The sequence below is a fragment of the Mycobacterium heidelbergense genome (assembly GCF_010730745.1).
Taxonomy (GTDB): domain Bacteria; phylum Actinomycetota; class Actinomycetes; order Mycobacteriales; family Mycobacteriaceae; genus Mycobacterium; species Mycobacterium heidelbergense.
Window position 1 is genome coordinate 1,881,878 of the sequence record NZ_AP022615.1, and the last position, 113,141, is coordinate 1,995,018.

At 68.9% G+C, this 113,141-nt stretch carries 107 protein-coding genes, 1 pseudogene and 1 riboswitch (2 of these 109 running past the window's edge); of the genes and pseudogenes, 47 read left to right on the forward strand and 61 right to left on the reverse strand.

Annotated features, from left to right (window positions below; translation table 11 throughout):
• From G6N25_RS08870 to G6N25_RS08905, 8 genes are all read right to left on the reverse strand, one after another.
• Positions 1-148, reverse strand: partial view of an NADPH:quinone oxidoreductase family protein gene (locus G6N25_RS08870; RefSeq protein WP_083072900.1) — the 5' end (the start) only. Its footprint begins 818 nt before the window's first position; 148 of the gene's 966 nt are visible here — the first part of the coding sequence; the start codon lies at positions 146-148; the stop codon falls past the left edge of the window.
• 5 nt (positions 149-153) lie between these two features.
• A complete protein-coding gene (locus tag G6N25_RS08875; RefSeq protein ID WP_083072901.1) occupies positions 154-1,014 on the reverse strand; it encodes an SDR family oxidoreductase in 861 nt (286 codons plus the stop codon).
• Positions 1,015-1,054: 40 nt separating this feature from the next.
• A complete protein-coding gene (locus G6N25_RS08880; RefSeq protein ID WP_083072902.1) occupies positions 1,055-2,485 on the reverse strand; it encodes an aldehyde dehydrogenase family protein in 1,431 nt (476 codons plus the stop codon).
• Positions 2,486-2,689: 204 nt separating this feature from the next.
• Positions 2,690-3,562: an SAM-dependent methyltransferase gene (locus G6N25_RS08885; protein ID WP_232065936.1), complete on the reverse strand. Its 873-nt coding sequence runs from the start codon at positions 3,560-3,562 to the stop codon at positions 2,690-2,692.
• Positions 3,563-3,621: 59 nt separating this feature from the next.
• The gene (locus tag G6N25_RS08890; protein ID WP_142272522.1) at positions 3,622-4,554 is read right to left on the reverse strand and encodes a class I SAM-dependent methyltransferase; all 933 of its coding nucleotides are present in this window, start codon (positions 4,552-4,554) and stop codon (positions 3,622-3,624) included.
• A 5-nt stretch (positions 4,555-4,559) separates the two neighbouring features.
• A complete protein-coding gene (locus G6N25_RS08895; protein ID WP_083072905.1) occupies positions 4,560-5,537 on the reverse strand; it encodes a class I SAM-dependent methyltransferase in 978 nt (325 codons plus the stop codon).
• 83 nt (positions 5,538-5,620) lie between these two features.
• Positions 5,621-6,256: a TetR/AcrR family transcriptional regulator gene (locus tag G6N25_RS08900; protein WP_083072906.1), complete on the reverse strand. Its 636-nt coding sequence runs from the start codon at positions 6,254-6,256 to the stop codon at positions 5,621-5,623.
• 2 nt (positions 6,257-6,258) lie between these two features.
• Positions 6,259-7,242, reverse strand: coding sequence for a pirin family protein (locus tag G6N25_RS08905; RefSeq protein WP_083072907.1), 984 nt, complete (start codon positions 7,240-7,242; stop codon positions 6,259-6,261).
• Positions 7,243-7,397: 155 nt separating this feature from the next.
• Between G6N25_RS08905 and G6N25_RS08910 the strand changes: the two genes are divergently transcribed.
• A complete protein-coding gene (locus G6N25_RS08910; protein WP_232065733.1) occupies positions 7,398-9,446 on the forward strand; it encodes a chloride channel protein in 2,049 nt (682 codons plus the stop codon).
• A 7-nt stretch (positions 9,447-9,453) separates the two neighbouring features.
• Here G6N25_RS08910 and G6N25_RS08915 read toward each other — a convergent pair whose 3' ends face one another.
• Positions 9,454-10,362 carry a DNA-3-methyladenine glycosylase family protein gene (locus tag G6N25_RS08915; protein WP_083072909.1) on the reverse strand — a complete coding sequence of 303 codons (909 nt, stop codon included), beginning with the start codon at positions 10,360-10,362 and terminating at the stop codon, positions 9,454-9,456.
• A gap of 87 nt (positions 10,363-10,449) precedes the next feature.
• Between G6N25_RS08915 and G6N25_RS08920 the strand changes: the two genes are divergently transcribed.
• Complete coding sequence (locus G6N25_RS08920; protein ID WP_083072910.1) at positions 10,450-10,857, forward strand: nuclear transport factor 2 family protein; 408 nt, start codon at positions 10,450-10,452, stop codon at positions 10,855-10,857.
• On the opposite strand, the gene G6N25_RS08925 is transcribed toward G6N25_RS08920, so the two are convergent.
• The 3 genes from G6N25_RS08925 to G6N25_RS08935 form a co-directional block, all read right to left on the reverse strand.
• Positions 10,851-11,231: a DUF427 domain-containing protein gene (locus G6N25_RS08925; protein WP_083072911.1), complete on the reverse strand. Its 381-nt coding sequence runs from the start codon at positions 11,229-11,231 to the stop codon at positions 10,851-10,853. The genes G6N25_RS08920 and G6N25_RS08925 overlap by 7 nt on opposite strands.
• A 76-nt stretch (positions 11,232-11,307) precedes the next feature.
• Positions 11,308-12,333: an NAD-dependent epimerase/dehydratase family protein gene (locus G6N25_RS08930; RefSeq protein ID WP_083072912.1), complete on the reverse strand. Its 1,026-nt coding sequence runs from the start codon at positions 12,331-12,333 to the stop codon at positions 11,308-11,310.
• Positions 12,330-12,833, reverse strand: coding sequence for a nuclear transport factor 2 family protein (locus G6N25_RS08935; protein ID WP_083072913.1), 504 nt, complete (start codon positions 12,831-12,833; stop codon positions 12,330-12,332). Before G6N25_RS08935 ends, G6N25_RS08930 begins: the two co-directional genes overlap by 4 nt.
• Before the next feature lie 79 nt (positions 12,834-12,912).
• Between G6N25_RS08935 and msrA the strand changes: the two genes are divergently transcribed.
• Positions 12,913-13,428: a peptide-methionine (S)-S-oxide reductase MsrA gene (gene msrA / locus G6N25_RS08940; protein ID WP_083072914.1), complete on the forward strand. Its 516-nt coding sequence runs from the start codon at positions 12,913-12,915 to the stop codon at positions 13,426-13,428.
• A 16-nt stretch (positions 13,429-13,444) separates the two neighbouring features.
• On the opposite strand, the gene G6N25_RS08945 is transcribed toward msrA, so the two are convergent.
• Positions 13,445-14,770 (reverse strand): cytochrome P450, encoded by a 1,326-nt coding sequence (locus tag G6N25_RS08945; RefSeq protein ID WP_083072915.1) that lies wholly within the window; start codon positions 14,768-14,770, stop codon positions 13,445-13,447.
• Positions 14,771-14,904: 134 nt separating this feature from the next.
• Between G6N25_RS08945 and G6N25_RS08950 the strand changes: the two genes are divergently transcribed.
• Together G6N25_RS08950 and G6N25_RS08955 are read left to right on the forward strand one after the other, a co-directional pair.
• On the forward strand, positions 14,905-15,522 hold the full coding sequence (locus G6N25_RS08950) for a TetR/AcrR family transcriptional regulator (protein WP_083072916.1): 618 nt from the start codon (positions 14,905-14,907) through the stop codon (positions 15,520-15,522).
• 49 nt (positions 15,523-15,571) lie between these two features.
• Positions 15,572-15,784 carry a TOBE domain-containing protein gene (locus G6N25_RS08955; protein ID WP_083073087.1) on the forward strand — a complete coding sequence of 71 codons (213 nt, stop codon included), beginning with the start codon at positions 15,572-15,574 and terminating at the stop codon, positions 15,782-15,784.
• 30 nt (positions 15,785-15,814) lie between these two features.
• Here G6N25_RS08955 and G6N25_RS08960 read toward each other — a convergent pair whose 3' ends face one another.
• Both G6N25_RS08960 and G6N25_RS08965 read right to left on the reverse strand, forming a co-directional pair.
• Positions 15,815-16,714 (reverse strand): alpha/beta fold hydrolase, encoded by a 900-nt coding sequence (locus tag G6N25_RS08960; RefSeq protein ID WP_083072917.1) that lies wholly within the window; start codon positions 16,712-16,714, stop codon positions 15,815-15,817.
• Positions 16,715-16,740: 26 nt separating this feature from the next.
• The gene (locus tag G6N25_RS08965; protein WP_083072918.1) at positions 16,741-18,003 is read right to left on the reverse strand and encodes a sulfotransferase family protein; all 1,263 of its coding nucleotides are present in this window, start codon (positions 18,001-18,003) and stop codon (positions 16,741-16,743) included.
• A 28-nt stretch (positions 18,004-18,031) separates the two neighbouring features.
• Here G6N25_RS08965 and G6N25_RS08970 point away from each other — a divergent pair, with 28 nt between their 5' ends.
• Positions 18,032-18,622, forward strand: coding sequence for a TetR/AcrR family transcriptional regulator (locus tag G6N25_RS08970; protein ID WP_083072919.1), 591 nt, complete (start codon positions 18,032-18,034; stop codon positions 18,620-18,622).
• A complete protein-coding gene (locus tag G6N25_RS08975) occupies positions 18,619-19,725 on the forward strand; it encodes a hypothetical protein (protein ID WP_083072920.1) in 1,107 nt (368 codons plus the stop codon). The genes G6N25_RS08970 and G6N25_RS08975 overlap by 4 nt, the downstream gene beginning before the upstream one ends.
• A gap of 70 nt (positions 19,726-19,795) precedes the next feature.
• Here G6N25_RS08975 and G6N25_RS08980 read toward each other — a convergent pair whose 3' ends face one another.
• Genes G6N25_RS08980 through G6N25_RS08995 form a run of 4 tightly spaced genes read right to left on the reverse strand, consistent with a single transcriptional unit; the run spans position 19,796 to position 23,599 of the window.
• The gene (locus G6N25_RS08980) at positions 19,796-20,836 is read right to left on the reverse strand and encodes an LLM class flavin-dependent oxidoreductase (RefSeq protein WP_083072921.1); all 1,041 of its coding nucleotides are present in this window, start codon (positions 20,834-20,836) and stop codon (positions 19,796-19,798) included.
• The gene (locus G6N25_RS08985; RefSeq protein ID WP_083072922.1) at positions 20,836-21,351 is read right to left on the reverse strand and encodes an SRPBCC family protein; all 516 of its coding nucleotides are present in this window, start codon (positions 21,349-21,351) and stop codon (positions 20,836-20,838) included. Before G6N25_RS08985 ends, G6N25_RS08980 begins: the two co-directional genes overlap by 1 nt.
• A 42-nt stretch (positions 21,352-21,393) precedes the next feature.
• A complete protein-coding gene (locus G6N25_RS08990; protein ID WP_083072923.1) occupies positions 21,394-22,500 on the reverse strand; it encodes a fatty acid desaturase family protein in 1,107 nt (368 codons plus the stop codon).
• Positions 22,501-22,525: 25 nt separating this feature from the next.
• Positions 22,526-23,599, reverse strand: coding sequence for a ferredoxin reductase (locus tag G6N25_RS08995; RefSeq protein ID WP_083073088.1), 1,074 nt, complete (start codon positions 23,597-23,599; stop codon positions 22,526-22,528).
• Positions 23,600-23,680: 81 nt separating this feature from the next.
• Between G6N25_RS08995 and G6N25_RS09000 the strand changes: the two genes are divergently transcribed.
• Positions 23,681-24,355 carry a TetR family transcriptional regulator gene (locus G6N25_RS09000; RefSeq protein WP_083072924.1) on the forward strand — a complete coding sequence of 225 codons (675 nt, stop codon included), beginning with the start codon at positions 23,681-23,683 and terminating at the stop codon, positions 24,353-24,355.
• 24 nt (positions 24,356-24,379) lie between these two features.
• Here the strand turns inward: G6N25_RS09000 and G6N25_RS09005 are convergent, their stop codons facing one another.
• Complete coding sequence (locus G6N25_RS09005) at positions 24,380-24,985, reverse strand: GNAT family N-acetyltransferase (RefSeq protein WP_083072925.1); 606 nt, start codon at positions 24,983-24,985, stop codon at positions 24,380-24,382.
• Between the two features lie 79 nt (positions 24,986-25,064).
• On the opposite strand from G6N25_RS09005, the pseudogene G6N25_RS09010 reads away from it, so the two are divergent.
• The 4 genes and pseudogenes from G6N25_RS09010 to G6N25_RS09025 all read left to right on the forward strand — a co-directional run.
• Positions 25,065-25,742, forward strand: a pseudogene (locus G6N25_RS09010) (LLM class flavin-dependent oxidoreductase); the annotation flags it as partial.
• 4 nt (positions 25,743-25,746) lie between these two features.
• Positions 25,747-26,199: a helix-turn-helix transcriptional regulator gene (locus G6N25_RS09015; RefSeq protein ID WP_083072927.1), complete on the forward strand. Its 453-nt coding sequence runs from the start codon at positions 25,747-25,749 to the stop codon at positions 26,197-26,199.
• A 10-nt stretch (positions 26,200-26,209) separates the two neighbouring features.
• Positions 26,210-26,632: a VOC family protein gene (locus tag G6N25_RS09020; protein WP_083072928.1), complete on the forward strand. Its 423-nt coding sequence runs from the start codon at positions 26,210-26,212 to the stop codon at positions 26,630-26,632.
• Positions 26,633-26,723: 91 nt separating this feature from the next.
• Positions 26,724-28,019 (forward strand): acyl-CoA dehydrogenase family protein, encoded by a 1,296-nt coding sequence (locus G6N25_RS09025; RefSeq protein WP_083073089.1) that lies wholly within the window; start codon positions 26,724-26,726, stop codon positions 28,017-28,019.
• A gap of 94 nt (positions 28,020-28,113) precedes the next feature.
• Here the strand turns inward: G6N25_RS09025 and G6N25_RS09030 are convergent, their stop codons facing one another.
• The 4 genes from G6N25_RS09030 to G6N25_RS09045 are packed head-to-tail and all read right to left on the reverse strand — an operon-like array spanning position 28,114 to position 30,043.
• Positions 28,114-28,569, reverse strand: coding sequence for a MaoC family dehydratase (locus G6N25_RS09030; RefSeq protein WP_083072929.1), 456 nt, complete (start codon positions 28,567-28,569; stop codon positions 28,114-28,116).
• A gap of 53 nt (positions 28,570-28,622) precedes the next feature.
• Positions 28,623-29,024, reverse strand: a complete 402-nt coding sequence (locus G6N25_RS09035) for a DUF302 domain-containing protein (RefSeq protein ID WP_083072930.1) — start codon at positions 29,022-29,024, stop codon at positions 28,623-28,625.
• Between the two features lie 51 nt (positions 29,025-29,075).
• Positions 29,076-29,690 (reverse strand): mycothiol-dependent nitroreductase Rv2466c family protein, encoded by a 615-nt coding sequence (locus tag G6N25_RS09040; RefSeq protein ID WP_083073090.1) that lies wholly within the window; start codon positions 29,688-29,690, stop codon positions 29,076-29,078.
• Between the two features lie 32 nt (positions 29,691-29,722).
• Entirely contained in the window at positions 29,723-30,043 is a 321-nt protein-coding gene (locus G6N25_RS09045; protein WP_083072931.1) for a metal-sensitive transcriptional regulator, read from the reverse strand.
• A 196-nt stretch (positions 30,044-30,239) separates the two neighbouring features.
• On the opposite strand from G6N25_RS09045, the gene G6N25_RS09050 reads away from it, so the two are divergent.
• The 6 genes from G6N25_RS09050 to ag85C all read left to right on the forward strand — a co-directional run bounded on the left by G6N25_RS09050 (position 30,240) and on the right by ag85C (position 36,965).
• A complete protein-coding gene (locus G6N25_RS09050) occupies positions 30,240-30,656 on the forward strand; it encodes an MmpS family transport accessory protein (protein WP_179961712.1) in 417 nt (138 codons plus the stop codon).
• A complete protein-coding gene (locus G6N25_RS09055) occupies positions 30,653-33,571 on the forward strand; it encodes an MMPL/RND family transporter (protein WP_083072933.1) in 2,919 nt (972 codons plus the stop codon). Before G6N25_RS09050 ends, G6N25_RS09055 begins: the two co-directional genes overlap by 4 nt.
• Before the next feature lie 120 nt (positions 33,572-33,691).
• Positions 33,692-34,153 carry a MarR family winged helix-turn-helix transcriptional regulator gene (locus G6N25_RS09060; protein ID WP_083072934.1) on the forward strand — a complete coding sequence of 154 codons (462 nt, stop codon included), beginning with the start codon at positions 33,692-33,694 and terminating at the stop codon, positions 34,151-34,153.
• Complete coding sequence (locus G6N25_RS09065; protein WP_083072935.1) at positions 34,150-34,971, forward strand: ATP-binding cassette domain-containing protein; 822 nt, start codon at positions 34,150-34,152, stop codon at positions 34,969-34,971. Before G6N25_RS09060 ends, G6N25_RS09065 begins: the two co-directional genes overlap by 4 nt.
• Positions 34,961-35,788 (forward strand): ABC transporter permease, encoded by an 828-nt coding sequence (locus G6N25_RS09070; protein WP_083072936.1) that lies wholly within the window; start codon positions 34,961-34,963, stop codon positions 35,786-35,788. Before G6N25_RS09065 ends, G6N25_RS09070 begins: the two co-directional genes overlap by 11 nt.
• A 175-nt stretch (positions 35,789-35,963) precedes the next feature.
• Positions 35,964-36,965: a diacylglycerol acyltransferase/mycolyltransferase Ag85C gene (gene ag85C / locus G6N25_RS09075; RefSeq protein WP_083072937.1), complete on the forward strand. Its 1,002-nt coding sequence runs from the start codon at positions 35,964-35,966 to the stop codon at positions 36,963-36,965.
• Positions 36,966-37,045: 80 nt separating this feature from the next.
• Here ag85C and G6N25_RS09080 read toward each other — a convergent pair whose 3' ends face one another.
• The 5 genes from G6N25_RS09080 to G6N25_RS09100 all read right to left on the reverse strand — a co-directional run bounded on the left by G6N25_RS09080 (position 37,046) and on the right by G6N25_RS09100 (position 42,753).
• Positions 37,046-37,726 (reverse strand): YoaK family protein, encoded by a 681-nt coding sequence (locus G6N25_RS09080; RefSeq protein ID WP_083072938.1) that lies wholly within the window; start codon positions 37,724-37,726, stop codon positions 37,046-37,048.
• A 55-nt stretch (positions 37,727-37,781) separates the two neighbouring features.
• Positions 37,782-39,134, reverse strand: a complete 1,353-nt coding sequence (locus tag G6N25_RS09085) for a maltokinase N-terminal cap-like domain-containing protein (RefSeq protein WP_083072939.1) — start codon at positions 39,132-39,134, stop codon at positions 37,782-37,784.
• Between the two features lie 40 nt (positions 39,135-39,174).
• Complete coding sequence (gene treS, locus G6N25_RS09090; protein ID WP_083072940.1) at positions 39,175-40,947, reverse strand: maltose alpha-D-glucosyltransferase; 1,773 nt, start codon at positions 40,945-40,947, stop codon at positions 39,175-39,177.
• A gap of 119 nt (positions 40,948-41,066) precedes the next feature.
• Positions 41,067-42,146, reverse strand: a complete 1,080-nt coding sequence (locus tag G6N25_RS09095) for a S1C family serine protease (RefSeq protein ID WP_083072941.1) — start codon at positions 42,144-42,146, stop codon at positions 41,067-41,069.
• A gap of 148 nt (positions 42,147-42,294) precedes the next feature.
• Entirely contained in the window at positions 42,295-42,753 is a 459-nt protein-coding gene (locus tag G6N25_RS09100; protein WP_083072942.1) for a nuclear transport factor 2 family protein, read from the reverse strand.
• Between the two features lie 30 nt (positions 42,754-42,783).
• Here G6N25_RS09100 and G6N25_RS09105 point away from each other — a divergent pair, with 30 nt between their 5' ends.
• The 3 genes from G6N25_RS09105 to G6N25_RS09115 all read left to right on the forward strand — a co-directional run bounded on the left by G6N25_RS09105 (position 42,784) and on the right by G6N25_RS09115 (position 46,024).
• Positions 42,784-43,209, forward strand: a complete 426-nt coding sequence (locus tag G6N25_RS09105; protein WP_083072943.1) for a TIGR03668 family PPOX class F420-dependent oxidoreductase — start codon at positions 42,784-42,786, stop codon at positions 43,207-43,209.
• A gap of 173 nt (positions 43,210-43,382) precedes the next feature.
• Positions 43,383-45,539 (forward strand): elongation factor G-like protein EF-G2, encoded by a 2,157-nt coding sequence (locus tag G6N25_RS09110; RefSeq protein ID WP_083072944.1) that lies wholly within the window; start codon positions 43,383-43,385, stop codon positions 45,537-45,539.
• A 14-nt stretch (positions 45,540-45,553) separates the two neighbouring features.
• Positions 45,554-46,024 carry a DUF2231 domain-containing protein gene (locus tag G6N25_RS09115; RefSeq protein ID WP_083072945.1) on the forward strand — a complete coding sequence of 157 codons (471 nt, stop codon included), beginning with the start codon at positions 45,554-45,556 and terminating at the stop codon, positions 46,022-46,024.
• Here G6N25_RS09115 and G6N25_RS09120 read toward each other — a convergent pair.
• Complete coding sequence (locus tag G6N25_RS09120) at positions 45,961-47,610, reverse strand: FadD7 family fatty acid--CoA ligase (RefSeq protein WP_083073091.1); 1,650 nt, start codon at positions 47,608-47,610, stop codon at positions 45,961-45,963. The two genes, G6N25_RS09115 and G6N25_RS09120, sit on opposite strands and share 64 nt — an antisense overlap.
• A 167-nt stretch (positions 47,611-47,777) precedes the next feature.
• Here G6N25_RS09120 and oxc point away from each other — a divergent pair, with 167 nt between their 5' ends.
• The 3 genes from oxc (at position 47,778) to car (ending at position 54,048) form a co-directional block, all read left to right on the forward strand.
• Positions 47,778-49,496, forward strand: coding sequence for an oxalyl-CoA decarboxylase (gene oxc / locus G6N25_RS09125; RefSeq protein WP_083072946.1), 1,719 nt, complete (start codon positions 47,778-47,780; stop codon positions 49,494-49,496).
• A gap of 115 nt (positions 49,497-49,611) precedes the next feature.
• Positions 49,612-50,367: a L,D-transpeptidase gene (locus G6N25_RS09130; RefSeq protein ID WP_083072947.1), complete on the forward strand. Its 756-nt coding sequence runs from the start codon at positions 49,612-49,614 to the stop codon at positions 50,365-50,367.
• Positions 50,368-50,493: 126 nt separating this feature from the next.
• Positions 50,494-54,048 (forward strand): carboxylic acid reductase, encoded by a 3,555-nt coding sequence (gene car, locus G6N25_RS09135; RefSeq protein WP_372506774.1) that lies wholly within the window; start codon positions 50,494-50,496, stop codon positions 54,046-54,048.
• Positions 54,049-54,185: 137 nt separating this feature from the next.
• Here car and G6N25_RS09140 read toward each other — a convergent pair whose 3' ends face one another.
• On the reverse strand, positions 54,186-54,815 hold the full coding sequence (locus G6N25_RS09140) for a hypothetical protein (protein WP_083072949.1): 630 nt from the start codon (positions 54,813-54,815) through the stop codon (positions 54,186-54,188).
• A gap of 171 nt (positions 54,816-54,986) precedes the next feature.
• On the opposite strand from G6N25_RS09140, the gene G6N25_RS09145 reads away from it, so the two are divergent.
• Positions 54,987-55,931: an NADP-dependent oxidoreductase gene (locus G6N25_RS09145; protein WP_083072950.1), complete on the forward strand. Its 945-nt coding sequence runs from the start codon at positions 54,987-54,989 to the stop codon at positions 55,929-55,931.
• Here the strand turns inward: G6N25_RS09145 and G6N25_RS09150 are convergent.
• Positions 55,923-57,662 (reverse strand): NRAMP family divalent metal transporter, encoded by a 1,740-nt coding sequence (locus G6N25_RS09150; RefSeq protein ID WP_083072951.1) that lies wholly within the window; start codon positions 57,660-57,662, stop codon positions 55,923-55,925. The two genes, G6N25_RS09145 and G6N25_RS09150, sit on opposite strands and share 9 nt — an antisense overlap.
• Before the next feature lie 40 nt (positions 57,663-57,702).
• Positions 57,703-57,900 (reverse strand): hypothetical protein, encoded by a 198-nt coding sequence (locus tag G6N25_RS09155; protein WP_142272507.1) that lies wholly within the window; start codon positions 57,898-57,900, stop codon positions 57,703-57,705.
• 284 nt (positions 57,901-58,184) lie between these two features.
• Positions 58,185-58,413: riboswitch (M-box (ykoK) riboswitch) on the reverse strand.
• 80 nt (positions 58,414-58,493) lie between these two features.
• Between G6N25_RS09155 and G6N25_RS09160 the strand changes: the two genes are divergently transcribed.
• Positions 58,494-59,153, forward strand: a complete 660-nt coding sequence (locus tag G6N25_RS09160; protein WP_083072952.1) for an O-methyltransferase — start codon at positions 58,494-58,496, stop codon at positions 59,151-59,153.
• A 3-nt stretch (positions 59,154-59,156) separates the two neighbouring features.
• Here G6N25_RS09160 and G6N25_RS09165 read toward each other — a convergent pair whose 3' ends face one another.
• The 7 genes from G6N25_RS09165 to G6N25_RS09195 form a co-directional block, all read right to left on the reverse strand.
• On the reverse strand, positions 59,157-61,157 hold the full coding sequence (locus tag G6N25_RS09165; protein ID WP_083072953.1) for an acyltransferase family protein: 2,001 nt from the start codon (positions 61,155-61,157) through the stop codon (positions 59,157-59,159).
• Between the two features lie 242 nt (positions 61,158-61,399).
• Complete coding sequence (locus G6N25_RS09170) at positions 61,400-62,572, reverse strand: CaiB/BaiF CoA transferase family protein (protein WP_083072954.1); 1,173 nt, start codon at positions 62,570-62,572, stop codon at positions 61,400-61,402.
• The gene (locus G6N25_RS09175; protein ID WP_083072955.1) at positions 62,565-63,494 is read right to left on the reverse strand and encodes an SDR family NAD(P)-dependent oxidoreductase; all 930 of its coding nucleotides are present in this window, start codon (positions 63,492-63,494) and stop codon (positions 62,565-62,567) included. Before G6N25_RS09175 ends, G6N25_RS09170 begins: the two co-directional genes overlap by 8 nt.
• Entirely contained in the window at positions 63,494-65,347 is a 1,854-nt protein-coding gene (locus tag G6N25_RS09180; RefSeq protein WP_083072956.1) for a flavin-containing monooxygenase, read from the reverse strand. The genes G6N25_RS09175 and G6N25_RS09180 overlap by 1 nt, the downstream gene beginning before the upstream one ends.
• A complete protein-coding gene (locus G6N25_RS09185; RefSeq protein ID WP_083072957.1) occupies positions 65,344-66,516 on the reverse strand; it encodes an LLM class flavin-dependent oxidoreductase in 1,173 nt (390 codons plus the stop codon). The genes G6N25_RS09180 and G6N25_RS09185 overlap by 4 nt, the downstream gene beginning before the upstream one ends.
• Positions 66,513-67,907: an aromatic ring-hydroxylating oxygenase subunit alpha gene (locus tag G6N25_RS09190; RefSeq protein WP_083072958.1), complete on the reverse strand. Its 1,395-nt coding sequence runs from the start codon at positions 67,905-67,907 to the stop codon at positions 66,513-66,515. Before G6N25_RS09190 ends, G6N25_RS09185 begins: the two co-directional genes overlap by 4 nt.
• A gap of 37 nt (positions 67,908-67,944) precedes the next feature.
• Positions 67,945-68,802: an SDR family NAD(P)-dependent oxidoreductase gene (locus G6N25_RS09195; protein ID WP_083072959.1), complete on the reverse strand. Its 858-nt coding sequence runs from the start codon at positions 68,800-68,802 to the stop codon at positions 67,945-67,947.
• Between the two features lie 129 nt (positions 68,803-68,931).
• Between G6N25_RS09195 and G6N25_RS09200 the strand changes: the two genes are divergently transcribed.
• From G6N25_RS09200 to G6N25_RS09215, 4 genes are read left to right on the forward strand one after another with little or no spacing between them, the layout of a single operon-like run.
• Positions 68,932-70,575: an SMP-30/gluconolactonase/LRE family protein gene (locus tag G6N25_RS09200; RefSeq protein ID WP_179961713.1), complete on the forward strand. Its 1,644-nt coding sequence runs from the start codon at positions 68,932-68,934 to the stop codon at positions 70,573-70,575.
• A gap of 9 nt (positions 70,576-70,584) precedes the next feature.
• Positions 70,585-71,325, forward strand: a complete 741-nt coding sequence (locus G6N25_RS09205; RefSeq protein WP_083072960.1) for a GntR family transcriptional regulator — start codon at positions 70,585-70,587, stop codon at positions 71,323-71,325.
• A gap of 14 nt (positions 71,326-71,339) precedes the next feature.
• Positions 71,340-72,944 carry an AMP-binding protein gene (locus tag G6N25_RS09210; protein ID WP_083072961.1) on the forward strand — a complete coding sequence of 535 codons (1,605 nt, stop codon included), beginning with the start codon at positions 71,340-71,342 and terminating at the stop codon, positions 72,942-72,944.
• Position 72,945: 1 nt separating this feature from the next.
• The gene (locus G6N25_RS09215) at positions 72,946-73,719 is read left to right on the forward strand and encodes an SDR family NAD(P)-dependent oxidoreductase (RefSeq protein ID WP_083072962.1); all 774 of its coding nucleotides are present in this window, start codon (positions 72,946-72,948) and stop codon (positions 73,717-73,719) included.
• Positions 73,720-73,735: 16 nt separating this feature from the next.
• On the opposite strand, the gene G6N25_RS09220 is transcribed toward G6N25_RS09215, so the two are convergent.
• Positions 73,736-74,197: an SRPBCC family protein gene (locus G6N25_RS09220; RefSeq protein WP_083072963.1), complete on the reverse strand. Its 462-nt coding sequence runs from the start codon at positions 74,195-74,197 to the stop codon at positions 73,736-73,738.
• On the reverse strand, positions 74,194-75,045 hold the full coding sequence (locus G6N25_RS09225) for a rhomboid family intramembrane serine protease (RefSeq protein WP_083072964.1): 852 nt from the start codon (positions 75,043-75,045) through the stop codon (positions 74,194-74,196). The genes G6N25_RS09220 and G6N25_RS09225 overlap by 4 nt, the downstream gene beginning before the upstream one ends.
• A 115-nt stretch (positions 75,046-75,160) precedes the next feature.
• Here G6N25_RS09225 and G6N25_RS09230 point away from each other — a divergent pair, with 115 nt between their 5' ends.
• The 3 genes from G6N25_RS09230 to G6N25_RS09240 all read left to right on the forward strand — a co-directional run bounded on the left by G6N25_RS09230 (position 75,161) and on the right by G6N25_RS09240 (position 81,020).
• A complete protein-coding gene (locus tag G6N25_RS09230; RefSeq protein WP_232065734.1) occupies positions 75,161-75,523 on the forward strand; it encodes a nuclear transport factor 2 family protein in 363 nt (120 codons plus the stop codon).
• A gap of 49 nt (positions 75,524-75,572) precedes the next feature.
• A complete protein-coding gene (locus G6N25_RS09235) occupies positions 75,573-75,806 on the forward strand; it encodes a hypothetical protein (protein ID WP_179961660.1) in 234 nt (77 codons plus the stop codon).
• 393 nt (positions 75,807-76,199) lie between these two features.
• Positions 76,200-81,020 carry a cation-translocating P-type ATPase gene (locus G6N25_RS09240; protein ID WP_083072966.1) on the forward strand — a complete coding sequence of 1,607 codons (4,821 nt, stop codon included), beginning with the start codon at positions 76,200-76,202 and terminating at the stop codon, positions 81,018-81,020.
• 21 nt (positions 81,021-81,041) lie between these two features.
• On the opposite strand, the gene G6N25_RS09245 is transcribed toward G6N25_RS09240, so the two are convergent.
• The 4 genes from G6N25_RS09245 to G6N25_RS09260 form a co-directional block, all read right to left on the reverse strand.
• Complete coding sequence (locus G6N25_RS09245; protein WP_083072967.1) at positions 81,042-81,398, reverse strand: type II toxin-antitoxin system PemK/MazF family toxin; 357 nt, start codon at positions 81,396-81,398, stop codon at positions 81,042-81,044.
• Complete coding sequence (locus G6N25_RS09250) at positions 81,395-81,637, reverse strand: ribbon-helix-helix protein, CopG family (RefSeq protein WP_083072968.1); 243 nt, start codon at positions 81,635-81,637, stop codon at positions 81,395-81,397. Before G6N25_RS09250 ends, G6N25_RS09245 begins: the two co-directional genes overlap by 4 nt.
• Positions 81,638-81,716: 79 nt before the next feature.
• Positions 81,717-83,315, reverse strand: coding sequence for an AMP-binding protein (locus G6N25_RS09255; protein ID WP_083072969.1), 1,599 nt, complete (start codon positions 83,313-83,315; stop codon positions 81,717-81,719).
• Complete coding sequence (locus G6N25_RS09260) at positions 83,312-84,214, reverse strand: SDR family NAD(P)-dependent oxidoreductase (RefSeq protein WP_083073094.1); 903 nt, start codon at positions 84,212-84,214, stop codon at positions 83,312-83,314. Before G6N25_RS09260 ends, G6N25_RS09255 begins: the two co-directional genes overlap by 4 nt.
• A gap of 238 nt (positions 84,215-84,452) precedes the next feature.
• Here G6N25_RS09260 and G6N25_RS09265 point away from each other — a divergent pair, with 238 nt between their 5' ends.
• Positions 84,453-85,199 (forward strand): cutinase family protein, encoded by a 747-nt coding sequence (locus G6N25_RS09265; protein WP_083072970.1) that lies wholly within the window; start codon positions 84,453-84,455, stop codon positions 85,197-85,199.
• A gap of 53 nt (positions 85,200-85,252) precedes the next feature.
• Here the strand turns inward: G6N25_RS09265 and G6N25_RS09270 are convergent, their stop codons facing one another.
• From G6N25_RS09270 to G6N25_RS09280, 3 genes are all read right to left on the reverse strand, one after another.
• Positions 85,253-86,617: an aldehyde dehydrogenase family protein gene (locus G6N25_RS09270; protein ID WP_083073095.1), complete on the reverse strand. Its 1,365-nt coding sequence runs from the start codon at positions 86,615-86,617 to the stop codon at positions 85,253-85,255.
• Positions 86,618-86,652: 35 nt separating this feature from the next.
• Positions 86,653-87,750, reverse strand: a complete 1,098-nt coding sequence (locus G6N25_RS09275; protein WP_083072971.1) for an acyl-CoA synthetase family protein — start codon at positions 87,748-87,750, stop codon at positions 86,653-86,655.
• Between the two features lie 282 nt (positions 87,751-88,032).
• Positions 88,033-88,332: a CDGP domain-containing protein gene (locus tag G6N25_RS09280; RefSeq protein WP_142272510.1), complete on the reverse strand. Its 300-nt coding sequence runs from the start codon at positions 88,330-88,332 to the stop codon at positions 88,033-88,035.
• A 144-nt stretch (positions 88,333-88,476) separates the two neighbouring features.
• Between G6N25_RS09280 and G6N25_RS09285 the strand changes: the two genes are divergently transcribed.
• On the forward strand, positions 88,477-89,862 hold the full coding sequence (locus G6N25_RS09285) for an adenylate/guanylate cyclase domain-containing protein (protein ID WP_083072973.1): 1,386 nt from the start codon (positions 88,477-88,479) through the stop codon (positions 89,860-89,862).
• A gap of 129 nt (positions 89,863-89,991) precedes the next feature.
• On the forward strand, positions 89,992-90,738 hold the full coding sequence (locus tag G6N25_RS09290) for a methyltransferase domain-containing protein (RefSeq protein ID WP_083072974.1): 747 nt from the start codon (positions 89,992-89,994) through the stop codon (positions 90,736-90,738).
• A 3-nt stretch (positions 90,739-90,741) separates the two neighbouring features.
• Here G6N25_RS09290 and G6N25_RS09295 read toward each other — a convergent pair whose 3' ends face one another.
• From G6N25_RS09295 to G6N25_RS09305, 3 genes are all read right to left on the reverse strand, one after another.
• The gene (locus G6N25_RS09295) at positions 90,742-91,548 is read right to left on the reverse strand and encodes an SDR family NAD(P)-dependent oxidoreductase (RefSeq protein WP_083072975.1); all 807 of its coding nucleotides are present in this window, start codon (positions 91,546-91,548) and stop codon (positions 90,742-90,744) included.
• Between the two features lies 1 nt (position 91,549).
• Positions 91,550-92,014 carry an SRPBCC family protein gene (locus tag G6N25_RS09300; protein WP_083072976.1) on the reverse strand — a complete coding sequence of 155 codons (465 nt, stop codon included), beginning with the start codon at positions 92,012-92,014 and terminating at the stop codon, positions 91,550-91,552.
• A 591-nt stretch (positions 92,015-92,605) separates the two neighbouring features.
• Positions 92,606-93,370: a DUF2127 domain-containing protein gene (locus G6N25_RS09305; RefSeq protein ID WP_083072977.1), complete on the reverse strand. Its 765-nt coding sequence runs from the start codon at positions 93,368-93,370 to the stop codon at positions 92,606-92,608.
• A gap of 288 nt (positions 93,371-93,658) precedes the next feature.
• Between G6N25_RS09305 and G6N25_RS09310 the strand changes: the two genes are divergently transcribed.
• The 3 genes from G6N25_RS09310 (at position 93,659) to G6N25_RS09320 (ending at position 97,613) form a co-directional block, all read left to right on the forward strand.
• A complete protein-coding gene (locus tag G6N25_RS09310; protein WP_372506892.1) occupies positions 93,659-94,942 on the forward strand; it encodes a sodium:proton exchanger in 1,284 nt (427 codons plus the stop codon).
• Between the two features lie 66 nt (positions 94,943-95,008).
• On the forward strand, positions 95,009-95,836 hold the full coding sequence (locus G6N25_RS09315; RefSeq protein WP_083072979.1) for an SDR family oxidoreductase: 828 nt from the start codon (positions 95,009-95,011) through the stop codon (positions 95,834-95,836).
• A gap of 376 nt (positions 95,837-96,212) precedes the next feature.
• Complete coding sequence (locus tag G6N25_RS09320) at positions 96,213-97,613, forward strand: DUF2252 domain-containing protein (protein ID WP_083072980.1); 1,401 nt, start codon at positions 96,213-96,215, stop codon at positions 97,611-97,613.
• Here G6N25_RS09320 and G6N25_RS09325 read toward each other — a convergent pair.
• The 3 genes from G6N25_RS09325 to G6N25_RS09335 all read right to left on the reverse strand — a co-directional run bounded on the left by G6N25_RS09325 (position 97,553) and on the right by G6N25_RS09335 (position 101,647).
• On the reverse strand, positions 97,553-99,133 hold the full coding sequence (locus tag G6N25_RS09325; protein ID WP_083072981.1) for a flavin-containing monooxygenase: 1,581 nt from the start codon (positions 99,131-99,133) through the stop codon (positions 97,553-97,555). The two genes, G6N25_RS09320 and G6N25_RS09325, sit on opposite strands and share 61 nt — an antisense overlap.
• Complete coding sequence (locus G6N25_RS09330; protein WP_083072982.1) at positions 99,130-100,914, reverse strand: flavin-containing monooxygenase; 1,785 nt, start codon at positions 100,912-100,914, stop codon at positions 99,130-99,132. The genes G6N25_RS09325 and G6N25_RS09330 overlap by 4 nt, the downstream gene beginning before the upstream one ends.
• A gap of 109 nt (positions 100,915-101,023) precedes the next feature.
• A complete protein-coding gene (locus tag G6N25_RS09335; protein WP_083072983.1) occupies positions 101,024-101,647 on the reverse strand; it encodes a TetR/AcrR family transcriptional regulator in 624 nt (207 codons plus the stop codon).
• Positions 101,648-101,720: 73 nt separating this feature from the next.
• Between G6N25_RS09335 and G6N25_RS09340 the strand changes: the two genes are divergently transcribed.
• Both G6N25_RS09340 and G6N25_RS09345 read left to right on the forward strand, forming a co-directional pair.
• Complete coding sequence (locus G6N25_RS09340; RefSeq protein WP_232065735.1) at positions 101,721-102,425, forward strand: TetR/AcrR family transcriptional regulator; 705 nt, start codon at positions 101,721-101,723, stop codon at positions 102,423-102,425.
• A gap of 154 nt (positions 102,426-102,579) precedes the next feature.
• Positions 102,580-103,134 carry a pyridoxamine 5'-phosphate oxidase family protein gene (locus G6N25_RS09345; protein ID WP_083072984.1) on the forward strand — a complete coding sequence of 185 codons (555 nt, stop codon included), beginning with the start codon at positions 102,580-102,582 and terminating at the stop codon, positions 103,132-103,134.
• Here G6N25_RS09345 and G6N25_RS09350 read toward each other — a convergent pair.
• Entirely contained in the window at positions 103,129-103,602 is a 474-nt protein-coding gene (locus G6N25_RS09350; protein WP_083072985.1) for an SRPBCC family protein, read from the reverse strand. The genes G6N25_RS09345 and G6N25_RS09350 overlap by 6 nt on opposite strands.
• A 113-nt stretch (positions 103,603-103,715) precedes the next feature.
• Between G6N25_RS09350 and G6N25_RS09355 the strand changes: the two genes are divergently transcribed.
• The 3 genes from G6N25_RS09355 (at position 103,716) to G6N25_RS09365 (ending at position 107,167) form a co-directional block, all read left to right on the forward strand.
• Entirely contained in the window at positions 103,716-104,537 is an 822-nt protein-coding gene (locus tag G6N25_RS09355; RefSeq protein WP_083072986.1) for a mycofactocin-coupled SDR family oxidoreductase, read from the forward strand.
• Between the two features lie 178 nt (positions 104,538-104,715).
• The gene (locus G6N25_RS09360) at positions 104,716-106,107 is read left to right on the forward strand and encodes an alpha/beta hydrolase (RefSeq protein WP_142272511.1); all 1,392 of its coding nucleotides are present in this window, start codon (positions 104,716-104,718) and stop codon (positions 106,105-106,107) included.
• 250 nt (positions 106,108-106,357) lie between these two features.
• Complete coding sequence (locus tag G6N25_RS09365) at positions 106,358-107,167, forward strand: polysaccharide deacetylase family protein (protein WP_083073098.1); 810 nt, start codon at positions 106,358-106,360, stop codon at positions 107,165-107,167.
• Positions 107,168-107,207: 40 nt separating this feature from the next.
• On the opposite strand, the gene G6N25_RS09370 is transcribed toward G6N25_RS09365, so the two are convergent.
• On the reverse strand, positions 107,208-107,666 hold the full coding sequence (locus tag G6N25_RS09370) for a MarR family winged helix-turn-helix transcriptional regulator (RefSeq protein WP_083072987.1): 459 nt from the start codon (positions 107,664-107,666) through the stop codon (positions 107,208-107,210).
• 76 nt (positions 107,667-107,742) lie between these two features.
• On the opposite strand from G6N25_RS09370, the gene G6N25_RS09375 reads away from it, so the two are divergent.
• Positions 107,743-108,684 (forward strand): alpha/beta hydrolase family esterase, encoded by a 942-nt coding sequence (locus tag G6N25_RS09375; RefSeq protein ID WP_083072988.1) that lies wholly within the window; start codon positions 107,743-107,745, stop codon positions 108,682-108,684.
• 58 nt (positions 108,685-108,742) lie between these two features.
• Here the strand turns inward: G6N25_RS09375 and G6N25_RS09380 are convergent, their stop codons facing one another.
• Positions 108,743-109,351, reverse strand: coding sequence for a TetR/AcrR family transcriptional regulator (locus tag G6N25_RS09380; RefSeq protein WP_083072989.1), 609 nt, complete (start codon positions 109,349-109,351; stop codon positions 108,743-108,745).
• Between the two features lie 66 nt (positions 109,352-109,417).
• On the opposite strand from G6N25_RS09380, the gene G6N25_RS09385 reads away from it, so the two are divergent.
• Both G6N25_RS09385 and G6N25_RS09390 read left to right on the forward strand, forming a co-directional pair.
• Positions 109,418-110,248, forward strand: coding sequence for an alpha/beta fold hydrolase (locus G6N25_RS09385; protein ID WP_083072990.1), 831 nt, complete (start codon positions 109,418-109,420; stop codon positions 110,246-110,248).
• A 34-nt stretch (positions 110,249-110,282) separates the two neighbouring features.
• Positions 110,283-111,044, forward strand: a complete 762-nt coding sequence (locus G6N25_RS09390; protein WP_083072991.1) for an SDR family NAD(P)-dependent oxidoreductase — start codon at positions 110,283-110,285, stop codon at positions 111,042-111,044.
• 28 nt (positions 111,045-111,072) lie between these two features.
• Here the strand turns inward: G6N25_RS09390 and G6N25_RS09395 are convergent, their stop codons facing one another.
• The 3 genes in view from G6N25_RS09395 to G6N25_RS09405 are tightly spaced (at most 6 nt apart) and all read right to left on the reverse strand, a layout consistent with a single transcriptional unit that may run on beyond the window.
• On the reverse strand, positions 111,073-111,726 hold the full coding sequence (locus G6N25_RS09395; RefSeq protein WP_083072992.1) for a PadR family transcriptional regulator: 654 nt from the start codon (positions 111,724-111,726) through the stop codon (positions 111,073-111,075).
• Positions 111,727-111,732: 6 nt separating this feature from the next.
• Positions 111,733-112,155 carry a Zn-ribbon domain-containing OB-fold protein gene (locus G6N25_RS09400; RefSeq protein WP_083072993.1) on the reverse strand — a complete coding sequence of 141 codons (423 nt, stop codon included), beginning with the start codon at positions 112,153-112,155 and terminating at the stop codon, positions 111,733-111,735.
• Positions 112,152-113,141: the 3' portion of a thiolase family protein gene (locus G6N25_RS09405; RefSeq protein ID WP_083072994.1), read on the reverse strand. It continues 165 nt past the right edge of the window; 990 of the gene's 1,155 nt are visible here — the last part of the coding sequence; its start codon lies off the right edge, out of view; the stop codon is at positions 112,152-112,154. The genes G6N25_RS09400 and G6N25_RS09405 overlap by 4 nt, the downstream gene beginning before the upstream one ends.

Here is a 113,141-nt window from a genome sequence, read left to right on the forward strand (position 1 = left end):
AGTCGCCCTTGGTCAGCAGCAGGTCCGGAAAGCAAACACCGGCGGCGCGAACGTCTATGACGACGTGGTTGCCGTCACCGATATCGTCGATGTCGGTGTACACCATGCCGTCCGGGCCGGACAGCTCTTGTACCACACAGGCTTTCATGGCTCCTACAGCTTGAAGCCGGCCTTTTGCGCGGCCGAGAGGTCGGTGATCTCGGCCCAGTGCGCGGCGATGTCCTGCACCGACGGCGGCTTGTCGAAGTTGGCCCCGTCGTTCTCGAACAGCGCGACGCGCTGCACCTTGCCGCCGCCGACGACGAAAACCGAGCCGTTGTCGGCGTTTTCCTCGGTGCACAGGTAGGCCACCACGGGCGCGACGAACTCGGGCGTGAGCTTCTCCAGCACCTCGGGCGGCAAGATGTCCTGCGTCATCCTGGTCGCCGCGATGGGCGCGACGGCGTTGGCGTGGATGTTGTACTTGGCCCCCTCCAGGGCCAGCGTGTTGATCAGGCCGACCAGGCCGAGCTTGGCGGCCCCGTAGTTGGTCTGGCCGAAATTGCCGAACAGCCCGCTGGTGGAGGTGGCGACGACCACGCGGCCGTAGCTCTGCTCACGGAAATGCGGCCAGGCCGCGCGCAACACGTTGTACCCGCCGTAGAGGTGCACCTTGAGCACGGCGTCCCAGTTCTCCGACGTCATCTTGTGGAAGGTGCCGTCGCGCAGGATCCCGGCGTTGCTCACCACGCCGTGCACCGCACCGAACTCGTCGAGCGCGGTCTTGATGATGTTGGCCGCGCCCTCGGGCTCGGCGACGCTGTCGTAGTTGGCGGCCGCGCGGCCACCCGCGTCGCGAATCTCGGCGACGACGTGGTCGGCCATCGCCGATCCGGCGCCCGTGCCGTCGCGGGCCCCGCCGAGGTCATTGACGACGACGCTGGCACCCTCCCGGGCGAGGGTCAGGGCGTATTCGCGGCCCAGCCCCCCACCGGCTCCGGTGACGACGATGACACGATCTTGCACTCCGGGCATCAGGTTCCTCTCTACCTCTATCGGGATCGGCGCGGGACTATCAAAACAGCCGGCGGGCCATCTTGAAAGCCCGCTCGGTGTACGGCGGATAGATGAAACTGGACAGGTCGGGCCGGGTCGGTTTGGTCAACACCGACTTGCGGTGGCTGAACTCCTCGAAGCCGTAGCGGCCGTGGTAGGCGCCCATGCCCGACGCGCCGACCCCGCCGAAGGGCAGCTTGGCCGTCGACACCTGGAAGGCGAGATGGTTCACCAGCATGCCGCCGGCGGGCACCTCCTTGATCACGCGCTCGCGGATCTCGCGAGCCTTGGTGAACAGGTACGCCGACAGCGGCTTGGGCCGCGAGTTGACGAAACGTATTGCGTCGTCGATGGATTGGACGGTGATCACCGGCAGGATCGGCCCGAAGATCTCGTTTTGCATCAGCGGCCCGTCGGGATCGGGATCGACGACGACGGTCGGTTCGATCCGCCGGGTCGACGCGTCACAGCCGCCGCCCACGGTCACCTTGCCGTCGTTGCCGGACAGGTAGCCGCTGATCCGGTCGAATTGGCGCTGGTTGACGATGCGGATCCCGTGCGGCTCCTTGGACCGGAACTTGGTGAGGGCGGCGCCGATCTTGTCGACGAGTTCGTCGCGGATCTTCGCGTCGGCCAGCACGTAGTCGGGTGCGACGCAGGTCTGGCCGCCGTTGAGCAGTTTGATCCAGGCGATGCGCTTGGCCGCGACATCCACGTCGGCGTCGGCGGCCACGATCACCGGGCTCTTGCCGCCGAGCTCCAGGGTGACCGGGGTCAGGTGGGGTGCCGCACCCTCGTAGACCTTGCGGCCGATTTCGGTGCCGCCGGTGAACATCACGCGGTCCAGCCCCTGCGCGATGAGCTCCTGGCTCACCGCGCCGTCGCCCTCGACCACCGCGATCGCGTCGTTGTCGAGGTAGCGAGGCACCAGCTCGGCCATCAATCGCGATGACGCGGGCGCGATTTCCGAGGGCTTGAGTATGACGGCGTTTCCGGCGGCGATCGCCCCGACCGCCGGGCCCAGCGTCAGGTAGAACGGGTAGTTCCAGGCGCCGATGATCAGCACCGTCCCGTAGGGCTCGTACTCGATCCAGCCGCGGCCGGGCAGCTGCGGCGCCTCGAGCAATTGGTACCGGCGGCGGGTCCATCTGCGTAGCTTCTTGGCCGCGTACTTCGCCTCGCCGGCAGTCGTGGCGATGTCGGCGATGTAGGCCTCGAACCGGTTGCGGTCCAGATCGTCGGCGAGCGCGGCGGCGATCGCGGCCTCGTTCTCCTCCATCAACTTCTGCAACTGCAGCAACTGGTGTCTGCGCCACTCGATGTCGCGGGTGCGGCCCGTGGCGAAGGTCCGGCGCAGCCGGGCCACCGTCGCGGCGATGTCGACCGGCTGAGCCGCCACACCGTTCTTGGATTCTGATGTCTTCGGTGCAGCCGATTCGGTGGTCATCATTGTCCTTCCCGAGCGGAGCCGCCCGCTGCAGCGCTGGTGGCCGCTCATCGGTGATAACCGCGATCCTAATCATCCGGTTGGGAGAGCAGTAGGAAGGATCGAACCGGGACTCGACGGCGATCAGCCGCCCGTTCAACGGCACCGGGCGCTGCGATCGACCAGACCCGCTGCCGCTCATCACGAGTCGCCAGGGGACGAGCCTTTTCAGGGTTTGGTTGCCGTCACGAAGCTGTTGGCGAACGGCCGCTCGTCGGACTGCGGCGCGCGGCCCAGCCGCAGCGCCTCCTCGCGCGCATTCACCGTGCGGGTGGCCCAGCCGTGCGCGGCGAACCAGTCGGCGCAGTCGGGCCGGCCCTCGTCGTCAAACCAGAGGTCGAACGGGTTGAACGAGGTGTCCTGGCCCCGCGCTTGTCGCCTCGCCCGCAGCTCTTGCCACCTCTCCTCGGCCTCGCGCCGCTTCTCCTGGTCGACGCCGAAGATTTCGACCGCGACCCGGCTGCCCGGTCCGCTCAGCTCGTCGATCGAGGCGAACATGGCTTCCTGCGCGGCCGCCGGCAGGAACGGCAACAGCCCCTCGGCCAGCCAGGCCGTCGGGCGCGTCGCATCCAACCCGGCATCGCGCAGCGCCCGGGGCCAGTCGTGGCGCAGGTCAACGGGCACCGGTCGCCGGTCGGCCACGGGCGTGGCGCCGTGGGCGGCGAGCGTCTCGGCCTTGTACTCCAGCACCTTGGGCAGGTCGATCTCGTAGACGACGGTGCCGTCCGGCCAGTCCAGCCGGTAGGCGCGGGAATCGAGACCGGCGGCCAGGATCACGACCTGTCGGATGCCGGCCGCCGCCGCGGCTACAGCTTCGGTGAAGTACGCGTCGAAGAAATGCGTGCGCACTGCCTGGTAGTCGATCATGTTCTGGGAGTCGGGGGCGAAGCCCAAGTCGTCGTCCGGCTCGGGGGTCCACCACGCGGCGACCTGCTCCCGAACCCCCTCGAGTTCGGGAGTGGACACCAGCACCTCGGCGAACCGGTCCCGGACCAGCGGCTCGGGGCCGGCCGTCTCGGCGGCGCGGGCCAGCGCGACCATCACCGCCGTCGCCCCGACGCTAGTGGCGATGTCCCAGGAATCGTCGGCGGCGCGCGGCACTACGCTCGCTCCGCGATCACGAAGTCGGAGAACGCGTCCTTGTCGTCGGCCAGCGGAACGCCCTCGATCCAGCGGCCCAGCCGGCGCATCTCGTCCGTCGAGCGCTGCGCGCGAGCCCGCCAGCCGTGGTCGTTGAGCCAGTCCGCGACGTCGGCCCGGTGGTCGTCGCGATACATCAGCTCCCCGACGTCGACGGACTCCTCCAATCCCAGCTCGTCGGCCACCTTCTTGAACCGCTCGCGCATCTGCTGCCGCCGCTCGTCGGCGTGCGCCGGCGCGGTCTCGGCCGACACCCGGCTGCCGGGCGGGCTCAGCTCGCCGATCTGAGTGAACAACCGGTCCTGGGCCTCGGCCGGCAGGTACATCAGCAGCCCCTCGGCCAGCCACGCCGTCCGGGCCGCCGGGTCAAAGCCCGCGGCGCGCAGCGCGGCCGGCCAGTCTTGGCGCAGGTCGACGGCGACCTCCCGGCGATCGGCCGAGGGCGTCACGCCGTTTTCCGCCAGCGTCGTGGACTTGTAGGCCAACACCTGGGGCTGGTCGATCTCGTACACCGTGGTGCCGGCCGGCCAGTCCAGGCGGTAGGCGCGCGAATCCAGCCCCGACGCCAGGATCACCACCTGACGGATGCCGTCGGCGACGGCGTCTTTGAAGTAGGTGTCGAAGAAGTTGGTCCGCACCGCTTGGTAGCCGCGCATGTGCTCGAGCTGGGCGGCGGACTCGGCGTCGAGGTTTTCCACCTTGGCCGCGATCTCCGGGTCGAGCATGGCCTCCCACAGCACGCCGGCGCCGGCGTTGGTGACCAGAAGTTTGGCGTACGGGTCGCGGATCAGCGCGTCGGGCCGTTCGGTCTCGACGGCCCGGGCCGCGGCCACCATCACCGCGGTGGTGCCGACGCCGGTCTTGATGTCCCAGGTGTCGTCGTGGGTGCGCAGTGAGCTCATCGCGTGCTCCGATTTCCGTTGGGCTGGTGAGAAGGTCCGTCGAGACGCGCTCGCAGCAGCGTGCTGCGGACGGCCTCGTCGGCCAGGTCGTCGGGCACCGGACGGCCCAGGCGGGCCATCTCGTCGCGGTTGTCCACGCTGTCCACCCGCCAGCCGTGGTCGGCCAGCCATTGGGCGGCGTCCGTGCGGTCGGGCTCGTGGTAGGTCAGCGCTTGGACGTTGACGTCCAGGCCGAGTCGCTCACGCATCCGCAGCCAGCGCTGCGAGTTGCCCCGCGAGTTCATGCCGAACGCCTCGACGGCGACCTGACTGCCCGGCGCGCTCAGCGCGGTGAACATCTCGAACAGCCGGTCCTGGGCATCGCCGGGCAGGTACGGCAGCAGGCCCTCGGCCAGCCATGCGGTCGGTTGGGCGGGGTCGAATCCGGCCGCGGTCAGGGCCGCCGCCCAGTCATCGCGCAGATCCACCGGGACCGGGCGCCGGTCAGCGGTCGGAACCGCGCCGTGCCGCTCCAGGATCCCGGTCTTGTAGTCCAGCACCTTGGGCTGGTCGATCTCGTAGACCGCGGTGCCGGCCGGCCACCTCAGGCGATAGGCACGCGAATCCAGCCCGGCGGCCAGGATCACCACCTGCCGGATCCCGGCGTTGACCGCGGCTACAGCTTCAGTGAAGTACTCGTCGAAGAAGTGCGTGCGCACCGCCTGGTAGTCGACGCCAACCCGGTGCACCCGCCGCCCGTGCTCATCGCCGTCGAGCCAGGCCAGCTCAGGGTCGGCCAGCCGGGCCCAGGCCGGGCCGGCCGAGGACACCAAGGTGTGGGCGAAGTCGTCACGGATCAGCGGGTCGGGTCCGGCCGTTTCCACCGCGCGGGACGCGGCGACCCCCAACGCGGTGGCGCCCACGAGTTCGGTGACGGCCCAGCTGTCGCCGGCGGTCCGTAACGAGGGCGGTGACGAGGCATCCACATCAGTCATGTCGGCACCATGGTACCGAATAAGTTAGTTAGCCTATGCGCTCTGTGCGCGACGTCACTGGGCCCGGACCGACGCCGTGCCCGTTAGGTCTCGGGCCGCCAGAGGGCGCCTTCCAGCAGCTGGCGCAGCACGTCGCTGACGGCCAATATCTCTTCGTAGCTGCGGACGTAGCCGGCGTAGAACCCCACGCCGCAGAGCACGACGAGCAGTGTCTCGACCAATGCGGACGCATCGATACCGGCGGCGATCTCCCGGCGATCGATTGCGTCGTTGACCGTCCACGTCAGAAATTCCCGGGTAATTCTCACGGAATCGATTTCGGTTCCGCTTAATTCCGGATGTCGTTGCGATTCGAGCACGGCGGTAATCAAAAATGCCGACGCGGAAGGGTTGTCGGAATTTGTCCGCACCGCGGCCGAGATGAACGCCGTCAGCCGCCCCATCAGCGTGCTCTCGCGCTCCGCCTGTCGGATGCCGGAGCCGATGACAAGGGAGTTGACCTGCTCCAGCACCTCCCGGTACAACAGCCGCTTGGTGGAAAAGTAGTGGTTAATCGCCGGTCTGGTCAGATCGGCGCGGACCGCGATCGCCTGGAACGTCGCGCCGTCGTAACCGCGTTCGCTGAAGACCAGGCGAGCCGCCTGCATAATCCGCCGGCGCGTCTCGTCCGACTTGGCGGCAGGCGGGCGCCCCGGCCGTCGACTCGCCGCAGGCGACATTGCTAAAGTGTGCCACCGCCGCGGTGTGGCATTAGCGCATTTGGCGGAATGCTGCCGAATTTTCCGGCCTGGTAGTCCTGCAGCGCCTCGACCAATTCCGCGCGGGTGTTCATCACGAAAGGCCCATAGTGGAATACCGGCTCGCGAATCGGCCGGCCGCCCAGCAGCAGCACGTCAAAGGCCGTCGTGCGCGACGAGTCCTGCGTCCGGTCGGCGCCGACGGTGATCCGGTCGCCGGGTCCGAGCACCGCCAATTGACCCGAGCGAATCGGGTGAGCGACCGGACCGACGTATCCGCTCCCGGACAGCACGTATACCAGCGAGTTGAAATCGCGCCGCCACGGAATGTTCAGCCGGGCGCCGTTCTCGATCGTCGCGTGCGCCAGCGCGATGGGCGTGTGGGTGATGCCGGGTCCGCGGTGGCCGTCGATCTCGCCGGCGATGATGCGGACCAGCGCGCCGCCGTCGTCCGACGCGAGCAACGTCGCGTCGCCGCCCTCGATGGCCTGGTATCGGGGTGGCGCCAATTTGTCCTTCTTTGGCAGGTTCACCCAGAGCTGGACTCCGTGGAAGACGCCGCCGCTTTCGACGAGTTCGGCGGGCGGGGTCTCGATGTGCAGGATGCCCGAACCGGCCGTCATCCATTGGGTCGCGCCGTCGGTGATCAGGCCGCCGCCGCCGTGGGAATCCTGGTGGGCGAACTTGCCGTCGATCATGTAGGTGACGGTTTCGAAGCCGCGGTGCGGATGCCAATCGGTGCCTCTGGGCTCGCCCGGTTGGTACTCCACCTCACCCATCTGGTCCATGTGCACGAAGGGATCCAGGGCGGCGGTGCTGACCCCGGCGAAGGCGCGCACCACCGGGAAACCCTCGCCCTCGTAGCCTGGCGGACCGGTGGTGATCGACCGGACGGGCCGCTCGGTGTCGGCCGGGCCGGCCGGGCCGACCCGCGGCAATCTCAGGGTGTCTGCGGTGATAGCAGGCATGTTTACCTCCTTATTTCAGAACTACCCATATAACCGGACCGCAGTCCGGTTATTCCCGGTTGCCTTAGGATGGCCGCCGTGCGAACCTCGCGACCTTAGGGCGGCGGGCGATCGTTTTATAGTGCAATATTTGCCGTGGTAGATGGTTGTCGCGCATGCCCGGTCCTGAAAGGGTCGACGGCGGGAAGGTGACGCGGATGGAGCAGGACGAGGCGGCCGCCAATCCGGTGCGGGCGCCGCGATCGGGGGCCGACGCGACGGGGAGGGTGGCCGGCTGGCTGCGCGCGAACCGCCTGGGATTGTTCTGCGTGGCGATCGTGGTGGGGATTGGCGCCGGGTTTGGCGCGGTGGCGTTCCGCTACCTGATCTACGGCTTCACCTGGCTGGCGACCGGGCAGGACGAGTTCGGGCAGCAGGGGCGGGTGGCCAGCGGCCACCTGCCCTGGTTGGGGGTCGGCTTTTTCGTGATCGTCCCCGTGCTCGGCGGGTTGTTGTACGGGCCGTTGATCTCCCGGTTCGCCCGCGAGGCTCGCGGCCACGGCGTGCCGGAAGTCATGATCGCGGTGGCCGAGAACGGTGGCCGCATCCGTCCCCAGGTGACGGTGGTCAAGGCGCTGGCCTCGGCGCTGTGCATCGGCGCCGGCGGCTCCGTCGGGCGGGAGGGCCCGATCGTGCAGATAGGGGCGGCGCTGGCGTCCAGCCTCGGCCAGTGGGTGCGGATGCCGGAAAACCGGCTGCGGGTGCTGGTGGCCTGCGGCGCCGCCGGCGGCATCTCGGCCACGTTCAACGCCCCCGTCACGGGGGTGTTCTTCGCCGTCGAACTGATCCTGCGTGAGCTCTCGGTCGAGGCGGTCTTCACCATCATGCTCTCGGCGATGGTTGCCGACGTGATCGCCCGGGTCTTCTTCGGCTCCGCCCCTTTCCTGACCCAGCTTCCCGCCGGCATCGAACTGGACCACATCGCCAATTACCTTTTGGTAGCCCTTCTCGCGGCGATCGCGGGGCTGATCGGGGTTGTGTTCACCAAGGTCCTGTACGCGACCGAGGATCTGTGCGACCGGGTGTGGGGCCAGCGTCCGGCCTGGGCGCGGCCGGCGGTCGGCGGGATCGCGCTGGGCCTGCTGCTACTGGCGGTGCCGCAGCTGTACGGGGTGGGCTACCCGGTGGTGTACGCCGCCTTCGCCGGCCACTACGCGCTGTGGTTCCTGGTGATCCTGGCGGCGGGCAAGATACTGGCCTGCAGCCTCACCATCGGCATCGGCGGCTCGGGCGGAGTGTTCGCGCCCGCGTTGTTCGTCGGGGCCACTTCCGGCATGGCCTTCGGGCTGATCGTTCAGCACGTAATCGGCACCGCCGTCGGACATCCCGCGCTCTACGCGATCGTCGGCATGGGCGCCGTGTTTGCCGCCGCCGCGCGCGCCCCGCTCACGGCGCTGGCCAGCACGGTCGAGATGACCGGGGACTTCACCCTCACCCTGCCGGTCATGCTGGCCGTCGCCGTCGGCACGACGGTGTCCCGCGCGCTCTCCTACGGCACCATCTACACCACCAAACTGCTGCGCCGCGGCATCGACATCGACCGTCCGACTCCCACCCATGCATTCGCCAACCTCACCGCGGCCGACGCCATGCACCGGTTCACCGTTCCGCTGGATCTCACCGGCCGGGCCGGCGACGCCGACCCCGACTGGACGACCCTGCTCGGCCCGGTCACCCGCGTCCGCGAACCGCAGGCGCTCTTCGCCAACGACAGCCTCGCCCAGGCCCTGCGGCAGCTCGTCCTCTACGGCCGCGACGGGCTGCCGGTCATCGACACCGAGGCCCGGCGCGTCCAGGGCTGGCTGACCAACCAGAACGTGCTGCGCGCGGTCGACGCCTACCTCGCCGACGCCCAACCGGACATCGCGGCCGGCCACCAGGCCGCCGAATGGGCCGACCCGCAAGTCACGACCGCCGAACACGATCCGCGAAGCCAGCTCGCCGGATACCGCATCGTCGAACACACCCTCGCGCCCGATTCGGCCGCGGTCGGCCGGATCGTCGGCGAACTCGACTGGCCCGACGGCCACGTCCCCGTGTCGGTTCTGCATAACCGGCAACTCGTCGACGCCGACGCGGCCGTGCGGCTCGCCGCGGGCGACCGGATCAACGTCCTGATTCCCAAAAACGGTGCGGGCAGCCAGGATACGGCGGCTCGATCGTGAGGCCGCGTCAAAGCCGGCTGATCTGCTGCACCGGCAGCCGGGCCCCGCGGCGCGGTTCGCGAGCCAGCCCGCTGGCCTCGAGCAGCCGAACCACCCGGTGGCGGTGCGGACGCATCGGTTCGAGCAGCTCGAGCATCACCGCGTCGTCGACCGGGCGGCCCAGCAGCGTCCAGCCGATCATCTTCGGGATGTGGTAGTCGCCCACCGACACGGCGTCGGCGTCGCCGAAGGCCCGTTGAACGGTCTCCGCGGCGGTCCACTCCCCCACACCCGGCAGCGACGTCAGCGCTTCGCGGGCCCCCGCCGGCCGCAATGCCAGCCGTTCCAGCGATGCCGCCCGCCGCGCGCACGCCACCACCGTCTGCGCCCGTCTCGGGTCGACGTTGGCCCGGTGAAATTCCCACGACGGGACGTGCCGCCACTCCTCGGCCGACGGCGGCACCCGCATTCCGGCCGGCGCCGGCCCGGGCGCCGGCGTCCCGTATTTGGACACCAGCAGGCGCCACGACCGAAACGCGTCGGCGCCGGGCACCCGCTGCTCGATGATCGCGGGGACCAGGGCCTCCAGCACCAGCCCGGTGCGGCCCAGCCGCAGGTGCGGAACCCGTCGGTGCGCGGCGGCAACGGTCGGGTCCCGCGGTACGAAATCCGAGGCGTCGTCGTCGGCGCCCAGCATTGCGGGCAGCATCTCGATGAACTCCGCCGCGCCGCTGCCCCAGGCCACGCAATGGGCGGCGTTGGGAGCCGCGCGGCCGATCCGGGCCGTCACGGGCCCGGTGGGCAACAGGCTGGTTCGCCAGATGGTGCCGTCACCGGGGATTTGGAAGCAGGGGTCCCCGGGCCCCCGGCGCAGCGGCGCCAACGTGTGCCCGAAGCTGGCCGCCCCGGGGAACGTGACGATGCGCGCGCTCTTCATCCCATCACTCTTCAATCCCAAGAAATCACGGCCGGCTCTCCGGACCACTGATTGACCGTCAGCTGTCTGCCAAGACAATATTGCGATGTGATGACGCCGTTCGATGGGCCGCACACGGAACTCGCCTGGATGTTCTTGCAGAGCATGAGCGAGGGCGGCGACTTGGACGAGGGCTTCACGCTGCTGAGTGACGACTTCACCTACTGGAGCCTCTACACCCGTGTTTCCTTCGACAAGGAAACGCTGCGGCGGGCGATCAACTGGCGCAAGCAGACCCTCGAACTCACGATCGACCTGCTGCGCTGCGTCAACGAGGGAGACACGGTGGTCGTGGAGGCCGCCGCCACCGGCAGGACCACCGGCGGCGTCGTCTACGACAGCCCGTTCGTTTGCGTGTTCGAAATCCGCGACGGGCTGATCGCCTCGATGCGGGAATACAGCGACACCCGCGCGCAGGCCCGGGCCCTGCCCGAGTCACCCACCCGGGTCTACTGAGCCAGGACGCTGATTTCGGCCTTGTTGGGGTAGAAGGCGACGTGCCCGGCGATGTCGGCCACCGCCGGGTAAGGCCGTTCGTAGGTCCATATCGCGTCCTCGACCGTGGCGCCCGCCGAGGTGGTGACGCTGTAGTAGCTGGCGTCGCCCTTGAACGGGCAGTAGGTGCTGGTGTCGGTGCGGGTCAGCCGGTCCTGGAGCACGTCAGCCAGCGGAATGTATTGCACCGCAGGCAAAGTCGCCTCGCGCAGTTCCAACGCCGCGGTCGTGTCCGCAACGATCTCGCCATTGACGCGGACCTGCACCCGTCCCTTCGTCGGCTCGATGGTGATCGGGTGCCCGGCGTTGGGTTCTAACACTTGCCGATGGGCCATGGTTGATTCCCTCCTAGAGACGCAACCAGTTGCAACGCCGGCCGACGCCCAAGGCTTCCCGGGAAGCGGCCCGAGCCTATTCGGCTTGGGCGGGGGTGCTGCTCTTTTTGTTGGCTGTGCGCATGGCGGCCCAGAACCGGGCGGCCTCGCGGATGGATTCCTCCACGGGGCGCGGCTGCCAACCCAGCTCGCGGACCGCCTTGCCGTGGTCGACGTCGGCTTCGGCGCGCATCATGCGCACCGAGGCCAGGCTGAGTTCGGCGTCTTTGCCCGTCAGCCGGGCCTTCAGGCTGCCCAGCGCGCCCAGGGCGTACAGCGCCGGCACCGAAATCGAGCGGCGCGGCGGCGGCACGCCCGCCTCGTCGGCCGCGATCCGCACGACCTCCTTGAGCGCGATCATCCGTTCGGAGATCAGGTACCGCTCGCCGACGCGCCCGCGCTCGGCGGCCAGGATCATGGCCCGGGCCGCGTCGTCGACGCCGACGACCTCCAGCTGGATGCCGTCCATCGTGAAGGGCAGCTTCCCGAAGACCGCGCCGGCGATGAAGGCGCCGTGCGGTGTCCGGCCCCAGTCGCCGCTGCCGTAGGTCGTCGAGACGCACATCGCGACGGCGGGCAACCCGGCCTCGGCCACGTACCGCATCACCAGGTCCTCGGCCTGGACGCGGGATTGGACGTAGGGTGTCAACCCGCGGGAGTCGATGACGTCTTCTTCGGTCGCGACGTGCCCGTGCCGCCGGCCCACCGTCGCGTAGGTGCTGGTGAACACGAACCTGCGCAAATCGGGTTGTTTGACCGCCACGTCGAGGACGTTGCGCAGGCCCTCGACGTTGGTGCGGAACAGCGGCGACGGGTCGCGCAGCCACGCGCGGGTGTCGACGACGCAGTAGTACACGTCGTCGACGCCGTCCATCGCCTCGCGCAGCGTGGCGGTGTCGAACACGTCGCCGTGGACTCGGGTGAGCGCAAGGTCGTCGATGGCGCGGGTGTTGGCGGTCGGGCGGACCATCGCCCGCACCTGCGACCCGTCGGCGACGAGCTGGCGGGTCACGTGCGAACCCAGAAAGCCGTTGGCGCCGATGACCAGTTTGGGTGCGCTCACGCCGCTCCTCCGTATTGCTGCATCCAGCGCGCGGCGTCGTCGTCGAGCGTGCCCAGCGCCTGCGCCGTGCGGCACCACTTCATCGCCGCGCGCAGGAAGCGCAGCGGGTTGTAGATGTCTTCCTGACGAGACCACTGACCGTCGCCGGCGTAGGTGATGATCGAGATGTTGGTGGCGCTGATGACGCTGCCGTCGCCGGGGTCGCGCATCGGGTTGTCCAGCTCCATGATGATCCGCCCGGTGGGCTCGTCGATGACCGACCACAACGACGGGAACGCCACCATGTGGCTGCCCGGGAAGGTCGTCATCGTCCGCTCAATCCACTCGCGCACCTGGTCTCGGCCGCGCATGGTGCCCGCCGCGTGCTCGATGTACTCGACGTCCGGGGTGTACTGGGCGACCCAGGCCGCCCAGTCTCGCGTCTCGGCGGCGCGGGCGACCGTCTCCTCGAACTTTTCGAAGGCGGCGGCCAGTTCTCCGCGGGAGAACGTCGGGGTCACGAGGGCTCTTTCGCGCCGTTACACGTCATCGCCGGAGTGTAGCCTGGACAACGTCGTCGGTTCCCAAGGAGGACAAGCAATGACAGGAACCCACAAAGCGGTCCTCGCCGGCGGTTGCTTCTGGGGGATGCAAGACCTGATCCGCAGGCAGCCGGGGGTGGTCTCGACCCGGGTCGGCTACACCGGCGGCGACGTCCCCAACGCGACCTACCGCAATCACGGCACGCACGCCGAGGCCATCGAAATCGTCTACGACCCGTCGGTCACCGACTACCGCGCGCTGCTGGAGTTCTTCTTCCAGATCCACGATCCGACAACGAAGAACCGGCAGGGCAACGACCGCGGGACCAGCTACCGGTCGGCCATCTTCTACGTCGACGACGAGCAAAAGCGAATCGCGCTGGACACCATCGCCGACGTCGAGGCGTCGGGCCTATGGCCCGGCAAAGTGGTGACCGAGGTCAGCCCGGCCGGTGACTTCTGGGAGGCCGAGCCCGAGCACCAGGACTACCTGGAGCGCTACCCCGACGGGTACACCTGCCACTACGTGCGCCCCGGCTGGACGTTGCCGCGACGGGCGCCCGCCGGCGGCTGACCCGGCGCCGCGGTTTTCACCGCCGGTGGACCACGATGCGCCCGCCCTCCTTGGGGGTGTAGGCGACGCCCCGGCAGTACCACCGCTCCCCCGGAGCCGTGGTGGTCTCAATGGTGAAGTGGCGCAACACCGTTCGTAGCACCACGTCCATCTCCATGTTGGCGAACGCGGCCCCCACGCACCGCCGGGTGCCGCCGCCGAAGGGGATCCACGCGAAGGTGGTCGGCTTGTTGCCGATGTGGCGTTGCGGTACGAAGCGCTCCGGGTCGGGGTAGACGTCGGGATTGTCGTGGATCTGCCCGATGGCCACGATGACCGAATCCCCGCCCGGAATGTCCCACTCGCCGAGCCGGAAAACCGGCGAATAGACGTGGCGTGCGGCGAAATCGATGACCGTCCTGGCCCGCTGGACCTCCAGGATCGTCGCCTGGCGCAGCTCATTGCCGCCGGTGTCCGCCTCCTCGACCAGGGCCGCCAGCACGTCGGGGTGGCGGCTCAGCCGCTCGAATGCCCAGCCCAGCGTCGCCGCGGTGGTTTCGTGCCCGGCGGCCAGCAGCGTGAGCAGCTCGTCGCCGATGTCCTTGCGCGACATGACCGAACCGTCGTCGTAGGTGCTGCGCAGCAGCAGCGCGAGCACGTCGGTCCGCTCGGCGAAGTTCGGGTCCGCCCGCTCGGCGGCGATCAGCTTGTCGAGGACGACGTCGTATTGGCGCCGCCACTCGGCCAGCCGGCCCCACGGGCTGAACCGGCCATATGTGCGTTGGGGTTTCGGCAGTGCGGCCAAGCGGGAGCCGAGGGTGACCCACGGCGGGATGAGCCGGCGCAGCTCGTCGAGTTCGGCTCCGTCGGCCCCGAAAACCGCGCGCAGGATCGCGTTGAGCGTGATGTGCATCATCGACGGCAGCGTTGCGAACGGCCGACCCTCCGGCCAGTCGGCGGTCTCGCGCAGCGTCTCCTCTTCGATGATGGCCTCGTAATTCTTCATGCTCTTGCCGTGGAACGGCGGCGCCAGGAGCCGTCGCCGGCGGCGGTGCTCGTCGCCGTCCAGCGCGAAGACCGAGCCCGACCCGAACAGCCGGCTCAGATTCGGCTGGATATTGCCCAACTCCTCGGGGCCGCTGGTGAAGACCTGCTTGGCCAGCTGCGGGTCGCCGACGATCACGACGCGACCGTAGATCGGGATGCTCAGCGTGAAGACGCTGCCGTAGCGGCGCGCCAGGCGTCGGATCATCCCCCGACGTGAAATCGCAAAGACCAAGCCGCAGAGCAGCTTCGGGATCCGGGCCGCCGGGGGCAGGCTGAGTGGCGGGGACGCCGGTGGGGCGGTGACTAGTTCGCTCATGGCGGTGATTTGCTCCCAACGTCTGCCCCCGCGATCGGGGTGGTACGACGGTGTACCGCAGGCCTTTCCCGGTACGGTACTCTGTAGTACCAAGCCTGACAAGGGTGCCGTACTCACCGAAAGGGGCACTGCCCGTGACGGCGGCGGCTGACCACGCGGTTCTCGGCGACTTCCCCGACGAACCCGATCCGTTTCGGCTTCGGCTGCTCGACGGCCTGGCCACCTCGATCGCCGAGCGTGGCTACCGCGCCAGCACGGTCGCCGACATCGTCCGGCACGCCCGCACGTCCAAGCGCACCTTCTACGACCAGTTCGCCGGCAAGGAAGAGTGCTTCTTGGAGCTCTTGCGCGCCGACATCGAGAAGCTCGGCGAGAGCATCGCCGCGGCGGTGGACCCCGAAGCCGACTGGCACCGGCAGATTCGTCAGGCCGTCGAGGCCTATGTCGGATACATCGAGTCCCGCCCGGCCATCACGTTGAGCTGGATTCGTGAACTTCCGTCGCTGGGCGCCGTCGCCCGCCCGGTGCAGCGCCGCGGGTTGCAGTTGTTGTCCGGCCTGCTGATCGACCTCAGCGCCAGCCCGGGGTTCCGGCGCGCGAAGCTACCGCCGTTGACCGCGCCGCTGGCGGTGATCCTGCTGGGTGGCCTGCGCGAGCTGACGGCGCTGGCCGTCGAAGACGGCAGACCCGTCCGAGAAATAGTCGAGCCGGCCGTAGACGCGTCCATAGCCCTGCTCGGCCCGCGACACTAGGCTCATCGCTGACCCCACTGTGAACTTCTATGACCTGGAGGATCTCGCGATGCGGCTATCGACCCGGAACCAGCTCAAGGGGACGATCACCGAGGTCGATCTCGGCAGCGTGATGGCAATCGTGAAGGTCAAGCTCGACGGCGGCGACCAGATCGTCACGTCCTCGGTCACCAAGGACGCCGCGACCAGCCTCGGCCTGGCGGTCGGGCAGCCGGCGACGGTGTTCATCAAGTCCACCGAGGTCACCATCGGCGTGGACTGACCGGGGCACGCCGAAAGGCGTTACAGCGGTTTATGTTTCGGCGCGCAGGAAGGCGCGCAGGCGGTCGAGCACCAGCTCGGGGCGTTGCTCGACGATCCAGTGGCCGACGCCCTCGACCAGCTCGACCTCGAAATCGCTGATGCGGTCGGCATATCCGTCCAACAGGTCCGGCGTGAGCACCGGGTCCTTCGTGCCACTCAGCCAGCGGACCGGCACGTCGACGCGAGCCCCGGCCTTGAGGTCGTGCTCGCCGCGCAGCCAGCGCACCAATTCCCTGGTCTGAAAGGTGCGATACCACCGCGAACCGGCCACCGCGTGCCCGGGCTCGCGCATGCACTCGACATAGAGACGAACCTCATCGTCGGGCGGCAAGAATCCGCCGCCGACCCACGACGCCAGCAACCGGTAGAACCGGGCGTGGCGATCACCGATCATCCGCGGACCGATCACCGGCAGCAATATCGGGATCTGGTACCAGAACCGCCAGATGTTGCGGAGCAGCGACGGGCCGGGCTCCACCCACGGCGCCACGGTGTTCATCCCGAAGAACCCGGTCACCTTTTCCGGATGGCGCAGCATCATGATGAACGCGACCGGCCCGCCCCAGTCGTGGGCGGCGAGCGTGACGGTCGCGACGCCCAACCGGTCCAGGGCCGCGGCCAGGTCATCGGCCATGTCGTTTTTGAGGTAGCTGGAGCGGGGCGCCGAACTCCAGCCCGCGCCGCGCAGGTCGGGGCACAGCACCCGATAGCCGTCGGCGGCCAGCGGACCGATCAATTCGTGCCATTCCCACCAGTTCTGGGGGAAGCCGTGCACCAGCATCACCGCCGGCCCGTCGGCGGGTCCGGCGTCTGCGACGTGGATCGTGACACCGTCACCCAGGTCCACGTATCTGTGTTCGACACCGTCGAGCGCGGGCATGGCGACCATGTATTCAGAACGTAGTCGATCGTCGGCTACTTCAGGAACCGCTCGATGTAGGGCGCGAAGCGTGCCCGCAGGGCGTCCTCGGTGAGCCCGAACATCTCGGGCGACGTCTCGACGCTTCCGAGCCGGCCGCGCCGGTGATCCGCCAGGTAGCCGGCGACCGCCGCGCGCGCTTGTTCGGTGAACGGCTCACCGGCCAGGGCGTAGACCCGCTCGGCTACGCCGACTTCGTCGGCCATGAAGTCGTCGAACCGGACGTCGATCGAGCGTTCCGGGCCGATGGCGTCACGATCGCGGATGAGCGCGGCGAACATCCGCTCGAGGCGGTCGACCCAGTAATCCGCGATCCGTTTGACCGGCACCGGTGAGCGGTGCATGCGCGCGGAGTAGGCGATCATCGCGAGCATCGACAGCGCCACCGGCACCGGATCGCGGTGGGTGAACACGACGATGCTGTCGCCGAAGACGCGATCCAACACCGGCACCTGCTCGAGGTGCTGGGGCGACTTGAGCAGCCAGCGCCGCCCGCCGCGCAGAAACTGCATCGCCTTCAGCTGGCGGGCGAGGTATCGGTAGTGGGGCGTCTGGTCGTGGGCCTGGTAGTAGTCGCGCCAGCCGGGCACGTCGGCGAGCGTCTCGAAGAGCATCGTCGAAAAGTCGTTGGCGAGCAGCTGGATTTCCTCGTGGACGTGATCGGTGGTCATCTCGTGCATCAGCGCGAAATGCGGCATCACGGTGTTGATAACGCCGACCCCGATATCCATCCGCGTCCGCCGCGGATCCGGCTGAACCCCCGCCTCCCGCGGCGACGGGAACGGCTCGACGCTTTCCCAGTACGGCATGGTGCGGAAGGTGGGCGGCGCCGCCAGCAGGTTGTGCAGGTGGGTGGTGCCGGTGCGGGGCAGGCCGGCGATCACGACCGGCGGTTGCAGTCGAATGCGGTCGATCTCGGGATGGCGGTTCAGCAGGTCGGTGAAGAGGAGCCGGTTCTTGAGCAACTGCAGCAGCTGCCCGTAAAAGTTGACCACCCCGGCCGCGTGCAGCCCGTCGATGTCACGCAGCGCGGCGAGATAGACGTCGAGCCTTTCGCGGTAGTCGCGGTAGTCATCGACTTCCCTGGGGCCGAAATCGTGCAGGCCGGTGTCGGCGCTGGCCCGGTCGTGCAGCGCGTCGGCGTCCAACGGGCAATCCGGGGCCATCGCGGCCATGGCGTCGAGGATCTGCTGGGCCGCGGCGCTGAATCGGGGCTCGGCCAGGTCGTCGAGGCGAACGGAGTGGACGGCGTCGGTCACGGCGACTTATGTTACCGTGAGTTTCGTAATGGTAGTAGTAGCCTTTGGCCGCCCCCGTGACCCGCGCATCGACGCCGCGGTGCTTCGCGCGACGGTCGAACTTCTCGCCGAAACCGGTTACTCCGAGCTCCTGGTCTCGGCCATCGCCGAGCGGGCCGGCACGAGCAAGCCCGCGGTGTACCGGCGCTGGCCGAGCAAGGCGCACCTCGTGCACGAGGCGGTGTTTCCGATCGGCGCGGCGACCGCGATCCCCGACACCGGGTCGCTGCCCGGGGACCTGCGCGAGATGGTGCGCCGCACAACGGCTTTCCTGACGACGCCCGCCGCCAGGGCCGCCCTGCCCGGACTGGTCGGCGAGATGGCGGCGGATCCGACCCTGCATTCGGCGCTGCTGGAGCGGTTCTCCGACATCATCGGCGGCGGGCTCGCCGAGCGGCTGGAACGCGCCGCGGCCCGGGGCGAGGTCCGGCCCGACGTGACGGCCGCCGAACTGGCCGAGGCCATCGCCGGCATCACATTGCTGGGCTTGCTCACGCGCGCAACCGAACTCGACGACGCCTGGGTCGACCGCACCACCACGTTGCTCCTGAAGGGAATCCTGAAAGGAACCACAGCATGACGCACGACTCGACGACCGCGTGGCGGGAACTGCTCGAAACCCTTGGCGCGCTGGACCGTTCCTTCCTCGAGGGGGACCGCGCGGTCACCGACGACCGGCACATCGCCGACGGCTACCGCATGCTGGCCACCACGCTGGGCGTGGCCCTCGACGCCTATCTGTTTCCCGAGCCCGGCCGGCCCCAGTTCGTCGCCGTGAACACGCCGTTCCGTCGCGACCGACGGTGGGGCGGCGACAACACCGATGCGTATTACTTCCTGTGCCCGGTCGATCCGCGACGGCGCTACCGCATCAGCGGCAACAAGGGCGACAGCGTGTACTTCTCGGTGACCGCCTACAACGAACCCTCGCCCGGCGCGTGGTCGGACCGCGTCGTGGCGATCGTGCGTGACAGCGACCTCGACATCGACGCCGACGGCAACTTCCGCTTCGAATTCCCACCGACACCCGACGCCGCCGTGCTGATGACGCGTGACTACCAGGCCGACCCCCTGACCGGCCGCCCGGTCACCTGGCACATCGAGGCCCTCGACGGGCCCGACCCGATACGACACGGCGACGCCGAGACCGCGGCGAGCCTGCGGGCGGCGGCCGCCTGGCTGCGCACCATGTTCGCCATCGTGCCGCTGCCCGTCGGGGACAGGGCCGGCCACGCGCTGGGGCACGAGACCGCCCACGCGGCAAACCAATTCACCGAGCCCTATCAGGTGCCCGACGCCAACTTCGGCTGGTCCGCGCGCGACGCCTGCTACTCCTACGGCAGCTTCGTGCTCGACGACGACGAGGCGCTGGTCATCACCCACCGGCCGCCGTCGTGCAGGTTCTGGAACATGGTGGTGTGGAACCAGTTCATGGCCACCTATGGCGCCTCGGAGGGCCCCGATGCCCGCTGTTCCATCAACGGCCATGGCGCCGCGGTCAACGGTGACGGGTCGGTGACGATCGTCCTGTCCCGCGGGATGACCGCCCACCCGAATTCGGTGACCGCGCTCGGTTACCCCCGCGGCAACCTCGCCTTCCGGTGGTTCCTGCCCGACGGGGTGCCGGCGCGGCCCGAGGTGGAACTCGTGAAGATATCGGACGCACCGACGGCCGCCACCTAGCTCGCCGAGCGTGTAATGAGGGCGGGAAAATCGCCGAAATCTCGCCCTGAGAACACGTTCGGCGCAGTCGTCAGGTCTCGCCGACGAGTTCGATGGCCCGACCCAGGGTGGCGAGCTTGGCGTCCAGCGTGTCACCGGCGGGGTACAGCCGCACGGTGTTCACGCCGGCGCCGCGCCACACCGCAAGCCGGGCCCGAACCATCTCCTCGGTCCCGACGAGCGTGGTGGCCAGCACCATCTCGTCGGTCACCGATCCGGCCGCGCCGTCGCGGTCGCCGCGCTGCCAGCGCTCCCGCACCTCGGCCGCGACGTCGGCCCAGCCCTGCCGGCTGTAGGCCCGGTTGTAGAAGTTCGTGCTCGCCGACCCCATCCCGCCGAGGCTGAAGGCGAGCTCCTTCTTGCGGTCCGCGACCATGCCGCGCAGCTCGTCTTCGTCTGCGGCGAAGGCGACTTCGGCGCCCTGGCAGACGTCGATGTCGGCGCGGGCGCGACCGGCCGCCGCCAGCCCATCGTCGAGGGGCGCGAAGTAGGCGTCGGCGGCGCCTTCCGGCACGAAGCTGGTGCCCAGCCAGCCGTCGGCGATCCGTCCGGTCAACCGCAGCATCGCCGGCGACAGCGCGGCCAGGTAGATCGGAATGGCGTGCTCGGGCCGGGTCGACAGCCGCATCGGCACCGCCTCACCGCCGGGTCGAGGGATCTGAAACTCCGTGCCGGAGTGCGCGATCTTGCCCCCGGCGAACGCCTGCCGCACGATGTCGACGGTTTCGGAGACGCGCGTCAGCGGTCGGCTGAACGAGACGCCGTGCAGGCCCTCGATGACCTGCGGGCCCGACGCGCCGAGCCCGAGCAGGAAGCGGCCGTTCGACAGGTTGGACAGCGTGATCGCGGTCTGGGCGACCATGACGGGCGACCGGGTGCCGACCTGCAGGACGCCGGAACCCAGCAGCATCCGTTCGGTGCGCGCCGCGAGGTAACCCAGCGCGGACGGCGCGTCCGAACCCCATGCCTCGGCGACCCAACAAACGTCGAGGCCCAGCTTTTCCGCCTCGACCACAAGCGTCACGATTTCGTCGGGGGCGCCGGACAACTCGACCGTCGTGGCGGTCCGCATCAACGCACCCCGTGTTCGGCCAGCCGTTTGATCGCCGCCAGCGTCTTGCCGATCGCTGCCTCGAACTCCCGCATCCGCACGAACACGATCTTTTCTTCCTTGTCGGGCATCGAGTCGATGGCCACCGACAATCCCGAGCGTCCCGGCCCCATCCGCATCCAGAAGGTCAGGAAGGTGCCACCGTCTCGCGGTGTCAGCCGGAAACGCCAGGTCGCCGAGGGATATTCGGGATCGCCCACCGCCCAGGCGAACTCCCGCGGCTCGTCGCAGGCGACGACCTGGGAGGTGCTGCTCCACCGCCCGAACGCGTCGTGTTCGTTGTGCCCGACGAAGCGGGCGCCGACCCGGGGCCCGCTGGCTCCGTCGATCCACTCGACGGACTGCAGCTCGTTGCTGAGGGTCGGCATCAGCTCGATGTCGGAGACCAGGCTCCACACCCGGGATGGATCGGCGTCGATCCACGTCGAGGCCTCCACCGTTGGGGTATCCGCATAGCGCGCGCCGGTCCACTCCACGGGCCCATTGTCCCCCGCCCGGACCCGGGTGGCACCTAACGATTAGGCGACGGCCGGCAGTCGATCGACGGGCTTGGCCGGCGCGCCACGCCGCGACCAGGGCTCCGGGAACGTCAGTCTGACGATCTTGCGGACGACGGAGCCGAACTGCTTCAGCAGCGGGCCGCGGTGGTAGGGAATGCCGTAGCGCTCGCAGATCTCCTGCACCTCGGCCGCGATCTCGGCGTACCGGCGGGCCGGCATGTCCGGGAACAGGTGATGTTCGATCTGGTGCGACAGGTTGCCGGACAGCAGGTGAAAGAGCTTGCCGCCGGTCAGGTTTGCCGAGCCGAGGACCTGGCGGAAGTACCACATGCCGCGGGACTCGTCCTTGGTCTCTTCGACGGTGAATTCCTGGGTTCCGTCCGGGAAGTGGCCGCAGAAGATGATCATGTACGACCACACGTTGCGCATCAGGTTGGCCGACAGGTTGCCGGTGAAGACGAACGGGGCGAACGGCCCGGCCAGCAGCGGGAACGCGACGTAGTCCTTGAGCGTCTGCCGGCGCGTCTTTTTCCAGATCTCCCGCAGCACCTCGCGCTTGTCGGTGAGCCTGATCTCCCCGGAACGGATGCGTTCCGTTTCCAGTTCGTGCAGCGCGACCCCGTACTGAAACAACACCATCAGCAGGAACGCGTACACCGGGTTGCCGATGAAGTACGGCTCCCAGGGCTGGTCCTCGCTCATCCGCAGGATGCCGTAGCCGATGTCGCGGTCCATCCCCACGATGTTGGTGTGGGTGTGGTGCATGTAGTTGTGCGAGCGCCGCCATTGGTCTGCCGGGCAGGCCGTGTCCCACTCGAACGTGCGACCGGTAATGGCCGGGTCACGCATCCAGTCGTACTGGCCGTGCATGACGTTGTGGCCGATCTCCATGTTGTCCAGGATTTTCGACAGGCCCAGCATCACGGTGCCGACCGGCCACGCCGGCGGCAGGAAGAGCAGGGCACGCCCGCCGACTTCCAGCGCCCGCTGGGCCTTGATGACGCGGCGGATGTAGTCGGCGTCCTTTTCGCCGAGGTCGGCCGTCACGCGTTCTTTGATGGCGTCGAGTTCGCGGCCGAACGCCTCGGCCTGCTCGGGGGTCAGGGTCATCTTGTTGTCTGACATGAGTTTTCCTCCATGAATCTTGTCTCTAGAGCGACAGATCGACGTCGCCGACCGGGACGGACACGCAGATCTGGACGTCCTCGTCCGGGGCGGTGGAGACGGCGCCGGTGACCAGGTTGCGCACGGTGCCGGCGGTCTTGCGCCGGGTGCAGGTGTGGCAGATCCCCATCCGGCATCCGTTCTCCGGGGTCAGGCCGGCCGTTTCGGCCTGCTCCAGCAGCGGGCGACCGTCGTCCACCACGTCGATCCCGCTGTCGGCGAACGTGATTCGCCCGCCCGACGGATCGGCCGGCGCCTCCAACGCCGGGGGTACGAAGCTCTCGGTGTGCACGTTGTCGCAGTGCTCGCGTACGGCGTCGACCAAAGCCGTTGGCCCACAAACGAACACCGCATCGGGCGACGGCATGGCCGCGGTTAGGTGGTCGGCGTCGAAGCGGCCGACCAGGTCGCCGGCGCCGGAACGGGTGTAGCCGTGCAGAACGCGCACGCCCGGCATCGCGGCCAGTTCATCGCGATAGCACGCCTCGGCCGGTGTGCGGGCGTAGTGCACGAACGCGATCTCGCCCCGGTGGCGCTCCGCGATCAGCGTGCGCAGCATCGCCATGACCGGGGTGATGCCGCTGCCGCCGGAGACGAACAGGGCCCGTCGCGGCCGCACCGCCGGCAACACGAAGTCGCCGCCGACGCCGGCCAGGCCGACCACCATGCCGCGACGGGCACGCTCGTAGAGGTGGGTCGAGACCAGCCCGCCGTCGTGGTGACCGATCGTCAGCTCGAGGGTGGGGCTTGCTTCGGCGTTGGCCGGCGAGTAGCAGCGGGTGTGCCGGCGGCCGTCGATGTCGACCGTGAGGTTGACGTACTGACCGGCTTGGACGGCGTGGGTGGATGTGAAGCCCTCGTTGGGGGCGAGCGTGAGAGTGACGCTGCGCGGAGTGGTCCGGCGCACGTCGACGACCTTGGCGCGGGCCTCGCCCATCGTCCAGGTCGGCGCGACCAGCTCGGTGTAGCGGTCCACGCCGTGCGGGCCGGTGAGCAGGTCCAGCAGGTCCGAACCCAGGACCCGCCGCCGAAGGGTTCGGGTGAGATTCCGAGTCGGCATTTGAGTGAACATATGTACACACTGTTACCGGGTGACCCAGGTGGTCAAGTGTTTAGCCAGCTCTGTGGTAGGGTTCACATAGTGAACAGCCGTACTCCTAGCTCACGACCGCGCCGGTCGGGGCGCGAGCGTTCCCGCGAGAGCCCGTCGCGCGAGGAACGCAAGGAGGCAACGCGCCGGGCCATCATCGCCGCGGCGCTGAGGCTGCTGCAGGACCGCAGCTTTTCCAGCCTGAGCCTGCGCGAGGTGACCCGCGAGGTCGGGATCGTGCCCGCGGCGTTCTACCGTCACTTCGAGTCGATGGAGGCCCTCGGCCTGGTATTGATCGACGAATCGTTTCGCAGCCTGCGCGACACCCTGCGCGAAGCCCGCGCCGGCCGGCTCGACCCGAACCGGGTGATCGAGTCGTCGGTCGAGATCCTGATCGCCAGCGTCGCCCAGCGGCGGGAGCACTGGCGCCTCATCGGCCGGGAGCGCAACAGCGGGCTGAGCGTGCTGCGCTACGCCATCCGCACCGAGATCCGGCTGCTCACCTCGGAGCTGGCGACCGATCTGGCGCGCTTCCCGGGGCTCAACGAGTGGTCCACGGAGGACCTCAACGTCCTGGCGACGCTGTTCGTGAACGCGATGATCGTCATCGCCGAGGCGATCGAGGACGCGCAGAGCGCCGAGGCGCTGGAGGACATCCGGCGTATCGCCGTCAAGCAGTTGCGGATGATCGCCGTCGGCATCGCCGGCTGGCGGAGCGGTCCCTAGGGACCGTCACGTCGTTGTCGGAGGTCACCGGGGCGCCCGCCACATCGCCCAGAGCGGCGGGCCGCCGTCGGGCAACGTGATCTCGCGGGTGACCGTGAACCCGAAACGCTCGTAGTACGGCACGTTTTCGGGCTTGGTCGACTCGAGATAGGCCGGGCAGTACTCGGCGTCGCAGCGGTCCAGCCGGGACCGCATCAGGGCCTGCCCGAAGCCGCGCCCCCGGACCGTCGGGTCGCTGCCGATCGCGGCCAAATACCAGTGCGGTTCCTCGGGGTGGGCACGCCTCATCAGTTCCTGCACCGCGCGTCCCCGCATCGAGCGGAGACCGAACACCCGGAGGAACGTCGGCATCATCGCCCACTGCTCTCGGCGCGTTCCCTGCCATTGACACGGCGGATCCCACAGCGCCGCCGCGCCGATGGCCGGACCATCGCGGGCCACCTCGACGCCGCCGTGGGCAAGGTGGTGGTGCCGGGTCATGGTCGCGAACATCCGGTACAGGTGCGCGGTCCGCGCCTCGGCATCGGGGAGGAGCCACATCATCACCGGGTCGTCGTCAAACGCCCGGGCCAGGGTGTGTGACAACTCGCGGATGTCGGCCTTGCGCGCCGGGCGCGCCCGGGGGGTCACCCTCGTCAGGCTAATGGGGTGTGACGCGCGGCGTGGCGGGTATCTCGACCCGGTGACGGGCATCTCGCGGCGGGCGTTCGGTCGGGTGGCCGCCGGCGCGGGCACCGGCGAGCGACTCAACGAGCAGGCCAGCACCAACGCCTACGGCGACTACCGCGAGCGCCACGACCGGCTGATCGAGGCGATCGAACTGATCCGCCAACTGTGGAGTGGCTCGCGAATCTCCTTCGCGGGCCGCTACTTTCGGACGGACTCGGTGAAGCTGTACGACACCCCGGCCACGCCGCCGCCGATCTTCGTGGCCGCCGGCGGCCCCAAGAGCGCAAGGCTGGCCGGTCAATACGGCGACGGCTGGATCACGCAGGCCCGCGATGTCGCCGATTCGAAGTTGTTAGCCGCGTTCAGCGCCGGCGCGCAGGCCGCCGGTCGCGACGCCGCCACGCTGGAGAAGCGCGCCGAATTGTTCGCCGTCGTCGGCGATAACGACCAGGCCGCCCGCGCCGCGGTGTTGTGGCGCTTCACCGCCGGGGCCGTCGACCAGCCCAATCCCGTCGAGATCCAGCGCGCCGCCGAGTCGAACCCCATCGACAAAGTGCTCGCCAACTGGACGGTAGGCACCGACCCCACCCCGCACGTCGATGCCGTGCAGAAGGTCCTCGACGCGGGGGCCGTTCCGTTTTTGCACTTCCCGCAGGACGATCCCGTCGCCGCCATCGACTTCTACCGCGCCAACGTCTTGCCCAAACTGCATACTTGAGCCCATGCCGCAGGTTCCTCCGGCCCGTTATCTGTTGCGCGCCAAAGACCTGGCCGACGCCCGTTACGCCGAGCCGATCACCGTCGATGATCTGGCCGCCGCCGCCGGACTCTCGCGCGCCCACTTCAGCCGCATGTTCGCTCGGACCTTCGGTGAATCACCCCGCTCGTACCTGCAGACGTGCCGGTTGGAACGGGCCGCCGCACTGCTGCGGTGCACCGACCGATCTGTCGCCGACATTGCCGTCATGGTCGGTCTGCGCAGCGTCGGTTCGTTCACCACTGCCTTCGGCCGCGTGTATGGGTTGCCGCCCACCGCCTACCGGGCCAGCCTCCCGCCGGCGTCGGTGCACGCGCGGGTGCCGAGCTGCATTCTGCGACGGGATACCCGCCGGCCCCCCGAGGGCCGCGTCAAGACAGCACACGGGAAGAAGACGGACGGCGTGGACAGCCCGTAGCGTCGTGCTCATGTTGAAGATTGCGAGCGCCCATTTGTGGGTGCATGACCAGGATGTCGCACTCGAGTACTGGACCGAGAAGGTGGGCATGGAAGTGCGCCAAGATGTTTCGTTGCCCGAGCTGCACTTCCGGTGGTTGACGGTCGGCCCACCGGGCCAGGACGACGTGTCGATCGTCTTGATGGCGATTCCAGGTCCGCCGGTGATGGACGACGCGACCCGCAATCAGGTGAGCGAAGTGATGTCGAAGGGTTTCGCCGGCACCGTGTTCCTGACCACCGATGACTGCCAGGCCACCTACGACGAGATGAAGTCGCGGGGCGTGGAGTTCACCGAGGAGCCGCACGAGATGCCCTACGGCATCGACTGCGGTTTCCGCGACCCATCCGGTAACAGCGTTCGGCTGACCCAATTGGCCCAGATCGGCGGCTGACCAGGCGGCCCACGTCCGCCGTCGCGATTAGGATGGTGTGGCTTCATCGACGAGGCCGGTGCGACGCCGCACCGGGGAACGGTTGGCCACGGTGTGGGACTTCGAAACGGACCCGGAATACCAGGCGAAGCTGGACTGGGTCGAAAAATTCATGGTCGACGAGCTGGAACCGCTCGATCTGGTCGCCCTTGACCCGTATGACAAAAAGAACGCGGAGATGATGGCAATCCTGCGGCCGTTGCAACAGCAGGTGAAGGACCAGGGGCTGTGGGCCGCGCATCTGCGGCCCGAGCTCGGCGGCCAGGGCTTCGGCCAGGTCAAGCTCGCGCTGCTCAACGAGATCCTCGGGCGCTCCCGCTGGGCGCCGTCGGTGTTCGGCTGCCAGGCGCCGGACTCGGGCAACGCCGAGATCCTCGCGCTGTTCGGCACCGACGAACAGAAGGCGCGCTACCTGCAGCCGCTGCTCGACGGCGAGATCACCTCCTGCTATTCGATGACCGAACCGCAGGGCGGTTCCGACCCCGGGCAGTTCGTCACCGCCGCGACCCGCGACGGTGACTACTGGGTGATCAACGGCGAGAAGTGGTTTTCCACGAACGCCAAGCACGCGTCGTTTTTCATCGTCATGGCCGTCACCAACCCCGAGTCGCGCACCTACGACAAGATGTCGCTGTTCATCGTCCCGGCCGAGACGCCGGGCATCGAGATCGTGCGCAACGTCGGGGTCGGGGCCGAGTCGTCGAAGCGTGCCAGCCACGGCTATGTCCGCTACACCGACGTCCGGGTGCCGGCCGATCACGTGCTGGGCGGCGAGGGCCAGGCGTTCATGATCGCGCAGACCCGGCTCGGCGGTGGCCGCATCCATCACGCGATGCGCACAATCGCGTTGGCGCGCAGTGCATTCGACATGATGTGTGAGCGCGCGGTGTCGCGGAAGACGAGGCACGGGCGGCTGTCCGATTTCCAGATGACGCAGGAGAAGGTCGCCGACAGCTGGATTCAGATCGAACAGTTCCGGCTGCTGGTGCTGCGCACCGCGTGGTTGATCGACAAGCACCACGACTATCAGAAGGTGCGCCGCGACATCGCGGCGGTGAAGGTCGCCATGCCCCAGGTGCTCCACGACGTGGTGCAGCGGGCCATGCACCTGCACGGCGCGCTCGGCGTCTCCGACGAGATGCCGTTCGTCAAGATGATGGTGGCCGCCGAGTCGCTGGGCATCGCCGACGGCGCCACCGAGCTGCACAAGATGACGGTCGCCCGCCGCACGCTGCGTGAATACCAGCCCGTGACAACGCCTTTCCCGTCACAGCACATACCGACCCGGCGCGCCGAAGCCCAGGCCCGGCTGGCCGAGCGCCTGGAACACGCGATCGCGGAGTTCTGACCCGATATCCCCGGCGAGCAGACGCACAATCGCATTGCGCGGGCCCGCGCAATGCGATTCCGCGTCTGCTCGGCGCGGTTAACGCTCGGCGCGGTTAGGTGATGTAGCGGACGATGCTTTCGGCCACGCACGCCGGCTTGGGTGACCCGTCGATCTCGACGGTGGTCGACACGGTGGCCTGCACGGCGCCGTCGCCGAGGTCGTCGACGCTGACCAACGAGCTCTGGGCGCGCACCCTGGACCCGACGGGCACCGGGGCCGGGAAGCGAACCTTGTTGAGGCCGTAGTTGATTGCGAGCTTGATGCCGTTGACGGTGTAGATCTGGTGCTGCAGCCGCGGCAGCAGCGCCAGGGTCATGAAACCGTGGGCGATGGTTTTGCCGAACGGGCCGGCCGCGGCGCGCTCCGGGTCGACGTGGATCCACTGGTGATCACCGGTCGCGTCGGCAAACAGGTTGACGTCCTGCTGGGTGATGGTCACCCAGTCGCTGTGCCCGAGGGTCTCGCCCGCCGCGGCGGCGAATTCGGCCACTGATTCGAAGGTGCGCATGCGGTTTCTCCTTGGTTTCGGCTGCTAACACTAGCGCCGGGCGCGGCGGCCGGTTACCCAAGCGCGCCGATCGCCGCTTGCAGCTTGGCGGTGGCCTGATCCGCGACGTCCTGCAAAGCCCCCGCCTCACCTGTCACTTTGACCATGAGTTGGGGGTCCATCGCCTCGACGAGAACCGCGTCGCCCTCGCCGGCGGGGTCAGACCGCACCACCACGTTGCACGGCAGTAACTGGCCGATCTGGCGGTGGATGCCCAGCGCGCGGTGCGCCAGCACCGGGTTGCAGGCACCCAGGATGAGATAGTTCTCGATATCCTCCCCGAGCTTTTGCTTCAGCGTGGCCTTCACGTCGATCGTGGTCAGTACGCCGAAACCCTGATCGGCCAGCGCCTTTGTTGTCCGGTCCACCGCGTCCTCGAACGAGGTGTGCAGCGTGGTGCTCAGTCCTGATGTCATTTGTCCCTCACCTTTCCGCCTTGAACTCACCGAGATGTCGCGTCGCGCCGGCTAAGCCGCGGTGCGTGGCCGTTGCAGCTGGGTGAACTGTGGAGTTGCGGCCAGAGTGGCGACCGCGTCGAACAGTGCGATCGTTGCGCCCGCGTCGGGCAGCGCGGTCAGCACAGGCCCGAAAAATGTGTGTTCACCGATCCGCAGGATCGGACTGCCCCCGGTTTCGCCGAGCGCGTCCTGTCCCGCCTGATGTTGTTGCCGCACAACCTCGTCCAGGGATGCGTCGGAGACGGCCGCGGCGGTGGCACCGCGGGCGCCCGCCATCATCAAAACGTGCGCCACGAGATCTGCGCCGACGGGTTCGGAACGGTCGAAGTATCGCTCGCCGAAGGCGAAATACGCGGCCACCCATCCGGCGGCGCCGTGTTCGCGGGCTATGGCCGCCATCAGCCGGCCGACCTGTTGCGAGTCACGCATCCGGGCCTGCTGCGCGGGCGCTAGTTCCCGGCCCTCGTTGAGGACCGCCAGATTCATGAGCTGCCAATCAATCGCCAACCCGGTCTTCTCGGCGACGGCGCGTAGCCAACGTGCGGTGTTCCAGGAGAACGGACACACCGGGTCCAGCCAGAGTGTCGCCTTCGATTCGACTCGATCCGTGCTGGCAGAGTCCATTTGCCGCCTCCCCTCGTTACGATCGCCCGCCATCAGGCCAGGCTCAGGAACAGTTTTTCCAGCTCGTCGATCGACAAAGCGGGCGCACCAGCCGGCCGGTCCTCCGACGGCGCGATGCAGTCACGCAGGCCGGAGGCGATGATTTTGAAGCCGGCGCGATCCAGCGCCCGCGATACCGCCGCCAACTGGGTGACGACGTCTTTACAGCTGCGTCCCTGCTCGATCATCGAGATGACGCCCCCGAGCTGACCCTGCGCCCGGCGTAACCGGGCGAGGACGGCATCGATGTCGCCCTGGCGATGCCTGGCGACGTCGACGTTAAGCGGTGAACTGCCGCGCACTTCTTTTGCCATACCTCCTTCATACCATACCCCGCCGGGTATTTCCCCATCTCGTGATATACCCTATGGGGTATGGTATGACGATGGGTGCCCGCCGGCCCTCAGGCGCAGGCCAAACGGCCCTATCGGCCGCGGCGAGGCGGGCCGAGACTCCGTACCGGGAAGACCGGGTCACGAGCGAAAGGAAACGTCAGTGTCCACGTTTCTGATGCGGGCTTGGGTGCCGCTCGTCGTCGTGGCGGCGGTTGCCCTGGGCGGCGTCGCCGTCGACCGGCTCCGCGGTGTTTTCGGCTCCGACGCGATCTTCACCGCGACGGGCAGCAGCGCCGAACCACTCGAGCCCTCGCATGTCAAGCGGGTGACCTACGAGGTCTACGGACCCGGCGGCACGGCGGGAAGCGTCAGCTACCTCGACACGAACGCGCAGCCGCAACGGGCAGACTTCGCCACACTGCCGTGGACCGTCACGATCACGACAACCGCGCCCGCCGTGATCGCCAGCGTGGTGGCGCAGGGCAACAGCGACGACATCGGGTGCCGCATCACCGTCAACGGTGTGCTCAAGGACGAACGATCCTCGGTCGGGCGCCACGCCCAAACTTCCTGTCTGGTGAAGGCCGCATGACCACCGACAACGACGCTCGCCCGAAATTCATGCGGTTCGTCCGCAGGTTCGCCGTGCCCATCCTGCTGGGATGGCTGCTTGTGACCGTCGCCCTGAATGTGCTTGTTCCGCCGATCGAGTCAGTCGCGCGAAATCACGCGGTGACGATGTCACCGCACGACGCGCCGGCGATGATCGCCGCCAAGCGCATCGGCGCAACCTTCCATGAGTCGGACTCCGACAGCATCGCGATGATCGTCCTGGAGAGCAGCAATCCGCTTGGCGAGGAGGCGCACCGCTATTACGACGGGCTGGTGAAAGAGCTGCGGGCCGACCCCAAGCACGTGCAGCACGTCCAGAACGTGTGGGGCGACCCGCTCACGGCCGCCGGCGTCCAGAGCCGGGACGGCAAAGCCGCTTACGCCCAACTCAATTTGGCCGGAAACCAGGGCAGCACCGAGGGAAACGAGTCCGTCAAAGCGGTACGGGACGTCGTCGGCAAGTCGGCACCTCCGGCGGGGCTCAAGGTTTACGTCACCGGTCCGGCACCGCTGACAACGGACATGAACGAAGCCGCCGACAAAAGCATGTTCACAATGATGGGCGTGACCGGTGTGGTCATCATGATCATGCTTTTCATCGCCTACCGTTCCGTCAGCACGGTGCTCCTGGTTCTCGTCATGGTTGGTTTCGAGATGGGCACGGCCCGAGGGCTTGTCGCGCTGCTCGGGAACTCCGGCCTGTTGGGGTTTTCGACGTTCGTCGTCGCGATGCTGTCCTCGCTCGCGATTGCGGCGGGAACCGATTACGCGATCTTTCTGATCGGTCGGTACCAGGAGGCTCGCCAGGCCGGTCAGGATCGAGAAACCGCCTACTACACGATGTTCCGCGGGACCTGGCACATCATCTTGGGCTCGGGGTTGACCATCGCCGGCGCCACCTTCTGCCTCCACTTGGCGCGACTCTCGTATTTCAGGGCGCTGGGCATTCCGTCCGCAGTGGGGTTGCTCGTCGTCGTCGCGGGAGCCCTGACCGCGGCGCCCGCCGTGGTCGCGGTGGCCACCCGGTTCGGTTGGCTCGACCCGAAACGGATGATCAAGACGCGCGGGTGGCGGCGCGTCGGCACCGCAACGGTGCGCTGGCCCGGCGCGGTATTCGCGGCCGCACTGGCCATCGCCATCGTCGGCATCCTCATCATGCCGAGCATGAAGGTCAGCTACAACGACCGCTTCTACATCCCGGCCAACCTGCCGTCGAACGTCGGATACGCGGCCGCCGAGCGCCATTTCAGCGCCGCCACAATGAATCCCGACATCCTGATGATCGAGAGCGATCACGACATGCGCAACAGCGGCGACATGATCATCCTGGACAGGCTGGCCAAGGACGTCTTTCGCTCGCCGGGAATCGCGATGGTACAAAGCATCACCCGCCCGTTGGGCGGTCCGATCGAGCACACGTCGATACCGTTCCAGATCAGTGCCCAATCGATCCCGATCCAGCAGAACCTGCAATTCATGAGGGACCGCACGGCCGACATGCTCACCATGAGCGACGATCTCGGCGCCATGATCGCCTCGATGCAGCGGATGCAGGGCTTGCTCGGGCAGATGAGCGGCGCGACCCATCACATGGTCGGCGATACGCGCGAGATGCACGCCACGCTGGACGAGATGCGCGACCATCTGGCAGATTTCGATGACTTCGCGCGCCCGTTTCGCGGTTATTTGTATTGGGAGCCACACTGTTTCAACATCCCGGTCTGCTGGGCTTCCAGGTCGGTGTTCGAGGCGATCGACGGGGTGGACAAGTTCAGCGAGAACATGAGCACGCTGATCAAGGACATGGACAACGTCGACGCGATCGTGCCCCAGATGCTCGCCGAGTTTCCGCCCATCATCGCCGTCGCGAGGTCCATGCAGGCGACCCTGCTCACCATGCACAGCAGCTTCTCGGGCCTGGTCACGCAAATGGCCCAGATGACCGACACGGCCAGCGCGATGGGTCAGGCCTTCGACGCCTCCAGAAGCGGCGACTACTTTTACCTGCCCCCGGAAGCGTTCCAGAACGCCGACTTTCAGCGCGGCCTGAAATTGTTCCTGTCGCCGGACGGCAAGGCCGCGCGCTTCATCATCACCCACGACGCGGACCCGGCAACTCCGGCGGGCATATCCGCGGTCAAGCCGGAACTGGCCGCCGCACAGCAAGCGGTGAAGGGAACCAACCTGACCGGCGCGAGGTTCTACCTCGCCGGCACCGCCGCGATATACCGCGACATCCAGGCGGGCTCCCAATACGATCTGCTGATCGTCGGAATAGCGGCCCTGACACTGATTTTCGCGGTCATGGTGATGATCACCCGGGCCTTGGTCGCGTCTCTGGTGATCGTCGGGACGGTGTTGCTCTCGCTGGGCGCCGCCTTCGGACTCTCGGTATTGGTGTGGCAACACCTCGTGGGTCTGGACTTGAACTGGATCGCGCCGGTGTTCGGGTTGATCATCCTGCTCGCCGTTGGTTCCGACTACAACCTGTTGCTGGTGTCACGGTTCCAGGAGGAGATCGGCGCCGGGCTGAAGACCGGCATCGTCCGCTCGATGGGCGAAACCGGGGGCGTCGTGACGGCGGCGGGGCTGGTGTTCGCCTTCACCATGATGTCGATGGCCGCCAGCGATCTCCGCTCAATCGGGCAGGCCGGCACGACGATCGGACTCGGCCTGCTCTTCGACACCCTGGTCGTGCGCTCCTTGATGACGCCGTCGATCGCGGCGCTGCTCGGGCGCTGGTTCTGGTGGCCGATCCGCGTGCGCCCGCGCCCGGCCAGCTCCATGCTGCGGCCCTTCGGACCGCGTCGACTCGTTCGTTCGCTTCTTCTCGGTGAGGATGCCGGGGCGCCCACCGCCAAGGCCGAGAATGCCATGGCCTCGGCGGCGCGGTGAGAACCGCGGGCGTCGACGACGGTGCGCTGACGGACGTGGTCCTGCATTTCCTCGAAAAGTAGCCGGCGGCTAGGTCCCACACAGCTCGCGCACATCTTTAGCTCGTAAACAGAGCTATATATGGATGCAGTGAAATCAAGCCCCGACCTGGTCGCCGACATGTTCGGCGTCGTCGGCAGGTTCCGGCGCCAACTGCGCCGATCGGCCGGTCGGGGGTTCGATTCGGCGCGGCTCACCGAGTCGCAGTCGGAGTTGTTGTGGCTCGTCGGCCGGCGACCGGGGATCTCGGTGCGCGCCGCCGCCGCGGAACTCCGACTCGTGCCCAACACCGCCTCGACCCTGGTCTCCAAGCTGGTGGCCGACGGCCTGCTCATCCGGACGGTGGACGAGACGGACCGCCGGGCCTGCCAGTTACGGCTCGCCGAGCCCACCCAGCACATCGTCGACGCGTCCCGGGCCGCCCGGCGTGGGCTGATGTCGGAGGTGCTCGGCGAACTCGATGACGATCAAATCGAGTCTTTGACAAAGGGATTGGAGGTCCTTGACACGATGACCCAACTATTGCAGGAGCGGCGAGCATGAGCGAACGACTGCCGATGGCGATCGACTGCCGAAACCTGACCTACCGGTACGGACGGTTCACCGCGGTCGACGACGTGACCTTGCAGGTGCGGCCCGGTGAGACCATGGGCCTGCTCGGACCCAACGGCGCCGGAAAGACGACGCTGGTCCGCATGTTCACCACCTTGACCCCCGTGCAGCACGGCGAATTGTGCATTTTCGGCATGGACGCCCGCGATCGGACCATCGACATCCGGAGCAACCTCGGCTATGTCCCCCAACAACTTTCGATCGAGCCCACGCTGACCGGCCGGCAGAACGTGCACTGGTTCGCCCGGCTCTACGGCGTGCCGCGCGCCCGCCGGGCCGAACGCGTGGAGCAGGCGCTGGACGCCATGGAGCTTCGCGACGTGGCCGACCGGCCGGCGGGAACCTACTCCGGCGGCATGGTGCGCCGCCTCGAGGTGGCCCAGGCGCTGGTCAACCGCCCGTCGCTGCTGGTGCTCGATGAGCCGACCGTCGGGCTGGATCCGATCGCCCGCGACGGCGTCTGGCAACAGGTGCAAAACATGCAGGCGCAGTTCGGCATGACGGTGCTGCTCACCACGCATTACATGGAGGAGGCCGACGCGCTGTGTGATCGGGTCGCGCTGATGCACCGCGGGGCGTTGCGGGCCGTGGGCACGCCCACCGAGCTCAAGGCCCAGATAGCACCCGGCGCCACGCTCGAAGACGTGTTCCGCCACTACGCGGCGTCCGGTCTGTCCGATCACACGGAGACTTCCGGTTCTTTCCGCGAAATCCGTTCCAGCAGAAAGGTCGCCAGCCGTGCCAGTTGACAGCGCCGCCGACGCCCCGGTAGCCGCCCCGGTCCGCGCCCCGCGCGGATGGCAGCGCGTCCCCGCGACGCTGGGCCGCATCGGCGCGTTCGCGATCGTCGAACTGCAGAAGCTGCGGCACGATCGGACCGAGCTCGTCACCCGGATGGTGCAACCGGCGCTGTGGCTGCTGATCTTCGGCACCACGTTCAGCAAGCTGCACGTCGTCCACACCGGGCCGGTGTCCTATCTGGCCTTCCTGGCGCCGGGAATCATCGCCCAGTCGGCGCTGTTCATCTCGATCTTCTATGGCATACAGATCATCTGGGATCGAGACGCCGGCATCCTCGCCAAGCTCATGGTGACCCCGGCGCCGGCGTCGGCGCTGATCACCGGCAAGGCGTTCGCGGCCGGCGTGCGATCGGTCGCCCAGGTCGTCGGCGTGCTGGCGCTGGCGTACCTGATGAACGTCGGGCTGACCGTCAATCCGCTGCGAATCCTGGCGGCGATGGCCACGGTCATGCTCGGCGCCGCGTTCTTCGCCTGCCTGTCGATGACGCTGGCCGGGCTGGTTCGCAGTCGCGATCGCCTGATGGGGATCGGCCAGGCCATCACGATGCCGTTGTTCTTCGCGTCCAACGCGCTGTACCCGGTCGACGTGATGCCGGCCTGGCTGCGCGCGCTGAGCAAGGTCAACCCGCTCAGCTACGAGGTGGGCGCGCTGCGGGCGCTGTTGATCGGCACCCCGTTCAACCCGATCGACATCGTCGTGCTGGCGGTGGCCGCGGTGGCCGGAATCGGCACGGCGTCAACGCTTCTCCGCCGCCTCGTGGCTTAGGTCACCAATCGTTACCCGCCCGTGACGATTTCGGGCCGACACTCAATCGTTAGCCAACCGCGACTTCGGGCTCCGGCCGCGACAGGCGAATTGCGCCCTTCCCCTGTGTTTCACTGCCTCCTAACGGATTCGACCGCGTCAAGCGGCAGATGAAAGTGGGGATGGGTAGAGGGCTATGTCGTTCTTCGAAGAGGTGCAAAAGTTGCGTGGCGCGGCGGCAAGCGTGCCGCGCCGGCTGGCCATCGCGGCGGTGGGGGCCGCGCTCTTGTCCGGCCTGGTCGGTGCCGTCGGCGGTTCGGCTACCGCGGGGGCGTTCTCCAAGCCGGGTCTTCCGGTGGAATACCTGCAGGTGCCGTCGCCGTCGATGGGCCGCGACATCAAAGTCCAGTTCCAGGGGGGCGGATCGCACGCGGTCTATCTGCTCGACGGTCTCCGCGCCCAGGACGACTACAACGGTTGGGACATCAACACCCCGGCCTTCGAGGAGTACTACCAGTCGGGGCTGTCGGTGATCATGCCGGTGGGCGGACAGTCCAGCTTCTACACCAACTGGTACCAGCCGTCGCAGGGCAACGGGCAGAACTACACCTACAAGTGGGAGACGTTCCTGACCCAGGAGATGCCCGCGTGGTTGCAGGCCAACAAGCAGGTTTCACCGACCGGAAACGCGGCGGTGGGGCTGTCGATGTCGGGCGGCTCCGCGCTGATCCTGGCGGCGTACTACCCGCAGCAATTCCCTTACGCCGCTGCGCTCTCCGCCTTCCTCAACCCGTCCGAGGGCTGGTGGCCGACGCTGATCGGCCTGGCGATGAACGACTCGGGCGGTTACAACGCCAACAGCATGTGGGGCCCGTCCACCGACCCGGCCTGGAAGCGCAACGACCCGATGGTCCAGATTCCGCGGCTGGTTGCCAACAACACCCGGGTCTGGGTCTACTGCGGTAACGGCACCCCCAGCGACCTCGGCGGCGACAACATGCCGGCGAAGTTCCTGGAAGGCCTCACGCTGCGCACCAACCAAACCTTCCAGAACAACTACGTGGCCGCGGGCGGGCGTAATGGGGTGTTCAACTTCCCGGCCAACGGGACACACTCGTGGCCCTACTGGAACCAGCAGCTGGTCGCCATGAAGCCCGACATCATCCAGGTGCTCAACGGCGTCAACAACTCCGCCTAGGAGGCTGAGAACACCGACGATCCAGCATCGGCGGCGGCGCACCGGTCAGCGCTGCCGCCGATGCTGCATTGGTCGACCTGTTAACCGACGGTGGCGCGGCGGTCCTGGTGGTAATACGTGTATCCGGTTGTCAGCGCGCATGTGGCCGAGGCGACCACCAGCATCGCGGTGCCGTTGACGACCAGGCTGATGCAGCCGCCCACCGTGGCGCCCAGGGTGAAGCTGGCGAACAGCAGGAAGTAGCCGAGCCAGTCCGACGCCTTTCCACCGGCGATATGGCGTTCGATGCCCTGGCCCATCTTGACCAGCGTGCCGGTCACGTAGCTCAGCGGCACCGACACCTCGCCATCCTTGACGAACGAGGTGTTCAACGCGCCAATGCCGAAGACCACCAGCATGACTGGCGGGAAATCGAGAAGGCTTTCCTCCCACCCCTCGTCGATGAGGTCCACCACGGTGGCGGCCACCAGGCTGAAGGTGGTCAGCATCGTGGGGCCGTGGGGATGCGCCGTCCAGAAACGCCGCCTGCACATCGACGCGACCACCACGCCGGCGACGAAGCACAGCAGCAGCAACCCCGCCGTGATCGACAGCGTCACGTCCCGCCGGAAGTAGCCCAACACGGCGCGTTGAGCGTTGCCGGTCATGAACGTCACGAAGTATCCGGCGGAGTGGGTGAACGCGGTCGCGCCGAGCACGCCGGCCAGCACCGCCAGCACCCACGACAACCTCGCCTCGCTATCGAAAATCTCGCTCGTCACGCGAACATGCTTTCAGAACCGGTCAGTTCGCGCAGCGCGGCGATCTAAACGAGAGCTAAGCGGCGGTCAGCCGGGCGATGGAACGCAGCGGGATCGGCAGCCACCCCGGCCGGTGCCGGGCCTCGTAGCCGGCCTCGTACACCGCCTTGTCGAGTTCGTAGGCGGCCAGCAGCTGCGCCGAATCCCGCGGGTCGATCCCGGACACGGCCGTGTAGCCGTCGCAGAACGCGGCGCAATTGCGCTCGACCCATTCCCGGGCGCGCGCGGCCAGTTGCTTGTCGGCGCCCTGGTCGATCAGCGGCCCGTAGGCGGCGTACTCGAAGGAGCGCAAGACACCGGCCACGTCGCGCAACGGTGAATCCGGTGCCCGCCGCTCGTCGAGCGGCTGGCCGGGCTCCCCCTCGAAGTCGATCAGCAGCCAGCTCTCGGGGGTACGCAGCACCTGTCCCAGGTGCAGATCGCCGTGCACGCGCTGCACCGTGATCGTCTCGCCGGCGAGCTTGCCGAATCGCTCCTCGATCGTTGCCGCGTACTCCCGCAATTCGGGAACCTTTGCCACGGTCGACGACAGCCGCGCCAGCACGGTGTCCACCGGGAACGGCGCCTGCGCCGTCCCGAGGCGCTCGGCCAGGGTGGCGTGCACGGACGCCACCGCTTCGCCGAGCCGGTTCGCTTCGGCGGCGAAGTCTCCGCCGACCTCGTGGGCATACAGGTCGCCCTCGGCGAACAGGTCACGAACGCTCGCGGTGGCCATGGCCCAACCTTCGGCGGCGTTGGACGCGAATTCGGTCACCATGCCCAGGGGCCACGCCTCGTCCGGCGAACGGGGGTCCGGCGCGGCCATCTGGTAAGTGCCGAGCAACCGTGCCACATGCGGGTTGCCGGCCCGGGCCAGCACCCTGTTCAGTTCGATGTCGGGATTGACGCCGCTGCTGACCCGGCGGAACACCTTGAAGATGGCGCGCCGATCGAAGATCACGCTGGTGTTGCTCTGCTCCGCGTCGGAGACGTGCGGCAGCGCGTCGAGCGGCAGCTCGACGTCCGGCTCCTTGGTAAACGCCACTTCGCCGCCGGACGAGCCGCGGACCGCCGCCGAGTCGACGAGCGACAGCAGAAACCGGGGTGCGTCCGAGTCGTAGAGCGCGTCGAATCCGGTGCGGTCGTCGGCTGCTCCGATCGTGGCGACCGCGCTGTACTCCGAGACCGGCGCGGAATCCCACCCGACGATCACCTGGTAGCGCTCCGACGACCCGTCGGTGTAGTCGACGTCGACCAGGACCAGGTCGAGATCGTCCCGCAGCGGGACGACCATGCCCGCCTCGGCGGCGGACAGCTCTCGGTTGCGCCCGGCGTACCACCGTTGTTGGGGAAGCCACTCGGACCACGGCAGCTTGGCCGGCTGAGTCATTTCCGCCGCTCCTTTCCCCACTGCATCGTTGCGGCGCGGGTCATGCATCCTCCTCACCCGGGGTCAACTGGAACCAGTAGAACCCGTGTCCCGGCAGGGTCAGCAGGTAGGGCAGGTGACCGACGCGGGGAAACTCCACATGCCCGGTGAGCTCGACGGGCGTGCGGCCGCTCCAATGTTGCAGGTTCAGTTCGATCGGCTGGGGGAACCGCGACAGGTTGTTGACGCAGAGCACCGTGTCGCCGTCGGCTCCCGCTTGGCGCACGAACGCCAGCACCGACGGGTTGGACCCGCCCAATTCCTCGAAGTTCCCGACGGCGAAGGCCTCATGCCGGCCCCGCACCGCCAGCATCATGCGGGTGAAGTTGAGCAGCGACGTCGAGGTGTCCCGTTGCGCCTCCACGTTGACCGCCTGGTAGCCGTAGACCGGATCCTGGCTGGGCGGCAGGTACAGCCGCCCCGGGTTGGCCTTGGAGAAGCCGGCGTTGCGGTCCGGCGTCCACTGCATCGGGGTGCGCACCCCGTCGCGGTCCCCCAGCCAGATCACGTCGCCCATGCCGATCTCGTCGCCGTAGTACAGGACCGGCGAGCCGGGCAGCGACAGCAGCAGCGCGGTGAACAACTCGATCTGGTTGCGGTCGTTGTCCAGCAGCGGCGCCAGGCGGCGCCGGATCCCGACGTTCGCCTTCATCCGCGGATCCTTGGCGTACTCGGAGTACATGTAGTCGCGTTCCTCGTCGGTGACCATTTCCAGCGTCAACTCGTCGTGGTTGCGCAGGAAGATCCCCCACTGCGCCAGCTCCGGGATCTCGGGCGTCTGCGCCAGGATCTCCGAGATCGGAAACCGCGACTCCCGGCGAACCGCCATGAAGATGCGCGGCATCAACGGGAAATGGAACGCCATGTGGCACTCGTCGCCGCCCGTGCTGGCGTCGCCGAAGTACTCGACGACGTCGGCCGGCCACTGGTTGGCCTCGGCCAGCAGCACCCGGCCCGGGAACTCGTCGTCGACCACCTTGCGCACCCGCTTGAGGAACGCGTGCGTCTCGGGCAGGTTCTCGCAGTTCGTGCCCTCCCGCTCGAAGAGGTAGGGCACGGCGTCCAGCCGGAAGCCGTCGATGCCGAGGCCGAGCCAGAACCGAAGGACGTCGATCATCGCCTCCTGCACGCCCGGGTTGTCGTAGTTCAGGTCCGGTTGGTGGGAAAAAAACCGGTGCCAGTAGAACTGGCGGCGGACCGGATCGAAGGTCCAGTTCGACTCCTCGGTGTCGACGAAGATGATCCGCGCGTCGGTGTAGCGCTCGCTGGTGTCGCTCCACACGTAGTAGTCGCCGTACGGCCCGTCGGGGTCGCGCCGCGACTCCTGAAACCACGGGTGCGACTCGGACGTGTGGTTCATCACCAGGTCGGTGATCACCCGGATCCCCCGCTCGTGCGCCGCGTCGAGCAGGGCGACGAAGTCCTCGACCGTCCCGAACTCGGGCAGCACCTTGTAGAAGTCCCGGATGTCGTAGCCGCCGTCGCGCAGCGGTGAATCGTAGAACGGCGGCAGCCAGATGCAGTCGATCCCCAGCCACTGCAGGTAGTCCAGGCGTTCCATGAGCCCACGCAGGTCGCCCTGCCCGTCGGCGTTGGCGTCATGGAATGCCCGGACCAACACCTCGTAGAAAACCGCGTGTTTGAACCACGTGGGGTCGGCGGGCAGGGCGGCGGCGTTCTCGAAATCCTCGGCGTCCGGATGCTCGACGACGCCGCCCTCGACGTGGCTGCCCTCCGCGGGATCGTGCTCGACGGCGTCTCGTGCGTCGTTCATCAATTCCACGATGCCACGGGTACCCGAGGCGGGACGCGCGGAATCAGGCCCGCCGGCACACCGCGAACCACGCTGGGCCGCAACCGAATCGGACGGAACCGGGCATGGTCCGGCGGACGTCAGGCCGGAGGCCCGTCCGCCAACGTCACGGGCGCGCTGCGATCGCCTTCGCCCCTGGTGCGCCAGTGCAGGACAACGGTGTCCCCGGGATGATGCGGGACGAGCACATCGGTCATCGACGTGGCCCCATTGACCGGGACGTTGTCGACCCCGATGATGACGTCGCCGGCGGAAATCCCGGTCGCCGCGGCGGGGCCGCTGCCGACCACGCGTTCGACCCGGGCGCCGTTGCCGCCGTTGTCCGCGACGCCCAGGCCAAGGAAGGCCGTCGGGCCGATGTGCACCGTGTTCGACCCGGCGCCGGCCCGGATCTGTCCGGCGACCCCCATCGCCGTGCCGATCGGAATGGCGAAGCCCTGCCCGCCGGACATCTTGTAGCTGTCGGTGGCGGCGGTGTTCATGCCGATCACCTGGCCGGCGTTGTTGACCATGGGGCCGCCCGAGTCGCCGGGCCTGATCGCGGCGTCCGCCTGGATCAACCCGCCCAGCGTCTCGTCCGCGCCCGTCAGGGTGTCGGTCGCCGACACGGTCTGGTTGAGGGCGACGACCTTGCCGGCCACCGCGCTCGGCGTTCCACCCTGGCCGCCGGCGTTGCCCAGCGCGACGACGGGCTCACCGATCGAGACCCCGCCCCCGATGTTGGCGGCGGGCAGGCCGCCCCCGCCACGCAGCTGCAGGACCGCGACGTCGGCGGTTCGGTCGTAGCCGATCACGTCAACGGCATACGTCTGGCCGTTGCCGACCGCGAACGCGTTGATGTCGGTGGCACCCGAGATCACGTGGTTGTTGGTCAGCACGACGCCGCCCGGGTCGATGATGATGCCGGTTCCCGCCCCGACCGCGTTGTTGTAGCCGAACTTGGTGCTGATGTCGACCACCTGGGGGCCGACCCTGCCGACGATCCCCGAGGGGTCGAGCGGCGCCAGGGGCGGGTCGCCGAGCCGGTCGAGCGGCGGGGCGGATGGCCCAGGAGTGGTGGCGGATGCCGGCAGCGCGCCCGGGCCCAGGCCCAATCCGACCACAGCCAGCACGCTGGCTAACCATGACCACCAGAGCGAGCGGTGGTGCCCTTTGCTCATCCCGTCACCTCCTGCGTCGCAATAAGAACCGGAATTGGCCCAGCGTCCGCGTCTGGGCGGCATGATCTAGTCCGTATAACCGTAATGCAGATAGCTATGCGCGACAGCGGTCAGGGCCTCATTGGCCGTCTGTCCTGCGGGTCCTTGCTCACGCCCGTCCGGGGATGGGATAGGCCAGGTGGTGGCTGACGTCCCCGACCATGTCGATGAGCGTGAGGTCCCGGTAGCTGAACCGCCACCGCCCGTCGACGCGTTCGAACCGGTCGTGGTAGCGGCCGGTGACAATGGTCTGCAGCGGGAACCCGTCGGTCTGCTGCAGCACCGTGTAGTAGCTGCGGCAACTCGCGGTGCCGGCGTCCTCGTCGATCTCGACGATCGGGTTCGTGGTCACGTGCTTGGTTCTCGGCGTCCCGTCCGGATGGAGCATGATCAGCGACTTCCAGATGGCCAGCAGCCGGTCCGCGCCGATCGTGTCGGGTTCGGCGTCCGGGCCGCCGATCCGGACGCGGGCGTGCCCGAACAGCGCGGCCGCCGCCGCCAAATCGCCGGCGTCGATGCATTCGGCGTAGCGATACAGGAGGTTGGTGATCTGCGTCTCCGCCAGCATGCGGTTAACCTACGGCCCTAAGCTGACCGGGTGGGCGAAATCGACCCCAAGGCCTGGTTCACGCGGTCCCCGATCGCCCGGCTGGCCACGATCACGCCCGACGGCATGCCGCACCTGGTGCCCGTGGTGTTCGCGGTCGACGGCGACCCGCGCGGCGACAACGACGTCGTGTACACGGCGGTCGACGCGAAACGGAAGACGACGCGGCGGCTGCGCCGGCTCGCCAACATCGAGAGCAACCCGCGGGTCAGCCTGCTGGTCGACCACTATGCCGACGATTGGGCGCAGCTGTGGTGGGTCCGGGCCGACGGCGTCGCCGCGATCCATTCCGGCGGCGCGGCGATGGACACCGGTTACCGGTTGCTGCGCGCCAAATACCCTCAGTACCAAGACGTTCCGTTGAACGGGCCGGTCATCGCGGTCGCGGTGCGCCGCTGGTCCGGCTGGCACGCCTGAGACACGACGGGCCCGGCCGGGACGGGCCAACCCCGATCGTGGCCGGCCGGTGGCCTTGTGTTGGGCGGCGGTTGGGGGAAAAGTTGCTTACAGGGTCCTGTGGTCTGGCACACATCGGGCCACGCCCGCGTCGGCGGGTGCGCGTGAGCGACCCGCGGAACTGGAGGAAAGTCATGGCGGACAAGGCGAACGCTTCCCAGGGCGCGGCGGCCGCCCCCACCGCGAACGGCCCGGGCGACGTCCGCAACGTGGTCCTGGTCGGGCCCTCGGGGGGCGGCAAGACCACCCTGGTCGAGGCCCTGCTGGTCGCCGCCGGGGTGCTGTCCAGGCCGGGCTCGGTCACCGACGGCAGCACGGTCTGCGACTACGACGATGCCGAGATCCGCCAGCAGCGGTCCGTGGGTGTCGCCGTGGCCTCCCTGTCCCACGGCGGCGTCAAGATCAACCTGGTCGACACGCCCGGGTACGCCGACTTCGTCGGCGAGTTGCGGGCCGGGTTGCGGGCCGCCGACTGCGCGCTGTTCGTGATCGCGGCGAACGAGGGCGTCGACGAGCCGACCAAGTCGCTCTGGCAGGAATGCAGCCAGGTCGGCATGCCCCGCGCCGTGGTGATCACCAAGCTCGACCACGCCCGGGCGAACTATCAGGAGGCGCTGGCGGCCGCGCAAAACGCGTTCGGCGACAAGGTCCTGCCGCTGTACCTGCCGACCGGTGACGGGCTGATCGGCTTGCTGTCGCAGACGCGCTACCAGTACACCGACGGCAAGCGGACCAGCCACGAGCCGGACCCGTCGGACGCCGACCGCATCGAGGAGGCGCGCGGCACCCTGATCGAGGGAATCATCGAGGAATCCGAGGACGAGTCCCTGATGGACCGTTATCTCGGCGGTGAGTCGATCGACGAGTCGGCGCTCATCGAGGACCTCGAGCGGGCCGTCGCCCGGGCGTCCTTTTTCCCGGTCATCCCGGTGTGCAGCGGCACCGGCGTCGGCACGCTGGAATTGCTGGAGGTCGCCACCCGGGGGTTCCCGTCGCCCACGGAACACGCGCTGCCGGAGGTGTTCACGCCGAACGGTGCCACGCACGCGACGCTGGCCTGTGACGCCGACGCGCCGTTGCTCGCGGAGGTGGTGAAGACGACGTCGGACCCCTACGTCGGCAGGGTCAGCCTGGTCCGGGTGTTCTCCGGGACCATCAGGCCCGACGCGACGGTTCACGTGTCGGGCCATTTTGCGTCGTTCTTCGGCGGCGGCGAAGGGGCTCAAGGGAACGGGAATTCGCACCCCGACCACGACGAGGACGAACGCATCGGGGTCCTGTCCTTTCCGCTGGGCAAGCAGCAGCGCCCCGCGGCGTCGGTGGTGGCGGGCGACATCTGCGCGATCGGCAAGCTGAGCCGGGCCGAAACCGGGGACACGCTCTCGGACAAGTCCGAGCCGCTGGTGCTGCGGCCGTGGACGATGCCCGAGCCCCTGCTGCCGGTCGCCATCCAGGCGCACGCCAAGACCGACGAGGACAAGCTTTCGGTCGGGCTCGGGCGGTTGGCCGCCGAGGACCCGACCCTGCGGATCGAGCAGAACCAGGAAACGCACCAGATCGTGCTGTGGTGCATGGGCGAGGCGCACGCCGGCGTCGTCCTCGACGGGCTGGCCAACCGGTACGGCGTCACGGTGGACACGGTGGATCTCCGCGTCCCCCTGCGAGAAACGTTCGGCGGCAAGGCGAAAGGCCACGGCCGCCACATCAAGCAGTCCGGCGGGCACGGCCAGTACGGGGTGTGCGACATCGAGGTGGAGCCGCTGCCGGAGGGCTCCGGATTCGAGTTCGTCGACAAGGTCGTCGGCGGGGCGGTGCCGCGCCAATTCATCCCGAGCGTGGAGAAGGGGGTGCGCGCGCAGATGGAAAGGGGCGTGCACGCCGGCTACCCGGTCGTCGACATCCGGGTCACGCTGCTCGACGGCAAGGCCCACAGCGTGGATTCGTCCGACTTCGCGTTCCAGGCGGCGGGCGCGCTGGCGTTGCGGGAGGCCGCCGCGGCGACGAGGGTGACACTGCTCGAGCCGATCGACGAGATCTCGGTGCTGGTGCCCGACGATTTCGTCGGCGCGGTGATGGGCGACCTGTCGGGGCGCCGCGGCCGGGTGCTCGGGACCGAGACCGCCGGCCACGAACGCACGGTGGTCAGGGCCGAGGTGCCTCAGGTCGAGCTGACGCGCTACGCGATCGACCTGCGTTCGCTCTCGCACGGGGCCGCGTCGTTCACCCGCTCGTTCGCCCGCTACGAGCCCATGCCGGAGTCGGCGGCCACGCGGGTCAAAACGACCGCGTGACGGCCGGTTGACGCATGTCGACATTCGACGGACTTCCGGCGCACATCCTGCTCAACCATTTCGTCGTGGTCCTCGCGCCGCTGACGGCGGTCCTGGCGATCCTTTGCGCGCTGTGGCCCGGGGCGCGACGACGGCTGATCTGGCTGGTTTTCCTGCTGGCCGTGGGCACGGTCGCGTTGACGCCGTTGACCACCAGCTCGGGTGGGTGGCTGGCGGCCCGCGTCGGTGCGTCGCCCGCCCTGGCGGCGCACGCGCAGCTCGGCGAGACCCTCATCTACCTGGTGGCGGCGCTGCTGGCCGCCGTGTCGCTGCTGACCGCGGTCCACATTCGCCAGGCGCGCGGGCACGCGGTCAAGTTCTCCCTTCACTCGTTGGTCGGGGTGCTGGTGATCGCCGCCGCGGTGGGCACCCTGGTGCAGACCTACCGCATCGGCGATTCGGGCGCCCGGGCCGCATGGGGAAGCGTGACGTCGTCCGCCCAGTGAGCGCCGCCGAACCGGTCGGCCACGGCGCGGCGGTCCAGCGACCCCTTCGCGGTGTGCGGCAGCGCGCCGGCCTCCCGGAAGGCGGCGGGCACCTCGAAGGGCGCCAGCCGCCCGCGGCAGAACGCCGCAAGCTCGGCCGCGGTCGGCGCGGGGGATTCCCGGGGCACGATCACCGCGGCCACGGTCTCCCCGTACATCGGGTCCGGCACGCCGAACACGGCGACCTCCAGAACGTTGGGATGGCCGGCCAGCACCCCCTCGACGTGCTCCGGCGAAATCTTTTCGCCGCCCCGGTTGATGAGTTCCTTGATCCGGCCGCGGATGCTCAGGTCGCCGGCCGTCGACAGCGATCCCAGGTCGCCGGTGTGCAGCCAGCCGTCGGTGAAGTTGGCGGCGCCGAGGTAGCCGCGCACCACGGTGGGGCCGCGTAGCCATACCTCCCCGACGGCTTCCGCGGGCAGGGGCCGGCCGTCGGGCCCGACGATCCGGATTTCCGGTCCGGTCGACCGGCCCACCAGACCCGGTGTCGCAGCGGGGTTTTGGGTAGCGTCGGCGCCCGTCGTGGCCACCTGGTGAGTCGCCTCGGTCATGCCGAAGGCGCACACCACCGGCGCCGCGAACGTCTCGTGCAGCGCCTGCGCCGTTTCCGCGGTGAGCGGCGCGCTGCAGCTTCGGATGAAGCGCAGCGCGGCTCGGCCGTCGCCCGGCCGCTCGGTCTTGGCGCGCTCCAACAGGATCTGGTGGATCGTCGGGACCGCGGTGTACCAGGTGGCCCCGACGGCGTCGATGTCATCCCAGAACGTGTGCGCCGAGAACCGCCCGCGCGCCGGCAGCAGCACCGCGCCCCCGGACGCCAGGGTCGCGAGCAACGCGGCGAGCAGCCCGTGACCGTGGTAGAGCGGCATCACCGCAACCGTCGCATCCCGCGGGCCGAGCCCGTACCCGGCGACGATGGCGCGCACCGAGCCGGCGATGTTGTCGTGCGTCCACGGGACCATCTTCGGCGTGCCGGTGGTTCCGCCGGTGAACATGATCATGGCGTCGTCGTCGCGCAGCCCCTCGGGCGTCGATGCGTCTTGCGTGGGCCCCGACCCGGCATCCAGGTGGACCGCCGGGGCGCGCCCGTCGCGGCCGACGGTCACGGCGAGCGGCCACCACCGCAGGCCCGACTCCCGTTGAGCCTCGGTGTCTTCGGGGCCGACGCCGTCGACGAGCACCACCCGCGCGCCCGCCGCCTCGGTTCGGGCGCGTTGCTCGCCGACGGGCAACGCCGGGTCCAACGGGACCACGATCAGCCCCGCCCGCGACGCCGCCAGCAAGGCGACGACGAATTCCGCGTTGCTTGCGGCACGCAACGCGACCCGGTCACCGGCCAGCAGGCCACCCCGCCTCAGCTGCCCGGCGAGGTCGTCCACCAGCCGGACCAAGTCGCGGTAGCTGACCGGTACGCGATCGGAGGTGACGACGAGCGCCGGCGCCTCGGGCTGCCGGCGTGCCGCGTCCTCGATCAGATCGGCGATGCGCGGGCTTCGGCCTTCGCCCGTCGGCCCCGCCGCGACCCCGTCGCCGGTAACCCCAGACCCCATCGCCATGCTCCTTCCGCTGCACCGCGAGACGCCGCCGCCGGCATCGTGCCGCGGTCGATGGGCGGCGTCGATCACGGCCTGGCGGCATAGTCTTGGACAGCCGCTGACACCGAGACCACAGTAGTTGAATCGGCCGGCCGATCACACGGACACGAGGAGTCGCCACCATGACCACACGTCTGACCGACGGCTTCCAGCTCGTCGTGGATGCCCTCAAGGCCAACGACATCGACACCGTTTACGGGATCGTCGGCATCCCGATCACCGACCTCGCCCGCACCGCGCAGGCGTCGGGCATCCGCTACATCGGTTTCCGGCAGGAGGCCTCGGCCGGCAACGCGGCCGCCGCCGCGGGGTTCCTCACCCGGCGGCCCGGCGTGTGCCTGACGACGTCGGGGCCCGGGTTCCTCAACGCCCTGCCGGCGCTGGCCAACGCCACCGCCAACTGTTTCCCGATGATCCAGATCTCGGGTTCCAGCGACCGGGCGATGGTGGATCTGCAAAGGGGCGACTACCAGGACCTCGACCAGCTCAGCGCCGCAAAGCCTTTCGCGAAGGCGGCGTATCGGATCGGCCGGGTCGAGGACGTCGGGCGCGGCGTGGCCCGCGCCCTCCGCACCGCGATCTCCGGGCGGCCGGGCGGTGTTTACCTCGACATTCCCGGCGACGTCCTGGGCCAGGCCCTGGAGGCCTCGGCCGCCGCCGACACGATCTGGCGGGTGGTCGACCCCGCTCCCCGGCAGCTGCCGGCGCCCGAGGCGGTGGATCGCGCACTGGACGTGCTCAGGCAGGCGCGGCGACCGCTGATCGTGCTCGGCAAGGGCGCCGCCTACGCGCAGGCGGACGGCGCGATCCGGAAGTTCGTGGAGGACAGCGGGATTCCGTTCCTGCCGATGTCGATGGCCAAAGGGCTGCTGCCGGACTCGCACCCGCAGTCGGCCGCGGCCGCACGTTCGCTGGCGATCGCGCGCGCCGACGCGGTCTTGTTGATCGGTGCACGGCTGAATTGGCTGCTCGGCCATGGGGAATCGCCGCAGTGGTCCGCCGAGGCCAGGTTCGTGCAGGTCGACATCGCCGCGTCGGAATTCGACAGCAACCGTCCGATAGCGGCGCCGCTGGCCGGCGACATCGGCTCGGTGATGTCCGCGCTGTGTGACGCCGCGGCCGCGCATCCGATCGCCGTGCCCGTGGAATGGACCGCCGAGCTGGCCGATCGCCGGGCCCGCAACGACGCCACGATGCGTCAGCGCCTGACGGAAGATCCGCAGCCCATGCGGTTTTACAACGCGCTCGGCGCCATTCGCGCTGTGCTGCAGGAAAACCCGGGGGTCTATGTGGTCAACGAGGGGGCCAACGCGCTGGACCTGGCCCGCAACGTCATCGGCATGGAGTTGCCGCGGCACCGGCTCGACACGGGCACCTGGGGCGTGATGGGCATCGGCATGGGCTACGCGATCGCCGCCGCGGTCGAGACCGGCGATCCCGTGGTCGCGATCGAGGGTGACAGCGCATTCGGCTTCAGCGGCATGGAAATCGAGACCATCTGCCGCTACGGTCTGCCGGTGACCGTCGTCATCCTCAACAACGGCGGCGTCTACCGCGGCGACGAAGCGCCGACCGGGAAGGATCCGGCGCCGACCGTGCTGAACGCGCGGGCGCGTCACGAGCTCATCGCTCAGGCGTTTGGCGGCAAGGGATATCACGTCACCACACCGTCCGGGCTGCGGTCGGCCCTGGCCGAAGCCATCGCGTCCGACGGGCCGTCGATCATCGACTGCGAACTCGACCCGGCGGCCGGGGTGGAAAGCGGACATCTGGCGGGCCTCAACCCGACCAGCGCGGTCGCACGGAGACCAGCCCGCGACGAGATCGAACCCAACCGCTGATCGGATCGTTATCGGGGCGTGCAGCGAAGCTGTCATTGTTTGCTGAAGACCGCAATCAGTCGGCAGCCAGTAGAATACCGTTGTGTTGGTTGAACCATCTCGAAGGGTGAGCGCCATGCGTCGAGCGGTTCGTTATCTATTCGTTACGATGGCGATCGCCGGCATGGGCGCGTTGGGTAGCGGCACCCGCGGCCTGGCCGCCGTCCCGCTGCCCGAGCCAGTCCCCGGAGTTGCCTCGGTTTTGCCCGCTAACGGAGCGGTGGTGGGCGTGGCGCACCCGGTCGTCGTCACGTTCACCGCGCCGGTCACTGATCGCGCCGCCGTCGAGCGGTCCATTCGCGTCACGTCGCCGGGCGGCATGCCGGGACATTTCGAGTGGGTCGAGAACAACGTCGTGCAGTGGGTGCCGGACCGCTACTGGCCCGCCCACACCCATGTCTCGGTGGGCGTGCAGGCCCTGACGACGGGTTTTGACACGGGCGATCAGGTGGTGGGCGTTGCCAGCCTGTCCGGGCACACCTTCACCGTGAGCCGGGATGGGGAGGTGCTGCGCACGATGCCGGCGTCGATGGGCAAGCCCACCCGCCCGACGCCGATAGGCAACTTCACCGCCCTGGAAAAGGACCGCACCGTGGTGATGGACTCGCGCACCATCGGTATCCCGCTGAGCTCACCGGAGGGATACAAGATCACGGCTCAGTACGCGGTCCGGGTCACGTGGAGCGGTGTCTATGTGCACTCCGCCCCGTGGTCGGTGGATTCGCAGGGCCACGCCAACGTCAGCCACGGATGCATCAACCTGAGCCCCGACAACGCCGCCTGGTACTTCAACCAGGTGAACGTCGGCGACCCCATCCAGGTCGTCGCCTGACCGGCGGTGATTCGCCGCCCTCCCGCGCCGGGCCCGGAGTGTGACAACGCTCACAGCCCTTGAACGGAAGACTGGCCTCGGTCGGTGAGTTCTGCGTAGGCGAGTGGTTTGAGCGGGAGGGTGTCGGTGAGCGGTGCGGCGAAGCGCGAGAAGTGTGCCCCTCCAGGTTCGGGCCGCATCGACCGGTTGTACGCCGACGACGAGCGGTTCCGGAACGCCAGGCCGGATGTCTCGTTGCGGGAAGCGGCGCGTCAACCGGGTCTTCGGCTCCCCCAGATCCTGGAGACGTTCGTCGAGGGCTACGCGGATCGCCCCGCGCTGGGCTGGCGGGCACGCTCCCTGACGGCCGATCCCGCGACCGGCCGCACCACCGCTCGGCTGCTGCCGCGCTTCGACACCATCACCTACCGCGAACTGTGGGCCAACGTGCGTGCGATCGCCGGCGCGTGGCGGCACGATGCGGAAAACCCCGTGGCCCCGGGTGATTTCGTCGCGACCGTCGGTTTCGCGAGCGCCGACTACCTGACCCTCGATCTGGTCTGCGGCTATCTGGGCCTGGTGGCGGTGCCGCTGCAGCACAACGCCGCGGCCTCGCGGCTGCGGCCGATCATCGCCGAGGTCGAGCCGCGGGTGCTCGCGGCGGGCGCCGGATATCTCGACCTTGCCGTCGAAGCCGCGCTGGGCAGTACGTCGTTGCGGCGCTTGGTGGTTTTCGACTACGAGCCACGGGTCGACGACCAGCGGGAGAATCTCGAACGCGTGCGGGCGAAGCTGGCGGCCGCCGGCGTCGCGGTGACCATCGAAACGATCGACGGGGTGATCGAACGCGGTCGCGCGTTGCCGCCCGAGCCGATGTACGCCGGCGACACCGATCAGCGGCTGGCCATGATCATGTACACCTCCGGCAGCACCGGATTGCCCAAGGGCGCCATGTACACCGAGCGCATGGTCTCGAAGGTGTGGACCAACGACCTGATGCCCGACTACGCGGACACGCCAGTGTTCAACGTCAACTTCATGCCGCTGAATCACCTGGGCGGCCGCATACCGCTGTCGTCGTCGTTCCAGGCCGGCGGCACCAGTTATTTCGTTCCGGAAAGCGACCTTTCGACCCTCTTCGAGGATTGGAACCTGGTGCGCCCCACCGAGATGGGCCTGGTGCCACGGGTGGCGGAGATGCTGTACCAGCGCCACCAAAGCGCCGTCGACCGGCTGGTGGCCGACGGTGCCGATGCCGCCTCCGCCGCGGCGGACGCGCAAGCCGAGCTGCGCGAGCGGGTCCTCGGTGGCCGCGTCGTCACCGCTTTCTGTGGCACGGCCCCGCTGGCCGGCGAGATGAAGAGCTTCGTCGAGGCCTGCCTGGGCGTGCACGTGCTCGACGGGTACGGCTTGACCGAGGTCGGAATGGTGGCCAAGGACGGCCTGATCACCCGGCCTCCCGTTCTGGACTACAAGCTCGTCGACGTTCCCGAGCTGGGCTACTTCCTTACCGACAAGCCGTATCCCCGCGGCGAGCTGCTGGTGAAGTCGCTGACCGCCACCCCCGGATACTTCAAGCGCCCCGACGTCACCGCCGGCGCCTTCGATCCCGACGGCTACTACCGGACCGGTGACGTGATGGCCGAGCTCGGGCCGGATCGGCTGGCCTACGTCGATCGGCGCAACAACGTGTTGAAGCTGGCCCAGGGCGAGTTCGTCGCCGTCGCGCGGCTGGAAGCCGTGTTCTCCACCGCGGCCCTGATCCGCCAGATCTTCGTCTACGGCAACAGCGAACGCCCCTACCTGTTGGCCGTCATCGTCCCGACCGCCGACGCGCTGGACAGGTTCGCCGAGGACGCCGACGGGCTCAAGGCCGCCCTGAGCGAATCGCTGCGCCGCTCGGCCAAGCTCGCCGAGCTGCAGTCCTACGAGGTGCCGGTCGACTTTCTGGTCGAGTCCGAGCCGTTCAGCGAAGACAACGGCCTGCTGTCGGGGGTTGGAAAGTTGTTGCGGCCGAGGCTCAAAGAACACTACGGCCCTCGACTCGAGGAGTTGTATCGCGAGCTGGCCGCCAACCGCGCGGCCGAGCTGCGCGCGCTGCGCGACGGCGCGGCCAGCCGGCCCGTCATTGACACGCTGACGCGGGCCGCCGAGGCGCTGCTGGGCCTGGCCGGTGGGCCACCCCGACCGGATGCGCTTTTCCTCGAGCTCGGCGGTGATTCGCTGTCGGCGTTGACCTTTTCCAATCTGCTGCAGGACGTCTTCGACGTGGAGGTTCCGGTGGGCCGGATCATCGGCCCGGCGACCGACCTGCGCCGGATCGCGGAATACGTTGAGTCCGAACGTGGTTCCGGTGCGCGGCGGCCCACGTTCGGCACGGTGCACGGACGGGGCGCCGCCGAGGCGCGCGCCGCCGACCTCACGCTCGACAAGTTCATCGACGCACGGACCCTGGCCGAAGCCCCGGCGCTGCCGCGAGTCGCCGGCACGCCACGCACGGTTCTGCTGACCGGCGCCAACGGCTACCTCGGCCGCTTCCTGAGCCTGGAATGGCTCGAGCGGCTGGCCGAAACGGGCGGAAAGGTTGTCTGCATCGTGCGCGGCGCGGACGCCGGCGCGGCCGCCAACCGGCTAGAGGCCGTTTTCGACAGCGGCGATCGCCGGTTGCCGGAGCGGTTCCGCGCGTTGGCCGCCGAGCACCTCGAGGTCATCGCGGGCGACATCGGCGAGCCGAATCTTGGCCTGGATCAAGCGACTTGGGAAGGGCTGGCGCAAGGCGTGGACCTCATCGTCCACCCGGCGGCCCTGGTCAACCACGTGCTCCCCTACGAGCAGTTGTTCGGGCCCAACGTCGTTGGCACCGCCGAGTTGATCCGCCTGGCGATCACCGCGCGCATCAAACCGATCGCCTACATGTCGACCGTCGCGGTCGCGATGTCGGTCAAGCGGTTTGAAGAGGACGGCGATATCCGCATGGTCAGTCCGGTCCGGCCCATCGACGACAGCTACGCCAACGGGTACGCGAACAGCAAGTGGGCCGGCGAGGTGTTGCTCCGCGAGGCGCACGACCTGTGCGGCCTGCCGGTCACGGTTTTCCGGTCCGACATGATCCTCGCCCACAGCCGCTACGCGGGACAGCTGAACGTGCCGGATGCGTTCACCCGGTTGATCTTCAGCCTTCTGACGACCGGTATCGCACCCTGGTCCTTCTACGAACGTTCCGAAACCGGGAACCGGGCGCGCGCCCATTACGACGGCCTGCCGGCCGACTTCGTGGCCGAATCGGTCGCGGCGCTCGGCGCGCAGGCGGCGAGCGCCGAGGGTTCGGCGAGTTACCGGTCGTTCGACGTGATGAACCCGCACGACGACGGGATTTCCCTGGACGTGTTCGTCGACTGGTTGATCGACGCCGGCCACGACATCCGGCGCATCGACGATTACGACGAATGGCTGGGGCGCTTCGAGGCGGCCCTTCGGTCCTTGCCGGACAAGCAGCGTCAGCATTCGGTGCTTCCGCTGCTCGATGCCTACCGCAAGCCCGAGAGGCCGCTGCGCGGCGCGCCGGCACCCACGGACGTCTTCCGCGCGGCGGTGCAGGAAGCCAAGATCGGTGCGGACAAAGACATTCCGCACCTGTCGGCGGCCCTGATCGACAAGTACGTCTCGGACCTGCAGCTGTTGGGTCTGGCCCAGCCCGAGTGACACACGCCGCTGGCGCCGAGTCTGCGCTGGTGGCATCGAGCCTGCGTTCACGGCGGGCTTTTCGCGTTGGGAGCCGCCCTCACCGCAGTCTCGGCGCCCCGGCCAACAGCCCCCCGACGAACTCCCGGGCGCGACCGCTAGCGGGGCAACCCGTTCTTGATCGCGGCGTCCTGTTTGCGGCCGATATCCGTCGCCACGCCCGGATCGATCGGATCGTCAGGCGCGCCCTGGAATTCGAGGTTGACGAGCGCCTTGCCCTCGGTGAACAACAGCACCGTCACCGCCTGGGAATTGTCCGGCGAGTTGCCGGAAATCATCGCACCGTTGGAACCGACGTCGACCGACTGCCACGTGCCACTGACCTTGCCGCCATAGTTGGTCTTGGTGTTGTCGATGCCCGCCGCCGCCGTCGCGGGATCCGCGGCGATCAAGATCGTGTCCCCGATTCGGCGACTGTTGTCGGGGTTGACGAAAAGCTGCGCGACGCCGGCCGCGTTGTTGGGGTTCAGCACGGGTGGTTGGGGCGTGGTGAAATCTCCGCCGATGTCGCTGGGCTTGATCAGCAGCGAGCTGTAATCGGTGGGGTGTCCCGGCGACGGGCCGGTCACCGGGCTCGAACCGGTCGACGACGCGGCGGCACCGGGGGATGTCCCCGAAGGCGACGAGGTCTCGTGGTCTTCGTGATTACCGCCGCAGCCGGTGGTCACCGCGCCGACCGCAACGGCTACGACCGCGCAGCCCGCGCCGGTGATCCGAGCGAATTTCATGGGCGTTCCTCCCCGTCGATCCACCTCGGGTGAGCTGTCGACATCCAGCGGCTGGCCGCGGCGCCTGACGCTACTGCGAAATGGCCACCCGAACAAGGACCGCGCCGAGAAACGCGCCGGGCATCCCGGCCGGCTCGCGGCCTATGCTGGCGTGGGGGCAAGGAGAGCGAAATGACGGCTGCCGTGGCGCGTGCCGTGCGGTTCGACCGTTACGGGGACCGCGACGTGTTGTACGTGGCGGACGTGGAGATGCCGTCGCCCGGTCCGGGCGAGGTGGTGGTCGAGGTTCGCGCCGCTGGGATCAACCCCGGCGAGGCCGCCATCCGATCCGGGGCGATGCACGAGATGTTCCCCGCCACCTTTCCGTCGGGTGAGGGCAGCGACCTCGCGGGCGTCGTGACCGCCGTGGGACCCGGCGTGACAGAGTTCGCCGTCGGCGACGAGGTCCTGGGTTTCAGCTTCCGCCGCTCCAGCCATGCCACCCACACCGCCGTCCCGGTGGATCAACTGATCCGCAAACCTCCCCAATTATCTTGGGAGGCAGCCGGTTCGCTCTATGTGGTGGGGGTGACGGCGTACGCGGCCGTCCGCGCGGTCGCACCACAACCCGGCGAGACCGTCGCCGTTTCGGCGGCCGCGGGCGGCGTCGGCAGCCTTGTCGTGCAGCTGTTGGTCCTGCGCGAGGCGCGAGTGCTCGGCATCGCGGGGACCCCCAACGCCGACTGGCTCCGCGCGCACGGTGTCACCCCGATCGCCTATGGGGACGGTCTGGCGGCACGCCTGCGCGAGGCGGCGCCGAACGGGATCGACGCGTTCATCGACCTGTTCGGCCCCGACTATGTCCAGCTCGCGGTGGATCTCGGCGTGGCGCCGGAACGAATCGACACCATCATCTCGTTCCGGAAGGCGGGCGAGGTCGGCGCCAAGACCGAGGGCAGCGCCGAGGCGTCCACACCGGAGGTGCTCGCCGAAATGGCCGACCTGATCGCCAGCGGCGCCATCGAGTTCGACATCGCCGCGACCTATCCGCTCGACCGGGTCGCCGACGCCTTCGAGGAACTCGAGCGGCGCCACACCCACGGCAAGATCGTCCTGCTACCCACCGGCTCAGAATGAGGTGGCCGGCCCGACTATGCCGGTCTGAACGATCTTGACGATCACGAACGCGGCGGCCACGACCAGGTAGCCGCGCAGGGTGAACAGCCCCGCCCGGCGGATCGGCGACATGGTGGGCCGGGGAAGCAGGGCGAGGTTCGGGGTCTGCCAGTTCGCCCGGTCCTGTTGGCGGACGGCATGCCGTTCGGCGCGCGTGAGCAACGGGGCGTCGTCGAGTTCGTCGATCTCCTGCGGGTCGAACCCGCCTCCGAGCGTCCGCACGGTGGCCTCCGCGTCGCGCCGGTCGCGATACCGCCGGCCGGCGATGATCATGGTGGCCCCACCGACGATGCCGACGGCCGCGCCGACCGCGAGCCCGGCCTCGATCGTCCCGGTGGGCAGGCCGGGGAAGAAGGTGGTCGCGGTGAGCGCCAGCGACAGCAGCACCAGCGACCACACGATGGTCCAGGCAACGACGTTCTGCCGCACGGTGTTTACCCAGGGGCCGAGCACCGCGCGGTCGTTGCAGAGCAGGACCAAGAACACGGTCGCCGAGGGCAGCAGGACACCGGCGAGCGCCTGCACGCCCTGGGTCACCAGGCCGAGGATGTGGTCGGGGCTGAACGCGACCGCGGCCGACACCGCGAGGAGCAACGCATAACCACCGTAGAACAGCGGTGCCTCGCCGAGCTTCCAGTGCAGCGAGTGCCGCCTGCCCATCGCGTCACCGACCGCGTACGTGGTGGCCAACCCGATGGCGTTGGCCCCGATCAGCGACGCGTCCAGCAGGATGATCGCGAACAGCACCCCGACGGTGCCGCCCAGGTGCTTCGACAGGCCCGACGCGACCGCGCCGGCGTCGGTGAAGTTGCCGACGTCGGCGGTGCCGGCGAACCCGAACGCGGCCGCCGCCATCAAAGCCGTCGCACCGACCATCACCACGACGATGCCGATGATCAAATCGGCTCGCGCGTAAGACATCCAGCGCGCCGTGATGCGCTTGTCCACCACGTTGGACTGCTGGAAGAACAACTGCCACGGCGCCACCGTGGTACCCACGATCGCGACAACCAACAGCAGCACGGTGGAGTTGAGCCCACCCGGGAACTGCGGCATCAGTCCGCCGGCGGTTTCCCTCAGGGTGGGGTGCACCAGGAGCGCCATCGGAATGATCAACACGTTAACCGCGATCAGCAGGAACATCAGCGCTTCCCAGCGGCGAAACGATCCGCCCGCCACCACGGCGAACAACAACACGGCGGCGGCCGGGATCGCGACGGTCCTGGGCCAGCCGAAGAACCCGAGCGCCATTGACACACCGATGAATTCGGTGACGATCGTCAAGGCGTTGAGGATCAGCAGATCACCGACGCTGAAGGCGCCCCAGAACTTGCCGAACCGCTCGAAGATCAGCCGCGCGTGGCCGACCCGGGTGACCGCCCCCAGCCGCAGCACCATTTCCTGGTTCACGTACAGCACGGGGATCAGCATCGTCAGCGTCCACAGCAGGCCCATCCCGTAGTTCTGCCCGGCCTGCGCGTAGGTCGCGACGCCGCCGGCGTCGTTGTCGCCCACCATCACGATCAGCCCGGGACCGGTGATGACCATCAGCGTCCGCAGCCGGCGCCAGCGGCCACTGAAGTCGCCGTACGCGCCCGTGCCGTCACGGCGGATCCGGCCGAACGCGCCGACGATGTCGCCGGTGTGCGCGGCGTCGGGGGCGCCGGGGGGCCGGGTGGAGATCGAAGTCATCGGATTCTCGCTGTCTCAACGGGTTCGGGCTTGGAACGAATCACCGGCGGGTGTCCGCGCCGTCCGACGGATGCCCGCCGAGCGAGGCCGTGACCACCGCAACGGGCGTCCACGCGACGTACCGGTTGGCCCGTTCCTGCGGAGTCAGCCTGTACCGTGCGCACAACCTGGTCGCCAATAGCCGGCCGGCGCGCAGCATCGACGCACCGGAAAAGCGGTGGGTAACAACAAAAGCCATGATCGTCTCCCGTCGGAGGTCCGATCGACTCGCGGCATTCGGTGCGCACGCCTCGCGCGGCACCCGGGGGCCCGCGTACGGCGTTCAACGCGCAGGTCGGCGGGCGCCCGAGAAAGCTCAGGCGGTAAAAAGAGTGCCGGAACCGGATCGGGACAAGATGGATTTCGGATAGGGACTGTCGCCGGGACTCATCTCGCCCTCACCTCCTCACGGCCGGGGCACGCGCGGGTGCCGTCACATTCACCTGAACGGAAGAGGCACGAATGACCGGCGGCGGACCGCCGATCGCACCCCTCTCGTCGGAGCTTCGGCACTGCACGGCGTATCCGGAACTAACCGACGGTCGCGACCCGCTTCGCCCGGCTGCGCCGCGCTTGCGATCGCTCCTCGTTCCGGAAGCCACTTGGGCTCAACCCTTGGGTCCGGGAAGAGCTGTCCTGACCCGGGGCGTCTCTCGACGTTCGGGGTCAGTGGCCTGTATCCGTGCAGACGCCTCACCTACCGAGGTGCTTGCGAAACCATAGTTGCATTGGGGCCCGGGGCTCGTCAAACCCCCGGCGGCCCGCTCGCGCCGGAAGCCTACGCTCGAGGGCATGGCCAATACCCTGCAGGACCCCAAAGTCGCGGCGGCGCTCGACCGGATGTACGCCGAGGCGAAGAACCAGATGCCGCGATTACGCGAGAGGCACGGCGATTTCGAACGGCCGATGAGCGCGCGGGAGCGCGCCGACGCGATGAGCGAGTTCTACATCCCGGTGACGCCCGAAGCCGGCCGCCTGCTGTACGCGCTGGTGCGGGCGACCCGTCCGGCGACGATCGTCGAATTCGGCATGTCTTTCGGCATCTCCGCCGTCCATCTGGCGTCGGCGGTGCGCGACAACGGCGGCGGCCGGGTGGTGACCACCGAGCTCAACGCCACCAAGGTCGCCGCCGCGAAAAGGACGTTCACCGACACCGGTTTGGATGACCTGATCACCATTCTCGAGGGAGACGCGCTGATCACGCTGGCGGAGCTCGACGGCCCCGTCGATTTCGTCCTGCTCGACGGCTGGAAGGATCTCTATCTGCCGGTGATCAAGCTGCTCGAACCGCGCTTCAAGGCAGGCGTGTTGGTCGTCGCCGACAACGCCAGCGCCGCGGACACCCAGCCGTATCTCGACCGGGTGCGCAACCCCGACAACGGCTACGTGAGCTTCAACTTCCACGTCCGAGACAGCGACAGCATGGAAATCAGCTGCCGCACAGGCGACTGAAGGCTATCTCAGGGACTCCTCGAGCCACGGTGTCAGCCACCTCACCCCTTCCGGGGTGAGGTGGACGCCGTCGCTGCGCACCTTGATGCCGTCGACCTTGACGGTGTAAACGCCGTCCGGGCATAGCTTTTTGTTCAGGTCCAGGATCGCGACATTCGGGTGCTGGGCAACCGTCTTGCGCAACATGGTGTTCCAGAGGTTGACCCGATCGGGTTGGTCCTCCGGATACAGGCGACCGTCCGGCTTCTCCCCGCCCCGGCTGTAGGGCACGGTGGCCACCACCACCCGAACGCCGGTGGAGCCCAAGATGTTCAGCGCTCGCTGCAACTCCCCGTTCAGGTACGCGTCGAAGGTCGGATCGCCGATATGGGTCCACTGGCCCTCGTTGACGCGATCGACGGTCTCCCACCGCCCGATGACCAGCAGCGCGACGTCCGGGCGGTCCTGGCCGACCTGCGTCGACCATCTGATCGGCCAACCGTCGCATTCCGGTCTCTGCTCGAGGGTTTGGCCGATATACCGATACGGCGTGCCGCGCACCAGGCTGCACCCGATGACCGTGTGGTCCAGGAACGCGAATCCGGGCGTCGGCGGCAGGTAGTGCATCCAGGTCCACCCGATCGAATCCCCGAACACCGAAACGGTAAAGGGCCGGTTGGGATCGCGAGGTCCCGAATGGCTCCCGGCCGGCGGCGACGGGGAGACCGCGGCGACCGCCGAGACACCCGGGGGCAGGCCGGGCTCGCGCAAGCCGGGCCCGGTTCCCACCGGAACCACCAGCAATGTCACGGCGGCCGCGCTGGCCACGGTGGCCGCCGCCAGCGGCAGCAACGGCACCCGCGCCGGCCGCCAGCGCCGGATGGGTTGCTCGATCAGCCACCACGAGGCGGCGGCCACCGCCACCGTGGCGCCGCACCGGGCGGCGAACAGCGGCAGCCCGGACCATCCGGTGCGTTCGCCGTTGAGGGCCAGGAAGATCGGCCAGTGCCACAGGTAGATGCCGTAGGAAATGGTGCCCAGCCACACCAACGGGGGCAGGGCCAGGACGCGGGCGACCGCCCCGCGCTGCTCCATCGCCACGGGCGCGATCACGACGACGGACGCGATCGCGACGCCGATCAGCAGGCCGTGGCGGAACTCGCGCGCACCGCCCGTCGCGTAGTGGGTCGCCGCCGCCAGCCCCGCCAGGCCGAGGAGCGGCAGGACGCGGGCGGCCCGCCGTCCCCAGCGGCTCCCGATCATGCACCAGCCGCGGTTCAGCGACGGCCAATCCCGCACCAGCAGGGCCGCCGCCGCGGCGCCGGTCAACAGCGCCTGCGCCCGGGTGTCGGTGCCGAAATAGATCCGGTCCCGCGTGGTGTCGGAGGCGAGAACCATCGCGGCGACGGCGGAGGCCAGCGCGCCCACGGTGGCGATCACAAACGTGGCGAACCGCACCCCGCCCACGGTGGCCCGCCCGAAGTAGCGCCTGGCCCGTGCGGCCAACAGCAGGGTCACCGCGATCAGCAGCACCGGCCAGACGAAGTAGTACTGTTCCTCCACCCCGAGCGACCAGGTGTGCTGCAGCGGCGACGGTGGCGCGCCCTGGGTGAAATAGTCGGTCTTTTGGGCCACGAACCGCCAGTTCGCCACCCACAGGAACGCCGCGATCGCGTCGTTCCGTAGCCCGGTGAGGGCCTGGCTGGGAAGGAGTTCCCGCGCGGCGGCCACGGTGAGCACCATCAACACCAGCGCGGGCAGCAGCCGTCGCGCCCGCCGGATCCAAAAGCCGGTCAGCTCAATGCGACCGGTGCGCCGCAGCTCGTCCAGCAGGAGCGAGGTGATCAGGAAGCCGCTGAGCACGAAGAAGACATCGACGCCGATGAAGCCGCCGCCCACGCCGGGGATGCCGCCATGCCCGACGAGCACCAGCGCAACCGCCACCGCGCGAAGCCCGTCCAGCGCCGGGATGCCGCCGCGGCGCTCCGGTTGGTCCCAAATCGCCAGCCGGCCGGCGCGGCGCACCGGTGCGACCCATCGGGGCCGTCGAGCCGAACGTGCCGGTGCGGGGTGTGTCCCGCCCGGCTCAGTGCTCGCTGTTAGCGCGCCCTGACCACCATGTCGCCCGGCGCCGTGGTTGCTGCCGATACGTCGCTGCCCCTCCTCTTGATCGAAGCAAGCTTAGAGGCGGCGCGCCCGGATGCGGGCGAAGACACGCGAAGACCCACAACGGTTTTCCCCTGGCGAGGGGGTTCCGGTTCCGGGCGCTATGCCGATCCGGCCGGGTTGGCGTCGGCGGGGGTCAGGCCCAGTTCGTCGAGCACCCCTGCGGTGTCGGCGCCCAGCTCCGGGGCGGGACCGGCGACGCGGCCCGGTGTCCGGGAGAACCAGGTCGGCACGCCCGGGAACCGCACCGGGCCGTGGGGGGTGTCCACCGTCTCGAAAAAGCCGACGGCGTTCAGATGATCGTCGTCGAACAGCGTCGCCGGGCTGGACAGCGAGGCGGCGGGTATCTCCAGTTCGCGGAACAGGTCGAGCCATTCCCGGGTCGTTCGCTGCGCCAGCGTCTCGGCCAGCAGCGCGTACACCGCGTCTATCCGGCGCGCCCGCCGCTCGAGCGTGGCGTACAGGTCGCTGGCCCACGGGGGCCGCACGGCGTCCATGAACGCGGCCCAATGCTTGTCGTTGTAGATCAGCGCGGCGACGTAGCCATCGCTGGTGCGGTACGGCCGACGGTTGGGGGCCACGGTGCGCGGGTACACCGCGGGGCCCAGCGGCGGATCGAACATGGCGCCGTTGGCGTGTTCGACCAGCATGAACGAGGCCATCGTCTCGAACATGCCGACCTCCACCTCCTGGCCTTCGCCGGTGCGCTCGCGGTGGAACAACGCCATCATGGTGGCGTAGAGCGCGGTGAGGCCGGCGACCTTGTCGGCCAGTATCGTCCCCACGTACTGGGGCTCGCCGGTCAGCTGTTCCTGCACGTACGGCAGCCCGCAGGCGGCCTGGATGGTGTCGTCGTAGGCGGGCAGGTCGCCGTTTGGTCCGCGCCGGCTATACCCGTAGCAGTTGGTGTAGACGACGGCGGGGTTGATCGCCGCCACCTCGTCGTAGCCGAATCCAAGCCGCGCCACCGCCTTCGCCCGCATCGAGTGGATGAAGACGTCGGCCTCTTCGATCAGCGCCCGCAGCGCGGACTTGCCCGGCTCGGATTGTAGGTCGAGGACGATGCCGCGCTTGCCGCGGTTGACGTTGACGAAGACGCCGCCCATGCCCCGGACCGGCCCGACCGAGATGTACCGGGTGTCATCGCCCTGCGGGGGCTCGACCTTGATCACGTCGGCGCCCATGTCCGCCATGATCTGGGTGCAGTACGGTCCCATCACCATCGCGGTGAGGTCGACGACGCGCACGCCGGCCAGAGGGCCCGGGCTAGCCATGGTGTGCGCCCTCCCGGCTTGCGGCGATCTCGAAGCTGTAGCGGACGTGGTCCGCATGACCGTCGGGGACGACGGGAAAGATCAGCGGCGCAGCGGAATAGCGAATGGCGTCGATCTGCTCCGCCACGTCCTCGATGGACCACGACGGGCGGTGCACGCCGGGCGTTTCGGCGACCGCGACCCGGGCCACCCGGCCGGCAATGGCGATCAGCATCTCGCCGGTCACCGGGCAGGCCTCGTGGGCCAGCAGGCCGACGACGGGCGCCACCAGCTCGGCACCCATCGGGGGATACGCCGAAATGTCCAGGCCCTCAGCCATTCTCGTCACCGCCGACGGGACGATGACGTTGCAGAGCACGCCGTCCGCGGCGCCTTCGAGCGCGACGACGTTGGACAGGCCCATCAGGCCCGCCTTGGCGGCGGCGTAGCCTGCGACACCATGGTTGCCGTACAGGCCGCCGATCGACGAGGTCAACACGACGCGGCCGTAGTGCGCGTCGCACATGAGCGGGAACGCGGGGCGCACCACGTGGAAGGCGCCCCGCAGGTGGACGTCGACGACGGTGTCGAAGTCCTGGTAGCTCATCTCCCGCAAGGATCCGCGCCGCACGTTGCCGGCGTTGTGGATGAGGATGTCGATCCGCCCGTAGCGATCCAGCGCCGCACCGATGATGGCCTGGCCGCCCTCGGGTGTCGCGACCGACTCGACGCAGGCGACCGCGTCGCCGCCCGCCGCCCTGATCTCGGCCGCCACTCGTTGCGCGGGAGCGGGATCCGTGCCGGCCCCGGTGAGGGCGCCGCCGGTGTCGTTGACGACCACCTTGGCGCCGCGGGAGGCCAACAGCAGCGCGTACTCGCGTCCCAGCCCGCGCCCGGCGCCGGTGACCACGGCCACCCGGTCGTCGAATCTCAGTTCGGCCATCACGATCCCAGCACCAGGCCATCCAGGTCGCCCTCGTCGCGCCACTCGGCCAGCAGCTCGCCGAAGGCGTAGAAGCCCGGACCGTACGGCTCACCCAGGTGGGAGCGGATGCCCTCCCCTTCGGGGGCCCCGGCACCGCCGCCCTCGTTGTTGTAATAGCCTGGCGTGCACTCCAAGTCGAACGCGCTGTTGTCGATCGCGGTTTCGCGGATCGCCGCGCACCATTCGTCTTGGGCCGCCCGGGTGGGCTCGACGGTCGCCGCGCCGCGGGCCAGGGCTTCGGAGATGATGTAGGCGATGTGCTCGCCCTGCAGCTCGTAGTTGGCGGCGATGTTCGCGGAGATGCCGACCTGGGTGAAACCGGTGAAGAACTGGTTGGGGAACCCGCGGCTGGTCATCCCGTGAAAAGTCTTGTACCCGTTGCGCCAGTGGTCGAACAGCGACTGGCCGTCCCGGCCCTCGATCGTGTCGATCGAGTAGCGGCGGCTGATCTCGGTGGTGATCTCGAACCCGCTGGCGTAGATGATGCAGTCGAGCTCGTACTCGATGCCGTTGGCGACCAAGCCGTTTGCCGTCGCCCGCTCCACGCCCTTCGTCGACGACACGTCGACCAGCGTCACGTTGGGGCGGTTGAAGGCCTGCAGGTAGTCGTCGTTGGTGCAGGGGCGCTTGCACAGGAATCGGTAGTAGGGCTTGAGCGCCTCGGCGGTCTCGGGGTCCTCGACGATGCCTTCGACCCGGCGGCGCAGGCGCTCCATGACCTTGTAATCCTCTTCCTCGCGGATGGCCATGAACTGTTCCGGGGTCATCGACGCCGGATCGTCCAAGGCCAGGACCCGCGCGGCGGTGTTGCGGCCGAGTTCGGTCCAGAAGTCGCAGACGTAGTCGGGCTGGCCCAGCGCCATTCCCTCGAACGTCCAGGCGTGGAAGTTGCGCTGCCGCTCCTTCTGCCAGCCCGGCCGCAGCGATTTCACCCACTCGGGATCGGTCGCCACGTTGTTGCGGGCACCGACCGAGGAGGGGGTGCGCTGAAAGACATAGAGGTGCTGGGCATACCGGCCCAGAAAGGGAACGATCTGCACGGCGGTCGCGCCCGTGCCCACGACGGCGACGCGCTTGTCGGCGAGCTTGTCCAGCCCGCCGGAAACGTCCCCGCCGGTGTAGCCGTAGTCCCAGCGCGACGAGTGAAAGCTGTGCCCCCTGAACTCCTTGATCCCGGGAATCCCCGGCAGCTTCGGCCGATGGAAGGGCCCGGACGCCATCACCACGAAGCGGGCCCGGATGTCGTCGCCGCGGTCGGTGCCGACCCGCCAGCGCTTGGCGGCCTCGTCCCAGTGCAGCTCGCGGACCTGCGTGGAAAAGATCGCGGAATCGTAGAGGCCGTAATGCTTTCCGATGCGCCGGCAATGGTCGTAGATCTCGGCGCCGTCGGCGAACTTCTTCGACGGAACGAAGTTCAGCTCTTCGAGCAGCGGGACGTAGCAGTAGGATTCGTTGTCGCACTGGATGCCCGGGTAGCGGTTCCAATACCAGACGCCGCCGAAGTCGCCGCCCAGCTCGATGATGCGGACGTCCTCGACTCCCGCCTTCTTCAGGTACGCCCCGCACAGCAGGCCCCCGAAGCCACCGCCGAGCACGGCGACGTCGATGTCCGCCGAGATCGGGTCGCGGACCAACGGCGGCGAGTGCGGGTCGGTCTCGTAGTATCCGGCGAAGTCGTCGACGAGTTCGACGTACTGTTTGGACCCTTCCGGGCGCAGCCGCCTGTCGCGCTCCCGGCGGTACTTTTCGCGCAGCGCCTCGAGATCGATATCGTCCGGCGTCGGCGTCGGCGGGCACTCCGGGTTCGTCATGCCAGCGCGTTTTCCGGGAGCGCCGCGGGGTGCAGGGGCGCGTCCATCTCGTGCACGGCGGGCAGCACCTCCTTGGCGAACAGCTCCGTGCTCGCCGCCGCCTCGTCGTAGGGCATGGTGCCGAATTGCGGGACGATCGTCAGCTCGGAGAACGAGCAGGCCTTCTGGGCGGCGGCGATCCGCCCGAAGATTTCCTCGGGCGTCCCGATCAGCAGGTTGGAGGCGTGGTAGCCCGGGGTCTTGGACGGACCCTTCGCATCGCCGGTGACCGACGAGGCCAGGACGGCGGTCGCGCTGGCCTCCCGGGCCGCATAGGCCTCGTAACCCTTGACGCCCTTGAAGTTCGACGCGTCGGCGAATCCGTAATGCACGGTGACGTCCCGATTGGCGGTCCAGATCCATTCCTCGGATTTGGCGGGGTCCCCGGCGGTGCAGTACATGAACATCACGTTCTTCGGTTGGCAGGGCGGCAGGCCTTCCTCCTTGCGGAAGGTGTTCACCCGCTGCACTTCTCGTCCCGCGTCCTCGATCGGCTTGTTGCCCACGAACAGCGGGACCATCCCGCGCCGCGCCAGGATCTCCAAAGACTCGGCGGTCGACGACGAGCTGTAGACGCGCGAGAACAGGTCGCGGCTCCGGGGTTCCGGGCGCAGCGACATCTCGGGCACCGTGAAGATCTCGCCCTCGTAGGAGAACCGCTCCCCGGACAGCGCCAACTGCAGGATGTCGAGGGTCTCGTTGAAACGCTGCCTGCTTTCCTCGCGGGGCACGCCGACCGCGTCGAACTCCCCCTTCGAGACCCCGCGGCCGATCCCGATCGTCGTGTATCGCCCGTCGGAAAGGATGTCGAGGTAGGCGATCTGGTGCGCCAGCCGGACGGGATGCCACCACGGCGCGACGACCACGAAGGTGCCCAGGCTGACGCGTTCGGTCCGCCCGGCGAAATAGCTCAGCGCCTGAATCGGGTTGGGCGTCATGCCATACGGGGTCCCGCAGTGCTCCGGCATCCAGATGCCGTCGAACCCGAGCGGTTCGGCCAGATCGGCGATCGCGAGCGTGGCCCGCACGCAGTCGGCGTCCGGGGTCGCGGGCGGGCGGCTGAAGTCCCCGGCCAGCACGCGTTCCCAGTCGTGGGAGTTGTGCGATCCGAACCCGAGATTGACTTTCATCGCTTTATCTCCGTTGCTAATGGTCGAGGCGCCCCGGTCCCCATGTACCTGGCGAGGTTGCTGTGCAGGTTTGCGGTGGCGCGCTCCATGTAGGGGTTGGGCCGAGGACCGGAGAAGCCCAGCGACTTCATGCCCTGCTGGACGGCGGCCATGTTGGAAAAGTCCTGCGGCAGCACGCTGCGCCAGCCCGGGTCGTCCGGCGGCGCGTGCACCCATTCGGTGTGCGGCTCTTCGCCTTTGGGATACAGCTCATAGCACGCGGCCTCGAAGATGCACATGTCGGGGTCGTAGCCGTGGGGCCGCGCGGCGTAGCACAGCGCGGTGGTCAGGCCCTGGCCGATCTGGAAGTTCGGAAAGATCTGCCATGCCGTGCCGCTCTTCGCCAGATGCTCGGGGTCGATGGTCGGCCAGATCACGCCGCGCGCGGCGTCGTCGCGCCGCGCCGAGGACAGCCAGTGCTCGAGCACCCGGCCGGCCGGCGCGTCCTCGGGTAGCTCGTCGACCAGCCGCCGCGCCGCGTTCACCAGCGTCTGCGTGGTGGTGGCGTTGGTTTCCTCCAACGTGTAGGTCTGCATCTCGGCCGTCGAGACGCGCGGGTCGTCCCCGGTGCCGAGCCGGATCTTCGATTGCGTCTCTTCGAGATCCGGGGGCGCGTCGTAACCGATGTTGCTGTGCTTGCCGTGTGCCATGGCCCAGCCGCGGAAGTTGCCGAACTTGTTGAACTGCGGGTGCGTGGTGGCGACGTGGTAGGTCTCGTTGAACGCCTCCATGGCGACCTTCCAATTGCACGAGAAGTGCAGCCACTTGCGCCATTTGCAGCGCATGTCCTGTAGGCGGAACGGATCGAGCATGGTGGCGGCGGGCTCGAGGTAGTCGCGCAACGGCTCACACGCCGGGTCCATGTTGATCCAGACCCAGCCGCCCCAGGTGTCGACGCTGACCGTCGCCAGATGGGTGTTCTCCGGTGTCAGGGCGCCCCGCCAGTCGTCCTTCTCGGGCGCGTGGATGCAGGTGCCGTCCCGGTCGTAGGTCCAGCCGTGAAAGCCGCACACGAACGACTTCCGCTGGCCGCAAGCGCTTTTGGCGCCCTCCGGGACGTCCACCAGGCGACGGCCACGGTGCATGCACACGTTGTGGTGAGCCTTGAAACTGTCCGGACCCGTCCGCACCACGATGACGGAATCGTCGAGGATGTCGTAGGTGAGGTAGCTGCCCACCCTGGGAAGATCCTCGACGCGGCCGGCTTGCTGCCAGACCTTGCGCCACAACCTGTCGCGCTCGGCGCGGGCGTAGTCCTCGGAGACATACGCTTCCACCGGGATGGCGACCGGCCCGGTCAGCGCAACGTCGCCTTCGGCGGCGCGCGCGCCGTTATTGCCGCTGTCGGTCATCGCGTTCCTCGCTTTCTCCCGCCTGGCCGGCGCCCATTCACGGCTCTTCCCAGCGCGTGATGGCCGCGCGGAAGGCCTCGTCCTTGAGGAACAGGGAGGTGTTGTCGGCACCCAGGTGCCCCCATTTGAGGTTCAGGCCGCCGTCCACCAGCAACGTCTGTCCGGTGAGGTAGCTCGAAAGGTCCGACAGCAGAAACACAATGGCGCCGGCCACCTCCTCCGGGCGGCCGCGCCGTCCCATCGCGATGGCTCGACGGTCGCGCTCGGGGTCGTCGTCGACATAGGTGCCCGACGCCGGTGTCTTGGTGACGCCGGGGGCCACGGCGTTGACCCGGATGCCGTGCCGGGCCAGCTCGAGCGCCAGGGTGCGGGTGACCGCCACGATGGCGGCTTTGGCCGTGCCGTAGGCGATGTGGAAGGGCGCGGTGTTCATCCCGCTGATCGACGAGATCGAGACGATCGAGCCCGGACGGTTGCGCCGCGTCAGTTCCGCGGCCACCGCCTGGCTCATGAAGAACATCGTCTCCAGGTTGCGGGTGAACAGCTCGCGCCAGTCGCCGCGGGTCACCCGCGCCGACGGCATCCACGTCGACGGATCCGCGCCGCCCGCGACGTTGACGAGGCCGTGCAGTTCCCCCGCGGTGCGCCGCACCGCCTCGAGGGTCGCGGCCACGCCCGCATCGGTGGCGGCGTCGGCGGCGACGGGCACGATCGGGAGACCCTCGGCCAGCAGGGGCCCGAGGTGCCGGTCGAGGTTGTCCTGGCCGCGGCTCACCGCGACCACGGTCGCCCCCGCCTCGGCCGCCATTCGCGTGACGGCCGTGCCGATGCCGCCGCCCGCGGCGCCGGAGACCACGACAATGCGCCCGTCCAGCCTGAGAGGGTCCCGGTTCATCGGATATCAGACAATTGTCCAGACAAGATAATGACGTGCATCCATCAGAGAGCATGATTCTCTCGCGATGGTGTGCGCGTCAAGGACGGAATGTACTTCGCCGCTCGCTATTGTCTGGACTATTGCATGATTGCTATCGTGCGAGCGGTGACAGCCGACCCCCCAGGCCGCTACGCGGCCGCGCGGCCGCCCAGCCTCGCCGAAGGCTGGAGCCTGACGCGGCTCACTCCGCCCAGCCGGCTCTTCGGGGCCAACGGGCTGCGCACCGGACCGGACGGCCGGGTGTACATCGCGCAGGTGACCGGCAGCCAGATCAGCGCGCTCGACGTGACGACCGGCCGCCTCGAGGTCATCAGCGCCAAGGGCGGGGAAATCGTCGCGCCCGACGACGTCGCGTTCGATCCGGGTGGCAACCTCTACGCCACCGAGGTCATGAACGGGCGGGTGAGCGTGCTCGACGCCGCGGGCCGCACCCGGGTGCTTCGCGACGACCTGCCCTCAGCCAACGGCATCGCCTTCCACCGCGGGCGGCTGTTCATCGGCGAGTGCCGCGAGGGCGGCCGGTTGCTCGAACTCGACCTCAACGGGGGCGCGCCGCGGGTGCTGCTGGAGAACGCGCCGTCGCCCAACGCCATGGCGGTCGGGCCCGACGGCTTGTTGTACTTCCCGCTGATGGGGGCCAACGAAATCTGGCGCATCGACCCCGACGGCGGCGACCCTCAACGGGTCGCCGGTGATCTCGGCGTCCCCGACGCGGTGAAGTTCGATTCCAGCGGCCGCATCGTGTCGACCCAGGCGCACAGCGGCCAGGTGCTGCGCATCGACCCCCGCAGCGGCGAGCGCACCGTGCTGGCCCAGCTGAATCCCGGCCTGGACAACCTCACCTTCGTGGGCGAGCGGCTGTTCGTCTCGAACTTCACCGGCGAGATCACCGAAATCCTCGGCGGCGGACGGTCCCGGGCGGTGTTGCCGGGCGGGTTGAATTGGCCGCTGGATCTCGCGGTCGGCGCCGACGGCAGCCTCTACATCGCCGACGGAACCTACTTCTACGAGCGCGGCGCGGCCGGGCGAAACGGGTCGTCGCCCACCGGGCCCGGCACGCTGCGGACCGCCGGAATGCTGTTCAGCCCGGGATATCCGGGCTTCCTGCGCGGGCTCGCGTGCGCGGGCGCCGGCGAGTTCGTCGTCACCACCTCCAACGGACAGGTGGCCCGATATCGGCCGGCCGCCAACGAAAGCGAGGTGCTGGCAGAGGGTTTCGATCAGCTGTACGGCGTGGCGGTCGCCCCCGACGGCGCCATCGTGGCCGCCGAACTGGGCGCGGGCCGGGTCGTGTCGATCCGGTCCGGCACCGTCGAGGTGCTGGCGTCCGGACTGAGCGACCCGGTGGGCGTGGCGATCGCACCCGACGGCGCCGGCCTGGTGGCCGAGGCGGCGGCCGGGCGCGTGACCAGGTTGGACGGCACCGGCCCCGTGCTCGACGGCCTGCGGCGGCCGCAGGGCATCCTCGTGCTCGATGACCGGCTCTACGTCGTCGACGCCGGCGCCCGGGAGCTGGTGGAAACCGACCTGAGCACCGGGGCCCGGCGCGTCATCGCGTCCGACCTGCCGGTGGGCGCCCCGCCCGGGACGATCCCGAAGCCATTGCTCGGAATGCCGCCGTTCTCCGGGCCACAGGGGCCGTTCGCCGGCATCGCCGCCGGGGCCGACGGCACGCTGTATGTTTCGGCGGACGCCGAGGGCAGCGTGCTGGCGCTACGGCGGGAATCCTGAAGGGGCGCGGTGTCAGAAGCCAAAGTCGTCGACCACCGCTACCTCCAGGTCGCGCGCACCCTGCGGAAGGAGATCGTGGACGGCGTGTATCCGGTGGGCTCGCAATTGCCGACCGAGCACGCGCTGTGTGAGCGATTTGCCGTCAGCCGCTACACCATTCGGGAGGCGCTGCGGCGGCTGCGCGAAGACAACCTCGTGTCGTCGCGCCCGCGCACCGGAACCCTCGTCGTGCCCCGACCGTCGTCGGATTCCTACGTCCAACACGTCATGTCGATCAACGACCTGCTGACGTTTGCGACCGGCACGCGCCTCGCGATCGAATCCATCGCCATGGTCACGATCGACGACGAGCTGGCGGTTCGGACCGGGCTGACGACCGGCGAACAATGGCTGACCGTCCGCGGCTTCCGGCAGGCAGAAAGCTCGGAGCCCGCGTTGTGCCGCACCGAGTACTACATCAACCGCGCGTTCGCCGCGGTCGGCAGGCTGCTGCAGCGCCACGAGGGCCCCATCTTCCCGCTGATCGAAGACCTCTTCGGCCTGAGTATCGTTGAGGTTCATCAAGAAATCGCGGCGGTGCTCATCGCCCCCGGACTGGCGGGCGGCCTCGACGTCGAGCCCGGGACCCCGGCGCTGCAGGTGCAACGCACCTACACGACGTCCGACCGGCAGGTCGCCCAGGTCACGATCAACACCCATCCCGCGTCCCGGTTCCGTCACTCGATGACGATGCGGCGCATGAAAGGCTAGCCGACATCACCGCCATGCCGAGACACCACGACCGAAGGCTGATCGGCGGACGTTGGGTCCGCTGGGACGACGAACGCGCCGCCGACGCGTACGCGCGCGGCTGGTGGGTTCCGGGCACGCTGGCCGATGCGCTGCGCGAGGCCGCGCGGCGCACCCCGCGGCGGGTGGCGCTGGTCGACGGCGACCGCCGGGTCGACTGTCAAACCCTGTGCCGGCAGGCCACGACGCTGGCGCACGCGCTGCACGCCCGCATCCCCCCGGGCAGCGTGGTGTCTTTCACGCTGCCCAACTGGCACGAGGCCGCGGTCATCTACCTGGCCACGACGCTGGCGGGGATGGTGGCCAACCCCATCCTGCCGTCGATGCGCGACCGTGAGCTGCGCTTCATCCTCGAAGACGCCGACAGCCGCATCGTCTTTGCCCCCTCGCGTTTCGGCCGCCACGACCACGCCGCGATGTTGGCCCGGGTGACCGCCCAGCTCGAATCGCCGCCCGACGTCGTGGTGGTGCGCGGCGATCCCGGCGCCGGCCAGATCCCGTTCGCCCCGCTGCTCGCGGAGCCGACGGCGCCGAGGCAGCTGCCCACCCTGAATCCCGACGCCGTGCGCATGATCCTCTACACCTCGGGGACCACCGGACGCCCGAAAGGCGTTCTGCACAGCCACAATTCGATCCACGCGCTGATCCGCCAGATCCGGGATCACTGGCTCGTCGGGCCGGGCGACGGATTTCTGGTGGCATCGCCGGTCGCGCACATCGGCGGCTCCATCTACGCGTTCGAATGCCCGCTGCTGCTGGGCACGACGGCCGTCCTGATGGACCGGTGGAACGGCGACGAGGCGGTCCGGCTCATGCAGGCGCAGCGGTGCACCCACATGGCGGGCGCGACACCATTTTTGGAGCAGCTGCTCGCCGCCGCGCGGCGCGCCGGCACGCGCCTGCCCGACCTGAAGCTGTTCGTCTGCGGCGGCGCGTCCGTGTCGCCGTCGTTGATCCGAAGGGCCTCAGCGTATTTCGAACAGGCCATCGTGACCCGCGTTTACGGGTCGACGGAGGTGCCGGTCACGACGATCGGGTCCCCGCGGGACGCCGACCGCGCCGCCGACACGGACGGACACGCCGGCCTGGCCGACATCAAGCTGGTCGCGGGCGAAATCCACGCTCGCGGACCGCAGATGCTGGTCGGCTATCAGCACCCCGAAGACGAGGCCGAAGCCTTTGACACCGAAGGGTATTTCCGCACCGGAGACCTCGCGCGATGGGTCGACGATGGGTACCTCCTGGTCACCGGGCGGGCCAAGGACGTCATCATCCGCAACGGCGAAAACATCTCGCCCAAGGAGGTCGAGGACGTCCTGGCCAACCATCCCGACATCGCCGAGGTCGCCGTCGTGGGGCTGCCCGATGAGCGGACCGGGGAACGCGCCTGTGCGGTCGTCGTGCCCACGACCGCACGCCGGCCGGATGTCGCCGGCTTGCGCGGCTTCCTGGAGGACTCGGGCGTCGCCCGCTTCAAAGCGCCCGAGCAAGTGGTCATTTGGGACGTCCTGCCGAAGAACGACGCGGGAAAGATACTGAAGCACCGGATCAAGGAGGCGTTGATGGAGGCGGGCCAGTGACATGCAGGTAGCGATCGTAACCGGGGCAAGCGGTGGGATCGGGTCCGGTTGCGCGGCGAAGCTCGCCGGGATGGGCATGGCGGTGCTGGCGACCGGGCGCAGCGAGGACAGGCTCGCCCGAGTCAAACAGGAGATCGGCGATTCCGATCGGGTGGCCGCCCTCGCCGTCGACCTGCGAAACGACGAGGCGCCCAGGCGAATCGCGGATCTCGCCGTCCAGAGATGGGGGCACATCGACTTCCTGGTCAACGCCGCCGGGATCGGCGGCCCCAAGCCGGTGCACGAGACCGACGACGAATCGTTGGATCATTTCCTTGATGTGATGCTGCGCGCGCCGTTTCGCCTGATTCGCGAGGTGCTGCCGCACATGCGGCCGGGGTCGGCGATCATCAACGTCACGTCGACCTTCGCCGTCATCGGCGGCCTTCGTGGCGGCGCCTACTCGGCGGCCAAGGGCGGTCTCACGGCGCTGACCACCCACGTCGCCTGCGAGTACGGGGCACGGGGAATACGCTGCAACGCGGTGGCCCCCGGCGTGATTCAGACCCCGATGACCGAGGATCGCCTGCGGGACGAGCGTTTTCGCCGCATCAATGTCGAGATGACACCGCATCAGCGCCTGGGAACCGTCGACGACGTCGCGAGCACCGTGGCGTTCTTGTGCTCACCCGGCGGCGCCTTCATCAACGGCCAGACGATCGTCGTCGATGGCGGGTGGAGCTCCACGAAGTACCTCTCGGATGTGGCGCTAAACTCCGAATGGAAGCCCCGCTAGCGACAATGCCGGTGGGTCACGCGGATTCGAAGTGCCGCCGGATGCCCGCCAGCATCGCGATGTGCGCCCTGACCGCCTCGCGCGTCGTCACCGACGCCAGCGGCCGCGGCGCGGCTATCCGGATGCGCTCGGTGATCAGGGTGCCGCCGCCGACCGCGGCGAAGCTCACCGTCCCGCGCAGGCGCACCCCGGGTGACTGATCGGCCTCGGTCAGCACGTCGCCGTCGGCGCGGACGTGCAGGCGCGCCCGATAGGCGGTCCGTAGGGTGAACGGTCCCAAGGGAATCCGGTCCACCACCCGATAGCTCTGCAGGTAACCGTCCGGCGTTTCGGTGCGCGACGTGGCTCGCACGGAGACGATCAGCGGATGAACCAGTTTGATGTTGTCCAGGTCCACGTAGAAGTCGCGGACGTCGCCCGGCGGCGCGGGCACCTCTTCGGACAGCGTCCGCTCGGCGTGGGCGACCCACCAGCTCACGGGACCAACTCCGCGACGAGATCGGCTGTGCGCCACCAGATCAGCGCCGCGAACACGGCCAGGACGATGACGGTTGCCGCGGCCTGGACCGGGCCCCGGCGTTCCCTCGGCGGGTACACGTACGCGGCGGCCACCAGCCCGCCCGTCACGAGCCCGCCGACGTGCCCCTGCCAGCTGATCCGTTGGGAACTGACGGCCGGGACGACGAACGTGAAGACCAGGTTGATCACGATCACCGCGACGACCCAGCGGACGTCGAGGGTGAGCCGCTTCGCCACCACGAACGTGGCGCCGAACAGGCCGAAGATCGCGCCGGACGCGCCCGCCGTCGCCGTGTTGAGCGGCGACAGCAGGTAGACCAGCACCGAACCACCCAGCCCGCTCAACACATACAGCGCGCCGAATCTCGTTCGGCCAAAACACATCTCAAGCGGCGGACCCACGACATAGAGCGCCCACATGTTCAGCAACAGATGCGTCGGGCCGTAGTGCAAAAACGCCGCGGTCAGCAGTCGGTACAGCTGGCCGTCGGCGACGGCCGGCGGCCACAGGGCCAGCTGCTTTTCCAGGTCCCCCGACGCCATCTGCGCCAGGAAGACCATGACGTTGATCGCGATCAGCGCATAGCTGACAACCGGCGTGGCCGACCGGCGCGTCCGCGGCGGCCGGATCGTCCGGCCACCCGCCTGCACGCACTCCACGCACTGGTGGCCGACCGCGGCGGCGCGCATGCAATCGCCGCAGATGTACCGCTCGCAGCGGTTGCAGCGGACGTAGGTCTGGCGGCCGGGATGGCGGTAACAGGTCGGCGCCCCGGCCGGCGACTCCGGTGCGCTGGGTGCACTCATCACACCATTCTCGCCCGCGCGGTCGGGCGCGGCGCGGGCGCTTCGTCGAACGCGCCTCGCCGGCATTTCCCGGGCCGCCGCGGTGCCTTACTGTGTGTTCCGTGGAGTGGGCGACGTGACCGGCGTCGTCGAGCGCTATCTGGAGTGCCTGGCCGCACACGATTGGGACGGCCTGGCCGCAACGATCGCCGAGCACGGCCTGACCCGGGAGGGCCCGTTCTGCGACGTCGTCGAGGGCAAGCGGCACTACGTCGCCTACCTCCGCAAGGTACTCACCAACCTGAAGGGCCACCGGCTCGAGGTGCAGCGGGTTTCGCACGTGAACTCTCGGCTGTCCTACGTCGAGTTGACCGAGTCGTTCGAGATCGACGGCGTTGTGGCCTCGTGGCCCGAATGCATCCTCTTCGAGCGGGGCGGCGACGGCCTGATCTCGCGCGTCAGCGTGTTCTTCAAGCAGCCGGGGGGCGACACGGCGTAGCGGCGCCGCGCTATTCCCTCACTCCCGGAATTGACCTAACCTCTGAGAGGTGGAGTCACACGGAAAGCCCGAATTGGTGCCCGTCGAAAAATTGCATTCAGGCGACCCCGTCACGGACGTCAACGGTGGCGGTCAGCGGTACATAGTTCTCGAGTCGAAAGCCGTGGGCGATAGCTGCGTGGTCCTCGAACTCGAATCCCGAGTGGATCATCAGCTGCAGGTCGTCGAGAGGTCCTTCCCCGCCGGGTACCACTTCGGTAGGGCGAACCACCGAATTCTGTAAACGATTTCCGCAACCCAATACCGCGGTGCGACGGCTGCCGCGCATTCACGCCATTGTCGTGCGTCGACGACCGCTCGCAAAACCCTTGGCGCAGAACACCAATTGCGCGGCCGGACAAATTCGGGCCGCGCCGAGACCGTCGGCGACCCCGCCCCCGTAACCGACGCGTCGCCGCCCGACGCTCTCGCGACGCGCACCCGTCGGGCACGTTTGGCCGTCCCGAAAACCGGTAACCTTTCTGGCAGAAGCGATTGCGCCCCCAATAACTGAGCGAATCCCGACCCGCCACAGTCGTTGGTGTCTTCGCGCGGCCGTCCCCGCGGCCCATATGTGGACAGGCCCCTGACACGCCAGGATCATTAGGCGCGGTGGACGTAATTGAAGGGTGAAGGAATGAGGGTCCCGGGTGTGGGCGGCGTCGTCGCCGGCGTGACCGGCGGAGCCGCGCAGGCGGTGCGAGCCGGCCTGTCGACGGCGGCCGGCGCCGTCGGCGCCGTGCAGACGCTCGCCGCCCCGGTGGCCGAGCTGGCCGGCCCCGTGGTTCAGTCGATGGCCCAAACGACCGGCCGGGCGATCGGGATCTCCTCCGACGGCCCCGCCAACGGCGTGACGCCGCCGGTGCGCTGGCAGAGCGGTCGGCGGATCCACCTGGACCTGGACCCGCTGCTGCCCTTCCCCGCCTGGCATGAGCACGCGCCGGTGGTGGAGGAGCCGGTCCGCCGGATCCCCGGGGTGGCCACGGCCCATGTCGAGGGCGCACTCGGCCGCCTCGTGGTCGAACTCGAGAGCGACGCCGACAGCGACGCCGTCCTCGACGAGGTGCGGGAGACGGTCTGCGCCGTGGCGACCGACCTGGCCTCGACCGGACCGAAGGCGGTAACCCGGACCGCACCGTTCGCGGACCCGGGTAACCCGCTGGCGATCCTGGTCCCCCTCACCGCCGCGGCGATGGATGTCGCGGCCGTCGGTGCCGCCGTCACCGGCTGGCTGGGCCGGCTGCCGGTCGCGCCGAGGAGCGCCCGGGCCGCGGCCGCCCTGCTGAATCATCAGCCGCGGGTGGTGGGCGTGCTCGAGTCGCGGCTGGGTCGGGTCGGCACGGACATCGCGCTGAGCGCTTCGACCGCGTTGGCCAACGGGCTGACCCAGGCGGTCGGCACCCCCCTGCTGGATCTGGCGCAACGCAGCCTTCAGATCTCCGAAGCGGCGGCTCATCGCCAGAGATGGCGCGAGCGGGAACCGGAGCTGGCCTCGCCGAAGCGGCCGCAGGCCCCGGTGGTTCCCGTCATCTCGTCGGCCGGGCCCAAGTCCCAGGCGCCGCGACATAACTGGGCGCCCGCGGCCGCGGGCGAGGCGTCACACGTCGTCGTCGGCGGAGCCATCGACGCGGCCATCGACACCGCGAAGGGATCCATGGCCGGGCCCGTCGAGGAGTACGCCAATCAGGCCGCCAACGCTTCGCTGATCGCCGCGGCGGGCGCGTTGCTGGCCGGCGGTGGCACCGACGACGCGGCTGGAGCGCTCCTGGCGGGCATCCCGAGAGCCGCGCACGTGGGCCGGCAGACGTTCGCCGCCGTGCTGGGCCGCGGACTCGCCAACGCCGGGCAACTGATCCTCGACCCGGGCGCTCTGCGCCGGCTGGACCGGGTGAAGGTGGTCGTCATCGACGGGGCGGCGCTGCGCGGTGACCACCGCGCCGTGCTGCAGGCGCGGGGGGACGTCCCCGGCTGGGACGAGGACCGAGTCTATGAGGTCGCCGACGCGTTGCTGCACGGCGAGGACGCGCCGGAACCGGACCCCGACGAGCTGCCGGCCACCGGCGCCCGGCTGCGATGGGTTCGGGCGCAGGAACCGGCGACGGCGCCCGCGCAGGGTCTCGAACATGCGGACCTCGTGGTCGATGGCGAACGGGTGGGCAGCGTCGACGTGGGATGGGAGGTCGACCCCTTCGCGATCCCGCTGCTGCAGACCGCGCACCGAACCGGAGCCCGGGTGGTGTTGCGCCACGTTGCCGGCACCGAGGACCTGACCGCCAGCGTCGCCGTGAGCCACCCGGCGGGAACGCCGTTGCTGAAGCTGGTCCGTGACCTGCGCACGGACCGCGGCCCGGTCCTGCTGATCACGGCGCTGCACCGGGATTTCGCGTCGACCGACACGCTGGCCGCGCTGGCCATCGCCGACGTCGGGGTGGCGCTGGACGATCCTCAGGCGGCGACGCCGTGGGCCGCCGACATCATCACCGGCACCGACCTGGCCGCGGCCGTCCGGATCCTGTCGGCGCTGCCGGTCGCCCGCGAGGCGACGGAATCGTCCGTGCGCCTCGCGAAGGGCGGCAGCACCCTGGCCGGCCTGTTGCTGGTCACCGGCGACCCCCACAGCGTCAACCCGTTGGCGTTACAGCGCTGGCTCAATCCGGTCAACGCGGCCGCGGCGGCCGCGTTGGCGGCGGGCGCGTTCTCGGCCACCAGGCTGCTGCGGGTGCCGGATCCCACGCCGCAACCACTGACCGCCTGGCATGCCCTGGATCCGGAGATCGTCTACGCCCGGCTGGCCAGCCGCACCCGTCCCCTGGCCGTCGAGCCCGGCACCGCGCCCTGGCGACAGCTCCTCGATGACCTGTCCTACAACCCGGTCGTGGCGCCGTTGCGGGGCCCGGCCGGCCGGGTGGGCCGGCTGCTGGCCGCCACCCGGGCCGAACTCGCCGACCCGCTGACCCCGATCCTGGCGGTCGGGGCGGCGGCCTCGGCGATCGTCGGCAGCAACATCGACGCGCTGCTGGTCGCGGGCGTGATGACCGCGAACGCGATCACCGGCGGGGTGCAGCGGTTGCGGGCCGAGGCGGCGGTCGCCGAACTGTTCGCCGAACAGGATCAACACGCGCGACGCGTGGTCCTTCCCACGGTTGCGACGGCGCACCGCCGGCTCGAGGCGGCACGTTCAACCGAACGCACGGTCACGGTGAGCGCCAAATCGCTGCGCCCGGGCGACATCATCGACCTGGCGGCCCCGGAGGTGGTGCCTGCGGATGCGCGGCTGCTGGTGGCCGAGGACCTGGAGGTCGACGAGTCCTTCCTCACCGGGGAGTCGCTGCCCGTGGACAAGCAGGTCGAGCCCGTCGCGGTCGCCGATGCCGACAGGGCCAGCATGCTGTTCGAGGGCAGCACCATTGTCGCGGGGCGCGCCCGGGCGATCGTCGTGGCCACCGGCGCGGGCACCGCGGCGCAACGCGCTATTTCGGCGATCACCGACGTCGAGTCGGCCGCCGGTGTGCAGGCGCGACTGCGAGAGCTGACCAGCAAGGTGCTTCCGCTGACGCTTGCCGGCGGCGCGGCGGTGACCGGTTTGGCGTTGGCGCACCGCGGCTCGTTGCGCCAGGCGGTCGCCGACGGCGTGGCAATCGCCGTGGCCGCCGTCCCGGAAGGCCTGCCGTTGGTGGCCACCCTGGCCCAGCTGGCCGCCGCCCAGCGCCTGTCGCGGCGCGGGGCGCTGGTCCGCACGCCCCGCGCCGTCGAAGCCTTGGGCCGGGTCCAGACCGTATGTTTCGACAAGACCGGCACGCTCACCGAGAACCACCTGCGCGTGGTCTGTGGCGTTCCGTATGCCACCAGCGCGGACGGTCCATTCCCCGGGGCGGGCGACCCGCGGGCCGCCGAGGTGGTGCGGGTCGCCGCACGCTCCTGCACCAAGCCGCAGAACGGGCAGGGCCACGCGCACGCCACCGACGAGGCCATCCTCACGGCGGCGAATTCCCTTGATGGTCAAGGCGACACGCAGTGGAATCTGCTGGCGGAGGTGCCGTTCGAGTCCAGTCGGGGCTACTCGGCCTCGATCGGCACCACGAGCGCCGACACCGGGCCGATGCTGGCCGTGAAAGGCGCTCCCGAGGAGATCCTGCCGCGCTGCCGGTTCGCCGCGGGAGACGCCGACCTCGACCACGCGGAGTCCCTGATAATGCGCCTCGCCGGGCAGGGCCTGCGTGTGCTGGCGGTGGCGCAGCGCCGCTGGGAGCACGGGACCTCCGAAGAGGACACCGACGCCGACGCCGTGGACGCCGCCGCGCACGACCTGGAGCTGATCGGCTACGTCGGATTGGCGGACACCGCGCGGGCGTCCGCCCGGCCGTTGATCGAGGCGCTGGTCGAGGCGGGTCGCCGGGTGGTGCTGATCACCGGCGACCACCCGGTGACCGCACGGGCGATCGCCCGTCAGCTGGGCCTGCCGTCGGATGCGCGAGAGGTAAGCGGGGCCGAGCTCGCCGCGCTGGACGAGGACGATCGCGCCAAGCTCGCCGCCGATGCGCAGGTTTTCGCCCGCGTCAGCCCCGAGCAGAAGGTGCAGATCGTCGCGGCGCTGCAACGCGGCGGGCAGGTGACGGCGATGGTCGGCGACGGGGCCAACGACGCGGCCGCGATCCGGATGGCCGACGTCGGCATCGGCGTAAGCGGCCGCGGTTCGTCGGCCGCGCGAGGGGCCGCCGACATCGTCTTGACCGAGAACGACCTCGGTGTGCTGCTCGACGCGTTGGTCGAAGGCCGCGGCATGTGGGGCGGCGTGCGCGATGCGGTGAGCATCCTGGTTGGCGGCAACGTGGGCGAGGTGCTCTTCACCATCATCGGGACCGCGCTGGGCACCGGCCGCGCGCCGGTGGGCACCCGTCAGCTGCTGCTGGTGAACCTGCTCACCGACATGTTTCCCGCGCTCGCGGTTGCCGTCACACCGCAGTATCCGCAGCCCGAGGAGGATGAGGACGGCGCGGACCGTGACGCCGAGGAGCTGCAGCGCGCCTTCCAGCAGGCGGCGCTGTCCGAACCCGCGCCCTCCCTCGACGCGCCGCTGATGCGGCAGATCGTCACCCGTGGCGCCGTCACAGCCGCCGGCGCCACGGCGGCCTGGGCCATCGGGCGTTGGACCCCGGGCACCGAACGCCGCACGGCGACAATGGGACTCACCGCCCTGGTGACGACGCAACTCGCGCAAACCCTGCTGACGCGCCGCCACAGCCCGCTCGTCATCTGGACGGTGCTGGGCAGCGCGGGCGTCCTGGTCGCCATCGTCCAGACCCCCGGCGTCAGCCAATTCTTCGGGTGCACACCGCTGGGGCCCATCGCCTGGAGCGGTGTCATCAGCGCGACCGCCGGCGCCACCGCCGTCTCGGTGCTGGCGCCGAACTGGCTGGCCACCAGGGTCGCCGCCCTGGAACCCAAGCAGGAGTCATAGGGGTCGGCTCAGTCGCCAGTGTCAGGTGACGCCTATCGAGAGCATGATGCGTTCGCGGATGCTCGCCAACTGCACCGCGGTAATCCGCGAGTCGGTGGGGTTGACGCGTCGCAGCGACACGCTGGTGACGTGGTGGGCCAATGCCCAACACGTCGCATCCACTCCGTTTTGGACCGTCGGATCGATGCGCTCGGCGAACGACCTGTGCGCCAGTCCCTCATCGCGGGTCAACGGGACTACCAGCACGTTCGGATATTCGTCCGGAAATAACTCGTGGTCCTCGACGACGACTGCGGGACGCAGCCTGCCGGGTTCGTGTGGCAATGCACCGCCCCGCCAATCAACTACCACGATGCTGCCGGCCGCGTGCCGACTCACGGCAGGTCGGCTAGCGGCGTCCCAAACTCATCGAGTTCGCTTCGTGCTTCGGGGTGCTTGGCCAGGTGAGCCATCACTCGATCTCCGTCTGCTCGAATCGTCTCCCGCCGCGCCTGCCGTGCCGCGGCTTCGGCCATCTCTCGAATGAATGCGCTCAGTCCCTTGCCTTGCTTACGAGCCGCCGCCTCGAGTACCGCCCGGGTGTCGGCGTCCAGCCGGATCGTCAGGGTCTCTGCCATACACGACATCGTAACACGCCCATGTATTACACTGCCGATCGTGTCACGGCCAGGGCACGGGCGCTGGGAGGTCATGCCCTCAGGTCGATAGCTCCTTGCGCACGACCTTGCCGGCGGGGTTGCGCGGAATGTCGCCGACGATGTGGATGTCTCTGGGCTGCTCGAAGCGAGAGACCTTGCCCTTCAGGTAATCCCGCAACGCCGACGCATCGATGCGGCTGTCCCGCCGCGGGACGACGAACGCGGCCAGCCGATGGCCGAACCGTTCGTCGGGGACGCCGATCACCGCATTGTCGGCGACGTCGGGGTGCTCGGCGAGCGCGTTCTCGACCGCGCGCGGATAGACGTTCTCCCCGCCGGAGATGATCATGTCGTCTTCGCGCCCGACGATGTAGAGCCGCCCCGCGTTATCGAGATAGCCCATGTCTCCCGTGCCGGTCATGTCGCCGAGAACGGCCCTGGCCTCCCCCACAACCGGGCCGCCGGTGTATCCCTCGCCGGCCAGCCCGCCGCCGACGAAGACGCGTCCGGTGACGCGCGGGCCGACGGGTCGGTCGTTCTTGTCGAAAATGCGCACCGGGCAGCCGGCGACGGGTTTTCCGACCGTTTCGGGAGCGTCCCGCAGGTCGGCCGGCGTCGCGAGGGCGCCGATGCCGACCTCGGTGGAGCCGTAGCCGTTGTAGAGGATGTCGCCGTAGGCGTCCATGAACCGTTGCCCGAGGGTGGGATCGAGCCGGTCCCCGCTGGAGAGCACCACCCGCAGGTACGGCAACGGGTTTCGCGCCCGCACCCGCTCGGGCAGGTCGAGGATGCGCGCGAGCACGACCGGAACCGCCGTGAAGGCGTCGGCGCGATGCAGCGACGCCTGCGCGAGCGCGGCTTCGGCATCGAAGTGGCGATGGGTCAGCACCGTGCCGCCGAGGGCCACCGTCAGCATCACCATGCCGAGCCCAAGCCCGTGAAACATCGGCATTGCCACCGAGATTCGCGACCCGGCAGGCAGGCGGGTGCGATCGAGGATCGTCACCCAGACGCCCACCGCCGAGCGCAGCCGGGGCGTGCGCGGCACGCCCTTGGGCTTGCCGGTGGTGCCCGACGTGAGCAGCACGATCCGGCCGGGCGCGGCCACCCCCGGTCCCAAGGGTCGCGAATCCCCTTCGGCCGCCTTGGCTTTCGCCGGGTCGACGACGACGACCGGCGCCTCGGCCTCGCGGGCGGCGGTTCGCACCCGCTCGGCGAATTCGTCGTCGGCGACCATCGTCGTGATCCGATGCGCGCTCAGCGCGGCCGCCAACGCGTCGGCGCGGAAGTCCGTGTTGACGAGCACAACGTCGGCGCCCGCCAGAGCCGCGGCGAAGAACGCCGTGACGAAGCCGCGTCCATTGCGGCACATGACCCCCACCGCGTGGCCGGGTCCAACCCCGGCGCGGGACAACTCGCGGGCAACGGATTCGGTCCCCGCCCGGAGCTCGCGGTAGCTCAGGGCGCCGTCGTCATCGACTATCGCGGCGCGGTCCGGCCACCGGGCCACCGTGACCGCCAACAGGGTGTAGGGATTCGTGCCGCACCGGCGCGCCTCGCGAATCAGCCGCAACCCCGCGGCCGGGGACGGCGGACTCAGCAGTCCGGAGCGCAGCAGAGCCCGGGCCGTCGTGGCGACCACCCCGCCGGTCGTCATCGTCGGGCCTCACGGCCATCGGAACCGGCGAACAGGCGGCGGTGCCACAGCCGCGCCGCGCGATCGGCGGGCCCGGCCAGTAGCACCGAGGCCAGCTCGGCCGGCCACACCCAGGGCGGCTCGTTCGCGCGGGGCCGCTCGATGACCGCTTTGGCGATCGCGTCGGCCGCCTCGTCCGCGGACAAGCCGGGAAGCCGGCCCAGAATCGGCGTGGGTGCGATCATCCGGGTTCGCACCAGCGCGAAGTAGACCGACGTGACGTCGACGCCGTCGGCGTGCAATTCCGGTGCCACGCTGCGCAGCCACAGATCGAAAGCCCCCTTGGAGGCCTGGTAGGCGCCCCATTGCGGACCGGGCACCACACGCACGCCGACGCTCGAAACGTTCACGATGTGCCCGCCGCCGCGCTCGCGCATGGCCGGCAGCAGGCCCAGCAGCAACCAGATCGGTCCTAGATAATTGATGTCGATGGTGCGCCGAAAGTCCTGCGGGCGGTCGTACTGGTGATGCAGCGAGCGGCGCAACGACTTGCCGGCGTTGCTCACGATGATGTCGGGCGGGCCGTGGTTCTCGCCGATCCGCTTCGTCAGCTCGCCGACGGCCGCCTCGTCGGTGAGATCGGTCGGGTAGGCGACGGCTCGACCGCCGCCCGCGGTGATCGCCGCCGCGAGGTCGTCCAACTTTTCGGCCGACCGGGCAACGACCAGCACGGTCGCCCCCGCGGCGGCCAATTTGCGGGCCGTGGCCTCGCCGATTCCGTAGGACGCGCCGGTCACCAGCGCGGTCTTGCCGGCAACGGCGCCGCGCAGCCTGTCGGGATCCGAGATCCGGGCCGGGTTGGCCAACCGGTCGGTGGCCGCGGCCAAGGGCCGCGCAAAGGCCTGTGCTATCGCGTTCACGCTCACTGTCGCATTCACTCCGAAGTGCTACTCGGGCTCGACCGTGTGCCTCGAATCGGGCTGCAGCCAGCAGACCACATCGGCGTCCGGTCCCGTCCGTCGGCCCGGCGTTGACACCCGGGTCCGAACGGCCGTAGTCTCGACCCGCTCGGTGGGGCGGACACGTTCTTTACGAGCCTGCAATAATTGCCAGAAAAATCACTGTTTAGGCAACCGTATGCATGGGCACTTTTGCGGCATGATCGCACGTCATCTCCCTCGTTTCCTTGGTCCTGCGGTGGTCGCGGCATGGGGCCTTAGCGCTTGGGCCCTTCCCGGTCCCGCCATTCCGTCCGCTTCGGCTCAGCCGTGCCCCGACGTGCAGGTGGTCTTCGCCCGCGGCACCGGCGAGCCCCCGGGCGTCGGCCCCACCGGCCAGGCCTTCGTGGACACCCTGCGCCCACGCATCGGCGCAAAGTCGCTCGACGTGTATCCGGTCAACTACCCCGCCAGCAACGACTGGGACACCGGCCTGGACGGCATCCGGGACGCCGGCGCCCACGTCCTGTCGATGGCCCACGACTGCCCCAACACCAAGATGGTCCTCGGCGGCTACTCCCAAGGCGCCGCCGTCATGGGCTTTGTCACCTCCGCCGCCGTCCCCGACGGAATCGACCCCGCGACCGTCCCCAGACCCCTCGACCCCGAAGTCGCCAACCACGTCTCGTCCGTCGTGCTCTTCGGCATGCCCAACCTCCGCGCAATGAACTTCCTCAACGAGCCCCCGGTCGCCATCGGCCCGCTCTACCAACCCAAGACCATCAAGGTCTGCGCGCCCGAGGACCCCGTCTGCTCCGACGGAATGAACTTCGCCGCACACGACACGTACGCCTCCGACGGCGCCATGGTCGACAAGGGCGCCGCCTTCGCCGCCAGCCGCCTCGGCGAAGGCCCCGGTACCCCCACGACGGTCGTCGCGTCCCCGGGCGGAGGCTTCGGCAGCTGAGCCGTCGAGCGCCGACCGAGGCGGTGGCCGCTCGACGATCCGGGCCCGGGCGCTCAGCCGGCGATGAAGCCTTTGTTGCGCATCAGGTGGTCCGCCAGGAACCCGTCGTGCGGGATTTCCGGTGCCGTATGGAAGGTCGGGTGCCGGCCGCGGTAGACGTTGCCGATGGTCGGTTCGGCGAGCAGGTCGTCGATCAACTCCTCGTCGCCCGTGATCGCGGTGACAACCAGCGAATGCCGCAGTGGCTCCAGGCCGGCGCCGCGCGACCACGGCGACACCCACACGCACGGAAACGGCAATTCGGCGTTGAGCTTGTCGACCTCGGGCTCGGCCAGCGCGTGCACAGCCGGACGCAGCGCGGCGTAGCCGTCCCCCAGGGCGGCGACCACCTGATCGGCGCCCAGCAACGGCGTCGTTCCCGCGGCCTTGACCGCAAGGTAGTCCGCCAGCGCCCGCGCCTTGTCGAGCGGTTGGGTGGGCAGGATCGCCCGCTCGTCCTCGGCGGGCAGCGGCCGGATCGTCGCCAACCGCTCGGCGATCGCGCGGGCTAACGGGGCGGGGTCACCCTCGTACAGCACCGCGGTGGCGTTGACACACGCCATTCCGCCCAGGTCGGCGATCGAGTCGACGACGAGGTCGATGTGGTCTCGCCAATCCCGGTCGGCCGTGATCAGGATCTTGGCGCGCCCCGGCCCGTTCACCGTCACCGTCGGATCGTCGGCGTACTTGTCCACCACGTCCTGGCCGCCGTACACCATCGCGAGGTCGGCCGACCGGATGATCTCGTCGGCGCCGCCGTGGTCGGTGGGCAAATAGACGGCGTCCTCGGGGCGAAATCCCGACTGGCGCAGGGCGTTCACCAGCCGGTGCGCGGTCAGCGGCTCGCGGCGCGACGGCCGCACCGCCACCCGGTAGCCCAGCGCGAGCGCCTGGGGCCACAACCCGTGCACGCCCGGGCCGTTGCCGGCCGCGTGCACCGCGAATACCTCGCCGCGCCGCACCCACACCGCGCCGCCGGTGCCGCTGCGCTGCTCGCGCCAGTCGAGCGCGGCGCCCGCCGGCCGGGCCGGTCGCACCGCATCGAATGCCGAGGCGACGGCGGTGGCCACGCCGCGCGCCCCGGCGCGGGTGACCGCGATCGGCAGCCCGGATATGCGGCTGGCCAGGCGCACATAGCCCTCGAAGTCCAGCCCGCCTATGACGGCGGTGGCGAAGGCGTCGGCCGCGCCGGCGAGCGCCGCTTCGCGCCGGGCGAGCGGTAGCGGCCGGACCCTGCGTTGCGCGCTGATGGTCCGCGAAACATACAGCGGCGGAACGATACTCAGCTCGGCGACCGCGACGCCGACGGTGCTCATGATCACTTCGCGGTTGCGTGTCCGGTATTCGCCGCCCGCGCCGAGCGCGTCGAGGCACACCAAATCGGTTGTGACACCGAGGCGTTGGTGTCCCATCGTCAGTACACGCCTTCGATGACGGCCTCACCCTCGAAGGTGGTCACCGGCCGCACCTCGCTGACGGAATCGCTGAGCTGCCCGGCCGGTCCGGGCACCCGGATCGCCAGGTCGCGTTCCAGGTTGTTCGGTATGAACATTCCCTTGCTGATGTGGTTCATCACCACCCGGCCCCGCCGCCCGTAGGGCACTCGTTCGCCGGTGTCGGGATCGACCACCCAGAACACCACGTAGGGTGTCCGCGGGTCGAAGACGAAGGAGCCGCCGTCGGTGGTTCGGGTGACCGCCTGCGACAACACCATGGTGCTGCCGAAGGCCGCGGTGATCGTCGTGTCCGGGAAGATCTCGCGCAGCAGGTCGAGCGTGTCGGCATCCACATGCGCGCCGCTGAGCAACAGGTAGCGGATCTTGTCGTTCACCAAATCCACGACGTGGTCGTTGCGCGCGATGGCCTCGAGCACGGGCGGCGTCGTGTGCAGGTTGGCCACGTTCTGCGTCCGCAGGACGAAGACGGCCTGCTCGATGACGTGGTCGAGGTAGGCGGCCACTTCGGCGGCCGCGTTGCGCGCGGCGACCTTTTTCACCCAGCGGGGGTCGATGTCGATCGCGTGGAAGATCGCGCCCAGCCGCTCGGAGACCACGCGGGAGAAGTAGCCGACGCCGTGCGGGCCACCGGGCATCAGGCACAGGAAGCCCCGGCCTTGCGCGAAGCCACCCGCGGCGAAATCCTCGGTTTGCCAGTCGACGACCTGCGCGACCCAATCCGGCATCTGCACAGTCCGTTTCGGAGCGCCGGTGGTGCCGCCCGATTCGAATATCCGGGGCACCGGCGGCCGGGATCCCGGGGATCCATATCCCCGGGGAATGAGATCTTCGACCGGCACGCCGCGCAGCTCGTTGACGAGGTTGGGAAACAAGCGCAGGTCCGCGAAGGTCTTGACGTCGGTCAACGGATCGAAGCCCAGGGTCCGGACGGTCCGCAGCCAGAACGCGCAGCCGGTGTCCGCGCCGAAGTGCCAGGCGATCGCCGCGCGCAGGTAGGCCTCGGGGTCTTCGACCGGCACCGCCCTGGGGACGTCCAACAGCGAAAAATCGCCCATGCCGTCGATCCTGGCGGATACCCGACGGGCCCGCCAGGCACGCCCGGGCCCGCCGCGGCATACAGAGGTTGAACGCTGGCCCACCCTCCGGCGAATTGCCCGCGACACCAACGCCATCCTGGTGCAGAGCCGAAGGCGAAAGCACCCGCGACGACGGCGCGGAAGATCGATGCGTTACATCGCCTTGGAGGAAGCGTTTTTCATTCCGGAGATGGACGGCGCCGGCATCGACATCCAGGTGTTGTCCCTGACGGTCCCGGGCATGCAGGTCGGCATCGGCGCCTAGTCGATGTGGTAGTGCGGCCCGACGTCATTGTCAGGCCAGGGCAGGCTCGGGTCCACCCGGAAGCATTCCTCCAGCGGCGCGGCTTCGCCCAGGACACGGCCGTCACTGATCGGCCCTCCGGGTTGCTCGTGACATCGCTGCCAGGATCCGTTGGGCTGAACCGGAAAGTCGCAATACGATTCGAAAGGGGCGGTGGACTGACACCCCGCCGATGCCGCGGGTGCCAGCCCGACGCCCACGCCCACCAGTCCGCCGACCATTGCCGATGCCGCAAGTCCCGCCATCACGCTTTTCATTGATGGAGGTTACGACACTGGTTCTCAGCGTGCCACTCGAGTGACGCGTCAGAAGGTGGCACAGCCGCCGAAGATCCTCCGCCGCCGCGAGTGCGTCGACGAGCCGGGTTCGACTTGTCGGTGCCCTGAATTAGCCTGATAGTCGTGGCTGGGTTTTCTGGCACACCACGAACCCGATACGCCAGTTGTGGCGACACGGACATCGCCTACCAAGTGTTCGGCGATGGGCCGATCGACCTGCTGCTGCTTCCCGGGCCCTCGATTCCGATCGACTCGGTCGACGCCGAGCCGTCGATGTACCGCTTTCATCGACGGCTGGCGTCGTTCGCAAGGGTGATCCGGCTCGACCAGCGCGGGATCGGGCTGTCGTCCCGCGTTCCCTCGGTGGACGTGATCGGGCCGAAATTCTGGGCCAAGGACGTCATCGGGGTCATGAACGCCGTGGGATGCGAGCGCGCGACGATTGTGGCACCAGGCTTCACCTCGATGACCGGGCTCGTGCTGGCGGCCGAGTACCCCGAACGGGTGAGCAGCTTGGTGATCATCAACGGCGCCGCCCGCACCTTGTACGCCCCGGACTACCCGATGGGCGCCCAGATCGACACCCTCGACCCGTACACGACCATCGCGGTCGACCCGGACGCCGTCGATCAGGGCTTCGACATGCTGGGCATCATCGCGCCCAGCGTCGCCCGCGACGACGCGTTCCGCACCTGGTGGGACACGGCCGGCAACCGCGCCGCCTCGCCCAGCATGGCCCGCGCAATGATCATGACGATCCGGCAGGCCGACGTGCGCGACACGCTGCCGCGCATCACCGCCCCGACGCTGATCTTGCATCGCACCGACTCCGGCTTCACCCCCGTCGCGCACGGTCATTACCTCGCCGAGCGCATCGCCGGGTCGCAGTTGGTGGAGCTACCGGGCGAAGACACCCTGTACTGGGTCGGCAACACCGGGCCGATGCTCGACGAGATCGAGGAGTTCATCACCGGCGTGCGCGGCGGCTCCGATGCCGAGCGGCTGCTCACCACGATCGTGTTCACCGACATCGTCGGCTCCACCGAGCGCGCCGCCGAGCTCGGCGACGATCGGTGGCGTGACCTGTTGGACAACCACGACACCCTCGTGCGCCACGCACTCCAGCGATTCGGTGGGCGCGAAGTCAACACGGCCGGAGACGGATTCGTCGCGACCTTCAGCAGCCCGAGCGCGGCGATCGCCTGCGCCGACGCCATCGTCGACGCGGTACGCGTGCTCGGCATCGAGGTGCGGGTGGGCATCCACGCGGGCGAAGTCGAGGTGCGCGGCGCCTCGAAAAGTGACGTCGCGGGCATGGCCGTGCACATCGGTGCGCGCGTCGCGGCACTGGCGGGCCCCAGCGAGGTCCTGGTGTCCTCGACGGTGCGTGACATCGTCACCGGATCGCGCCACCGGTTCGATGACCGCGGCGAAAGCGCGCTCAAGGGCGTGCCGGGCCAGTGGCGATTGTGCGCCCTGGTACGCGAGCGCGCGGTCGTCAAGCGTTAACGAAGGCCACATTTTGGGCGGGTCGAGGCGCCGGACCGCTCGGCGTAGGCTGCCTTTCAGGGACCGCCGACGCCGCGGCTCCCCGTTCGATTTCGGTGTACAGCTTGGTTTTTGATCGAAGGAGTATGCGTGACCGACGTGCACATCTCGCTGCCGCCCGCGTTACGCCGAGCGCTGGATCTGCTTGCTGATCCACCGGCGGATCCGGACGTGACCAAGGGCTATCTCGACCTGCTCGGCCCCGGATCGGACGGGCCGGACGCCGTCGCGAAAAACACCGGCCCGATACAGGCGGCGTGGGCATCACCGATCGGGTCGATGCTCTACGACAACGCCCAGGCCCTCTCGCGCCGGCTGGTCGGCGCATGGCAAACGCCCATCGAGTGGTTGAACATCCCACCGGGCGGCGTGGCGCTGGACGTCGGGTCGGGCCCGGGCAACGTCACCGCGTCGCTGGCACGCGCGGCCGGGCCGGATGGACTGGCCCTGGGCGTCGACATCTCCGAGCCCATGCTGGCACGCGCCGTGCGCAACGAGGCGGGGCCACAGGTCGGCTTCATCAGGGCCGACGCACAACGGCTTCCGCTGCGCGACGACACCGTCGACGCGGTGGTCTCCACCGCCGTGCTGCAACTGATTCCCAACCCGGCGGCCGCGCTCGCCGAGATGGCGCGGGTGCTGCGACCGGGCGGAAGGCTGGCCATCATGGTCCCCACCGTCGGGCGTGCCGCCCGGATTTGGCAGAAACTGCCGAATGTCGGGGCGCATGTGTTCGACGACGACGAAATCGGCGACATCCTGGAACGCAACGGATTCGTCAGCGTGCGGGTCAAGAACCACGGCACGTTGCAGTGGGTGCGCGGCAAAAAGGGCTGAGTGTCAGTCCCTTTTTAAAGCCGGATGGCTGCGCGCCAGCACCGGCAACAGCAGTTCGGGCGGCGCGACCCGGAAGAAGGCGGCGGCGATCCGGTTGACGCGACCCGGGACGACGACGGCCTTGCCGGTCGCAAGCCCCTCGATTCCCGCCCGCGCCACCTTGTCGGCGGGAATCCACATCACACGCGGCAGGGCCGATTCGGCCTCCTCCTTGGAGAAGCCGGCGGCCTCGCCAAATCCGGTGTCCACCGGCCCCGGACACAGCGCGGTCGCGCTGACGCCGGTGCCGCGCAGTTCACCGCGCAAGCTGTGCGTGTAGGACAACACGAACGCCTTGGCGGCGCCGTACGCCGCCTGACCCGGTAGGGGACCGAACCCGGCAATCGACGCTACGTTCAGCACGGCGCCCCGATGCCGGTCGACCATTCCCGGCAGGAACCGGCTGCACAGATCCACCACGGCGGCCACATCGACCTCGATCAGGTTGACTTCGTGCTCGGGAACGGATTTGGCGACCAATCCGAGCGTGGAGAACCCGGCGTTGTTGACCAGGATGTCGGGGACCAGGCCGAGAGCCGCGACGCGGTCCACCAGGCCGGCCCGCGCGGTTCGGTCAGACAGGTCCGCCGGCAGCGGGTGCGCTTGCGGGCCCAGCCGCCCGGCGAGCGCTTCGAGGCGGTCGGCGCTGCGGGCCACCAGCACCACCCGATAGCCGCGCCGGGAAAGTATTTCGGCGAACTGTTCGCCGATGCCCGACGACGCGCCGGTGACGATGGCAGCGCGGTCGGCGCCTGGCGGCGGAAGGGTCATGCTAGCCCCCGTCGACGGCTTGGGCGAGCGCGGCGAGCCGGTCCATCGATTCGCGCAGCATCTCGGGCGTCGTGGAACGGGCTCTGGCCAGCCGGGTACTGTCGGTCAGCGCCGTCCAGTCGTAGGTGTGGGTCACGCTGGTGAGCGTCGCGTTGATCGGGCTGAGTTCCCAGCGCCAGAGGTGGCCGGGCGGCTGCCTTTTGGGCTCCGCCGGGCGCCAGGCGATCTTGCTGCCTTCGATGAATTCCACGACGTGGTTCTCCCGGACGGCACCGTTGGTCAACGTCGTTGTGAACACGTCACCGATCCGGTGGACGCGCTGCCCCGGAGCGGACGACGCGAGGTTGTTGTTGCCGTCCCAGCTCGGCTGGCGGGACGGGTCGGCGATCAGTTCGAAAATCCTGTCAGCGCTGGCGGACATCACGCGGGTGGCGCTCACGATGCGTTCTGGGGGTTCGGCTTCCATGTCATTATCCAAGCACGCCGCCCGCGGGTGGGCGCGGGAGTGACCTTGGGCCGAGGAGTTGAGGACCTTTGGCCGTCGAAGCGTTGCCCGCGGGGTGCCATCGTGGTCTTGCCGGGGATGACCCGGTGGCCTGTCCGAAGTGCACCAAGCCCATTTTTGGGTGAGGCCTAACGGCCTGCTTGACCCACCGTCAGAAGACGGGGATCTGCCCTTCGGACAGGCCTTTAACAGCGCCGTCAGCAGCGCTCGACACCCCTGCGCATGATTCGCGCGTCGGATCGTACGTGACGAGGCCTGCTCCCCAGCACGGCCTGTAACGCGCCGCAGGCGCGCGCCTTGATTGGGGCCACCACGTCGCGGTTTGTCGGGTTTTGGTTGATCCAGGCCTGCAGTGTTGCCATGGTTTTGAAATCCCTTGTCCGTTCGGCCGGTGAGCCGACTCATTGAATTGCACCGCGGCCGTTTTACGGGCGTGCCGCGCCGCGGTAAACGTCGCGAAAAGTGGTGTTGTGGCGTGAGGCACATGCCCGGTACTGCGGACCAACGCATCACAAACCTGTTGTTATTCCCCCGCGGCGCTATCCACGCGTATCAGGCCTTCGACGCGGCGCGCTCGACGTCGAGAAGCTGCTCACCGCGGCGCTCCTCGTCGTAGGCCTTGCGGCCGCCCCGCAGTCCGAACAGCCGTTTCGAGAACAGCAGGTACAGCACGGCGGCCACATTGATCGTGAAGGTGACCACGCGGGTCATCGTGATGCCCTTGAGCAGGTCATGGACCTCCAGCGGCAGGAAGACCGAGGTGGCCACCACCGCGAAGTACTCGCCCCAGCGCTTGAGCAACCACAAGCCGGCGCCCTCGACGACCTCGAGCAGCGCGTAGGCGGCCAGCATCAAGGTCAGCAGGGCCAACGTCGACGGCTTGGCGGCCAGCGCCTTTTCCAGCTCCTGCACCGCCGTCATCTGATCGACCTTGAATCCGGCGGCGCGGAAGATCGGCAGGTCGCGGTCCAGGGTGGCCTGGATGGCTCCCCGCGCGCCGCGAAACTTCCACACCGCGTACGCCGCGATCGCGATCACCACCGCCCTGAACAGGCGCTCGACTGCGAGAGTGCGGATGATGAAGGCCTGGCGTAATGCCTTGCCGCGCAGGATCATCGGCGCGTTGTCGGCGCGACCGCCGGCGCGCGGCTCGCCCACGATGAATTCGCCGCAGCGCAGGCAGCGCCACGCTTCGCCCAGCGCGGTGGTCCCGCTGAGCCGGTCGGCGAGTGCCTTCTCGTCGGGCGCATAGGTGGCGTGTCCGGCGAAAGCGCAGGTGACCAATTCCCAACGGTTGATGCCGCGATCTCGGTGCATGGCCGCCTGCGCTCCTTGGACATTGGGACGTGCCGATCATTCAGTGCGGGCGGCGACGAACGCAAGGGGACGCGCGCTGCGGCGACCGGAACCGTTCGGAAAGGTTTGCCAAAGTTTCAGATCAGCCCGCCCGAACTTTTCGGGTCGCCGCGTGTAGCCAGCAAAGACGGGATCCGACGCGCCTCCGCTTTGCCCGGCCACAACGTTGCTGGCTTGCGGTTTCGCGGGTACCTTGAGGCCGAAGTGGTCACCAATGACCGGCACCCCTCGATGAGTTGAAGGATGACGATGCTGGCCACAGACGGGCCCGTTGCCACAACGTCGACGAGAGCACGGGCGCGGCGGCTCACGCTGATCCGTTCGGCGCTGATCACCGCGACGTTCATCGCCCCGGCGATGGGGGTCCGGATCGCCGGGCCGCGTCTGGACCCCGTCGCCGCCCTGCTGGTCTTCGGGGCCGCGGTGGTGGCGGCCAGTTTCCTGCTGGCGTGGGCCGCCGAGGCCGCCCAGATCGACGTCTCCGGCGGGCTGGCGATCGCGGTACTCGCATTGGTCGCGGTCCTGCCCGAGTACGCCGTCGACCTCTACTACGCGTACGTGTCCGGCCACAACGCGGATTACACGCAGTACGCGGCCGCCAACATGACCGGGTCCAACCGGTTGCTGATGGGCCTGGGCTGGCCGGTCGTGGTGTTGGTCAGCATCGTCGTGGCGCGGAAGGCCGGCGCCGGCAAACCCGCCGGCTTGGCGCTGGAGCCCGCCAATCGGGTCGAACTCGGGTTCCTGCTGATTGCCGGTGTGGTCGCGTTCGTCATTCCGGCGAGCGGCGAAATCCACCTTGCGCTGGGGCTGGCGCTGCTGGCCTGGTTCGGCTTCTACCTCTACAAGGTCGGTCACGGCGAGGTGGAGGAGCCCGAGCTCATCGGCACCGCCGCCGCGCTCGGGGAGCTGCCCGACCGCGGCCGGCGCGTCGCCGTTGTCGGTCTCTTCGTCGCTTCGGGCGCCGTGATACTGCTGTGCGCCAAGCCCTTTGCCGACAACCTGGTCGCCGCGGGTACGGAGCTGGGCGTCGACCGGTTCCTGCTGGTTCAGTGGCTTGCCCCGCTGGCCTCCGAGGCCCCCGAGTTCATCATCGCCGTCATCTTCGCCACCCGCGGCAAGGGCACCGCGGCCATCGCCACGCTGATCTCCTCCAAGGTCAACCAGTGGACGCTGCTGATCGGGTCGCTGCCGGTCGCCCACCTGCTCGGCGGCGGCGGATCCTCCCTGGCGCTCGACTCCCGCCAGATCGAGGAAGTGCTGCTCACGGCCACCCAGACCCTGATGGGCGTCGCGCTGATCCTGGGGCTGCGGTTCCGGCGGGCCGCCGCGTGGGCGCTGCTCGGCTTGTTCGTCGTCCAATTCCCGATGGTCTCGACGCACGGACGGCTGGCGCTCTGCGGGATCTACACGGCGGTGGCCGCCGCGGGGCTGATCAGCAACCGCCGCTACCTGATTGCCACCGTGCGGGCACCGTTCGTCGGGACGGCGATCCGTCACGGCGGTCACCCCCATGCCGAGGACGGCGCCTGACTCGCGGGGTGGTGGCGCCGTATAACATCCCGATTTGACCAGCAAGCCCACGGATTTGGAGCGCCAATGACCCGGGAAGTGTTGACCGTCATCGGCGTGGGCGGCATGGGACAGGCGATCGCCCGGCGGCTGGGCTCCGGCAAGACAGTGCTGCTGGCCGACCACGACGACGAGACGCTGGCGTCGGTCACCGAATCGCTGGCCGCGGACGGCCATTACGTCGAAAGCCGTAGCGTCGACGTCGCGTCGCCCGGATCCGTGCGCAAGCTCGCCGAGCACGCGGCTTCGCTCGGCGCCGTCACACGGGTGGCACACACCGCGGGGCTGTCCCCATCGCAGGCGTCGGCCGAGGCGATCCTGGCCGTGGACCTCGTGGGCACCGCACTGGTGCTGGACGAATTCGGCGAAGTTGTCGCGCCGGGCGGCGCGGGCGTCGTCATCGCCAGCATGGCCGGGCACATCTTCCCGACGCTGACCGCCGAGCAGGAACACGCGTTGGCTCATACCCCGGCGCACGAACTGCTAGAGCTCGGGTTCGTCAGCCCGAAGAAGGTCACCGAGCCAAGCATCGCTTACGGAATCGCCAAGCAGGCCAATCACATTCGGGTCCGCGCCGCCAGCGCGCACTGGGGCCGCAGGGGCGCACGCGTCAATTCGATCAGCCCCGGCATCATCTCAACGCCCATGGGTCGGCAGGAGTTCGCCTCTCCGGTTGGCGAGGGCATGCGAGCGATGGTCGCCATGTCCGCGACCGGCCGCGTCGGAACTCCCGACGATATCGCCTTGGCCACCGCGTTCCTGCTTGGCCCCGACGCGTCCTTCATCACCGGTACCGACCTGCTCGTCGACGGCGGCGTGATCGCGGCCATCAAAGCCGGAAGCTCCGGCGGGTAAGCGATCTCGCCCGTAAGGTTCGTCGGGTCTGTTCGCGCGGTCGTGGTCACGTGTGTCACATGCGTCGCGGCGTGGCGGGCACATGCTCTTGTGCCCACCTTCGAGCGACAAACGAGGGCGGCTGTCGCGCTGAGGTGGGCACATCGTCGTATGCCGGCCAGCCAGTTACCGATGTGACACATGGGAATTGGCGCGCGACCTCGGCCCACCGCGCGCCGGCCGGGGCGACACGACCCGCAGCGCGGGCAAACCGTTAGGCCTCAGACGAGGTAGTAGAGGTCGGCGTGCTGGGCGCGTTCGGGTGCGCCCGTAAACGGCTCTTGAGAATCAGCCTGAAACTAAGTGGAAAGCGGCCGGCCATACCTATGCTGAGCAGATGCCGCAACGCGTGTTGCGTGACCGCCTCATCGAACTCGAAGTTCCGGGCGAGGACGAGGCGCGCGGGCGGGCGCTGCGAAAGACCGTCCCCAGGCGCTCCCTCGCCCGATTGACCCCGTCGGGGCGAACGGCGACGGAAATTCTCGTCGCTCAAAATGCCGGCCGGCTACCCGAACTCGTCCCGTTGCGGTTCGCCCGGATGCTCGCCGACCCCTTCTCGTTCTACCGAGGCTCGGCGGCGGTCATGGCCGCCGACCTGGCCGCCAGCCCGACGAGCGGGATCGAGGTCATGTGCTGCGGCGACGCGCACGTGTCGAACTTCGGCCTGTACGCCGCCCCACACCGGTCAATCGTCTTTGACCTGAACGATTTTGACGAAGCCGCCGTGGCGCCCGCGGAGTGGGACGTCAAGCGCCTGATCACCAGCGCGATCATCGGGGGCCGCCATGGCGGCCATTCCGCCAAGGCCGTCCGCCGTTGCGTCGAAGAGGCCCTGGCGGGCTACCAGACCAGCCTGGAGGCGATGCTCGAGGAGATGGACGTTCTGACCCGCTACTACCTGCGGGTGGAACCGGAGCGCTACGCGGGCAACGTGTCCAAGGGCCTGCAGGCGGTGATCCGGAAGACGACCTCCCGGGCGCGCACCCGCACGTCGGCGCGAGTCTTCAAGCAGATCACGGAGATTGGGCCCGACGGAACCCCGCGCCTGCGGGAATCGCCCCCGGTGCTGCAGCACGTTGACGAGGCCACCGAAGCGCCGTTGGTGGAGTCGGTTCAGGAGTATCTGGCCGCGGTCCCGGCCGACGTCGCGCTGCTGCTGTCGCACTTTCGCATCACGGACGTCGCGCTGCGGGTGGTCGGCGTGGGCAGCGTCGGCACCCGGTGCTACCTGGTCATTCTGGTGGGCCCCGACGGCACGCCGCTGATCCTGCAGATCAAGGAGGCCACCCGGTCGGTGCTCGACGAATACGGCGGTTGGCCCCAACCGGACACGCTGACCGCGGCCATCCAGGCCAACGGCCAGGGCGTGCGCGTCACCGACGGCCAGCGCATCCTGCAGGCGATGTCGGACGTGTTCCTCGGGACGACACGCAAGGACGGGCGCGACTACTACGTCCGTCAGTTCCACGACATGAAGGGCACCGTCGACACCGAAGGCATGTCCGCCTCCACGTTCCGCGAATACGTCGTTGCCTGTGCGGTGCTGCTGGCGCGGGCGCACTCGCAGAGCGCGAACGCGTCGATGCTGCGGGGATACGTCGGCACCAACGACACCGTGCACGACGCGGTCGCCGAATGGTCGTACGCGTACGCCGACAAGTCGCTCGACGACTTTCATCAACTGCGGGCGGCGGCCGCGGCCGGCGACATCGAGGTGGCCGACGACCCCGCCCGATAGCGGCCGGTGCGGTGCAGCCACTCCCTGGGCCGCAGCCGCCAGGTGCGGCGGGCGTAGTCCAGCTCGGTGTAGGGCCATTGGGTCACGATGCGGCCGGTGGGCGAGCGGAAGTAGCTGTCGCACTGGGTCCAGACGGTGCGCTCGAGGTCCGCGGAAAGCTGGTCGTTGTAACGCTTTTCGGCTTCCGGGCGCACGTCGACGTATCCGCCCCGGCGCGCCACCCGACTCGTCGCGCTGGCCACCAGCCGCGCGCCGGCCTCGAGGATGTAGACGATCGAGTTGCCGCCCTGGTTGGTGTTGGGGCCGTAGAGCATGAAGAAGTTCGGGAAGCCGCCGACGGCCACGCCCAGGTAGGCGCTCGGGTCGTCTCCCCAGCGCTCGTGCAGCCGTTGCCCCCCGATGCCGATGACGTCGATGCCCGACAGGTAGCGCGACGTCTCGAACCCGGTGGCCAGCACGATCGCGTCGGCGTGGACCGCCTTGCCGGTCGCGGTGATCACCGACGTCTCGGCAATCCGCGCGATGGGGTCGGTGACCAGCTCGACGTTGGCTTCCTGCAGCGCCCGGTAATACTCGTCGCCCAGCAGCACGCGCTTGCAGCGGAACGGGTAGTCCGGCGTCAGCGCGCGGCGCAGCCACTCGTCGGCCACGGTGCGCTCCAGAAACGACGTCGCGATGTGCGTGCGCGCGGCCACCACAGGGTCGTCGGCGAAGGTCGCCGTGTTGTCGTGCTGGAATTTCCAGATCTGCCAACGGGTGCGGCGCGCCGCCAGGGGATCGCGCCGAAACCGCACCAATTCGGTTGCGCTGTAGGGTCGGTCGTCCTTGGGCACCATCCACGGCGGGGTTCGCTGGAACACGGTCACGCGTTCGGCGACCCTCGCCAATTCGGGAACCACCTGCACCCCGCTGGCGCCGGTGCCGATCACCGCCACCTTCTTGCCCGCCAGCCCGATGCCGTGATCCCACTGCGCGGTGTGCATGAGCGGGCCGCCGAAGTCGGCGAGGCCCTCGATGTCGGGCAGCCTCGGCGATCCGAACAGTCCGGCGGCGCAGACGATGACGTCGGCGGTCAGGGTGGCTGGGGTCCCGGCGCCGTCCAGCTGGCAGTCCCAGCTCCAGGTGTCCGCGTTCCAGCGGACCGAGCGCACGCGGGTGTTGAGCATGAGGTGGCGGCGCAGATCGAAATCGTCGGCCACCGATTCGAGGTAGGCCAGGATCTCGGGCTGCCGAGCGTAGGTGCGGCTCCAGGACTTGTTGGGCGCGAACGAAAATGAATACAGATGGCTTTGGATATCGCACGCGGCGCCGGGATAGGTGTTGCGCCGCCAGGTGCCCCCGACGCCGTCACCGCCCTCGATGATCACCAGGTCGTCGATGCCGGCGCGGCGCAGCGCCACCGCCGCGCCGAGACCGCCGAAGCCCGCGCCGATGATCGCCACCCTCGGGGAGCGTCGGCGTCGCGTCGCCGCCCGCAGCCGACCGACCGCATAGCGCCGACGGGCCCGTCGGCTCGTCACGGCCCGGTCCCCGCACCGCGGACCTCGAGCCCCTCGAGGTCCCCCTGTGCCCGCCATGCCGCCAAGATGTCGGCGTATTCGGTTGGGGTACCGAAGAAGAAGCTGCCCTGCCGGGTCCTGGCGTCCGCCTTCCCCTCCCGGTTGTAGTAGCCGGGGGTGCAGGTCTTCGCGCGCGCGGCGGTGGCGGCCGACCGCGCCACCACCGTGTCCACCCACGCGGCTTCGGCTCCAGGTGACGCCTCGACTTCGGTGACGCCTTGCTCAAGTGCACGCGCAATGATCCACGCGGCGTGGCTCGCCTGCACGTCCAGCAGGTAGGGGAAATTGACCGTGAGCCCCGCCTGGGCGATGCTTTCGATGAAGCAGTTCGGAAAACCGTTGGTGCACAGGCCCTGGAACGTGCGCACACCGTCGCGCCACCGGTCGGTCAGCGTGACGCCGTCGCGGCCGATCAGCTCGAACCCGGTCCGCCGACAGTAGTCGGTGCCGACCTCGAAACCGGTTGCGAAGATGAGGCAGTCCAGCTCGTGGGCCACCCCGTCGACGACCGCGCCGGTCTCGGTGATGCGCTCCACTCCGCGACCGCGGGTGTCGACCAGCGTGACGTTGTCGCGGTTGAACGTCTGCAGATACGCGTCGTGGAAGCAGGGCCGCTTGCAGAAGTAGCCGTACCAGGGTTTGAGCGCCTCCGCGGTGGCGCGGTCGGCGACGATCTCGTCGACCCGGGCCCGGATCTCCTCCATCTTGGCGAAGTCGGCGAGTTCGACGTCGCGAGCCGGTGAATCGGTGGTGTCGTGACGCATGACCGGAAGCTTGCGGGTGATGCTCGTCCAGGCATCGGCGACGAGATCCTCCTCGGCCCGCCCACCGGCGGTGAGGATCTGGAAGTTCTCTATGCGCTCGCGCTGCCAGCCCGGCCGTAATGCGTTGACCCACTGCGGATCCGTGGGCCGGTTGTCCCGCACGTCCACCGACGATGGCGTGCGCTGGAAGACGTAGAGGTGCCTCGCCGCCGCGGCCAGGTGCGGCACGCACTGCACCGCGGTCGCGCCCGTGCCGATGATGCCGACGCGCTGACCGGCCAGGTTCTCCAGCTTCTCGCCGGTGTAGCCATAGTCCCACCGGCTGGTGTGAAACGTCTTTCCCCGGAAGGTGCCGATCCCGGGGATGCCGGGCAGCTTGGGCTTCGCTTGATACCCGTTGGCCATGGAGACGAACCTGGCCCGCATCTCGTCACCCCGGTTTGTCCGGATGATCCAGCGGGAACTTTCGGCCTCCCAACGGATCTCGTGGACATCGGTCTGCAGGCACGCGTCGCGGTACAGGTCGTAGTGCTCGGCGATGGCCCGGCAGTGCGCGAAGATCTCGGCCCCCTGGGCGTATTTTTCGGTGGGGACGTAACCGAGCTCCTCCAACAGCGGCATATACACATAGGATTCGACGTCGCAGGCGATCCCCGGATACCGGTTCCAGTACCAGGTGCCACCCACGTCGGCCGCCCGGTCGATCAACCGGACGCTGTCGACCCCGAGTTGGCGGAGCCGCGCGCCCGTCAACAACCCGCCGAAACCGGCGCCGATGATCGCCACGTCGACCTGATCGGTGAGGGGCTCGCGGGCGAACGCCCCGTCCACCCAGGGGTCGTCGGCGAACCGGGCGAAAGCACCCGCGATCTCCACGTACTGCGCGATGCCGTCGGGCCGCAATCGCAGCGCGCGCTCTTCGGCGTATTTCCGTCGCAGCGCCTCGACGTCGAACGTCGCGCCAACGGTCTCGGTCACGGCATCGACTCCCTGTTCGTGACCCGACTATATAATCAATCGCTTGATCATATCAAGGGCGCGCCGCCTTGTCGGCGCCGAGCCCGCGGCGAGGGCCCCGAGACTGCGCTCAGCGCGCCGATTTTGGCCCGACCGGCGCGCTGAGCGCAGTCTCGGCGGCTGCAGATCCCAACAGCGTCCCCCTGATCAGCTTCTTCGCCGAGTCCAGCGCCGCGTGGTATTCCTCCGGCGGCAGCGAGGCGCCCAGCTCGGTCAGGCCGTAGATCAGTGAGTAGACGGCCTCAACAGCGCCCCCGTCAGCGCTCCCGACGATGCCCTCGATGATGTCGCGGAACGCCGTGAATCCCGCGGGGTCATCAAAGGCGACCGCGCTTTCGGCCCGGATCGCCCACTCGAAAGCGGCGAGGTCGGGGTATTCGCGCATCAATTGGCCCGATTCGTCGAGCACCGCTTCGATTCGGTCGATGACATCGCCGGGGCCGCCGGCGGCCCGGCGCAGCCGCGGCAACGCCACCTCGGTTCTGGCCGCGACCGCCGCCTTGATCAGCTCCGACTTGTTCGGAAAATAGTTGTACAGGCTGGCGCTGGTCACCTTCGCCGTGCGGGCGATCTCGCGGATGGTCGCCCGCGAGTACCCCACCGTGGCGACGCAGCGCATGGTGGCGGCGACGATCCGCTGGCGGGTCTCCTCGCCGCTGGCGCCGACCGGGCGGCCTAGCTGCGACCTTCCCATCGTTGTCCTCACTGGTGCGTCCTGTCGTCGAATATAATCGGATGATCAATTACTTCTGGCTTGCGGCGCGGACGTGGGCGGCGCGTCGACCAGCGACCGGCCGCGGGCATGGCGCGCCGTGAACGCCGCGCCGTCTCAATTGGGCCGCCCGGCGGGCGCCACCGGTGAGCAGACCCGCGCCCGAATCCTCACCGCGGCCATGCGCTGCGTGGCGGAAGTGGGGTATTCGCGGGCGACCATCCGCGAGATCGCCAAGGCCGCCGACATGACCAGCGGCAGCCTGTATCACTACTTTCCGAACAAGTCCGAGTTGCTCAAAGCGACCGTCGGCGAAATCGACGAGATCGCGTCGCCGCGGCTGCGGTCCGCCGCGGCGCGAGCCCATGACGTCGCCGATCGCCTTGAGGCGGTGTTGGACGAGTCGGCCCAATTGATGCGCGATTATCCCTACCTGGCCGCGTTCGATCGCGCGATGCGCGCCGAAAGCGCCGCGCACCTGCGCGACGGCAGGCCGCGGTACCCAGGACTAATAGCGTTGCGCGACATAATAACTGACATCGTCGAGGACGCCCGGTCGCGGGGAGCGCTGCCACCCGACACCAACCCGCGCGCCGCCGTCAACGCAATCTACGCATTGACGCGCGGCCTGACGGAACAGGCGGCCAACCTGGCACCGGCGGCCTACGCGGCCACGCTGGGCTCGGCCAAGGAATTGATCCGGGGCACCCTTTTCGCGCCGCAAGCGAGTCGCCCACCGTCCACGGCGACGGCGGATTAGCCGTCACCGTGGCGAGCGCGTTCATCGCGCAACCGCTCGAGGCCGGCGACGATGGGCCGCAACCCGGATGCGAACTCCTCCTCCAGCGGAACGGGGAGATCGTCGGCGATAATTACGACCGGGTCAATCCCCCTGATAGCAAGGACGTCTCGCCATGCTGCTTCCCCTGGCCCCCGAGCCCTATACCCCTGCGACCGATCGCGACATGCTTCCCTCCGAGCGCCGCGAGTTCGTCCGCACGCATCGCACCTGCGTGTTCGGTTACCGACGGCGCAACGACGGCCCGGCCATGTCGGTGGTCTACTACATCCCCACCGACACCGACGAACTGCTGGTGTCCACCATGGCCGGCCGTGGCAAAGCCCGCGTCGTCCAGCGCGACGGCAAGGTCAGCCTGTGCGTCCTCGACGAGCGGTGGCCCTTCGCCTACCTGCAGGTCTACGCCGACGCGACGCTCGACGTCGACCGCGACCTCGCGGTCGACGTCATGATGGCGGTCGCCGGCCGCATGTCCGGCCAACCGCTCGGCGAGGAGGCGCGGCCCCACATTCAAGCGATGTCCGAGCGCGAGAACCGCGTGGTCATCCGCTGCCGGCCCTACGCCAGCTACGCGACACCGCCGCGCCACCTGCACCGCAACGACCAGGTCGAGCGACTCTCCCATTGGGTTTCCGGCGTGGTCGCGTGGGACGCGGACGATCCGTCATGACCGGGCGTGGCGGTCACGCAGTTTGATCAGCGTCGCCTCGATGCCCGCCGCGTTGGCCTTCCGGAAGCCCATCCGTTCGTAGTACTTCAACGTGTTTTTGATCGCGCCGGCGTCGCGGTAATCGAACGTCTCCGTGACCCGCGTCAGTGTCGGTGACAGCGACTCGAATTCCCACCGCCAGCGGTGGCCCACCGGATGGCGCCATTCGACCACTTCGTTCGGTTTCAACGCCGTCACCGTGCTCGTGATGCGGTAGGGCACGCCCAACATCTTCATGTTCGTCGAAAACTTGGACCCGACAGCCAGTTTCGCCGGCATCCTGATGTTGTCGCGGACGGTGCCCGACCCGTCCAGCTCGTGGTGCCGCCGGGGATCGGCGGCCAGCGCGTACAGCTCCGCGGCCGGTGCGGCCACGTCGACCGACCGGCTCACCTGTCGCGGCCCGGCGTCAACAACGGTCACAGTCACGACGTCTCCCTCCTGTTGCCGGCGAGGTCGACGCTACGCTTCGCCGAAGTGACAGCAGGTGGCCGGGATCCAGGCGTTGATCGAGGTTGGCGAGAAAGGAATTTCAGGAACCGATGAACCAATCAATCTCGGGGAAGGTGGCGTTGATCACCGGCGCCGCGCGAGGGCAGGGCCGGGCGCACGCGGTACGGCTCAGCGCCGAAGGCGCCGACATCATCGCGGTTGACATCGCCGGCCCGCTGCCGCCCAGCGTTCCCTACGACTCCCCGACACCCGGCGACCTGGCCGAGACGGCACGACTCGTCAACGCCAACGGCAGAAAGGCCGTCATGCAGGCCGTCGACATCCGCGAGCTTGACGCGCTCACGGCCGCCGTCGACCGCGCGGTGGGCGAACTGGGCCGCCTCGACATCATCGTCGCCAACGCCGGGATCTGCAGCCCGGCGCCCTGGGATCAAATCACCCCGCAGGCGTTTCGCGACACGATCGACACCAACGTGGTCGGCACCTGGAACACCGTGATGGCCGGCGCTCCTCACATCATCGACGGCGGCCGGGGCGGATCGATCATCCTCATCGGATCCGCCGCCGGCATCAGGATGCAGTCATTCATGGTCCACTACACGGCGAGCAAACACGCCGTCGTCGGCATGGCTCGCGCGTTCGCCGCGGAACTCGGCCGGCACAACATCCGCGTCAACAGCCTGAACCCGGGCGCGGTCGCCACCCCGATGGGCACCGGCCGGATGCGGGAAGCGCTGCACGCGGCCGCCGACAGCTACCCCCACCTGCGGGGCATGCACCAACCGCTGCTACCCGAGGGCATCGCCCAGCCCGAGGACATCGCCGACGCCGTCGCCTGGCTGGCGTCCGACCAATCCAGATTGGTTACCGCCACCCAGGTTTCCGTCGATATCGGCGTGGGCTACGTCTGATCCCACCGCCGCCGGCAACGGTTTGCGACCGCGCTCCTTCGCAAGCGCGATGCGTGACGATCCTGTGGGATAGTTGATCCGGCCTACCGCGTTCCAGCGCCTCGACCGGTGGGGTGTTCAATAAGTCAGCCAGACGTCAGCCTCGCGGAGCGAACGGATTTAGCGAAGGTCACGATCGTTGCCTCACTTTGTCGGACAGCTCTCCTTGCTGCATGGCTGGTTGCCACCAGTGGTGCAGGCCCTCGCGCTGCTCGTGGCGCTCAGCGCGATCGGCTGGCGCAGGCGGCGTTGGCGTGGCTGGGCGCTCCCGGTGGCGCTGGTCGGCGCGGCGGCGGTGACGGCGCTGTCGCACTGGTACATCACGTCGTTGGGCGTGGCCGGGGACCCCGCACCAGCGTCGTTGTGGCTATGGATCGCGATGAGCGGACTGACGGCCGCGGTGCTTTTGCTCGGATGGCCGGGTGCCCGTTGGTGGCGGCGCGGCCTGGCGGTGCTTTCGGTGCCGCTGTGCGCGTTGTGCGCGGCCCTGGCGTTGAACGGCTGGGTGGGCTACTTCCCCACGGTGCTCGCCGCGTGGAGTCAGCTGACGTCGGGGCCCCTACCCGACCAGATCGATCGCCTGCGCGTCACCGAAATGCAGGTCGCGGGGACCAAGCCGACCAAGGGCGTGGTGGTACCGGTGAACATCAACGCCAACGCGTCGCACTTTCCCCATCGGCCGGAATTGGTGTACCTGCCCCCGGCCTGGTTCAGCAGCAACCCGCCACCCCGGCTGCCAGCGGTGATGATGATCAGCTCGGCGTTTAACACCCCCGCGGACTGGCTCCGCGCCGGCGGCGCTTTCGACACCGTCGACAATTTCGCCGCCCATCATCAGGGCTTCGCGCCGGCGCTGGTGTTCGTCGACGCCACCGGCGCGTTCGACAACGACACCGAATGTGTCAACGGAAGCCGCGGCAACGCCGCCGATCACCTGACGAAAGAGGTCGTGCCGTTCGTCGTCTCAAACTTCGGGGTGAGCGCCGACCGAGCCAACTGGGGCATCGCCGGATGGTCGATGGGCGGCACCTGCGCCGTCAGCCTGACCGTCATGCATCCGGACATGTTCAGCGCGTTCGTGGACATCGCCGGCGACGTTCGCCCCAATGTCGGTCCAAAAGAGCAGACCATCGCCCGGTTGTTCGGCGGCAACCCCACCGGCTGGACCGCTTTCGACCCGGTCACCGTCATGAATCGCCATGGCCACTACACCGGGGTGTCGGGCTGGTTCGACGTACCCGCCTCGTCCGGTCCGCACAACGTCGCCCAGGAAGCCACTCCCACCCTCGCTACTCCCAGCGCCGACCCCGCCGCCAACCCGGAAGGCCAGGACGCCGCCGCCAACACCCTGTGCGCCGTGGCCACCGCCAACGGGATCACCTGCGCGGTGGTCACGCAACCGGGCAGGCATGACTGGCCGTTCGCCGCCCAGGCGTTTGCCGCGTCACTGCCATGGCTGGCCGCGACGCTGGGAACCCCCGGCGTCGAGCCCGTCCCGTTGCCTCAACGCGGCGGCGGGGCGCCGCATTGACCCCAGCTACGTCGGACCGTTACCTTTTCGAGGCTGAATTCACAGCTGACCCTCCTGTAACGAACCCTACATAGCGAAATCAGCAATGGTACGGTTCGCTGCTGTGGCGGCGCAGTTTGGCAACACGGGTGTCCCGGGTACCGGGTCGCGCGTGCCGACGTCACACCGCAGGCGGCCCGCGAGGGATCGCGGCGGATTTGTCGACTCTCGTTTCGTCGGCGCTTCCGGTCGGGGCGGCGCCGCGTCAGAGCTGAGCCGGCGTCGCTTTCTCGGCGCGCTCGCCGCGGCCACCGTTGCCGGCGTGGGTGCGGCGCGCCTGGTGGTCGACCCGCAACCCCGGACGTTCGCCCAGGCGCCCGCGGCCCATGTGGCGACGTCCGGCCCGCCCGCGCCGTCGGCCCTGTTGCCGCCACCGCCGCTGAGCGCCCGCATCCCGCTGCCGGGCGGAGGCGCGCTGACCAAGATCCCCGGCGAAGGCGATTTGCTCGCGCTGACCGTCGATGACGGCGTCAACAGCGAAGTGGTGCGCGCCTACACGCAATTCGCCAAGGACACCGGGGCGCGGCTGACATTTTTCGTCAACGGGATTTATAAGTCCTGGACCGAAAACCAGGCGATGCTTCGACCGCTGGTCGACTCCGGACAGATCCAGCTGGGCAACCACACCTGGTCACACCCCGATTTGACCACCCTCTCGAAAGACCAGATCGCCCAACAGATCACCCACAACGACGAATTCCTGAAGAAGACCTACGGCGTCGGCGCGAAACCGTACTGGCGGCCGCCGTATGCGAAGCGCAACGCCACCGTTGACGCCGTGGCCGCCGACCTCGGCTACACCGTCCCGACCCTGTGGTCGGGTTCGTTGTCGGACTCCACGTTGATCACCGAGGACTACATCGTGAAGATGGCCGACGAGTACTTCACCCCCCAGGCCATCGTGATCGGGCACCTCAATCACCTGCCCGTCACGCACGTCTATCCGCAACTGGTCGAGTTCATCCGCGACCGCAACCTGCGCACCGTCACCCTCAACGACGTGTTCCTCAAGACCCCGTAGCGGTGGAGAATCGGGCCGGCGTATCTCCACGGCCTTGACGTCAATCGCCCGCCGCGCCGGTTTCACTGGCAAGCAACGCCTGCAAGGCCTCGCGTAGCTCGCCCAATCGCTGCCGTCCCAGGACGCGTTCCCACCGCTTCTCCACATCGACGGCGTTGGAACGCATTACGCGTAGCGCCTGCCGACCGCGGGGCGTCAGCTCGATCGTTCGCGCGCGGGCGTCGGCGGGGTCGGGCACGCGCGTGACATAGCCATGCCTTTCCAGTGCGGCTACCGCCTGAGCCACCGCCTGCCGACTCACCCTCAGTCGGTCGGCCAGATCCGATGCATGGAGCCCGCCGGCCGCCAGCGGCACCAGCGCAACCGCCTGCGCCGGGCGAATCCCGTCGAGACCCGCCGCCGCGAAAGCCGCTCTCAAGCGCGGCGCGCCCGACGCGGCGACCAGGTTCACCAACGCCGGGACGGTGGGCCGCCACTCGGCATCTGCACGACGTCGCATGGGCAATCAGTGTGCCATCCACGGCGCATTTGACAAGCAGCTTGTCAAATGCGGGAGGCGGTGCAACGATGGGCCCATGCGATCTCGATGCGCTCGGGTGGTCGGCATTTGTTTTCTTCCGATTCTGGTTGCCGCGCTCGGCGGGTGCCTTGGCGGCGGGCACGCGACGGGAACGCCCGGGCCGCAATCGATCCCGGTCGGGCAGTCCACCCAAACCCTCGAGTGGGGCGGGGTCGGCAGGACCTTTCACCTGTACCGTCCCCAGGGATTGACCGACGCGGTGCCGTTGGTGGTGATGCTGCACGGCGGGTTTGGCAGCGGCGCGCAGGCGGAGCGCTCCTATCACTGGGACAGCGAAGCGGACAACGGGCATTTCCTGGTCGCCTACCCCGACGGCCTCAACCGCGCCTGGAACGCCGGGGCGTGCTGCGGCCAACCGCAGCGCGACAACGTCGACGACGTCGGATTCATCACCGCCATGGTCGACGCCATCGGGCAAGGGATCCCCCTCGATAGAGCGCGCGTGTATGCCACCGGCATGTCGAACGGGGCCATGATGGCCCTCCGGCTGGGATGCCAGGCCGACGCCTTCGCCGCGATCGCGCCCGTGGCGGGCACGCTCCTGACCGACTGCTCGCGGGCGCGGCCGACGTCGGTGCTGCAGATCCACGGCACCGCCGACGACAGGGTCCCCTACCAGGGCGGACCCGGAAAGGCCTTCGCGGTCAACGGGAATCCGCGCGTCGACGGCCCTTCGGTGGAGTCGGTCAACGCCACCTGGCGATCCATCGACGCATGCGGACCGCCGAACTCCACCACCGCCGGAGACGTGACCACTCAGGCGGCCGGATGCGCCGACGGGCGCACCGTGGAGTTGATCTCGGTGGCCGGTGCCGGCCATCAATGGCCCGGCGGCGAGCCCAGCCCGATCGCGGAGTTCGCGGGGATACCCGCTCCGTCGACGGCGCTCAACGCGACCGACACCATCTGGCAATTCTTCGCCACGAGCCACCGCTGACACGACAAACGGGGAGGGCCGCAACGCGTTTCACTCACCACGTCGGGGCCCGTGACGATCAACGGTCGTCGAGCATCGCATCGATGAGCCGGCGCAGCACCTCCCCGGTCTCCCGGCGGGCGCGTTTCGGATCGTCGGCGGTGGCGATGGCCATTGCCGCCTCGTCGAGCGCGCCGATCAGCACGTGGGCCAGCGGCCGCACCGGCTGGCGGGCCAGCTGGCCCGCCCCGATCGCCTCGGCGAGCAGCTGTTCGGTCATGCCCAGGCTGTACCGCTGGGCGACATCCCGGAACGCGGCCCAGCCGAGCACGCTCGGCGCATCCAGCAAGACCAGCTGACGCACCTCCGGATCGCCGGAGACCTCGAGCCAGGCGTCGACCGCGGCGCGGATCGCGTCCGCCGGCGTCGTCGCCCCGGACTCGGCGACCAGGGTGGCCATCCGGGCCATCACATCCTGCTCCACGGCCTCGACGACCTCGCCGAAAAGCGCCGCCTTGTCCGCGAATTGGTGGTACATCGCGCCCCGGGTGACGCCCGCGGCCATCGCGATCTCCGGCGTTCCCACCTCCGCGTAGCCGCGCAGGCCCCACAGCTTGCGGGCAGCCGAGATCAGCGCATCGCGGGTCGCCGCGGAGCGCTCCTCCTGAGTCCGTCTCTTGATTTCCATACAGCCTGTTGGTAACTTACGAACAGACAGCCTGTTTGTAAGTGTATCTCGAAGTGGGAGCTAGCTATGTCGACGATCGACACTAATGCCGGAACCATCCATTACGAAGCAACCGGACCCGAGGACGGCAGACCGGTCGTGTTCGTGCACGGGTACATGATGGGCGGCCAGCTGTGGCGCCAAGTCGGCGAGCGGCTCGCCGATCTCGGCCTGCGCTGCATCGCCCCCACCTGGCCGCTGGGTGCGCACCCGCAGCCGTTGCGCCCGGGCGCCGATCGAACGATCACCGGCGTCGCCGGCATCGTCGCGGACGTCCTTTCCGCCCTCGACCTCGACGACGTGGTGCTGGTCGGCAACGACACCGGCGGGGTCGTCACGCAACTCGTCGCGGTGCACCACCCAGAGCGGCTGGGCGCGCTGGTGCTCACGAGTTGCGATGCCTTCGAACACTTCCCGCCGCCGATCCTCAAGCCGGTGATCATGGCGGCAAAGTCGAAGACGCTGTTCCGAACCGCGATCCGGGCCATGCGGGCGCCGGCGGCGCGCAGGCGCGCCTTCGACGGGCTGGCGCACCGCAACATCGACGCCCTCACGGAGGCCTGGGTGCGCCCGGCGCTGTCCGACCCGGCGGTCGCCGAAGACCTGCGCCAGTTCACCCTGTCCCTGCGCACCGAGGTCACCACCGGGGTCGCCGCCCGGCTGCCCGAGTTCGACAAGCCCGCGCTCATCGCCTGGTCGGCCGACGACACGTTCTTCGAGCTGGGAGACGGCGAACGGCTGGCCGCGACCATCCCGAACGCCCGCCTCGAGGTAATAGCCGGGGCGCGGACGTTCTCGATGGTGGACCAGCCCGACCGGCTCGCCGACCTGGTGTCGACGATCGCGGTGCACGCCTGAGGGTGGGATTCGCCGTGACGTTACGCTCGCGGACATGGAAAACGCGCTGCAAGGCCGACGGATCCTGGTGACCGGCGGAGCCACGGGTATCGGCGCGGCCGCCGTCGGGGTCCTTACCGCGGCGGGCGCCGGGGTCGCCGCCACCTACCGCGAGAGTCCACCGCCGGAACACCTCGCGGCCACCTGGCTGCGGTGCGATGTGCGCGACGCCGACGCCGTTTCGGCAATGGTGCGGCAGGCCGCGGAGCGTCTGGGTGGACTCGACGTCTTGGTGAACGCCGCGGGCCTCTGGCAGGCCGGGATACCGGGCTACATCGGTGCCGACGAAATCTCGTTCCTGTTGGACACCAACGTCAAAGCGACCATCCTCACCAACCAGGCCGCGTACGCCGTGATGAAGGACCAGGACCCCAAAGGCGGCCGGATCATCAACTTCGGATCCTCCGAAGCCGTTATGGGCAGCCCGATCTCGGCCGTCTACGCCGCGACCAAGGGCGCGGTGCAGGCCTGGACACGATCGGCCGCCCGCGCGTGGGCCGCCGACAATGTCACCGTCAACGCCTTGGCGCCGGCGGTGCAGACGCCGGGCGCCGACCGATTGCGTAGTTTCCTCGGCCCGCAGGCCGGCGCCCTCATCGACCAGCAGATGAAGGCGATGATTCCGCTCGGCGGGGCGCTGGGAGACCCCGCGCGAGATGTCGGGCCGATACTGGTCTTCCTGGCCGGCTCCGGTTCGGGCTTCATCACCGGGCAGCTGCTGGCGGTGGACGGCGGGCTGATCATGGTGGGCGGCTAAGCGCGGCCGCGCGGCACCGCCTGCCGGCCTAACTCGGGTCCCTGGGCGCCCGCCGGCGGATCTGCCCCTTCGCCCGCCGCACCCGCGTGACGGGGTCTCGGGTTGTGCCCCTGGCGATCTCGTCACGCAGCTGGGCGATGTTGGAGATCTCCGCATACAAGCCGCGGATGGCGTAGTCGAGGACCGCGAACGAGAAGCGCTGATCCGGATCGTCGATGATGCCGAGGTCACGGGAACGCTGCCGCGACCACAGCGCCTCGTCCAGCCGGGCCCGGGTCGCCTCGAGATGCCGGTCCAGCGTATCGACCACGCGTTCCGGATCCTGGCCGCCGGCAAGCCAGGTCTTGAGGATGACGGGGTGCTTGATGACGACCCGATCCTGGCCGGGAAAGTGCGCGACCCACCGGCGCAGCGTGTCGAGCCCCGAATCCGTGGTCTCATACAGCGTGATGGCGCGCTTGCCGGATTGGGCGCCGATCTCGCTGACCATCCCCCGCGCCAACAACCGGTTGAGCTCGCGGCGTACGTGACTGACCGATGGCGACCAATAGAAATGGCCGACCGACAGTTCGGCGCGCGTCTTGATCTCGCCGGCGGTGAGTCGCTCGTCGTTGGCCGCCAGCACACCCAGCACGAGGTAGGCGGTGACCGGCAGGCCGTTGCTGGTGCGCGCGGGGCTCATGGCCGCTTATTCCTGGCCGGTGAAGTACGGCAGGGTCAGGTCTGGGCCGACGACATGGAATTGCACTCGCACGCGCATGCCGATCGCGAGCTCGTGCGGGGCCACGCCGATGACGTTGGTCAGCATCTGGTAGCCCTCGTCCAGCGTGACGATCGCCGGCGCGTAGGGCGGTTCGAACTCCGCCGTCACCGGCCGGTGCACGACCGTCCAGCTGTATATCTGGCCGGTGCCACCGCTCTGCTTCCACCGCAACTCGGCCGAAAGGCATTGGCGGCAGCGCTCGGTCGGTGGAAAATTCGGCAGGCCGCAGGCCTCGCAGCGCTGGTAGCGCAACTCCCCCGATCGACATCCCTCCCAGAACGGAAGGCTGAGTTGGCTGCTGGCGTGCGGCACGGGACCGGTCTGAGGTCGCAGGGGGCCGGGAGTCACAGCGGTTCGTCCCCGAGGATCAGCACCGTGGTGAACAGGGCCCCCGCTCCCCCGTTGCTGCACAAGGCGATATGCGCGTCGGGCACCTGTAAACCGCCGGCCTGGCCGCGCAGCTGCTGGACGGCTCGGATGGCCCGCTGCATCATTTGCGGATTGGATCCGGCGTGGCTGAAGGACATCGTTCCTCCGTCGGTGGTGATCGGATGGCTGCCGTCGATGGCGATGTGGCCGTCGGCGACGAAGGGTCCGCCCTCGCCCTCGGCGCAGAATCCGAAAGCCTCGAGCTGCCGGATGATTTCGAAGGAGAACGGGTCGTAGAGTTCCAGCACGTCCACGTCGTCACGGCGCAGCCCGGCGTGGGTGAACGCGCGGTCGGCCGCGCGCCTGCCGACCACCCCGTTCACGTGATCGCCGCGGCGGCCGGCGAGATCCCAGGCGGGCGGGTGCTGATAGGACGGGCCGTGGAAGTCCGCGCCGCTGCCCAACACGTAGACCGGTTGGCTTGCGACGTCCAGCTTGTCGACGTTGGCCACGACCAGCGCGCACCCCCCTTCGGACGTGGTGGCGCAGTCGAGGAGGTGAAACGGATCGGCGATGGGCCGCGACGCGGTGATGTCATCCGGCGTGAACGGCCCGCGTTGGTAGTAAACGGCTTCGGGGTTTCGCGATCCGTTGTTGCGGATGGTCGCCGCCACCATCGACAGTTGTTCGCGCGTCGTGCCGTAGACGTGCATGTGGCGCCGGGCGATGAGCGCGAACTCGGCGGTGGTGAACATGCCCCAGGGCGCGACGAATTCGTTTTCGGGCCTGGTCCACGGCGCCGTGGCCTCGTGGTCGCGGTATTCGCCCGCCTGGGCCGCGACCAGCACCACGACGTCGGCCATGCCGTGCTCGATTGCGGTGGCCGCCTCGGTGATCATGCCGACACCGAAGCCCAGCCCCTGCCAGGCGGGGCCGAGGCGCAGGTCGTAGATCAATGTCGTGGA

Bases quoted from the DNA above. Each gene is read 5' to 3' on its own strand.
- G6N25_RS09265 (WP_083072970.1), top strand. From the start codon at position 84,453: ATGATCGCACGTCATCTCCCTCGTTTCCTTGGTCCTGCGGTGGTCGCG.
- G6N25_RS09035 (WP_083072930.1), bottom strand. From the start codon at position 29,024: ATGACATCAGGACTGAGCACCACGCTGCACACCTCGTTCGAGGACGCG.
- G6N25_RS09155 (WP_142272507.1), bottom strand. From the start codon at position 57,900: ATGGCTTTTGTTGTTACCCACCGCTTTTCCGGTGCGTCGATGCTGCGC.
- G6N25_RS08960 (WP_083072917.1), bottom strand. From the start codon at position 16,714: ATGGTCGCCATGCCCGCGCTCGACGGTGTCGAACACAGATACGTGGAC.
- G6N25_RS09130 (WP_083072947.1), top strand. From the start codon at position 49,612: ATGCGTCGAGCGGTTCGTTATCTATTCGTTACGATGGCGATCGCCGGC.
- G6N25_RS08880 (WP_083072902.1), bottom strand. From the start codon at position 2,485: ATGATGACCACCGAATCGGCTGCACCGAAGACATCAGAATCCAAGAAC.
- G6N25_RS09310 (WP_372506892.1), top strand. From the start codon at position 93,659: ATGCTGGCCACAGACGGGCCCGTTGCCACAACGTCGACGAGAGCACGG.
- G6N25_RS09215 (WP_083072962.1), top strand. From the start codon at position 72,946: ATGCAGGTAGCGATCGTAACCGGGGCAAGCGGTGGGATCGGGTCCGGT.
- G6N25_RS09190 (WP_083072958.1), bottom strand. From the start codon at position 67,907: ATGACCGACAGCGGCAATAACGGCGCGCGCGCCGCCGAAGGCGACGTT.
- G6N25_RS09045 (WP_083072931.1), bottom strand. From the start codon at position 30,043: ATGGCAAAAGAAGTGCGCGGCAGTTCACCGCTTAACGTCGACGTCGCC.
- G6N25_RS09280 (WP_142272510.1), bottom strand. From the start codon at position 88,332: ATGAAAAGCGTGATGGCGGGACTTGCGGCATCGGCAATGGTCGGCGGA.
- G6N25_RS09315 (WP_083072979.1), top strand. From the start codon at position 95,009: ATGACCCGGGAAGTGTTGACCGTCATCGGCGTGGGCGGCATGGGACAG.
- G6N25_RS09115 (WP_083072945.1), top strand. From the start codon at position 45,554: ATGTCGACATTCGACGGACTTCCGGCGCACATCCTGCTCAACCATTTC.
- G6N25_RS08875 (WP_083072901.1), bottom strand. From the start codon at position 1,014: ATGCCCGGAGTGCAAGATCGTGTCATCGTCGTCACCGGAGCCGGTGGG.
- G6N25_RS09250 (WP_083072968.1), bottom strand. From the start codon at position 81,637: ATGGCAGAGACCCTGACGATCCGGCTGGACGCCGACACCCGGGCGGTA.
- G6N25_RS09210 (WP_083072961.1), top strand. From the start codon at position 71,340: ATGCCGAGACACCACGACCGAAGGCTGATCGGCGGACGTTGGGTCCGC.
- G6N25_RS09095 (WP_083072941.1), bottom strand. From the start codon at position 42,146: ATGAGCAAAGGGCACCACCGCTCGCTCTGGTGGTCATGGTTAGCCAGC.
- G6N25_RS08945 (WP_083072915.1), bottom strand. From the start codon at position 14,770: ATGAGCGAACTAGTCACCGCCCCACCGGCGTCCCCGCCACTCAGCCTG.
- G6N25_RS08900 (WP_083072906.1), bottom strand. From the start codon at position 6,256: ATGTCGCCTGCGGCGAGTCGACGGCCGGGGCGCCCGCCTGCCGCCAAG.
- G6N25_RS09240 (WP_083072966.1), top strand. From the start codon at position 76,200: ATGAGGGTCCCGGGTGTGGGCGGCGTCGTCGCCGGCGTGACCGGCGGA.
- G6N25_RS09370 (WP_083072987.1), bottom strand. From the start codon at position 107,666: ATGCGACGTCGTGCAGATGCCGAGTGGCGGCCCACCGTCCCGGCGTTG.
- G6N25_RS09020 (WP_083072928.1), top strand. From the start codon at position 26,210: ATGTTGAAGATTGCGAGCGCCCATTTGTGGGTGCATGACCAGGATGTC.
- G6N25_RS09040 (WP_083073090.1), bottom strand. From the start codon at position 29,690: ATGGACTCTGCCAGCACGGATCGAGTCGAATCGAAGGCGACACTCTGG.
- G6N25_RS08895 (WP_083072905.1), bottom strand. From the start codon at position 5,537: ATGACTGATGTGGATGCCTCGTCACCGCCCTCGTTACGGACCGCCGGC.
- G6N25_RS09065 (WP_083072935.1), top strand. From the start codon at position 34,150: ATGAGCGAACGACTGCCGATGGCGATCGACTGCCGAAACCTGACCTAC.
- G6N25_RS09225 (WP_083072964.1), bottom strand. From the start codon at position 75,045: ATGAGTGCACCCAGCGCACCGGAGTCGCCGGCCGGGGCGCCGACCTGT.
- G6N25_RS09255 (WP_083072969.1), bottom strand. From the start codon at position 83,315: ATGACGACCGGCGGGGTGGTCGCCACGACGGCCCGGGCTCTGCTGCGC.
- G6N25_RS08955 (WP_083073087.1), top strand. From the start codon at position 15,572: ATGCGGCTATCGACCCGGAACCAGCTCAAGGGGACGATCACCGAGGTC.
- G6N25_RS09030 (WP_083072929.1), bottom strand. From the start codon at position 28,569: ATGCGCACCTTCGAATCAGTGGCCGAATTCGCCGCCGCGGCGGGCGAG.
- G6N25_RS09375 (WP_083072988.1), top strand. From the start codon at position 107,743: ATGCGATCTCGATGCGCTCGGGTGGTCGGCATTTGTTTTCTTCCGATT.
- G6N25_RS08990 (WP_083072923.1), bottom strand. From the start codon at position 22,500: ATGTCAGACAACAAGATGACCCTGACCCCCGAGCAGGCCGAGGCGTTC.
- G6N25_RS09015 (WP_083072927.1), top strand. From the start codon at position 25,747: ATGCCGCAGGTTCCTCCGGCCCGTTATCTGTTGCGCGCCAAAGACCTG.
- G6N25_RS08905 (WP_083072907.1), bottom strand. From the start codon at position 7,242: ATGCCTGCTATCACCGCAGACACCCTGAGATTGCCGCGGGTCGGCCCG.
- G6N25_RS08915 (WP_083072909.1), bottom strand. From the start codon at position 10,362: ATGAAGAGCGCGCGCATCGTCACGTTCCCCGGGGCGGCCAGCTTCGGG.
- G6N25_RS09295 (WP_083072975.1), bottom strand. From the start codon at position 91,548: ATGACCCTTCCGCCGCCAGGCGCCGACCGCGCTGCCATCGTCACCGGC.
- G6N25_RS09085 (WP_083072939.1), bottom strand. From the start codon at position 39,134: ATGACTCAGCCGGCCAAGCTGCCGTGGTCCGAGTGGCTTCCCCAACAA.
- G6N25_RS08970 (WP_083072919.1), top strand. From the start codon at position 18,032: ATGGTAGTAGTAGCCTTTGGCCGCCCCCGTGACCCGCGCATCGACGCC.
- G6N25_RS09345 (WP_083072984.1), top strand. From the start codon at position 102,580: ATGCTGCTTCCCCTGGCCCCCGAGCCCTATACCCCTGCGACCGATCGC.
- G6N25_RS09150 (WP_083072951.1), bottom strand. From the start codon at position 57,662: ATGACTTCGATCTCCACCCGGCCCCCCGGCGCCCCCGACGCCGCGCAC.
- G6N25_RS08995 (WP_083073088.1), bottom strand. From the start codon at position 23,599: ATGCCGACTCGGAATCTCACCCGAACCCTTCGGCGGCGGGTCCTGGGT.
- G6N25_RS09305 (WP_083072977.1), bottom strand. From the start codon at position 93,370: ATGCACCGAGATCGCGGCATCAACCGTTGGGAATTGGTCACCTGCGCT.
- G6N25_RS08910 (WP_232065733.1), top strand. From the start codon at position 7,398: ATGCCCGGTCCTGAAAGGGTCGACGGCGGGAAGGTGACGCGGATGGAG.
- G6N25_RS08980 (WP_083072921.1), bottom strand. From the start codon at position 20,836: ATGCGGACCGCCACGACGGTCGAGTTGTCCGGCGCCCCCGACGAAATC.
- G6N25_RS09335 (WP_083072983.1), bottom strand. From the start codon at position 101,647: ATGGGAAGGTCGCAGCTAGGCCGCCCGGTCGGCGCCAGCGGCGAGGAG.
- msrA (WP_083072914.1), top strand. From the start codon at position 12,913: ATGACAGGAACCCACAAAGCGGTCCTCGCCGGCGGTTGCTTCTGGGGG.
- G6N25_RS09050 (WP_179961712.1), top strand. From the start codon at position 30,240: ATGCGGGCTTGGGTGCCGCTCGTCGTCGTGGCGGCGGTTGCCCTGGGC.
- G6N25_RS08925 (WP_083072911.1), bottom strand. From the start codon at position 11,231: ATGGCCCATCGGCAAGTGTTAGAACCCAACGCCGGGCACCCGATCACC.
- G6N25_RS08885 (WP_232065936.1), bottom strand. From the start codon at position 3,562: ATGGTCGCGCTGGCCCGCGCCGCCGAGACGGCCGGCCCCGAGCCGCTG.
- G6N25_RS09060 (WP_083072934.1), top strand. From the start codon at position 33,692: ATGGATGCAGTGAAATCAAGCCCCGACCTGGTCGCCGACATGTTCGGC.
- G6N25_RS08975 (WP_083072920.1), top strand. From the start codon at position 18,619: ATGACGCACGACTCGACGACCGCGTGGCGGGAACTGCTCGAAACCCTT.
- G6N25_RS09355 (WP_083072986.1), top strand. From the start codon at position 103,716: ATGAACCAATCAATCTCGGGGAAGGTGGCGTTGATCACCGGCGCCGCG.
- G6N25_RS09145 (WP_083072950.1), top strand. From the start codon at position 54,987: ATGACGGCTGCCGTGGCGCGTGCCGTGCGGTTCGACCGTTACGGGGAC.
- ag85C (WP_083072937.1), top strand. From the start codon at position 35,964: ATGTCGTTCTTCGAAGAGGTGCAAAAGTTGCGTGGCGCGGCGGCAAGC.
- G6N25_RS09140 (WP_083072949.1), bottom strand. From the start codon at position 54,815: ATGAAATTCGCTCGGATCACCGGCGCGGGCTGCGCGGTCGTAGCCGTT.
- G6N25_RS09320 (WP_083072980.1), top strand. From the start codon at position 96,213: ATGCCGCAACGCGTGTTGCGTGACCGCCTCATCGAACTCGAAGTTCCG.
- G6N25_RS09180 (WP_083072956.1), bottom strand. From the start codon at position 65,347: ATGACGAACCCGGAGTGCCCGCCGACGCCGACGCCGGACGATATCGAT.
- G6N25_RS09160 (WP_083072952.1), top strand. From the start codon at position 58,494: ATGGCCAATACCCTGCAGGACCCCAAAGTCGCGGCGGCGCTCGACCGG.
- G6N25_RS09170 (WP_083072954.1), bottom strand. From the start codon at position 62,572: ATGGCTAGCCCGGGCCCTCTGGCCGGCGTGCGCGTCGTCGACCTCACC.
- G6N25_RS09275 (WP_083072971.1), bottom strand. From the start codon at position 87,750: ATGGGCGATTTTTCGCTGTTGGACGTCCCCAGGGCGGTGCCGGTCGAA.
- G6N25_RS09380 (WP_083072989.1), bottom strand. From the start codon at position 109,351: ATGGAAATCAAGAGACGGACTCAGGAGGAGCGCTCCGCGGCGACCCGC.
- G6N25_RS09175 (WP_083072955.1), bottom strand. From the start codon at position 63,494: ATGGCCGAACTGAGATTCGACGACCGGGTGGCCGTGGTCACCGGCGCC.
- G6N25_RS09100 (WP_083072942.1), bottom strand. From the start codon at position 42,753: ATGCTGGCGGAGACGCAGATCACCAACCTCCTGTATCGCTACGCCGAA.
- G6N25_RS09195 (WP_083072959.1), bottom strand. From the start codon at position 68,802: ATGAACCGGGACCCTCTCAGGCTGGACGGGCGCATTGTCGTGGTCTCC.
- G6N25_RS09390 (WP_083072991.1), top strand. From the start codon at position 110,283: ATGGAAAACGCGCTGCAAGGCCGACGGATCCTGGTGACCGGCGGAGCC.
- G6N25_RS09055 (WP_083072933.1), top strand. From the start codon at position 30,653: ATGACCACCGACAACGACGCTCGCCCGAAATTCATGCGGTTCGTCCGC.
- oxc (WP_083072946.1), top strand. From the start codon at position 47,778: ATGACCACACGTCTGACCGACGGCTTCCAGCTCGTCGTGGATGCCCTC.
- G6N25_RS09110 (WP_083072944.1), top strand. From the start codon at position 43,383: ATGGCGGACAAGGCGAACGCTTCCCAGGGCGCGGCGGCCGCCCCCACC.
- G6N25_RS09185 (WP_083072957.1), bottom strand. From the start codon at position 66,516: ATGAAAGTCAATCTCGGGTTCGGATCGCACAACTCCCACGACTGGGAA.
- G6N25_RS09395 (WP_083072992.1), bottom strand. From the start codon at position 111,726: ATGAGCCCCGCGCGCACCAGCAACGGCCTGCCGGTCACCGCCTACCTC.
- treS (WP_083072940.1), bottom strand. From the start codon at position 40,947: ATGAACGACGCACGAGACGCCGTCGAGCACGATCCCGCGGAGGGCAGC.
- G6N25_RS09120 (WP_083073091.1), bottom strand. From the start codon at position 47,610: ATGGGGTCTGGGGTTACCGGCGACGGGGTCGCGGCGGGGCCGACGGGC.
- G6N25_RS09385 (WP_083072990.1), top strand. From the start codon at position 109,418: ATGTCGACGATCGACACTAATGCCGGAACCATCCATTACGAAGCAACC.
- G6N25_RS09300 (WP_083072976.1), bottom strand. From the start codon at position 92,014: ATGGAAGCCGAACCCCCAGAACGCATCGTGAGCGCCACCCGCGTGATG.